The following is a 104,459-nucleotide window of genomic DNA, read 5'->3' as shown; positions in this document are numbered from 1 at the left end:
TCGGTTCGTAGACGCTTACAAAAAACTCGGCAAAAGGCAAAGCTGGAGAGAACTATTTTGCGTATTGGATATTAAGGAATTTTGGTTGGCCATGTAGATTGTTGGATATAGATATTGGTATTGATGCACAAATAGAAGTATTAAATGGAAAAAACCGACCAACTGGTAATTGCCTACCAGTTCAAATAAAAACAACAGAGAGTAAAGAACTAAAGCTACAGATTGATACTGAGCATTTAAACCAATGGAGCATGATGAATGAGTCTGTATTATTAGTGCTAATTGACTTTAAAACTGATACCCCCAACATTTACTATAAAGAGATCCAATGCGAAGACGTACAGAGTAAGCTATATGATGCAAAATTAAATAACATTGAAAGCAAAGTTATTTGGTTTTCTGAACAAGACCTACTCACTATGGATCTTAAAAATAAAATCACTTCAATCTCATATAAGAACTTAGATGAAATTACTATCAAAAATGCTAAACATTTAATTGTTGAAATTGAAGATAATAAAGAATTTTTTGAGCTTGAATCTGGCTGCTGGGGAGAGTTTGACTTTAGTAAAGGAGAATATGATTCAGTCATAGAATCCTATGATAGGTGTTGCCGATTAAATGAAAAAATTGAAAATGCAACCATTCAACTATCTAACCTCTCATCTGTATGCGATTCAATAGACACGGCTTTAGAAGAATTCGAGTATTTTACTTCTGGTATTAAAAACCTCCTTTGTACATTGTTTAGAACGGATGAAAAATATGAACATAGAAAGGATTTGAACGAAGCAAAAAGACACAATACGTTAAAGAATCTAATAACAGAAGCTTTTGAGTAGGCATATAACAATCTGTTTAAGAGTGATTCGTAACGCTTGGCATTTTTGCTATGCGTTGCGTTTTGTGTTTAAGGTGGTATGCGGCGGCATCGGTATTGCGTTGCTCACACCTTAACAGGGCGTTAGCTTATCTCGTAAGTATGGAGAAAATTTTGAGTGATTATTACTTTATAAAAGACAGGTATGCCAACTTTGGACATTTATTGTACAGAGTTCGCGATGTGCCTGAACAAGATAAGTATGTCAATAAATGGACAAGAACGTATACAGAAATGATAAAGAAAGGTGGAGCAGAGGAAATATACTTATGGGATATTCGGATTCATAAATCCCTAAAGGAGGTTTTTACTGCTGTTTGCTTTTATCAAGAATCATTAATAGCAAAAGAGTCTAAATCATGGGCATCATTTTTCTTTCTTAGTTATTACTCGTTATTTCATTCATTGATGTCCTGTGTAGTGCTATTGCCGACTGAAAGTGTTGATAATTTATCAAAAATCACCCATACAAAATTAATAAAATTATTTAAGTCACAATTTAGTGATCAAAAACCACACATGATCAGAGAAGATATTGGCGATGTCTTCTATATGTTTAAGTATTTACGCGAATATTATTCATATAATATGCCTCCAAATGATTTTCTTTACGAGTTAGAACGGAGTTTTCAGCCAGACGTGAAACTTCCTTTCTTCATTCGCTCATGTACTCAACTAGCAAGCCTACACTCTGAAATCATCGAAAGGTGTTTTGAAAAGCATGGCTCAAAAAGCAAAAATTTTGTAGAAGCTGATAATATACGAAGTTGGTATAAGCTTCTGAATTGCCCTAAGCAACCATTAACAGGTGAATATCATTTAGATTATACCGATAGGGTTAAAATGGAAGAGGTTGTAGCAAGTCCAGATCCAAGGTCGTTCTCAATCTTACTTGAGCATTTCATCGATGAATTTAGGTTGTACGAAGGAGCGGCATTCCCTCGTTTTCCTGATGGTACCGAAATAGACCCTGGTGCTTTTGTATATAGAGTTCTTCAAGGATAAGCTAACAAACTGTTCAAGTGGGATTCGCAACGCGTGGCATTTTCACTATGCGTTGGTTTAAGTAATGAAGGTGGTTTGCAGCGACTTTTGTATTGCGTTGCTCACCCCTTAACAGAGCGTTATGTGAATAGAGGAATTACTTAGTAGTGAAGTATCGGTTTAGTTTTACGATGATAGGCTCAATAGCTGCAGCTCTGTGCTTAGTCGCTTTTGGTTGGTTATTAGCTAAATACTCAGCTTCAACTGAATTTATAGCACACGCATTCGGCTGGCTAGTTGATATTGGAACAATATTGGCAGGGCTAGGTACTGTATGTGCTGCGTATGTCGGTTATCTTGCGTTAAGTGCTTGGAAAGAACAATCTAAGGGGCAGTCCAGCATATCTAGACTGATCGAGAGCCAAGAAGTCTTAGCTGTATTATGCGTTGAGCTTTTACCTGTGACCTCGTCTTTACCTACCGAAAAACGAAAAGAACTGTACAAGTCATTTGAAAGGCTTTTAGTTAACTTGGCAGTGGTATCAAGGTCGTCAATCTATCGAAACGAACTTCTTAGTATTCGGCAGAGTTTATTGATACCTAGTTATAAGTTTCGTGATAATGGTGTGGTTTGGCCTGACGATAAAGCAAAGCTTGAAGCAGCAGAAGAACAATTAATCAGAATCATCGAACGTTGGTAGATTTCACATAGCAAAGCATTTAAGAGTGATTCCCAACGCTTGGCATTCTCAGTTTGATTCAGCTTTAGTGTTTACGGCACAATGGTTTAGGTAGGGTGGTCTCCGTTGCTCACCACTTAACGCGGCGTTATACCGCAAGGAGAAAAATTAACATGGAGTTAGTTTCACCGTCACTAGAACTAGAATCAGCTTTTCTGGCTATGTATAGAGATTTTGCTGACAAAGACGTTGATAATTCAGAGTATTACAGTGAATGCGAAACTAGTTTTTCATCTTATGTTCAGCGTCTGAGTGATGAATCAAAGGGTATTAATCTCAGTGAGGGCTATGTTCCATGTAGTCATTTCTGGCTAGTAGATTCTCACGGCAATATTATCGGTGCTATAAGAGTTCGTCATAACATCGAGAATGAGTTTTTGTCGTTGGAAGCAGGTCATATTGGCTATGATATTGCGTCTTCATTTCGCGGTCGAGGCTATGGAAAGCAAATACTTAAACTTGCGCTGATCGAAGCGAAAGCGCTTGGAATAAATCGGGCTTTGGTTACCGCCGATGAAGATAATTATGCCTCACGTAAAGTTATCGAAGCCAATGGGGGAGAACTTGATAATATCGTAATGGGTAAGGTCTTTCCTAACCTGTTGGCAAGGTATTGGATACGCTGCGAGTAGCGGTATAACAAACGTTTAATTATCAATCCAACCAAAGAGGGCGCCATAAACAGGCGCCCTTTGTGTTAGTTGGTAACGCTATAAGTGTCGTAGTCACGAAGTAAGAAGATTGCGACACAGGCTGCGAGCATTGGCCAAGAGGCGAAGAATAGTAGGTTGTTGAACGGGTCCATGTATTTTCCAAAAGAGGAAAAGGTGGAGCCTGCATGCAGGACTAAAATGGCACCATAGGTGTACTTTTTCCACATACCTACGACGAATGCGCCTAAAAAGCCGAGCTGAGCGACACCTAGAGCCATCATCGCATTGTTCGAGATGTCGATGCCGTAAAAGCCAGACAGTACTTTTGTCGCGTGCTCAGGGACAAGGATCTTATCCAAGCCCCAGAACAAGAAGACGATAAAAATGCCGATTCTCAGCAGTAGTAGGCTAGTTGCCAGTTTGGTTTGAAGTGTCTTTTCCATGATATCCCTTGTGATGCATTCAATGATGCGATGATTTAAATGTTCATCAAAGGAGACCCAGAGCCTTCGCGTTTTCTTTCGTAGTTTTTCAGTGGCTTATGTAACAGGAAATGTCTGGTTGGTTTGTTCCTCAACGTTATCGGACTCAAAATGCTGTTGCTTGAGTAAGCTGATAGTCAGGTTTATCGGCATCGGCTTATAAAAATAGAAGCCTTGGATATAGTCGACACCTAGCTTAGATAAGATTTTCACCTGTGACTCATACTCGACACCTTCGACGATGACTTGCATGCCTAAGGTTCGTGATAGTTGAAGCATGGACTCTAGCAAAGGGAGGCCAAAGCTGGATTCGTCGGATATGTTTTTCACGAACACACGGTCGATCTTGAGAATGCTGAACGGGAACTGCCTTACAAAATCTAACCCTGCGTAGCCTGTACCAAAATCATCAATCGCAACTCTTACGCCCATGTTCGATAGCTTGGTTAGGTTGTCTCTAATTTTGACCATGTCGGCATCAGAACATTCACCATCTTCGGTTACTTCAAACACCACCTGCTTGAGGATCTCAGGGTGTCTTTTAAAGATGCTGATCACCTTGTTAGAGAAGTTACTGTTGGACACAACGTTGCGGCTGATGTTGACGCTGATGTACTTCGATTCGAACACGTCTTGATTGCTTTTCAACGTCATTAACACTTTGCGCAGCACGAAGTAGGTGAGCTCCTCAATCAAGCCTAAGCTTTCAGCAAGCGGAATGAAAATAGCAGGGGAGACGTTACCTTCAATTGGGTCGTTCCATCGTAATAGTGACTCACAGCCGACGATCTCGTTGGTGTTTTGGTTAACGATAGGCTGCATGTGAACATGAAGGTGCTGGTTTTTTAGCGCACTTGAAAGCGAATATTCTAAGCTGCGTTGGCTCTGCTTTTTATGTTTGATGGAAAGGAGAATAATGGTGGTGATTCCGGCCATCAAAAAGCCAAACCATAAATAGCTCAACATGAAGTGAAGATAAAACTGATACCCAATGTATGAGGTGATGGTCAATGGGTAGGTGTTTGATTGTATCCGCACCTTGGCGATTGATGAATCAATATCGGTAGGGTGGATATCTCTTTTGATCACTTCAACTTTGGCCTGTATTCCATGGCTGCTCAGGCTTGTTTCAACAAGGTCATAGATGAAGTGTGGCGGAATCATCAGGCTCACTCCGGCATCTTCTTTGTTCGAGAAAATGAGCATGATGGACTGAACTTGTGTGATGGCCGAGTTGGAATACGACAGGGTCGTTAAATTCGGGTCGTCGTTGAGTCGCTGCCTGATGGTGCTGTATAGGCGAAATGAAACGTCACCATCGGTGGTTGAACAGTAAAATCGGTTCTCTTTATTGAATACCGCTGCTTCTTTTACCCAATCGGCTTCAAAAACGTTTTGTCGAAGCTGTCTAACGATCGCGTCGCAAGACTGTTCAGGTCTAACTTCAGATAAAAAACGGTCGAACCTTGATTGGATCCCTTCTAACCTGGTTTCGACTAACCTTGATGTGTCTTCGGTTAATGTTTGGTAGTGATACGGTGTAAAAGGAATGAGCATTGCCATGGAAAAAAAGAAAGAGATGGCAAAGTAAAATGAAGTCTTGGCAATGTTTTGGTACTTGATATCCATAGTTGGAGAAGCGTTACCGATTTATGTGAGCATTCGATTTAATTTATAAAGTTAACGATTACGTAGCAATATAAATAATTAATATTGTGAATGCAGGCACGAATTATTGATATAAATAATATGTTTTCTAGTTTTACCAGCAAAATCTGAGCGTTATCTCATTTATTTGAGTTGGCGAGGCGTCATTTTTGATGATTCATGAGGATAACAATTGCTTATATCCTGATAAATTTTATTGTTATTAGCTCTGGCTGAATGAGTTGAATGAGCTAAATATTGAGCCACGTTTAAATAAATAAAGTCACGACACGATTCGTTTTGGTGGTGGCAGCATAAAGGATGATTATGACAAAACTGATATCAGCACTCATAGCGGTGTGCTTCTCATTCTCTGCGTTGGCCGACGAAGGTGTTGTTGATTGCGAGAATGCGATGAATACCATCGAGATCAATCACTGTGCGGCAATTGAGTTGGAATCTGCACAAGCGGAACTGGATAAATACCTTGCAGCCAGCTTTGAGCACAATGCTTACGATGCTGAGCTGGTGGCATCAATTAAGAAGGCTCAGGAGAGCTGGCCCAATGGCGTGATGGTTCCATTCGAGGGATTATGGCGCTTTCCTGCAAGACGACGTTAACCAAGCAGCGCACGCATGAGGTGTGGGCGAATTTCTTAACCTATATGGACAGCACGCCTCCGGTTTTACCAGAGCCTAAATTAGCGCCGTAGGCAGGTTTAAAATGCGTACAGGACTGTGCACCTGCTTCAACCTTTGGCGGGCGAATAAGAAAGCGATAGGGGATTGCCTTACTCTTTAGTTCTTAATTCTTAGTTCTTAGTCTCCAGCTTGAAGCATTACAGCTTGAAGTATTACCTAGCAAGGAATCGATTGTGAATAATGTCAGTATCACGCTTATTCAGCTTGAAGTTGAATACAAGAGCAAACAAAAGAACATTGATTCGGTCTCTGATCTTTTGCAAGCGGAGACGTCAGTCGGGGATATTACATTACTGCCTGAACTGTTCACGACTGGGTATATTTTTAATGAGGCTGAAGAAATTCACGAATTGGCTGAAGACTTCGCCGACAGCATTACCATTGATTCATTAACTCAGATGGCAGCGAAGCATCACACCTTGATTGTTGCAGGCATTGCCGAGAAAGATAGCGGCCAATATTACAACAGTGTGGTGGTTGTGGATGCTTCCGGTTTACGACACAAATACAGAAAAATCAGTCAAACCAAATTTGATAAGCAGTATTTCTCGAGAGGGGAGGAACGCCTCACGTTTGAGCACAAAGGCTTGAAGTTTGGTGTCGCGATTTGCTTTGATATTTGGTTCCCAGAGATCATGAGAGCCTATCAGTCGGTCGATGTTATTCTTCACCCTGCCAACTTCGGTGGGCATCACAGCTTTGCTATTGCTCAAGCAAGGGCTTTAGAAGAGGGATGTCATGTGGTGACATGTAATCGGGTTGGACAGGATGTGGTTGATGCCTTTGCCGCGACTTATTGTGGTGGAAGCCGAGCCTACTCACCCAAAGGGGAGTTAGTGACTCAACTTAACGACAAGCAATCGGTAGAAACCGTGAGTATTCAAGATCTCTCGATTGCGCCGCAATACAATGGCGTTGATGTTGAAGATGAGATGCAGCAAATCACCACTCTCTTAAACCGTTAAATCGCTAGAACAGAGATTAGCGCGGTATGAGATCGAAAAACGCAAGGTGATTAAGCCTTGCGTTTTAGTTTGGGAACCAAGCGTTCTTATGCTTGATCGTTCATTTGATTCTGATGCTCGACTGAATGGGCGTTTTTCATCCGCTGAGCTTGATGGATATTGACCATAAGACGATTGAGCAGCTTTTGCAGTCGTTCAATATCCGGCAATTGTTGATTTTTGGCTTCGACTTCTAGCTCCAATGCCTGTTTAGAAAGCATGTTAAGACCTAAGTTCAGTGACATGCCTTTAATGGAGTGCAGGGTGCGACAAAGTGGCTCTAACTCCTTCGCTAAATAGTATTCGATGACACGATCAACCGACTGTTCGAACTCAATAATGGTTGAGTCGATAAGTAAACTGAACCCTTCCGTGTCATCTTTCATTATGTGTATCACTTCTGAATGGCTGATCTCTTCTTCCGTTAACCTTAACGTTTCAATAGGCTTACGATGAAGCTCGACAATATTTTCATTCTCACTCGAGCCTTCGGCTGCGGTTTGTTTCGGTAATCGACTTGAGAACTGTTGTAGGGCGTCGAAGAAACTCTCTTGCTGCAGAGGCTTGGTCAGAATATGGTCGACACCCGCCTGAATAAAGTTGTCATGCGCCTCACGGAATACATCGGCCGTGTAAGCGAATATCAAGGTATCGAGTTTCAGTTTTTCGCGGATGTGATGCGTTGTTTCGACCCCGTTCATTTCAGGCATATGATTGTCCATCAAGATAAGGTCATATTGAGTGTTTTTGAGGCGTTCAATCGCCAATTTCCCGTTCTCCGCATGATCGACATGATGGCCGAGTTTTTCACAGAAACCTTGTGCAACAATGGCATTAATACGGTTATCTTCCACCAACAGGATACTTAACGAGTCATAACTGAGAGTTTCTGCATCGACTGAATGGGTAGCGATGTCTTTAGCTTTGCTTTCTTGCCATGTGATAGGCAGAGAGACTTGGAATTTTGTGCCAAGCCCAACAGCACTGGTTAATGTGATTTCTCCATTCATGAGGTTGACTAGGTTCTTGACGATTGCGAGGCCAAGCCCTGTTCCGCCGAACTTCCTTGTTGTGGAAGTGTCTGCTTGTTCGAACGAATTGAATACCTGCTCGTGCTTATCTTTCGGGATACCAACCCCGGTGTCTGTCACGGTCAGAATCAACTGGTTGTTGGGGCGATTGAGGTCAGCTTGAATGGACACATGACCTTCTTTGGTGAATTTGGTCGCATTGCCGCCCAAGTTGAACATGATTTGACGTAGCCTTGCACAGTCTCCGACGAGTTGGATGTTTTTCGGTATGTTATTTTCGGTCAACAGGCGAATGCCTTTTTCATCGGCTAAGGGTTTTAGTGCGCTGCATACAGGCTGCATGACTTGAACAAAGTTAAAGGGAGCCACGTCTAGCTCAAGCTTGTTTTCTTCGACTTTTGAGAAGTCCAGAATGTCGTTGAGTATCGTCATCAAGTGGTGACCAGAATCGAGAATGATGTTGATGTTCTCTTTTGTTTCGGGTTCTTGGGTCTGGCTTGCAATGATTTGAGATATTCCAAGAACGCCGTTCATTGGCGTTCTGATCTCGTGGCTCATGGTAGACAGAAAATCGCCCTTAGCTTTTACAGCGGCTTCTGCTTTGGTTCGTTCGGCGATTAGCTCCTGAGTTTTCGCTCTCATTTCACTGTCATTACTGATCAAATTGGCTGTCATTTTTTGAAAGCTTTGTTTGAGATGCGCGATTTCGTCTTGGGTGTTTATATTCGAATTCAATTCCAGAGTTGCAGCACCTTGATCCAAATGGCCAGCGGCAACTTGGTTAGTGGCTTCAAGTAGGGTGTGTAATCTTCGATTAATACGCTTTGACGCCCACGCAGCAACAAGGAGTGATATGAACACGGAAAACAGTGTTCCGAGGATTAATATGTAGCTGGTTTGATTGGCTGAGCTCTCCGATTTTTCGACCCTGAGAATAATAAGTTGTTGTTCAATTTCAATGAATTGAGCAATCTCTTGGCGGATCTCATCAATCAATTTTTTTCCGGTTTGCTGCTGAGTGAGGTCGATGACACTTTGTATTTCAGCTTCGCCTTTATTGACAAGGCTGCGTTGATGGATCTCTTTCTCTCCAGACTGTTTCAGCCATGTTTTATGAATATCATCGATTCTATATAGGCGTTCTACTTGAGGTGGGTTATCACTTACTTGATTCGCAAGGGTTTGGAGTTTTTGAGGCCATACATCAAGAGCTAAATGGTAGGGTTCTAAAAAAACAGGATCACCCGTGATCAAGTAACCACGTTCAGCCGTTTCTATGTCGACTGTTAAGCTGAGAAGTTCTTGAGCCCGAGCGATGGCTTTATGTGTGTGTACAACCCAACTATTGTCTTTTACAACCGTTCGGGTGTTTTCATGGACAGAAAAAGCCACGATAAGCATCAAAGCGATAGGAATCAAAAAGCTGACTAATAGCTTTTTCTGTAGGGATATATTGTCAAACCAACCCGCGATCATAAAACAGCGCTCTCCATGTCGTTGTTATTCACTGTTAGTGTAGATGATAATCAGTCGTTAAGTGCGCAAATAGTTGCTGAGTGCGTAAATACATACTTTAGCGTGTAAGTTTCGCATATTAACGGCATTTTAGGGGCGATTAAGCGGCGTTATTATGTTTCAAAGACAAAAAAGCTAGCTCAATAAGCTAGCTTTCAACGGTGTGATGAGTGTGGCGAGTATTAAAGCGCTTTTACGCTGCTTCGTTCAACAAGAGTAGGTTCAAGTTCAACGACTTGCGGATAAGCATCTGGAGTTTGTAATCTGCTCAAAAGCGTATCCACTGCGGCTTTACCTAAACGATGTTTTGGCTGGTGGACAGTGCTTAACGCGGGTGTCATGTACTTCGACAGGTGGATGTCATCGTAGCCAATGATAGACAGATCATTCGGAATCGATGTGCCATCTTGCGCCGCAGCGTGAATCACGCCCATCGCCATCATATCGTTACTGACGAACAAGGCAGACGGCATTTCGCCACGAGTTTTCAATGTCTGATAAGAGTCAAAACCACCGTCACATTCAAAGTTGGATTCAACAATCCACTTAGGGTTGATCTCTAAATTGGCTTCTTCCATTGCTTGCTTGAAGCCTTGATAACGAGACGAAGCTTGATTGCGGTGCAGTGGCCCTGTGATACAACCAATTTGAGAATGACCGTTATCAATCAGGTGCTTAGTTGCCATGTAGCCACCTTGGTGCGAGTTGTCTTGGATCTTATCGCTCGCAAACAACATAGGGCCCCAGTCCATTACCACAACAGGCAGTTCTGGGTAGCGTTCAAATACGTCAATGTGCTCACCTTCAAGGGTTGAACACATCAGCATTAGGCCATCGACTCGCTTCTGCAGCAAGGTATCGATAGATGATTTCATGCGCTCGCTGTCGCCTTCGGTGTTACACAAGATAAGGTTGTAGCCTTTTTCATAGCAACGACGTTCCACACCTTTTACCACTTCGCCAAAGAATGGGTTGGTGGATGTGGTCACTAGCATTCCCAAGGTTTTGGTTTGCTTCATTTTCAAGCTGCGAGCCAATGCAGAAGGCGCATAGTTGAGTTCTTTAGCCGCACTGTTAACACGTTCAGCAATCTCTTCACTGACAAAACGTGACTTGTTGATCACATGGCTCACGGTAGAAGTCGAAACCTTTGCGAGCCGAGCGATGTCTTTCATTGTTGCCATAAAAAATCCTTGTGGGAGTAACTTGCCACATTGCGCGATATTCTGCCTGAAAACAGGGGCTTATGTTTAGTTATTTGTTGTTACATAACTTAATTAAGCTCAACCTATTAGGCAGACAGTTGCTCTGCTAAAAATGCATCGGTTTCTGGACGGCTTGGAATCGAGGTTTGAGCGCCAAAGCGAGTCACTGAAATTGCCGCCGCAGCGTGAGCAAACTTAATTGCGCGTTCTAATGGCATGTCTTCAAGTAAGCCTGTCACTAATGCACCGTTGAACGTATCACCCGCCGCGGTTGTGTCTGTTGCTTCAACACGGAAACCTGCGATTAATTCACCTTCGCTGGCTTCATTACCTTGACCGCGATGACTCACCCACACGCCTTTCGCGCCTAGCGTGATCATTACTGTTTCGATGCCTTTAGCATGCAGAGCCAACGCAGCTTGATGAGCAGACGCGTTGTCCGTCACGGTAATGCCTGTCAGCACTTCTGCTTCGGTTTCGTTTGGTGTAATCACGTCAACACAAGCAAGCAGTGAATCCGATAATGGACGAGCAGGAGCCGGGTTAAGAATCACTTGCGTGCCACTCTCTTTTGCTACTTTCGCAGCGTATTCAATGCCTTCAATTGGCGTTTCAAGCTGAGTCAGCAGGTATTTAGCGCCGCGAATCTTTTCTAGGTGCGGCTCGATTTGATCGCAAGTCAGCTTGTCGTTGGCTTCCGCAGAAAGACAAATACTGTTTTCGCCTGTTGCTGATACTTGGATCATCGCGATACCAGTAGGCGTGTTGTCTGCAACGATCACACCGTCGATGTTGATACCATCTTTAGCAAAATCTTGACGAATGTTGATGCCAAATGGGTCGTCACCAACACAGGCGATGAAGCCAATGTCTGCGTTTAATCTTGCTGCCGCTACGGCTTGGTTTGCGCCTTTGCCGCCAGGAATGACCTGATAGTTACCGCCAATCAAGGTTTCACCCGGACGAGGGAACGAAGGAACTTGCAGTACGTGGTCAGCGTTAACGCTACCTAAAACAATCAGTTGAGTCATGATACGAGCCTTATGATATATCGTATTTGAAAATACATGGGTCTTTCTCATTACGTTAATTCACATTACGTTGATTGCTCGCTTGTTAGCGGCGGATGAGAAACAGCGATGCACTGTCGGGTTTTTGCTTTTTGTTTTGAGTCAGTTAGCTAATGAGCTAATGAGTTAAGCAAAGCAGGGAGATAGGGGACTCCCTGCTTTATAGCGCGTTATCTAGTAACGATTACTTAGCGATGATTTTTAGAGGTACTGGTACGTACTCGTCTACTGTTTCGCCCTTCAGTACTTTGTCTGCCATTTCGATACCTAGAGAACCGATTAGGTCAGGCTGTTGTGCAACCGTTGCGCCAAGTAGGCCGCGGTTAACTGCTGCGATGCCGTCTTCAGTGCCATCAAAGCCAACGATCATCACTTCTTTACCTGAAGCTTGAACTGCGCGAAGAGCACCTAGAGCCATTTCATCGTTTTGAGCGAATACTGCTTGTACGTCTGGGTTAGCCGCCAGCAAGTTTTCCATTACGTTCAGACCTTTAGTACGGTCGAAATCAGCAGGTTGGCTTGCAAGAAGCTCAAGGTCGCTGCCGTTTACTGCGTTCATGAAGCCTTCACCACGTTCACGAGCAGCAGAAGTACCAGCGATACCTTCAAGTTGGATTACTTTCGCTTTTTCGCCCACTTTTTCCATGATGAAGTGGCCTGCCATTTCACCGCCGATTACGTTATCAGAAGCGATGTGGCTCACTACGTCACCACGGCTTGCGCCACGGTCTAGCGTTAGTACAGGGATGTCTGAGCGGTTAGCAATACGAATAGCGTTAGATACAGCGTCTGAATCCGTTGGGTTAATCAGGATTGCTTTAACACCACGAATGGTTAGATCTTCAATGTTCGAAAGCTCTTTGCTTGGGTCGTTTTGAGAATCAAGAACGATAAGCTTGTAGCCTAGCTCTTCCGCTTTCGCTTCTGCGCCATCTTTCATGGTTACGAAGAACGGGTTGTTCAATGTAGACAGAACGATTGCCATTGTATCTTGCGCCTGTGCAGACACAGATACCGTTGTAGAAAGAAGAGCAGCAGAAATAAGAGTCGCTAATTTTTTCATGGTGTAAGTCCTTTGTGTAGGGTGAGCTAGGAGGTGAGTCCTAGCTCGTAGTTACATTATTTATAGATTCTAATATTTTAAGGTAAAACAGGGTGTTACTTGTATTAACCTAGGATGTGAATAGGTTTTATTTGTTTTTGTTGTCGACCAATACCGCCAGAAGAATAACCACTGCTTTTGCAATCATCTGGTAGTAAGAAGATACGTCTAATAGGTTTAGGGCGTTGTTTAGGAAACCGATAATCAGAGCACCAATCAATGTGCCCATGATGCGACCACGACCGCCGGCTAAGCTTGTTCCGCCAAGAACTACGGCTGCAATGGCGTCTAGCTCATAACCCATACCTGCGGTAGGTTGAGCTGAGGACAAACGAGATGCCACGATGATGCCTGCAACCGCTGCTAACAGACCACAGATTGCGTAAACGCCGATTTTTACTTTGTCTACGTCGATGCCTGATAGGCGAGTTGCTGATTCGTTGCCACCCAGAGCGTAAACGTAGCGACCAAAGCGTGTGTGGTTAAGTAGATACCATACAGCTGCGAATACCACGACCATGATCCATACTGGAACTGGGATGCCCATTGCGTAGCCTGTACCGAACCAAGCGAATGCGTCTGCTGTGTCTGTAAAGCCAGTCGAGATAGGGCGACCGTCGGTGTAAACCATGGTCACGCCGCGCAATAGAGTCATAGTCACAAGCGTTGCGATGAAGGCTTGAACCTTACCCTTGGCGATAATCACGCCACTGATTGCACCTAATGCTGCACCGGCTACAAGAGCGGTTGGCACTGCGATCATCACTGGGATTTCCATGCCAATCATGCTGGCTGCGAATGCACCACAAAGTGCCAGTACAGAGCCCACACTCAAGTCGATACCCGCGGTTAAGATAACCAGCGTCATACCTACAGCGATGATTGCGTTAACCGAGGTTTGGCGCAGAATGTTCAGGATGTTGTCGACAGTAAAGAAGTTCGGGTTTAAGAAAGAAACGACAACAATCAGGAAGATCAAAGCAATCAATGACTTTTGATCAATCAGCCACTCTTTGCTGATTAACGGTTTTTTCTTTGGAGCTTCAGTTGTTTTGCTCATGGTTTTAGTACTCATGCTGCGTCCTCGTTGATCTTTTTACCGACCGCACACGCCAGTAATAATTCTTGGTTTGCTTCTTTAGCATCAAATTCACCGCTTACACGGCCTTCATGCATCACCATGATGCGGTCACTCATTCCTAATACTTCTGGCATTTCAGATGAGACTAAGATGATGCTCATGCCGTCGGCTTTAAATTTATTTATGAGTTGGTAAATCTCTTTCTTAGCACCGACATCGACACCGCGCGTTGGCTCGTCGAGAATCAGTACTTTTGGTTTGGTCATCAAGCCCTTAGCGATAGCCACTTTCTGTTGGTTACCACCAGAAAGGTTGCCAATAATCTGTTCGCGAGTCGGGGTTTTGATGTTGAATAGTTTGATGAAGTCATCTACTGCAATCACTTCGTCTTTATGTTGGATTTGACCGCTCTTTGTTAGTAGGTCAAGTGAACATAACGACATGTTTTCTTTAACAGAAAGCCCAAGCACTAAGCCATCGCCTTTACGGTCTTCAGAGATGTAAGCAATGCCATTGGCCAAGCCGTCTTTCGGGCTTACAGGGTTGATGGTTTTGTTTTCTAGGTTGATGACGCCGCGCTCACTTGGAAGGGCACCGTAAATCACTTTCATCAGTTCGGTACGACCTGCGCCCATTAGGCCAGATACACCCAATATTTCACCGCGTTTTAGCGTAAAGCTCACATCGTGAACACCAGAACCCGTCAGGCCAATCACTTCGAGGCAGGTTTCACCATGGCTTTGGCCGATACGTGGATATTGCTCGTCTAGCTTACGGCCAACCATCATTTCGATTAGGCCATCTTCGTCGGTGTCTTTTACTTCACACTGACCAATGAACTTACCGTCACGCAGTACAGTGATGTCATCACAAATCTCGAAGATCTCTTTCAAACGGTGAGAGATGTAAACAATGCCACAGCCTTCATCGCGCAGTTCGTTAATGACCTTAAACAGAGATTCAGTCTCGGTATCGGTTAGCGCATCGGTTGGTTCATCCATGATGATGACCTTAGATTCAAACGATAGGGCTTTCGCTATCTCTACCATTTGCTGCTCACCAAGGCTCAACTGACCTAATGGTGTTTTCGAGCTGTGTTTCACGTTAAGGCGTTTAAGTAACTTGTCTGCTTCTTGGTACATCTCGTTCCACAAGATGCGACCCATGGTGCCCGTGATTTCACGACCTAAGAAGATGTTCTCGGCGATGGTCAACTCAGGAATTAGATTCAGTTCTTGGTGAATGATACTAATGCCTGCTTGTTGAGAATCACGTGGCCCTTTAAATGCCGCAGGTTTTCCTTGGTAGGCGATAGTGCCACCATCCAAGTGATAGATACCCGTTAGCACTTTCATAAGCGTTGATTTACCCGCACCGTTTTCACCCATTAACGCCATTACGCGTCCTGGATAAACGTTGAGGCTTGCCTTATCCAGTGCTTTAACACCAGGGAAGGCTTTCTCAATTGAGCTAAGTTCTAAAATGGCTTGAGTCATGTCGGTTCCTTTACTCGGGGCCAGTTGTATTTGATTGTTCTGTCTATGCATTGTTTTGGTTCAGTGATGACACTGAGCTGTCGTTGCGTTTTGCTTGAGCTAAAAGGTTACGCCAGCTTGGAAGATAACATTTGCGTAGGGTGTGCATTCACCGGTGCGAATTACCGCGCGGCTTTCATGCGTTCGCTGTTTGAATTCTTCATGAGTGATGTAAGTAATCGAAAGCGATTTGCCACAACGTGCTTCTTCAGTCTTGATTAAATCAATCAGCGCAGCGTGGTGTTCTGGGCTTACTTTCGCAAACTCTTCTGCAATCACAACGCCTTCGATTTGAGATTCATCCAGCATGGTTTTTACCGTTTGCTGAAAGCTTGGGACACCGTGAGTCAAAGCAAGATCAATACGAGTTACGTGGTCTGGAATTGGTAAGCCCGCGTCACAAATCGTGATTTCATCTGTGTGGCCAAGAGTCGCCACTAGGTAAGAGAGTTCAGAGTTTATTAGAGTACTTTTTTTCATATCACGACCTATCGAAAAATAACGCTTGATGGGTTGAGAACAACTCAAGAAAAGCCATCGAAACGTTTCGATAGTGATAATAGTGTCTGATTTATCATTTGCACGTTTGATTGTTTTAGAGTGTGATAATGATCATCGAAACGTTTCGATGGGGCGTTTTTTGGTGATCTTAGTCACCGCCATTGATTGCATAAATCCTTTATGTAGGTTCAATCGATAGCGCATATCCAAACTTACTGATGGTAATGATATGGACGTTTTGTGCTCTTAATCGCGCGAACACATTGCGTAGGTTATAGACGACGTTAGCAAGAACATGCGGTGACGAGAGTTGCCCGTCCCAACACACATCAACAATATGCTCTCTTGAAATCGGTCTTCCCACATTTTCCAATAATAAGCAGAGCACTGCTAATAGGTGAGGGCGCAAAGTGATTTTGTTTCCTTGCTGATTGGTAATCGTTCGAGCGTCGATATCAATGATTAAGCCGTTGAAGTCTATTGTGTGGTTCATCGTGTTTTCTGTTCGTCTTATTCTGAATTGTGGAGATTGAGCAAAACTGGTCTGCTGTTGGAGCGGGTAACTACTTAAGTGTGCTAATGGTCGAAGTGGGCGGATTATGCAAAATCACACCACTCTTGAAAGTAAGCCTGCGTAAGCTCATGAGAATAAAATCTAAAAATGGGATGGTTTGAAAAATAGAGGGAAGGTTATTCTGAATAAATGACAGGTTTTTATTTCTATTTTATTCAGTGAGTTATTTGGTTTTTACTGGTTATGTTGGCTGAAGTTACAAAGTGATTATGTTTTTATTTATTTTTTTGTTTTCTGTGAGATTAACCTGCTTGCCAATTCGACGGGGTGTCGGATAACTCTAACAAGATTGTGCAGCACAGGAAGGCGTAACAATCTTGATTTGCACTAAGTAAGGTCAAGCAGTAATGAACAACAAATTTATTCTAAGTATCGCGATGATGTCAGCATTTGCAGCAAACAATGTAATGGCAGCAGATAGTGGTTTATACCTAGGCGGCGCAATCGGTACAACTGGTATTGATGATGGTGGGCTTTATAAGGACTCTTTCATTCCAATTACTGTTGATGCAGAAGACGAGACATATAAAATAATTGCTGGATACCAATTTAATCGCATCGTCGCGTTAGAAGCGCAATATACGAATTATGGCGACGTTGTTGCGAAAAATGCATTAAACCAATCTACTTACACTTGGTCTCCGACTGCATTTTCGATCAGTGCTAATCTAGGTTACACGTTTGACAATGGAATTCGCCCTTTTGGCATCATCGGTTTGTCGACGATTGATTTAGACCAGTCGCTGCCGGTGCTTGATGACGATAGTGGTGAGGGTATTCGCTATGGTTTCGGAGTGGAGTACACCCCTAAACAGGCTAATAACGTCAGCTTTAGGTTAAGCTATGAAGCGGATGCATTTGTGATTGAGAGCGATTCAGCTTTTGAAAATGATAAAGATCTCGTGATCGATTCATTCTACCTTGGCGCAACTTACAACTTTTAAGTTTCACACTTTGTTGAACGGTAAATCGGTTTCTAAATGGGGCGTCGGTTGGCTCAACCCGTTTAACTAAAGTGGAAGGCCGCAGTTTTTGACTGCGGCTTTTTTATGTTTAACTCTAGGCTTCACGAATATGAGCGGTGACAGACACGATGGCATGGTCGGTACTGAATTGGTCGTGTTCAAAACTAGGATTAATCAGGTGATGGTCTAACACTGTGTAGCTAGAGATCTCCATTAAGCTTGAAGAGTTCTGACAATCAAACTCGTTCGACATCAAAATGTAGTCCAGTACAGACCCAGAAGCGCCGTAGTAATGGGTTGGCTTACGCTGTTCAAGCAAGTCTTCTTCATGTAACTGATGGTAAAGATCCCAGCTGTCTTTCAAGCGAAAGTGGGATAGCCAATGCTTGCTGTTTTCGTCTCGGTTGATTGAGTAACTCAACAGCCCTTTGAACTCATCGTTAAACAGAGGCTTATTAAAATCACCCATCAACACAACTGGCTGGTCGGTCTGGTAACGTTGGTTGGTGATGTATTGGTGCAGCATCTGAGCTTCTAGACCGCGTTGGACACTGGACAGCCAAGAGCCAAGCTGTTCTTGGTGAAAACGAGTGAGCGTGTCGCTTTGTGGTTTTTCGCTTTGCAGAGCGTTGTTCGCATCACCAGATTCTACCTTTGGTTCTGTCGGACGTTGTGATTTGAAGTGCACCACATAACAGTCGGTTGAACCTAAATGGGGTAACGTAATCGTCGCGTGAACAGGCGTTCTGTTGAATGAGAATTTGTCGTCAAGGTTGAATGCTGTCAGTAACGTCGAATCTGGCGTAACAGGCTGTACGTTTTCAATCGGGTAACGGGAAGCGAACCCAACGACAGGTGAGGTGTATAGGTAATCATCTTCAACGTGTGCGCTATCGACCACTGCAAAGTATGGATAACCTAGCTCGCGCATCAATTGCTCTAAAGATTGCGGGCTAAATATCTCTTGGAAGCCAATCACATCGCAATCTAATGAGCGAATCGCTTCAGCCATCCAATGTTGCTTCTTCTGCCATTCTTCGAAGCTGTAGATGTTCTCAAAATCATAATAAGCATTCGGTGGCTCGAGATAGTTCAGAAGGTTGAACGTTGCGAATGTTATTTGGTTTGGTTTGTTCAAAGTGTCATTCCATTTAGACCTAGGCTGCAAGGATACTCCAGTAAAAGTATAGTTTGTTGATTATTTAGAGCCTAAATTTCACTTTAGAAGCCAACCCAAGGAATCTTAGCCGTTGAGGCTTGTGTCATTCAGGCTAGAGCAATCAAAGCTCACTGCATCCAATAACTTCGAGCTGTGACGAGTTAATTGTAAATAAACCGTCAGAGATAGAGTGCTGATGGTTTTATTAGTTATTACATGATGTTAGATTTGAACCTATACTTGATTTAACGGCATGCATTCAAAGCCGATAAATCAACTTGAATATAGAATTCATGACATTTGAAGGGAGAGTCAAATGGGAACAGTTTTTCGACGCAAAGCCTCGCAACGCACTCAGTTTTTCAGGTTTAATTTGAAGTCATGTGCAATCATGTTGCCGCTTATTGCTTTACAACCCTCCGTTACTTACGCTTCTGAAACCCAATCAACTCCTGCTGTCACCGTTATTGAAACCACACAACTGGTTGGTTTTGGTGAAGCAAAATACCCAGCCGATTTTACTCACTTCGATTACGTTAATCCTGATGCGCCAAAGCAGGGCAAAGTGACCTATGGCAGCATAGGTACGTACGATAGCTTTAATCGATTCGGTTCCCGCGGCGTTGCTGCAAGTTATACCGGAGAGATTTACGATACCTTGATGTTTTCTCCGAGTGACGAGATTGATGCGTACTATCCATTGATTGCTTCAAAGGTTCGCTACGCCAGTGATTTCACGTGGATGGAAATCGACATCAACCCAAATGCTAAATTCCAAGATGGCGAGCCTATCACTGCGCATGATGTGGCCTTTACTTTTGACAAGTTCTCAACCGAGGGCGTGCCTCAGTATCGTGTGTATTACAAAGAGATTAAGTCAGTAAAAGCGGTCTCTGATTTGGTTGTTCGCATTGAAATGAACAGCCCAAACCGCGAAAAACTGTTTAGCTTCGCGCAAAGCACTCGTGTATTGCCGAAACATTTCTGGAAAGACAGAAAACTTTCTGAGCCTCTAAGTGAGCCACCCGTCGGTAGTGGTCCTTATAAGATCATTAGCTACAAATCAGGCCAAAGTGTTACCTATGGTCTAGATGAAAATTACTGGGCAGCAGACTTACCAGTTAACGTTGGCCGTAATAACTTTAAGCAGGTGCAATACGATTACTACCGTGATGACACGGTAATGTTGGAAGCCTTCAAAGCAGGGGAGTTCGATCTTCGAACCGAGAACTCGGCTAAGTTCTGGGCCAACTCTTATACGGGCGCGAACTTCGATAAAGGCTACATCATTAAAGAAGAGATTAACCACGAGAAGCCTGAAACGACTCAAGGTTTCGTCTTCAACATTCAATCACCTGTGTTCTCTGATCCTAAAGTGCGTGAAGCGTTAACCTACGCGATGGACTTTGAGTGGATGAACAAGAACATGTTCTATGGTCAGTACAAACGTACTCGCAGCTACTTCCAAAATACCGACTATGAAGCGAAAGGCTTACCAAGCGAAGCGGAAGTCGAGTTGTTGTCTCAGTACAAAGATCAAATTCCACCGCGAGTTTTCACCGAAGAATTCCAACCACCCGTTACCGATGGCAGCGGCCGTATTCGTAGTCAGATGCGTACCGCTTTCAAATTGTTGAAAGAAGCGGGTTGGGTGCTGAAAGACAAAGTAATGACCAACGAAAAGACGGGCAAACCGATGTCATTTGAGTTGCTGATTTACAGCCCAACCACGGAACGTATCGCAACGCCGGTTCAAAAGAACCTTAAGCGCATGGGTATTGAGATGAAGATCCGTACCATCGATACGACTCAGTACATCAAGCGTCTTCGTGACCGTGATTTCGACATGGTTTCGTCGTCATTTTCCGCAAACCCTTATCCTAGCCCGAACTTAATGATCGTTTGGAACTCTAACTACATTGATTCTACTTACAATACTGCAGGTGTTATCGATCCAGTGGTTGACGCGTTAACAGAAGAAATTGCGCGTAACCAACAGCATCCTGAAAAGCTTCTTACACTAGGTCGTTCACTAGACCGTGTATTGCAGTGGAATTTCTACAACATCCCGCAATGGCACGTTGGTGAGTACCGCGTAGCAATGTGGGACAAGTTTGAGCGTCCAGATGTATTGCCTAAATACGATTTAGGTATCGATACATGGTGGATTTCAGAAGAGAAGGCGGCATTGCTTCCTGAAAAACGTCGCTAGGAGTTAGTTAGCATGGCCGCGTATATATTTCGACGTTTATTGTTGGTGATCCCCACGCTGTGGGCGATCATCACCATCAACTTTTTCATCATCCAGATTGCGCCTGGTGGCCCGGTAGAGCAAGCCGTTGCTCAATTAGAAGGGCATAACTCTGGCATCATGGAGCGCTTTTCTGGTGGTGGACAAGAAGTTGATTTAAGCGAAAGTGACCAAGCGTCTGCCAGTGGCTATAAAGGCTCTCGCGGGCTTGATCCTGAAGTGGTTGAAGAGATCAAAAAGCAGTTTGGTTTTGATAAGCCGATTCATGTTCGCTACTTCGACATGTTGAAAAATTACGCGACCTTTAACTTCGGTGAAAGCCTGTTTAAGGGCGGCAACGTTATTGATCTCATCATCGAGCGGCTGCCTGTTTCCATTTCCTTGGGGTTATGGAGTACGTTAATCATTTACGTGATTTCGATACCTCTGGGCATTATGAAAGCGATACACCACGGCTCTCGTTTTGATATTTGGTCGAGCGCAGTGGTGATTGTCGGCTATGCGGTCCCTGGCTTTTTGTTCGCTATCATTCTGATTATCTTATTCGCGAGTGGTAACTACTTCAGTTGGTTCCCGTTACGTGGACTCGTGTCGAGTAATTTCGACCAACTTAACTGGTATCAGCAAATTGGCGACTATTTCTGGCACTTAGCTTTACCTATTTTTGCGATGGTTATCGGTGGCTTTGCAACACTGAGTATGCTGACCAAAAACTCCTTCCTTGATGAGATCAATAAGCAATATGTGGTGACCGCGAGAGCGAAAGGCTTGGACGAGAGCAGTATTCTCTACAAGCACGTTTTCCGTAACGCCATGCTGATCATTATTGCCGGTTTCCCAAGCGCATTTATTAGTATTTTCTTCACGGGTTCTATGTTGATTGAAGTGATGTTTTCACTCGAAGGCATCGGTCTGCTTGGCTTTGAGTCGACCATTCAGCGAGATTACCCAGTGGTGTTCAGCTCTCTCTATATCATGACCTTGCTAGGCTTGGTGCTGAGCATTATCTCCGACCTGACGTATACCTGGGTTGATCCTCGAATTGATTTTGAAGCGCGTTAATGGCGAATGAATAAAAAGGTATTGATAATAAATGTTTAACAACCCTTTAGCTGAAGCTCGTTGGTTACGTTTTAAAGCAAACAAGCGTGGTTTTATCTCCCTGTGGATATTTACCATTTTGTTTGGACTAAGCCTGTTCGCCGAGATCATCGCCAACGATAAGCCACTTTTAGTTTCTTATGATAATCAGTGGTTTGTACCCGTCATTAATGAGTATGCTGAGACCGAATTTGGCGGCGAGTTTGAAACCGAAGCGGATTACAAAGACCCGTATGTTATTGAGCTCATTGAAGACAGCGGTTACATCGTGTGGCCCATCATTCCGTTTAGCTACGACACGATAAACTTCGATATTTCAGGCGCGGTGCCTTCTGAACCTGACTCAGTGAACTGGCTAGGAACCGATGATAAAGGGCGAGATGTATTAGCTCGTATCATTTATGGGTTCCGTATTTCTGTCTTATTTGGCTTTATTCTGACGATTGTATCGAGCGTGATTGGCGTGGTTGTTGGGGCGACCCAAGGTTACTACGGTGGTTGGGTGGATCTGTTTGGACAGCGCTTCATTGAAGTTTGGTCAGGGATGCCGACTCTATTCTTACTGATCATTCTATCGAGTTTTATTGAACCGAATTTCTGGTGGCTGCTCGGAATAATGGTGCTGTTCAGTTGGATGAGTTTAGTGGGGATTGTGCGAGCTGAATTCTTACGCTGTCGTAACTTCGATTATGTACGTGCCGCGCAAGCGATGGGTGTTGACGACAAACGCATTATGCTTCGTCACATGTTACCCAATGCGATGGTTGCATCGTTAACCATGATGCCGTTTATCCTTTCAGGCTCGGTCACTACGTTAACCTCATTAGATTTCTTAGGCTTTGGTCTTCCTGCGGGTTCACCTTCATTGGGCGAGTTGTTGGCGCAAGGTAAAGCTAACTTACAAGCGCCTTGGCTTGGCATTTCTGCTTTCGTCGTGCTTTCACTGATGCTTACGTTACTGGTCTTCGTTGGTGAAGCGGTGCGTGATGCTTTCGACCCACATCAACAGAAGTAAGGATAGGTTATGACTTCAAATACAACGCCTGCTTCTCCAGTTTTGACCATAGACAAATTGTCGGTCGGTTTCGGGCGAAAAGATTCGATAGAACAAGTGACCGATGATGTCTCGTTGGAGATATTCAAAGGTGAGACACTGGCGCTGGTGGGGGAGAGTGGCTCAGGTAAATCGGTTACGGCTAATTCAGTATTAAAACTGCTGCCTAAAGGTTCTTCGCATTACTTGAACGGTAAGATTAACTTCTCTGGCACCGATATTCTGAGTTGTTCCGAAAGACAACTGCGCGGGATTCGTGGTGGTCGCATCGGTATGATCTTCCAAGAACCCATGGTGTCGCTTAATCCGCTTCATCGAGTCGGGAAACAGCTTGTTGAAACCCTCGCGATTCACCGTGGTATGCGAACCAATAAAGCGCAAGCCTTAGCGATAGAGTGGCTTTCAAAGGTGGGTATTCGTTATCCAGAGCAAAAGATTTCAGCCTATCCGCACGAGCTATCTGGTGGAGAACGCCAACGCGTGATGATCGCAATGGCATTGATCAACGAACCTGAGCTGCTTATCGCTGACGAACCGACAACCGCATTGGATGTGTCGGTACAAGCGCAGATTTTGGATTTGTTGAAAGACCTGCAACAAGAACTCGGTATGGCGATGCTTTTTATCACTCATGACTTAAGTATCGTTCGTAAGATTGCCGACAGAGTAGCGGTAATGAAAGATGGTCGCTTGGTTGAAAGTAACGACTGTCATACCCTGTTTAACGCACCTGCTCACCCTTACACTCAAAAACTTATTAACTCTGATCCGAAAGGTTTGCCTGTTCCTGTGTCACCCGAAAGCAAACCGCTACTCGATGTAAATCAACTTCGTGTTTGGTTCCCGATCACGGGCGGTTTATTCAAGCGAACCATTTCTCATGTTAAAGCTGTGACCGACATGGAGTTCACTTTGAAGAAAGGGCACTCAATCGGTTTGGTTGGCGAAAGTGGTTCTGGTAAATCGACGACCGGTATGGCGATACTTAAGCTGGTAGATAGTGAAGGGTCGATCACCTATTCGAGTGAACAGCTTCAAGGTTTAGACCGAAAACAAATGCTTCCGTTTAGAAGCCGTATGCAAGTGGTCTTTCAAGACCCGTTTTCTGCGCTAAACCCGAGAATGTCGGTCGCGCAAGTGATTGGCGAAGGTTTGCTAGTGCACCAACAATTGGACGAGCATGAGCTCGACCAACGCATCTGTGACGTAATGAAAGAGGTCGACCTCGATCCTGACACTCGTCACCGTTACCCTAATGAGTTTTCTGGCGGTCAAAGGCAGCGTATCGCGATTGCACGTGCTCTGATCCTTAAGCCAGAGTTTATCTTGCTTGATGAGCCAACATCTTCACTCGACAGAACCGTTCAAGCTCAAGTACTGGATTTACTGAAGTCACTTCAAGAAAAGTATGGCCTGACCTATTTGTTTATCAGTCATGATCTGAATGTCGTGAAATCCTTGTGTCATTACACCATCGTCATGAAAGCTGGCGAGGTAATAGAGAAAGGTGACACTGAGACTTTGTTTGGTAATCCGCAGCATGACTACACTAAACAGTTGGTGTCTTTATCTGAGGTTGGAACGCCTTAAGCGATAAATTTCGCTTCAATGTGAAATCCCAAAAGGAGCCTGATCATTGATGATCAGGCTCTTTTTATTTAGAGCGTACTAGTACTTGCGTGGTACTAGAAAACGATATTCGTTCTTAGACCAAACAACGCGACTTTGCTTTGAGTGCTGACTGCGGGTGTGACGTATTGTGCATCCGCGGTAAAGGTTAACCATGGCGTTGCTTGGAACGCGTAGTAGATCTCAAAACCTTGCTCGTCTTTTAATTCTGCTCCTAATGGCAAATCGCTAATGCTGTTTTGTAACGCATTAGACAAGTTGTAGTAATAGTAGCCCGCGCCCCATTGATCTTGAGGTCTGTCGAAGAAGAAAGCGTTGCCTCCAAGGCCGCCAAAAAACGTTCCATCTATGATATTTGGATTACCGTCTGCCGCTGCTGCTCTTAGATAGACTGCGATGGTATCGTCATTGTTCTCGTAGATATTGTGTGTTGCTTGAGCTCGAATGTTGTACTTATATTTTGCGGTCTCACCCAAAGAAGAGTAATCCACTCCTTCTTCAGTGCTATATGTACCAGACATACCAAACGTAGAACTTCTATCGAACAGTTTGAATGAGTGAGTTGCACCTAATGAGAAGTTCACGCCATCATCAAACCAATCATTGAATCCTAAGTTGTCAGCATATCGATCTCTTGGATCATAAATCATCGCCGTGATTCGTGTATCGCCGATGGTGTGGTTCAGGATGCCGCCAATAAATGATGGGGGAGTCACACCACTTGGTGGAGCTGAGAAAGCAATGTTCATGAATCCATGACGAGTTGCACCACCGTAGAATGGCGCATTTCGTAGCAGCTCAAACGCGTCGATCTTGCCAAAAAGTAGGTTGGTGTTGTCATCAAACTTGTGTGTGTAATACAAGGATGAGAAGAAAGGGCTACTGCTGTCTGCGTAATGGGCTGAATTAGGTACTGACAAACTGGAGAAGCCAAAGTCGTTCGCATCTCCGTCTAGATAGATCAACTGGGTGCGAAAGGTGCCGTTATTCCATAGGCCAGCATTTTCGGTATCAAGCGCTGCAAATAGATCAAAACGGTGTGTGAACTCATTTGAATTTGATGGTGAGCCAGAAACCGCCGATTGGTAAACGTTGGTGTATTCAGCATCGAGTGAGAGTCCGTTGTCTTTGATGTGACTACGATCTCCTCCCCAATCACCGGTTAATGTATCAGAGTATGGTTGGCTCGCATTAGCTAAAGACGATAAAAAAAGTGGAGCTAAACAAAAGGGTAATGATAAAAATTTCATAATTAAATCTTATTGTTAGAACGTAATCTGGCTAAGCGCATTGAGATAGATAAGCAGGGCTGTTTAGCGTGCTGGCCAGTTGTGAATGGCGTTGATGTTTAAACAGTGCACTCAAAGCATCAAACGCTTCGGAAATGGATAGGTAACCTTGCTGGTAAGCGAAAGACACCGAGCTTGCTTTACCGTCGTTGAGGTCGTGTCTTGAGATCGCAATGCCATGGTTTTGCGCGAGTAAGAACAATGCATCAGCGTTAAGAGGCTGAGAGTCTGCGTTCTGCTGGTGACGCAACTTGTTGACGAGTGAGTGAATACGCTCGATACATTGGTTAAGTCGGTGATAGCGAGAGGTGTTGACCGTTGTCGCAATATGCTGGCAAACCTTTACCAATGCCTCCATTTGATCTGTTTTCGCTGAAGACGAAACCATCTTTTCAATAACTGCATTTAGCTCGGCAAGATATTGCGTTCTAAGCTGGGGTAATACTGTCACTTCATCATCCTTAATGTATCCGCGTAGCTCCTTGCCAAGTGACTCTAGATAACCCATATCTAATTCCCAAATGGTAGACATAGTATTGACCTGAGTTGTAATTGACCGGGCCATGTTATCGATTTTGGTGATGATAAAACTAATTTTGAAGTTTTTATGTTTTCATTAAACTATTGTATTTATTGGCTTTTCATTGTATTTCATCTGTTTGATAGACGTTTCAATACCGGTGTCATCAAAGGAGAACAAAAGAGAAGATTGGCTGATGAAGAATGGTGCAGTTATGGTGGTAAACAGCGCAATCAAATCAGGTTTGTGTGGTTTTGATAAGGCGAGGTGAGATGCTACGAAAAGAGGTTAGCCAGTTAAAATGAGAAGGTGTGTACTCGACCGGACATAGAGGGAAGGTGACTAATGAGCTACGTATCTTGCGAATTATCTGTGATGCAAAAGTCTTTGGTTCTGCAAGGATGTAATAAGGTGTCACTGTTGATGAGGAGTTGCGGGGGACTTTATCTCTCCCTACCAAGTGCCAAGTGTGACGAACACACTTGTTCACGGTATGGGCTCAATTCGTTAGAGCCAGTATTTAGAAAGCTGCACTTGTTGAGCAATGTTTTAGCTAATAGATTGCGCCACCAAACAGCAAACGTTCTCGATGATCTGTGAAGTGTTGGGATATTTGGTTGTGATGTGGAAATCAGTGAGATAGGGAATTGAAGGTGTGAGATCGTGTCGAATTGAGTTAGAGATCTTTGTATAGAGCCATTTTTATATAGGGGTTTCTGTAGAGCGGGATCGGTAAATGTGTACCATAAAAAAAAGTGATAGTGGACGTTGAGGTCACACTATCACTTTTTGAGAACAATCAAGCTTAAGCTATTGAGATGCTTTCGCTCAGCTTAGAGCAATGTTCATCGTTATTGCGCTTACGTTATTGCTGTTGAATCGCCGTAAGAGCGTGTTGGAAGTACAAGCTTGTCGCACACACATCGTGGTCATGATCATGATGGTGGTGATGACCGTGAGCGTTGTGGTATCTGTTGATTACATTCACAACTTTCATATTTTGCTCAGTCATGGCTAAACCAGAGTTACTGTTTTTTACAGGAGCAGGGATACCTTGGTAAATCGTTGCTTCAACTTTTATCTTGTTGATGTCTTCAGGTTTTACCGTGTATGGGTTGTCGTCGAGTACGGTAAAGTTGGCGGTTTTACCGATATCAATGGTACCAACTTCATTTTCTAGACGTGCTGTGTATGCTGCATCAATCGTGATTGCGCGCATTGCTTCATCAACCGTGATGCGCTCTTGAGGTCCCATTACCGTTTTGCCAGACAGACCGATTCTGTTTACAGCAGCCCAAACTAACCCTAGTGGTTGCGCTGGTGCCATTGGTGAATCTGAGTGCAATGATAAAATACCACCCGCATCGATGAATGAACGTCCACGCGCCATCACTTCTGCACGCTCTTGACCAATACCTTGTTCAGAGTAAAGCTCCGCCAGAATATGCGTGTAGTAAGGGTTTACACTAAAGTTTGCGCCAAGTTCAACGGCCTTAGGAATGTCGTCTTTATCGGTAATACCTAGGTGGTGGAAGCTGGTTCTGTGATCGTCTCTGCTTTTTTCTTTGTTGAGCTTGTCGACAATGTTCAGTGCAGTCTCAAAGCCTAAGTCACCATTGGCATGGATAACAATCGTGTAGTCGTCTTCCCAGTAAGGACGCATACTTGCTTCAAGATCTTCAGGTTGTTGCAACCATTCACCTGAGTGACCATCGGTGTAACCATCTTTAAGCTGCATTAACTGGCTGTACATTGCGCCGTCTGAGAACAACTTAACGAATTTTGGTAGCCATTTGATCTGTTCACCTTGATAAGAAGGGTGTTGAGTCAAGCCTTCGGCAATCGCTTTACCTTTGGCAGGGTCGTTTTCTGCCATCATGTAGGTAAAGTTACCGGCTGGCATTAGCCAGTAATCCATTGGGAAGTTACCGTCTTCAAGAATGTCGACTACTTGTTCGAACATCTCTGGTGTTGCAACGACACCTGGGTCAATCGCGGTAGTGATACCACCAGAGTGGATGTAATCTTTAGTTCGCTCCATCCCCGTTGCAAAAATGCCGCTATTTACCCAGAAGCTCATTACATCATTGAGAATGAGTTTGCCGCCAGCTTCATAAGCATGGCCTCGTTCCCAGTCCAACTGAGTATACGCATGGCCTTCACCAGTCCAGTCTTCTTCAGACCAACCTAGCATCTCCATCGCTGCATCGTTGAAGAACAATTCGTGGAAGCTGCGATGCCAAATGATAATTGGTCGATCTTCAGAAATGTTATTCAGCAACTCGCGGCTCATTTCATTGCCGTGGAAGTAGTGATGGTAGCCCCAGCTTACCAGTGGTTCGCCTTCAGCCAGTCCACTTTCTAACTCTGTTAAACGGGCTAAGTAGTTATCATGACCTATTACGCCTTCAACGTTACCCCACGGTAAATCCCAATCAGCAGGAGTAATAAAGTCTGTGCCGATCAATAACGCCATCAACCAAAGGTGAACGTGAGGTTCAACAAAGCCCGGTGTAAGAACGCGATCTTCAAATGATTTATCAATCGTAAAACCATCTTTAGATTGGTACTTAGTGGTGAGCGTTTTTTGATCGCCAAGGTCGAGGATTTTACCGTCTTGGACTGCGATAGCGTCTACGTTGCTATGATCGTGATCTGAAAGAGTAATGATGTCGTTCGATACATAGAGCGTGATAGGGCTAGTAGAGGTTTCGGCGAAAGCAGGTGTGGCGACTAGGCCAGCAATAACCGTTGAGAGAAGTAGCTTTTTCATAATGGATCCTATTGCTCTCAACTAACGGCCTTGTTCTATGAGAGGATTAAGTCGACCATCGCGCTTTGGAAAATCAATCTTCCTGTGAGCGCTTAGAAAGTCAGTTCTTTCTTTGTATTCACGGATAAGTGATAAGAAAAGAGAGGCGGTAAACCCATAATTAGCAATGCGTAACTCTGTTCAAATAAGTGTGTATAGCTAACTTCTGGGCTTACTGCCAATACATAGAGAAGCGAATTTTATCGTTCAAATACAGAGTGAAAACTCTCTTCGCCTCACATTTGTGGCTAATTTAGCAGTGTTATTACGTTTCTAATAACGCATAATGATGGGTAAAACCAAACATTAATTATCTAAGGTGGTGGGGATGTTTTCTTATGAACACTTAAACTCATTCTGTGCGACGTATGACGAACAGAGCTATAGCAAGGCTGCGAGAGCTATTGGTAAAGATAGAACGACCATTCGAGAACAAGTGAAAGCGCTAGAAGACAGCTATCGAACCATTTTATTTACTATTGAAGGAAAAAAGGCGGTACCTACCAGCTTTGCACGTTCTATTTATAAGCAATCAAAATTACTGGTGCAAAACAGTGAGCGATTGCATCTAAGAATGATGAATGCTTATCAACAAGAGCTGACCCGTTTAGATTTCTATCACGATACTCTGATGCCCAACGATTTAGTGGTGGAGATAGAACAGCATGTTTTGAAGGCTCACCCTGACATGGTGCTCAATTGGCTGCATCGAAATCGAGATGAGATCTTGGTTGATGTGACACAAGCGCACAACAAAGTTGCGATCATGCAGCACCGAATGGAAAATATGTCGGAATACCCCATCAGCGCCATCAAACTTGGTGACGGTGATATTGCTGCCTACGCACGGGTTGATAGTCCTCTGTTCAAAATCAGTGAGATTCGACTTGTAGATCTGCAATTAGAAACGCAGTACATCAGTGAAAACCAAAGCAAAACCATGCCAGAGTGGTTGGGCGTATCACCGTATTTTCGCACCGTAAGCAATAACGATATGTTACTGGAGTTAGTGAAAGTGAATGGCTGGGCGTTACTTCCAAAAAGTTTAGCGACCGAAGCTGTGAATGAGAAAAAGCTACGCCGAATAGAGTTCAATGAGTTGCTTTCACACAGCGCAAAGTTCGGGCTCTCATTCTTCTATCCAACGAGCTTTGAAAATACCAATGTGTATAAAGGTTTGGTTGAAGTACTGAAGGGTTACGCAACTAAGAATTTGTAGACCCACCTTTAGTATCGCTTTGAAAGGTACTTAATATAAGTTGAGAGTGAGAGTGAGGTAGATGCACTCTGGTTGAAGCGGAGTGTTGTCTATGAATAGGACAAAGGCCAAGTGGCCTTTGTCTCAGGTTTACGCTTGCTTAGTTTGATTATCTTGCAGATTTAATGATCGTCTCAGTCACATCTCCAATCAAACCCGGCTGGATTAACTGGAAGTTGATCGCTTTCCCAGATTCTTGGATATCTCGCATATTGTATTGAAGCTGAGTGAAGTCATCTCCCCACTGGTAGCGAAGTAATGTTTCACCTGATTGTAGGTGATAGTTAACTGCGTATTCTGTCGCATAACCAGCCATCACACCATCAATGGGCGCGTTTGGCGCATCATGTGGGATCTTGTAAGTAATCGAGTTTAGCTTGACCATGCCATTGATTACGCTGGTAGGCTCGGTAAGGTGTCCCATGTAGTAGCTTGAGTGTACAAACCTGTCTTCTGGGTTGGCGTTACCACCTGTGCCTAAGTTGGTTTGTGAGTATTGGGCTTCTTGCGGGCCCCAACCGCGTTTAGAGCGCTCTACGTTTGCCAAGTGCTGGTCGTAGTCCGGTTGGTTGGTCATCACTGTGTATTCCGCGCCATGCCAGATTCGCGGTCCTTCCGCTCTAAATTCTATAATCGCTGAATCACCTGATGTGTCTTGAAGACTAATGTGCAGTGCGATTCTAACGGGAACACCAGGTACAAATTCAGTAGCAGGCTGCGTTTTTTCAACGAATTGAACGGCTTCTTCAACGGTACTGAACTGCGATAAAACATGCTTTAGGTAGGTCAGCGTGCCTAAATCGTCAGCTTGAGTTGACTCTTCTGTATTCATACCTCGGTCGTACAAAACATTGCCACTAAGCCCTGCATTGTTCATACCATCAGTGATTTGGCCATAGGTCGTTAATCCAGTGACATCGTATTTAGAGGTCACTTGGTTGGTGTTATCTAAGTGGGTAACGTAAGTGCTGTCTTTTGGAATGTTAACGAGGTGCACATCCGTTTGCTCTGACCAATCCAGAGTACGCGAAACGAATGTGCCTTGATCTTGTGTATCCCAAAGTAAGCGGGTGCAAGCTTCGGCGGCAGTAACAACGCCCATAGAGAAGGTAGCAATAATAGCGGTAGATAGAATCTTCTTATTCATGATGAATGCCTTTGTAATTTGGGGACACAATCATCATTGCATTGAATCTAGAAACGAAAAACTCGAGTATGCGGGTTAAAATCCATCAATGTTACTAGGTAATACACTAATATAGCTAAGGGGCGAAGTGTGCTTGAGTGATCGCTTTGATAGTCGGTAGTGGTTCTTTGTTACCCATTGATACTGGGTAATATAAGGTTAATCCAAAGTGAAATTGGTTTGCGATCTGCTGTATATGGAGCGTCTCTAATTCGCCGCGTTGTACTAAGGGCTCCGCAAGGTCGGTACTCATGATCGCCCAACCATCATGTTTTACTAACTCTAATAACAGGTCGTTGTTGCTGACGAGGTGGTACTGAGGCGAAATGAGATAGAGTTCTGGTAGCGTGTTGAAATGGTTTTCGCTCACATACTGCTTGTCTAACTTTAAGTCTTCAATAGAGAGCGCATTAAGGTGAGGGAGTTTGCTTCTTCTTCCTGCATACATACCTAACTCGCCATAACCCAAAGAGAAGAACTCGATGTTTTTACTAAAGCGCTGCATATTTTTATGCTGCATCAGTGCGATGCTGTTTGCTTCAGATTCAATACTATCAAAGACTTCTTCACGATTGCGGTGCAGCCAATGCACACGAAGTTCAGGGCATTTTTGTTGTAAAGCGTGCTCGATTTTGACAGCTAAATTGAGTGGTAGCGAAATGTCGTGATAGATATTGAGCGTCAGCATCTCATCCATATAGATGTTTTCTAGTGAGGTGCTGAGCTTCTCGGTGTTATTCAACACAACCTTGGAGCGTTGATAAATATGATCAGCCGCTTGAGTCGGTGTTGCTTTCTTTCCGATGATTTCAAATAGCGTAACGCCATATAAGTCTTCGACGGCCTTTACTTGGTCTCGTATTGTGGTGCGGTCTTTGCCTAACTTTTTGGCAGCTGCGCTGTATGAAGATGCTTCGTACGTGGTGCAAAATGCCAATAGATGCTCATAGGAAAACATGCTCAAACCTCAATAGAAAGTGAACTCAGACTTTATGATGGAAATTATCCTGCATTAATGCTGAATTCGCTAAATTTTATCTTCGGTAATGAGATGAAAGTGTGATCAATACTAGGTGTTTATTTTTCGAGTTCGATTAACGCGCTTCAAGTAAATGTGGCGTTTCGATTTTAAGCTGTCTCACCAATCCTATATACGGCAATTCAGTGATGATCTCGTGTGACGATACAGATATGATTTTTCTCGGTGTTGAAAACATACGAAGGATCATATCTCTCGAGAACGACTTGAATTTAACCTCGTCAATTTTCTCTGAGATTTCTTCCAAACGAATTGAATCGGCAATGACATCAAATTGTATGTGATTGTTTTCAAAGCGTTGCCACTCAGTGTCGAATTTCACTTTCACATGAGCCACGGTTCCTGTTTGGTCAAAAAAATTGAAGTGCATGGCGTGATAAGACTTATCTTTGGTCATGAGAACCTCAGACTCCGTCTCGACGACACGTATGTCCCATAACTGAGCCAAGTAGCCAAATCGACTGGGGTATCCTCTGTGTTTATAAGACCAATATTGATTCAAAAACACCGATTCTGGATTGTAATGAGTAACGTAGAGGTCTTTGATGACGTAAGACATCAGCGCTACAATAATGAAACTGCTTGTGATTACTTTAGTGGTGAAAGATGACATACAAGCACCTCCTTATTGTGATCTCGCCAGAACAATCTCGGCAGTGTTGGAGCAGAGCTTTCACGATGTAACGGTAAAGTATCGAAGAGTGCGCTCTGCTGCGCTTCAATCAGTAGTGATTGGCAGATTTGAATATCGTGATCACTTGGCGTCTCAGCGTTTTGATGGATTAACATCGGGATAGGTGGCGCGATAGTGGGCTCGGTGACTAAACGACTGAATGCGCCATTGTGGTATAAGCCGACTAAGTTCCAGCCGATAAACAGAACACATGCGAACCTGATAAGGTTATGAATAAAAAAGGTTTTGTTATGCTGAACCCAGCTTGCTGCTTTTGACCATAACGAAGCGTGGCGAGTAATCAATGATTGATATTCTGCTTCAGTGAGCGCTTGAGTTTCTCCGATATAGGCGTAGCCCTTCATCACTTGAGTTTGGATGAACTTTGGTTGTTCGCTCGAATCTCCCAGCTGTGCACGCAAGTTTTTTACCGCGGTGGCGACACTCGATTTTGCACGCGTACTTTCCCAAATGGCCTCAAGAATAAACGCTGATGTGAGGTCAGAACCTGAATGTTCAATGAAAAGTGACAGCAACTTCCACTCATTGGAACGCAGTTGCGTCTCTTGCAAAGACGTCAGGTTTAACAGCTTTCCACTTTGACTGTTAAAAAGCAGATTTTGATTTAATAGGTAGAAACTCATCGTAGCTCACTCAAGGTTAAGTCTAAATCTTACTTAAGGTGGATCGTATCGTCAGTAACTTTTGATCCCACTTGCGACGCCGAGCAAGCTCAAGTGGACTCTCTTGTATCACCAATATGCGGTCAGCGTGCGCTATTTTATTGGTCAGCCAAAGGCTTTGATACTGCAAAATATTTCTCTCTATCGTATCAGTGTCTGCTGGCTTAGTTTTTGATTTCAACTGTTCAATGGCTTGATTTATGTTGTGGAGTTTGACTTTCAATCGAGCTATTTGGTCTTGAGGTGAGAGTATTGGGCGTCCTCTCTTAACGGGTTTATCTATTGCCGAGCCACTTTCAACGTCGCTACTTTGGTTAGATTTCAATTTTGAATAATCAATGGTGCGCTCTTTAAGTTGGTGCTCTTGGCACAGTATCTGGTCTTCTAATACTAGGCTCTGATTGACGAGCTTTTGCAGTTCGCTCATCGGTTTTCTACCGGCTTTTGTTTGGGTTGTTGCTTTGCTGTTTTTTTCGAGCGCCTTGGCGGCCAGTGTTTCGATACCTAGCGCTGGTTGATTGTGTGCATGACACGCGTGTCTGTATTCGAGGTACGTATCTTGGAGCGCTTGCTCTTGTCGCATTAATTGTACAGGCAAGGGGAGTGCAGGCCTGCCCGCGCTGCTTTGTCCTTGCCTTGGTAGCAGTGAATCAATTTTGTTGTCAATAATATGCAGCATCAGTAAGCGAATGACCTTTCTATGATGCTTGATGCGCTCAAGCACAAACGAAGTGTCGTCACTCCAGAAATGACTGAGACTCTCTGAACCATTCAATAAAGCTCCGTTGAGCTCTCTGATGCTTGATTTGAAGTTTTCAGTGACGGTATAGAACCAATCATCTTGTTGAAAGCCAGTCGCCTCAACTAATGTACTTTTGAGCCAAGGGTTCACTGTTTGCGAAATTAACGTTTGCGAGATTACTGTTTGAGAGGTTCCCTTTTGCGAGATTTCTTTTTGTGAGAAAGCTTGCTCATGGACCCAAAGTTGATCCGCGAAATCACACACAAGTATTGACCTTGGCTGTGACGGAAGCGACCTAATCCGAAGTTGGTACAGGCTAATAAGCTGCTGCACATTGTCTAATACTTTCTCTTGAATGCTTTGCCATTGCTGGGTCGGTTCAGAATGACGTTGCGCAGATAGCATCAGGTTATCAATGCTGCTCCAAATCTTATATTCCTCGGAGGCGCTGATGATGTCGGCGTTAATGACAGCTACCTGTTCTGCATTGTGTTCTGGGTAGTGTTGACGAAGCTGGGCTTGGTAACGAAGGTTAAGGCTCACGTAATCTTGATAGTCTTTCACAATGTGTTTAGCAAGCTTCACAACTGGCGACAGCGTAGGGCGACCTCGTTGATGAGTATTCATCATACTGACTCTAATGCAGAGAATGGTTTTGCCAGAGGTAGCACTTTGACGGCATTCCAGTGAGGCTTATCTTTTACTTCCTCAAGCTCCATATAAACTCTCTGACCTTCCTCTAAGTTAATTTCACCATCAAATTCAATGACACTGATGTGAATGAGTACATCAATATCACCGTGATCAGGTTTAGCAAAACCAAACCCGTTTTCTAGGTTAAACCAAGTGATGTAGCCACGAGTGCAAATCAAATCGGACATTTACGAGATTAACTCAGTGAATAGGTAATGTGGTGATTCTATCAGTGGGTGCTATGACTAATTTTGATTTAAATCTATTTAATAAGTAATTAATTAAATCTAAATTCTCTGTGGAACCCGACACAAAACCCTCGGTATTTGCCCGTAAATCATGACTTAGAACAAGTTTGATTCCGACGGCGCTACAGCTCAACTCCCTAAATCGCAAAACTTGACTCAAAAGGGCGCAAGTCCGTTCATCCATTTGATGTGTTGGTGGGTCATTCCATGAAAAAACAAACTTCAATGCTTCCAAGTACGGTTGCCGTTAATCGCAGAACGCCGAGATCTTCTATGAAGATTTCGGCGTTAGCTGTGCTGGTGGCCGGAGCATTAACGAGCTACGGAGCCTTGGCTGAAAGTGTCAGCTTAAGTGAGCTGTATCAGCAATCTCTCGACAATAACCCTGCGTTAAAAAGTGCAGCACTAGCCATTGATAGTGCGACTTATGGTGCAGACAAAGTAGGTGCCGCGTATTTACCTCAGGTTGGTGCAAACCTTGCGTATGGTGTGCTTCGTAACAGCTACACCACACTCAACGAGATAGACACCAACGCGGCGCAAGCGTCGATTTCTGTTGGGCAAAATCTTTATAACGCGAAACTGAACGCGGCAAATGAGCTAAGTAATCAACAGGTTGAGCTCAGCCAAGTCTCACACCAAGTTGCGTTAGAGAGCCTCGCTTTGCAAGTCGTGGTGGGTTATTTCAATGCCCTTAAAGCGCAAGAGTCGTTAAAGCAAACCAAAGCGACACAAGAAGCGATCGAAGAGCAGCTTAAGCAAACCGAACGTCAATTTTCATTGGGGATGATTCCGGAAAATGACGTGATTGATGCGCGCGCTCAGTTCGATTTGGTTTCTGCATCTGTGATTGTGGCTGAAAACGAAGTTGAGAAATCATTGGACGCGCTTTACGAGCTGTCTGGCAATGAGTTTACGTCGGTTTATCCACTGAATACTGACCGTTACGACGCCAATATCCCAACGCCAGAAAATGCGCTGACATGGCAGGAAAAAGCGCAGCAATTCAACCCTGAGATGCAAATTCAGAAACAACTGGTTGAGCTAAGCAAGCAGCAGATTGAACTGGCGCAAGCTGGGCATCAACCGTCGTTAGGCTTGGTTGCTGAGTACCGTTATACGTTTGCGAGCGAGATTCGTAGAACCGAGATGGGTCAGTCAAAGCAGCAGTTTAATAGCATTGATGACAACTCAACTGTGTTTGCAGGTGTAGCAATGACTTTGCCTGTTTACCGAGGCGGGGCAACCAGCAACGAAGTACAACAAGCCAAGGTTCAATACCAACAAGCACTTCAGCTTCAAGAACAATCTTGGAGAAGCGTGACGCGTCAAATCCGCGGTGCAGAAAAAGACCTCAATGCCCTTATTAGTGCTCAGCAAGCCTATGCCAACGCTGTTCATTCTGCCGAACGCTCACTTGTTGCGACTCAACAAGGTTTTGAAATTGGCAGCAGAACGATTGTCGATGTGCTGAACGGAACTCGTCAGCTTTATGCGGCGAAGCAAGACCTTACTGAAGCGCAAATTGATTTCATTTTGGTGTCACTGCAGCTCAAGTTCTTAGGTGGCGAGCTTCTACCTGAAGACATCAGTGCGATTAACGCTGGATTGAAACGCTAGTCGAAAAAGCGGGTTAAAGCGATCGCTCGAAATCATGGCGCAAGCGCCGAATAGAAAATAGATCAAATGTGATGGCACCTGAGATTAAACCTTAGATTGAATCAGGATGCGGTCACTCAATGTATCGACGTATTTGTAGAGAACACACGATGAAAAAAACAATAACGTTATTAACCGCAAGTATCTTACTTGCAGGCTGTGGTGGTAATTCACAACCTACGGAGCAAACCGTTGCTCCAGTGCCTAGCACACCGGTAACTGTGGTGCTTGCAGAGGAAATGGCACATTCGCCAATCCAATACCACGTCGGAAGAATGGAGGCGGTTGAATCTGCTCAACTGACACCAAGAACCAGTGGTTTCTTGTTAAATAAACTCTTTGATGACGGTGCTTATGTCGAAGCGGGCGCTGTGCTTTTTGAAATTGACCCAACGTCATACCAAGCGGCATTTGATGCGGCAAAAGCAACCTTATCTGAAGCGCAATCGGCACTGAGCTTGACTCAGCTAAACCATGAAAGAACCACTCAGATGTTGAAGTCGGGCGGTATTTCACAGTCGCAGCTCGATTTCAGTATTGCTGAGCTAGAGATGGCGAGATCTCGAGTGGTGTCTGCGCGAGCAAATGTAAGAGTTCAGCAAGACAACTTAGACCAAACCCAAGTTAAAGCACCGTACTCAGGTCAGTTAGGGAAAAGTAACTTCTCTATCGGTGACATGGTAGGACCTAACTTTGGCCCATTGATTGACCTGATCAAGATGGATCCGATCGATGCGACCTTCTCGATTAAAGAAAGCGAACTGAGTCAGTATCAGCTTCAAGGCAAGCAAGCGACATCTGTATTGCTTGAGCGTGATGGCCAATTGACGGATTACCAAGGCAACATCGCTTTTGTTGATAACAAAGTAAATGCAGCCAGCGGTACAGTGACGATTTCTGCCTCTTTTGATAACAGCGAAGCGGGTCTGCTGCCAAATCAATTTGTTCGTGTTGGGCTTACGAGTGCAGAACCATTAAGCGGCGTGCAAATTCCTCATAAGGCGATCCATCAAGATCAGCTCACTCAATATGTACTTACTATCGAAGAAGGTAATGCGGTACGTCGTGATGTCGTTGTAGGTGATCGAATTGGACAAGATGTTTTCGTCGCAAATGGCTTGGACGCCGGTGAACCAGTGATTGTTGGCGGGCTGCAACGCATTCGTCCTAGTGCCCCTGTTTCAGTTGCGGAGTAATAGATTATGCTCAGTAAATTTTTTATCAACCGACCGAAATTTGCGTTTGTTATCTCGATCTTCTTGACCTTGATTGGCTTGATTGCGATTAAAACCATGCCGATTTCAGAGTACCCAAGCGTGACGCCTCCACAAGTTCGTGTAGTCGCGTTCATGCCGGGCGCCAGTGCTGAAACCGTAAAAGAGGTGATTGGTAATCCAATCGAAGAGGAAGTGAACGGTGTTGATGGCATGGTTTACATGCAGTCACGTTCAACCAACGATGGCCGTTACTTCTTAAACATTACCTTTGATAACAGCGTTGACGCCGATATGGCAATGGTTAACGTATCTAACCGCGTTGCCGTTGCTGAAAACATGCTGCCGTTTGAAGTTCGTGCTCGTGGTGTGCGTATTCGTAAAGCCGCGCCGGATGACTTGCTCGCGATTGCTTTCTACTCTGAAGACCAAGCGATGTCAGAGCTAGAGCTTAACAGCTGGGTTGAAGCAAACTTCATGGAGCGTATCGCTCGTATCTCTGGCTTAGCAAGCAGCGATTTAATCGGTGCGACCTATGGTATGCGCGTGTGGCTCGATATGGACCGCATGGCGTCACTGGGTGTCACGACATTTGATGTGAAGAACGCCATTCGTGAACAAAATGCAGTAGTGCCAGCAGGGCGAATTGGCCAAGGTCCAAGTCGTGAAAATGCCGCATTGCAGTTTAACTTGATCACACAAGGTCGACTGTCGAGTGCAGAAGAGTTTGAACAAATCATTGTAAAAACGTTAGCAGACGGCAATCAAATCTATCTGAAAGACGTATCTAACGTGGAGATTGGCAGCCAATTCTATGATGCCTACGCAACCTACAATGGCGGAGATGCTGCTCTAGTTGCAATGCAGGCTAACCCTGATGCCAACGCTTTGGAAACAGGCGCTGCGGTTAAATCGGTATTGGAAGACATCGAAAGCATCATGCCTGCCGGTATGACTTACGCGATCCCATACGATACCACCTTATCGGTTGAAGCGTCTATTCGCAGTATCGTTGAAACCTTGATTGTTGCTGTCGGGCTTGTTATTGCGGTGACTTACCTGTTCTTAGGTAATGTCAGAACAACACTTGCACCTGTGGTTGCGATTCCTGTGTCTTTGATTGGTACTTTTGCTTTCATGCAAATGGGTGGCTTTAGTATCAATACCGTTACCTTATTTGGCTTGATTCTGGCGATTGGTATCGTGGTGGACAATGCCATTTTGGTGGTTGAGAACGTAGAACGCATTCTCAATGAAAACCAAACCATTGATGCCAAAGAAGCCACCAATCGAGCGATGAAAGAAGTCACCGGCCCGATTGTCGCGTCGACACTAGTAATGCTTGCGGTGTTTATTCCTGTGGCATTGCTGCCAGGTATTACGGGGCTGATGTTTGCTCAGTTCTCTATCACCATCTGTATCGCTTTGGTGCTATCCGCTATCAATGCACTTACTTTGTCACCTGCACTATGTGCAATGGTTATGAAGCGCAATCCTAAGCCTGCTAAGTGGTTTGTGGCATTCAATGCAATGTTCGACAAAGTGACGACGGCTTACGGTAAAGCAGTCTCTTTATTGGTTCGCAAATCAGCTTTGCTTCTGGTGTCGTTCGCAGTGGCTATTACTGCCATGGTAGTAATGAATGACAAGCTACCGACGGCATTTGTTCCAGCTGAAGACAAAGGCGTGTTAGCGCTCGCGATGTTCTTGCCTGATAACGCATCGAAAGAGCGTACTCATGACTTGATTCGTCAAGCTGAAGCGGTATTAAACCAAGATCCAGCAATTGAAGATTTCGCAGGTGCGATTGGCTTCAATGCTCTGACCGGTGGTGTTGCCGCTAACTCAGCGACCATGTTCGTCAATTTGAAAGACTGGGATGAGCGTCTTGCAATGGATGGCGATCATACACAAGCTGCGGTTGCCCAGCGCATCAACATGCAGTTGTATGGCATTGATAAGTCGATGAGCATCGCTATGGGTCTACCACCTATTCCAGGTATTGGTATCGGTGATGCACTTGAGTTTATGGTGCAAGACACGTCTGGCCGCACTGCTCAAGAACTTGCACAAGTGACTTACGCGATGATGGCAGCGGCCAATCAAGCGCCAGAAATCACCAATGCGATGACGACTTATCGTGCCAATGTTCCACATTACAACGTTGAAATTGATCGCGAGAAAGCGCGTCAGTTAGGCGTACCACTCAGTGCAATTAACGATGCGATGGCGACACATCTGGCGTCTGCATACGTTAATGACTTTGCCCTAAACGGAAGAAGCTACCGAGTTTTTGTTCAAGCTAAAGGGGAACAACGAAATGATCTATCTGATGTGTTACGCATACATGTCCCGTCGGCGCTTGGCGAGCAAGTTCCGTTGTCTGCTGTCGCAACGATTGAACCGACATTAGAGCCTGATCTAGTCACAAGCTACAACATGTTACCTGCGGCACGTTTGCAGCTAAATCCAGCTCCAGGTTACTCATCTGGTGAAGCGATTGATGCAATGGAGCGTATCGCCGAGGAAGTTCTCACTCAGGGTTACACCTATGAGTGGACCAACATGGCTTATCAAGAGAAGTTGGCGGGGAACACAGCTCAAATCGCTTTGGTTTTAGCACTGGTATTCATCTACTTGTTCCTTGTTGCTCAGTACGAATCATGGGCTCTGCCTGCTGCGATCATCATTGTGGCTCCAACCGCTGCTGTGGGTACCTTCGCGGCGCTATTAGCGGGTGGGCAAGCCTTGTCTATCTACGGTCAAATTGGCTTGATTCTATTGATTTCCCTTGCAGCTAAGAACGCGATTCTGATGGTCGAGTTCTCAAAGCTGAAGCGTGAAACTCAAGGTTTAAGTATCGAAGAGGCAGCGATCCAAGGTGGCAAGATGCGTTTTAGAGCCGTAAACATGACGTCATGGTCATTCATTCTTGGCATCTTGCCTTTAGTGTTTGCCAATGGTGCAGGGGCTATCTCTCAGAACACCACTGGATTGGCACTACTGGGTGGCATGTTGATGGTGCTGGTGGTCGGTTCGATGATGACTCCGGGCTTCTACGCCATTTTCCAAACACTCCGTGAAAAGCTGAAAACGAAACAACAGTAACCCGTAGCCTCAATAAAGTGACGGCAAAGGTGTGTTGTTGCTTTATTGATGGTTTTTACCCCTCGTTATGAATTTTAAAGATTGTTTTTATCGTCTGATAATGGAGGGAGGCAGGGAGTATTTCTCTGACCAAGTTATTAAACATGAGCCATGTGAGTAAGGAAGCGGCTATGGCTCCAATGAGAATAAGGTTTACACATGAAAAAACTATTACTGACCGCTTCAATGTTAGCTGCAATGTCTGGTACTGCTTTGGCGAATGAAGAAGAAAGCCAAGTGATTGATCCATCGGATCTAACTCGCGTTTATACACAAGCTGCTTTTTTTGTTACTTCTGACGCTGATATCCGTTTGTCTTCAATGCTAACTGGAGCATGGTCTGAAACGACTCAGTTCGGTGGCTTTATCGAAGGCAACTTTGGCGACTCAGATGCTAAGCCTGGCAAAGATTCGATGGGCGTTGATTACCTTGGTAGCCGAGCTCAATATTTCCAAGTATCAGCTATTGATAGTTCATTGATGCCGCGTGTTGGCTTCATGGCGGACTTCATCCACACTAAGAACTCGGCATTGGGCTTGGATGACAATACGTTGGTTTCTGTGGGTGCAATCGGCTTGATCAACCCTGCTTATACCGGCGGTGCAATGCTGTTTCCAAACGTAAACTACACCATCGGTGAAGTGTTTGGTGAAACGGCAGACGGCTACATGCTAAACCTGTTTGCCACCATCCCAATGGGCGATTCTGGCGCGTTTGTTCAAGCATGGCCTGAATACATGAATGTTTCTGGCGATACAGTGGAACTTGAGTCGACGTCTTTCAACATTATGATGAACGCTCCTATTAAGGAAGACCGAACTCAGTGGCTAATGACGAAACTGCAATACGCATCAGCAGATGTCACTCTGCCAACGGGCGTTACGCTAGAAGGTGACTACGAACTAAAAGCAGAAGTCGGCGTGAAGTGGTTCTTTTAAAACACCTGAGTGAGCTATCTATGGTTCAACTAGCCATGGTTTAACTATCTATGGTTTAGCGACCTAACAAGCGGTAACTAAGCTATGGTTTAAATAAGAAGAGAGCTAATGATGTTAGTTCTCTTCTTTTGTTTTGTGGCGCTAAAGATAGTTTTAATCCAGTGAACTCGATGCTTGAACCATAATTCAACATGGTCATTTCGTTGTTTTAAGATTACACTGCGCCCAATATTTCAGAAGTACATATTTAGGTAGAGGTCACCATGGACCAAGAACATTACGAAGACGCTGATTACGAAGGCCAAGAGCTGGGCGAAGAAGGCGAAGAGATTGAAATTGAAGCAATTGGTATTGATGTTTCGTCACAGCCAATCGAGCTCTACAAAGTGTTTAAGATTGCTAACCTAGTGAGTGGTGGCGGTGAAGCTAAGCACATCATCTCTGAAGGCTACGTAGCGGTAAATGGTGAGCTGGAAACGCGTAAGCGTCGTAAAATGTACGATGGCGACTTCTTTGAATTCAACCAAGAATACTATGTAGTGGTGTGTGATCAGCCAGTACAAGAAGAATCAGAAAAGCCGAAAAAGAAAGAAGCGCCTAAAAAAGAGAACAAGGCGAAGAAAGGTCAGTCTAAAAAGGATTCTCAGAAGAAAGAATCTAAGAAAAGCAAAGCAGAAATGCTAAGCGCAAAGGCTGAACCAAAGAAAGAGAAAAAAGAGAAGAAACCGAAAAAGAAAGCGGACACGCCGAAGCCAACACGTGACGACAAAAGCGGCCGTAACTCGATTGAATTCTTCTAAGTTATAGTTCTAAAGCACAGCTCTAAACTACGGCTCTAAAGCTATTCTTTCGAAACCTAAGCAAGGTTTGACCTAGCTTTACGTTAAGCAGATATCAAAAGGCTCACTATTTAGTGAGCCTTTTTTGTTGGTGAAATTTAGCTTCTGGTCTAATTTCCTTTTTGATGAGCCACAAACTCTACAAATCTATCCCTGAGTGGGTTGTCACTCTCTCCATTCCAGATCAACCCGACAGGCCAAGTCGCGTGTTCACCTTCTAACGCAATGAATTCCACATCGGTGTTACTAATGTACTGCGCGCTGTTTGGCACAATGGTGAAACCGATATTGGCCGATACTAACGCTAGCAGGGTAAGAATGTCGTCGGCTTCTTGTGTCTTTGATAGGTCGATATTATTGGCGAGGCAATATTGTTGGATCTGCTTGTCTAGTCCTGGGCCGCGATGTTGAGCGAGTTTTAGGTAAGGCCATTTCGCTAACTCAGAGATAATCTGATCTTTGCTTGGCGCTTGCTTGAGAAGGTCTTTGTGTATCGCGATTACAAGGGAATCATTGAATAGGGTTAGATTTTCTAAATCCGTGGAGTCGGGGATTCGATTGAAACTGATATCGAGCTCATGGCTCAATAACTCGTCGGTTTGCTGCTTGGAGGGCGTGTCATTTAAGGTGATGTGAACCTCTGGGTATTGCTGTTTATAAGCCGCAATAAGCTTGGGCGCTTCATGATAAGTGGACACACCAAAGCCTATGTTCAAATGTCCCTGAGTTCCTTTCACCACAGAGCCTGAAAGCTGCTCAAACGCCTGCATTGAATGAACTAAACGTTGTGCTTCTGCTAGTAATGTTTTACCCGCATGCGTCAGTTCTGCGCCATGTCTACCACGAGAAAACAGAGACGCCCCAAGGTTGGATTCAAGTCGTTGAATCTTTTTAGTAAGAGCTGACTGAGTGATGTAGAGCTGCTCTGATGCCAAGCGATAATTGCCAGATTTAGCTAACTGACAAAATGCCTTCAGTAAATCAAATTCCATTCCAAATGCTCATTGAACTAATAATATTTTTCATTATATGGAATTGAATCGATTTTTTATACTGAGTCCAGAGCAAATCAGAAAAAGCGAAGTTTGAGGACAAATCATGAAGAGAGATATTAAAGTAGCGTCGGTTCAATTCAACCACCATGCAGGTGACAAGGCGTATAACCTATCTGTGATAGAAGAATATGTTCGACAAGCTTCGGAGAGTGGTGTGGAGATCATCAGTTTCCCAGAGATGTGCATCACTGGCTACTGGCATGTGTCTGCTTTGTCGCGAGACGAGATACAAGCACTAGCGGAACCTGTGCCGAACGGTGAATCGACTCAAAAGCTGATTGCACTGGCAACACAGTTTGGAATCAGTGTTGGCGCAGGCTTGATAGAGCAGGGTGTGGATGGCGAGTTATACAACACTTATGTGTTCGCGATGCCAAATGGAGAAGTTCAGAAACACCGTAAACTGCACACCTTTGTGAGCGCACATATGAGCAGCGGCGACCAATACACGGTGTTCGATACGCCCCACGGTTGCAAAGTAGGTATCTTGATTTGTTGGGATAACAACTTGGTTGAGAATGTTCGAATTACTGCATTGAAAGGTGCCGATATTTTGATTGCACCACACCAGACGGGCGGTTGTCAGTCACGTAGCCCCAATGCGATGAAGCGAATTGAACCAGATTTATGGTTTAACCGAGATGAAAAACCAGAAGCGATTCGTGCTGAAATGCAGGGCAAGAATGGTCGCGAGTGGCTAATGCGTTGGCTGCCTGCAAGAGCGCACGATAACGGCCTGTTTGTGGTGTTCAGTAATGGTGTGGGTGTTGATATGGATGAAGTGAGAACAGGCAATGCGATGATCCTAAACCCTTATGGTGAAATTATCACAGAGACCGATAGCGTTGATAACGACATGGTGATTGCAGAGCTGAAAGCTGAAGAGTTGGAGATGTGCACTGGCAGACGCTGGATTCGTGGTCGTAAGCCTGAGCTGTACCATTCACTGACGCAGCCTCTTGGTCATGAGCTTGACCCGCACCAAGCGCGCTTTGCAGATAAGTAATGTTGTAAGTTCGGGAGAAAAAGGATGTATTAGTAGCGGTTAAAAGGGTGGGGAAGTTGAAAGAGAGGAGGAGGATTCCTGATGTAGTCTACCCACTTAAATCATGTTTAAGTGGGTAGACTATTTACATATTAAGCACTAAGCATCTAAGTTCTATTCTCAGTGTCTTGTGTGAGAAGAAGTTAGTTCTGATGCACGTAACTGAGCAACGGCTTTCGCTAATTCTAGCTGAGCTTGTGCAAAGTTAATGTCTATGTTGCCCTTGTTGATGTTCTCTAGAGCGGCATATTTCGCTTCTTCTGCGCGAGCGCGGTCAATGTCTTTACCATGCAAGGCAGTGTCGGCTAACAACGTAACCACATCCGGCTGAACTTCCAGCATCCCACCAGAGACATAAAGCACTTGGCCTTCTGACTTAGGGTCTGTAACAAACACGGTCACGCCCGGTTTGATCTTACTGAGAAGCGGGGAGTGACCGGGGCGAATCCCCAGTTCACCATCAGCGCCAGAAACGGCTAGGGCATACGCTGGACCTGAAAACAGCGTACCTTCCGCACTTACAATATTAAGTTGAAATGTATTATCTGTAATTCCGATAGCCATGGTGCACCTACCTCTTAGAGTGATTTTGCTTTGTTAAGCACTTCGTCGATAGAGCCACAGTACAAGAACGCTTGCTCTGGGATATCGTCATATTCACCGCTTAACAGACCTTTAAAGCCTCTTAGTGTTTCGCTTAGCGGTACAAAGACACCTTTCTGACCGGTAAACACTTCGGCTACGTGGTAAGGCTGCGTTAAGAAACGTTCAATCTTACGAGCGCGAGATACGGTCTGTTTGTCTTCAGTAGACAGCTCATCCATACCAAGAATCGCAATGATGTCTTTTAGCTCTTTGTAGCGTTGCAGCGTTGTTTGTACTTTTTGTGCAATGTCGTAGTGCTCTTGACCAACTACAAGCGGGTCCAACTGGCGAGAGGTTGAATCCAATGGATCAATCGCAGGGTAGAGGCCCAATGCCGCGATATTACGAGACAGTACAACGGTCGCATCTAAGTGAGCAAAGGTTGTTGCTGGTGATGGATCGGTCAAGTCATCCGCAGGTACGTATACCGCTTGGATAGACGTGATAGAGCCTTGTCTAGTCGAAGTGATACGCTCTTGAAGCACACCCATCTCTTCAGCCAGTGTTGGTTGGTAACCTACTGCAGAAGGCATACGACCTAGCAGAGCTGATACCTCAGTCCCGGCAAGCGTGTAACGATAAATGTTATCAATGAACAACAGTACGTCACGACCTTCATCACGGAAGCGCTCAGCCATAGTTAGGCCTGTAAGTGCTACACGTAGACGGTTTCCCGGTGGCTCGTTCATTTGGCCGTAAACCATGGCTACTTTGTCTAGTACACCCGCTTCTTTCATCTCGTAGTAGAAGTCGTTACCTTCACGAGTACGCTCACCTACACCGGTAAATACAGAAAGACCTGAGTGGGCTTTGGCGATGTTGTTGATAAGCTCCATCATGTTGACGGTTTTACCTACACCAGCACCACCGAACAGACCAATTTTACCACCCTTAGCGAATGGACAGATAAGGTCGATAACCTTAACGCCGGTTTCTAAAAGCTCAGTGCTGTTTGCTTGTTCTTCATAAGAAGGGGCTTCACGGTGAATCTCGTAGTTTTCTTTCTGACCGATTTCACCACACTCATCGATAGGTTGACCAAGCACGTTCATGATACGGCCTAGTGTTTCTTCACCCACAGGAACCGTGATTGGAGAGCCTGTGTTTTCAACCGTTAGGCCACGACGTAAGCCATCTGACGTACCCATTGCAATACAACGAACGATATTGCTACCCAGTTGTTGCTGTACTTCCAATACTAACGAGCTTGCTTCGTCGCTAGTCACTTTCAATGCATCATAAACGCGTGGGCTGTTGCCGCCGCTGAACTCGACGTCAACCACCGCGCCGATTACTTTAACTATTTTTCCAACACTCATTCTTAAATCCTCAAATTCTGTTCTTGACCCAGTCTTTTCTAGCCCTAGACAGCTTGGGCACCTGAGACTATTTCACTCAGCTCTTGGGTAATGGCAGCCTGACGCGCCTTGTTGTAAACCAACTGCAAGTCATCAATGAGTTGGCCTGCGTTATCAGTCGCGGCTTTCATTGCGACCATTCGGGCTGCTTGCTCACAGGCAATGCTCTCAACAATGCCTTGATACACTTGCGATTCGATGTATCGGTGTAACAGTTCTGAGAGTATGTCTTTGGGTGCTTGCTCATAGATGTAGTCCCAACGACGCGTTTTTTTAGGCTCACCACCTTCCTCAGAATCCGAAGGGTGGGGGAGCAACTGCAAGGTCGTTGGCGCTTGAACCATGGTGTTGACGAACTGGTTGTAAACGAGATACAAGCTGTCGATCTTGCCTTCGTCGTAATGCCCCAGCATCGCGTTCACCGTACCTAAGATGTCTTCTAACTTAGGTGTATCGCCAAGACCTGACGTTTGTGCAATGACGTTGCCGCCGCGTTGGAAGAACGAGATAGCCTTAGATCCCACTAAGGTTGTTTCTACCTCGACTCCCCTGGTGCGCCATTGCTCCATTTCTTCTAACACTTTCTTGAACAAGTTTGAGTTCAAGCCACCACACAAGCCGCGATCGGACGAGATAATGATGTAAGCGACACGCTTAGGTTCACGCTGTTGCAGGTAAGGGTGCTGGTATTCCAGCGAACCCGATGCAACATGAGAGATAACTTTTCGCATGTTCTCGGCGTAGGGGCGAGTTAGCGTCATGTTGTCTTGAACCTTGCGCATCTTACTTGCTGCAACCATTTCCATTGCGCTAGTGATTTTTTGAGTGTTACTAACACTGGCTATCTTGGTGCGAATTTCTTTAGTACTTGCCATAATCTGCTCCTATTTGTTTTGATTTCCAGCTAACAAACCGGAGCACTTACCAAGCTTTCATCCCAACAAAACCTTCTAGGATCTCTTTAAGAGCGCCATCGATTTCGTCGTTGTAATCGCCTGTCGCGTTGATTTTTTCGAACAGCGCAGGGTTCTGACCTTTGGCGTAAGCAATCAGCTCTTCTTCAAAACGGGCAATGTTGCTTAGCTCAACACCGGCCAAGTAGCCTTTCTCTGCCGCGTAGATAACCGTTGCTTGCTCAGCGACTGACATAGGAGAGTATTGTTTTTGCTTCATTAGTTCGGTAACACGCTCACCATGGTCTAGCTGTTTGCGCGTCATCTCATCTAAGTCAGAAGAGAATTGAGCAAAGGCCGCCAGCTCGCGATATTGAGCTAATGAAGTACGGATACCACCAGACAGTTTCTTGATGATCTTGCATTGCGCTGCACCACCCACACGAGATACCGAGATACCTGGGTCTACTGCAGGACGTAAGCCTGAGTTAAACAATTGGGTTTGAAGGAAAACCTGACCATCAGTGATTGAGATTACGTTGGTTGGTACAAACGCTGATACGTCACCCGCCTGAGTTTCAATGATAGGAAGCGCCGTTAATGAGCCAGTTTGGCCTTTCACTTCACCGTTAGTGAACTTCTCTACATACTCTGCATTCACTCGTGCTGCACGTTCTAGTAGGCGTGAGTGAAGGTAGAATACGTCGCCAGGGAAGGCTTCACGACCCGGTGGGCGTTTCAATAGCAACGAGATTTGACGGTAAGCAACGGCTTGTTTTGATAGGTCATCATAGATGATCAATGCATCTTCACCGCGGTCACGGAAGTACTCACCCATAGTGCAACCGGCATAAGGGGCTAGGTATTGAAGCGCAGCAGACTCTGATGCTGACGCCACAACGACGATGGTGTTTTTAAGCGCATCGTGGTCTTCGAGTTTACGAACCACGTTAGCGATAGTGGAGGCTTTTTGGCCAATCGCCACATACACACATTTGATGCCAGAATCTTTCTGATTGATGATCGCATCGATAGCTAACGCTGTTTTACCCGTCTGACGGTCACCGATGATAAGTTCACGTTGACCACGACCGATTGGCACCATGGTATCAACCGCTTTGTAGCCAGTTTGAATAGGTTGATCAACAGATTTACGTTCGATTACACCAGGTGCAATCACTTCTACAGGGTCGAGTCGGTCACAACTTACTGGGCCTTTTCCATCGATTGGCTCGCCTAATGTGTTCACGACACGGCCAAGAAGTCCGTTACCGACGGGTACCTCTAAGATACGACCTGTACCTTTCACTTTCATACCTTCAGAGAGGTCAGTGTAGGGACCCATAACCACCGCGCCTACTGAGTGGGTGTCGAGGTTAAGTGCGAGTGCGTATTTGCCACCTGGTAGCTCAATCATCTCGCCTTGCATAACATCAGCAAGGCCATTGATTGTGATGATGCCATCACGAACCGATACGATAGTGCCTTCATTGCGAGCCTCGGTGCTCACATTAAATTTCGAGATGCGTTCTTTGATTAGATCGCTGATTTCATTTGAATTTAATTGCATAATTGTTACCTATCTCGCGTGAAGTTGATGAGCCAATCGGTCAATTGATGTGTTTAAAGAACCATCGATAACGGTTTCACCCGCCTTGATGACCATTCCACCCACTAACGTGTCATCAATAACCTGCTTCATTTCAACCTGACGCTCTAATTTCTTCTCAAGTGCAGCTGTTAATGACGTAACTTGATCCTGTGTCAGCATTTCTGAACTGGTGACAGTGACAGGCACTACACGTTCATGTTCGTCCTTTAGCTCGCAGAACAATTCAAACAGGTCTCTTACGACAGAAAGACGGCCGTTCTCGGCCAAGACTCGAATAAGATTAATGACGTGGTCATCAACGAGTCCTTGGCAAATATGAATGATGAGGTTTGCCAGCTCTTCTGTTTGGTGTGTAGAAGCACCTTCTGCTGAAGAAATCTGACTAGCGATCGTTTCTTCTTCCGCGACAGCCACAAGAATGGACAGCATTGAGTGCCACTCTTGTAACTGGTTTTCACCTAAAGCAAATTCAAACGATGCTTTGGCGTAGGGATGAGCAATATTGGTGTAATCTGACATATTGCCTCTCCTTAGAGTTCGCTAATCATTTGGTCAACTAGCGCTCGGTTCGTTGCGGAATCTAGGTTTTTGCTAATCAGTTTCTGTGCACTTTGAATCACTGCGTCTGCCATATCCGCCTGAAGTTCACGGCGTATCTTTTGGCGTTCGCCTTCTAGCTCAGCTCTACCTTGTTCTAAGATGCGTGCCTTTTCTTGCTCGGCTTCTTGTTGCGCTAAGCTGATGATTTCATTGCGGCGTTTTCGGCCTTGTTCAACCAGTTCAGTCACATCTTTTCTTGCATCTTCGATGAGTTGCGCGCCATTTGATTTTGCTAGTTCTAGCTCTTTCGCAGCATTCTCTGAGTGGCGTAAACCATCAGCGATTTCTTTTTGGCGCTCGTCTAACATCGCGGTGAGAGGGGGCCATACATATTTCATGCAGAGCCAAACAAAAATCACGAATGAGATTGCTTGTCCAAACATGCTTGCATTTAAGTTCATACCTTCCTCACTAAATCTTGATTATGTATAAATCGATCTTTCAAAGCGGTTTGATTAAGCCACGGCGAAGATGATGTATAGACCGATACCAACACCGATCATCGGTACTGCATCCACAAGACCCATCATGATGAAGAATTGAGTACGAAGCATTGGAGTAAGGTCTGGTTGACGCGCAACACCTTCAAGGTATTTACCTGCTAAGTTACCAATACCAGATGCTGCACCTGCTGCACCTAAACCGATCAGTAATGCACCTGCTACATATAAAACTGCGCTTACGATATCCATTTGTATCTCCGAAAATAATTTGTTAGTTAATTTTTTAGTTATTAATTAGTGGTGTTCTTCTGTTGCCATTCCTAAATAAACAACGGTCAGTACCATAAATATAAATGCTTGTAAGAATACGATTAATATGTGGAATAAGGCCCAAGGTACACTCAGTGCCCACTGCATCCACCAAGGCATTAGTGCAATAAGGATGAATATCATCTCGCCTGCATACATATTTCCGAATAATCGTAAGCCTAATGATATTGGCTTTGAAATTAATGTTATTAATTCAAGAACTAAGTTAACAGGATATAAAAGAGGGTTATCAAATGGCTGAGTAGTTAGCTCTTTGATAAAGCCTTTCAAACCTTTATTTTTAAATGTATAGGTTAACAGTAGAATAAACACACCTAGTGCCATAGACATTGGTATATTTACGTCTGCTGTTGGTAGGTCTCTAAAGTGCTCTAGACCCACAGCTCGAGTTAACCCCGGGATTAAATCAATGGGTAATAGGTCGACTGCATTCATTAACAACACCCAAACAAAAGTGGTTAATGCCAGTGGTCCTATTAATTTATCTTCCGCTTGAAAAATCTCTTTGACGAGATTATTAACAAAGTCAAAGACAAGCTCGATAAAACATTGAAAACGACCTGGAACGCCGCTAGTGCCACGAGTGGCAACATAGCGAAATGCACCGATGAAAAGTAAACCTGTAATCCAAGATACCAACATCGAGTCAATGTTAAACGCCCAGAAACCATCACCTGTAGTTAAGAAGGTTAAGTGATGCTCTATGTATTCGTGAGCGGTAGTTACTTGATCCATACTACGCGTACTCCGATCTATTAGAGGCGGTAATAAACGGTGTTAAGAAGTATCCAACCATAGTAAAGATGTACGCATATAATATTACTGGGTTATCCAATTTGAAGAATTGGAACGCCAAGATAAACATCAAAAACGTATATGTTATTTTTACGACACGACTCATTTGCATTAAGTCACGTAAACTATAATTAGGATTCTTACGCACCTTTAGGCTTGCATATATAAATCCAAACAGCGGTGGCAACATTGCAATTACGATGCCCAAAGCTGATGATTCCATATCTACTTTATTACCAAAAAACACTTCATATAAAACTACACCGATGGCTAATACTATTTGGCAGAGAACAACTCTTTTAGCGGCAACAAGGATGTCGCTACTAATCCCATTAAGCCTCATAATAAAACCTTATGCTAAACAGTGTAAGTTAATATAAAACACAGTTTAAATTTAACTTGTTACTACATTTCACTTGTTAATAACACTTGATTTGCTTTAAAGAAAAACCCTTGCTGGTTTTATATCTCCTGACGAAATGAAACGAATTAAGCTAATTCACTATCGTTTCGACAAAATATAAATTACGCCTAAAATTATGTGATCAAAACGACAAATATTGACATCAATAATTCCATTTTTGAAATGAGTATTTTTCATTTATGAAAGTAATAGTTCTATCACTTTATTCATGAATATTTAAGATGCTTTATCCTTGTGAAAAAGAGGGTCTTTTTAGAAGGGAGCAGCGAGCTAAATTTTCAACTTATGATCTTATCAATTAAGACTATTCAAACACTTAGGTTCATTTACAAGCTGAATTGCGACGTGTGATTTTGGCACGGGTTAAGCTTGTTTGAGGCAATGATGGAAGATCTCATTTTTCTGGTAAATTAAACGTACGTCGCTCCTTATCAATAAGCGAATATTTTTTATATTGTTGTCAGCTTGTCACTATTTGCGTGCGTGAGGGTGAAAATTCAGCGCCTAAATGTTGATGATATAGAAGTGAAATGGGGGATTGGGTTTGCGAGAAGCATGGTGCGGAGAAGAAACATCGAGTTTTGAGGAAGTAAATGGCAGCAGAACGCTGCCTAATTTACTTAATCTAAGCTCTCTTATGACTCTTCATAACTGAGGTATTGAATACATAAGTCATGAAAAGCCTGTGCTTGTGGCGAGATCGTACGATCAGACAATCTGAATATACCGATTTGTCGTTGCAAGGGTGGGTCAATTAACGGAATCCACACCAAGCGGGTTTCATTGGTTGGGAAAGCCAGTTTAGGTAACGTGGTCACGCCTATCCCGAGCTCTAACACCGAAAACAGCGAGGTAATGTTCTCGACAGAGTACAGGGCTTGTTCGCTGAGCATTCGCGCGGGTGTTGGGTCCAGTAGGGTGCAAGTCCCGTTACGAATGAAGGGCTGTTTTAACAAGGTTTGCCATTCGATTCCTTCCCGTTGAGAGGCAATAGGGTTGTCTTTGAGGCACACCACACCGATGGGATCAGAAAGCAAAGGCGTGAAGTCGATGCTCTCTTCTTCTAAATGGGAGCTATTGCCGAGGGCAACATCCACCTCACCAGAGAGTAATCTTGCTTCTACCCCTGCCGCATTATCATCTATCAAACTCACTTCTACATTCGGGTACTGCTCACAAAAAGCCCCTAAAACACTAGGGATTAGTTTTGCGGCCACCGATGGCACGCTAGCTATTCGAACTCTTCCTTGTTGTCCTGCTGCCGCTGCGCGCAGGTCATTGTCTAATGCTTTGTAAACATTCAGAAATTGAATGATCTTTGGTAAACATATTTCTCCAAAAGGTGTCAGCGTCGATTTGTTGCCTGTTTCAAACAGTGGCTGGCCGAGTATTTTTTCCAGCTCTTTTATCGAAGTTGAAAGTGCCGCTTGTGATCGATTTGCACGGTGAGATGCCGCTCTAAATCCACCTTCTTCGACCACCAAAACAAAATGTTTTAACTGTTGTAGCTTAATACTCATGGCACGAATCCTTCTCTAGCCCTTGCTATACCTTACTTTTTGCAAGGTGATAGATTTTATTTATCAAATGCACAAAATTTACCGTTAGATTTATCAGTCGTCAAGGTGCAGTATTTAACCATCTTGAAACATAGTTGTTACAAAGTTGGATGGAATCGTGAACGCACAAACTAAAAAACACCCAGTAAAAACCGAGCTTTTCGCTTCAAAAGCACCCCTAGAGTGGGCAATCGTTAATAACGGCACTCTATACACCGCGCAGATTCCAATTGATGAAACTGGCGCGGTAGTAGAAGGCGGTATCGAAGCGCAAACGCGTCAGACTTTTAACAACCTTGTTCATACTTTGGAGTGTGCAGGCGAATCTATGGATTCAGTGCTGCAAGTTCTGATTTACGTGACAGACCGTGAATACCTAAAAACGGTAAACAGCGTATACGGAGAATACTTCAATGCACCTTATCCAAACCGTGCTGCAGTCGTTGTTGCAGGGCTAGCAAGAGAAGAGATGTTGGTTGAGTTCGTGGTTTACGCATCAGCCTCTCAACCTGAATAAAGATACTGTGAACTGAGGCAATTTGCGGATTAAAGCTGTTTTGAATTAAAGCGGTTTATTGATACAAGCGACTTGGTTCAGTTTTAGATACAAGATTTAAACGTAATTACTTATATAAATTAACGTTTTATTCATTAATCAGATGGTTGCCAGACTCAAACGCAACCTAACCGTTACAAGGACAGAATGATGACTCAATTACAGAATGTTCAAGCAGAAAACGCACTTTACATTGGCGGCGAATGGCAAGCGGGTGTAAGCACCGTAGCGAACATTAACCCATCAGATATTTCTGAAAACATCGGTAACTTTGCACAAGCAAGTGCTGAACAAGTTCAACAAGCGATTTCAGCAGCAAAGCATGCTCAACCAGAGTGGGAAAAAACGCCGATTGAGCGTAAACAAGCAGTGCTTCAAGCAATTGGTGATGAGCTGATTGCACGTTGTGATGAACTAGGTACGTTACTTTCTCGTGAAGAAGGTAAGCCTTTTGCTGAAGGTCGCGGCGAAATTTACCGTGCAGGTCAGTTCTTCCAATACTTCGCGGCTGAAGTGCTTCGTCAAATTGGCGACAACGCTGAATCAGTTCGCCCAGGCGTTTCTGTTGAAGTGACTCGTGAAGCTGTTGGTGTTATTGGCATCATCTCTCCTTGGAACTTCCCGACGGCAACAGCAGCTTGGAAAATCGCTCCGGCACTGGCTTTCGGTAACAGCGTTATCTGGAAACCAGCAAACCTAACACCGGCAAGTGCGGTTGCGCTTACTGAAATTATCCACCGTCAAGGTATCCCAGCAGGCACGTTCAACCTTGTTCTGGGTAGCGGTTCAACAGTCGGTGATGCACTGATCAACTCTAAAGAAGTGAATGGTGTGAGCTTTACTGGTTCTGTTGATACGGGTCGTAAGGTTGCCGCTGCTACAGCGCCAAACTTCGTTCGTTGCCAACTAGAGATGGGCAGTAAGAACGCACTAGTGGTTGCAGATGATGCGGATATCCAAACAGCCGTTGATGCAACGATCGCAGGTTCATTCTCTGGCGCAGGCCAAAAATGTACAGCATCTTCTCGTCTAGTGGTTATGGATGGCATTCACGACCAATACGTTGAAGCACTAATCAAACGTATGAGCGAGCTGAAAGTGGGTCACGCACTAGAAGACGGCGTGTTCATGGGCCCTGTTGTTGACGGCAACCAACTTGAAGCGAACCTAGGTTGGGTTGAGAAAGCACGTCAAAGCGGCGGTGAGCTAGCATTTGGTGGCGAGCGCCTAAGCATGAAACACGAAGGCTTCTACATGTCTCCAACGCTGTTCTTGAACACGAAGAACGATTGGGAAGTGAACCAAGAAGAAGTGTTTGCACCAATGGCAAGCGTGATTCGTGTGGCAGATTTAGAGGAAGCTATTGCGACGACCAACGATACTCGCTTTGGCCTAACGGGCGGCATCATTACTCAAAGCCTACGTACGAGCGCAATGTTCAAGCAACAAGCGCAAACAGGTTGTGTGATGGTGAACCTACCAACAGCAGGCACTGATTACCACGTACCGTTTGGTGGTCGCAAAGAGTCTAGCTTCGGTCCTCGTGAGCAAGGTCAATACGCGAAAGAGTTCTACACAGTAGTGAAGACGGCTTACCAGCGTCCTTACTAGTTAGCTCTCTATTGATAAGAATTGGCCTGATTCACAGAGTCAGGCCAACACCCAAACCCAACACAGCAAATGAAATTAGAGACGTGATTTAACCCATTTTTGAAAACATGTTATTTGAGCGTGTTTTCAAAACCGAGCTAGAACACTGAGCTTTCAATAGGAGTGGTTATGTACCAGCAACGGATTGTTATAGATGGATTGCAATACTGCAATTGGAACAGAGAATATTTCCAAACACTAAAGGCGAGCGGCATTACAGCAGTTCACGCTACCGCGGTTTACCACGAGACGGCTCGTGAAACCTTATCTCGCTTTGCAGAGTGGAACTTAAGATTCGAGCAGAATGCAGACCTTATCATGCCGATTCACTCAATGGCAGATGTTGAAACTGCAAAAGCGACAGGCAAAGTCGGCATTTTCCTTGGTGCTCAAAACTGTTCTCCAATCGACGATGAGATTGGTCTTATCGAAGTGATGCGCAAGCAAGGTCTTTTGATCATGCAGCTTACTTACAACAACCAGAGCTTATTGGCGACAGGTTGTTACGAGAAGAACGATACCGGTATCACGCGCTTTGGTAAGCAAGCTATCGAAGAGATGAACCGAGTGGGGATGATCATCGATATGTCTCACAGTGCGGAGCGTTCAACGCTTGAAGCGATTGACCTGTCTTCTCGTCCTATTTGTATCAGCCACGCGAACCCGACGTTTGCTCATGATGCACTGCGAAACAAATCAAACGATGTGATTAAAGCCCTAACCGCACGCGGTGGCTTAATCGGATTCAGCTTATACCCATTCCACCTACCAAACGGCAGCCAATGTACCTTGGAAGACTTCTGCCAAATGGTTGCGACGACAGCCGACATGGTTGGCGTTGAACACCTAGGAATTGGCAGTGACCTATGCTTAAACCAGCCTCAAGCGGTTCTAGAGTGGATGCGAAATGGTCGTTGGTCGAAGGCAATGGACTACGGCGAAGGTTCTGCAAACAACTCAGGTTGGCCAGATGCACTGCCTTGGTTCTGTGGTAGTTCGGGTATGGAAAATATCTATAACGGATTGATGCGTCATGGTTTCAGTGAGTCTGAAGCTGGGCAAGTCTTGGGAGAAAACTGGTTTAACTTCTTGAAAGATGGCCTAGAGCCGCAAAGCAAGGGTTAAACGTTTCTCGCTAGTCATCATCTAATAGGCAGCCTGTTAATAGACGTTCATTTAGTCAGTGCTGCTTTAATCAAATTCATTATTTAAAAGGAACAACGGTCTATTTCGCAACGCGGTAACCCAAACATGGATTAGCCTGCCCAACACAAAAAATAATAGGGCGGGTGTTAAATACACCCTTGTAGTCATCATTCAAATGACAGCTGCAAAGAAACCTCTGGAGTCAGAGTATGTCTGATTTAACCAATAGCGTGAAATCTTCAAACGTAAATGCGGGTCAAGCACACACAACAAGTAATAAAACAAGTAACACAAACCAGTCTGAATCGACTTCAGACAAATTAGGACTTACCAACCCAGCACTCTGGTACAGCGGCGGTTTTATCGCTCTGTTCGTAACGCTTGCTTTATTTGATGGCGAGCTGCTATCAAGCCTAGTAAACACAGGCTTTGCTTGGTCGGTAAAAGTATTCGGTCCTTATTGGCAAATGCTTCTTCTTCTGACTTTTCTTATTGGTCTTGGCCTGGCGGCAGGGCGAACAGGCAAGGTTATCCTAGGTGGTATTGCTAAACCTGAAATGGATGGCTTCCGTTGGATGGCTATCATTTTCTGTACGCTACTTGCGGGTGGCGGTGTATTTTGGGCGGCAGCAGAACCTATCGCACACTACGTTAATCCACCACCGTTATATGGTGCTCAAGAAAACGCACAGCAAGGTGCAGTGAACGCACTATCACAGTCATTCATGCACTGGGGCTTCCTAGCATGGGCGATTGTGGGCAGCTTAACGTCTATCGTGGTTATGCACCTTCACTACGATAAAGGCTTGCCGCTTAAACCTCGTATTCTGCTTTACCCTGTATTAGGTGAAAGAGCACTGAAAGGCCATACAGGCGCACTGATTGATGCATGTTGTATTGTCGCAGTAGCAGCGGGCACTATCGGTCCTATCGGCTTCTTGGGCTTGCAAGTGAGCTACGCGCTGAACGAACTGTTTGGTATTCCAGATGGCTTCACAACACAGCTGATCATCATCTTGTTCGCTATCGTGCTTTACACACTGTCGGCACTGAGTGGTCTTAACCGCGGAATGCAAATGCTAAGCCGTTACAACGTAATTTTGGCGATGGCATTGATGGTCTACATCCTTATCTTTGGCCCAACAAACTTCATCTTCAATGGCTACATCCAAGGTGTAGGCAGCATGATTGATAACTTCATCCCGATGGCAACATACCGTGGTGACGAAGGTTGGTTGAGCTGGTGGACAGTATTCTTCTGGGGTTGGTTCTTAGGTTACGGCCCAATGATGGCAATCTTCATCGCACGTATTTCACGCGGTCGTAGTATTCGCCAATTGGTATCAACGATTAGTTTGATTGCACCGTTTGTTACTTGCTTCTGGTTCACGATTGTTGGCGGCTCTGGTCTTGCGTTCGAAATCGCAGATCCAGGCAGCGTAAGTAAGGCGTTCGAAGGCTTTAACTTACCAGGTGCGCTACTGGCGGTAACTCAGCAGCTACCAATGCCAATGCTTATCTCAATTTTGTTCTTGATCTTAACCACGATCTTCATCGTAACGACCGGTGACTCAATGACTTACACCATCAGTGTGGTGATCAGTGGTGAGACAGAACCGAATGCAATTATTCGTACCTTCTGGGGTGTGATGATGGGGGTAACAGCGTTAATTCTGATTTCCCTAGGCTCTGGCGGTATTTCAGCCCTGCAATCCTTCATTGTTATCACCGCGGTACCGGTGTCCTTAATCTTGCTGCCATCACTTTGGAATGCGCCTCAAATCGCAATCAAGATGGCAAAAGAGCAGGGGCTGTAATAATAAGGCTCTGTAAGAAACTGATTAAATAAGAACAAATCAGCCTTTGAAAGAAGGCTGGACCAAGATTCCGAAAGGAACAGAAAAACCGTACTGGTGAAGATACATCGGGCGGCACGTATTTAGGTCAATCGATCTAGTCAGGACAAAATAATAAGGGGTGAGCTCGCTTGCCCCAAATAACGTGAAAGCTAACCAACACACTGTAACAACGAATGCTTTAAATGATGGCAACGATCGGTTCTGAATGGCTAGCAAAATCCTATAACTATAAGGTGGTGAGCAAAATGGATGCACATCGTTCTACCTACACTGAATCAGCACTACGTGACGCGACTGTCGTCATGGCACCGGAAAGGCTAGGTGCAATGCACCAAACACGTATCAGCTTCGTTAGAACTCTGATTCGTAAAATGGCGCAGCAAGAATGGAAAGTGACGAAACATGAGTGGCAATTAGACGCTCAAGGTTTTGGTCATGTTATCTATAAGCTTGCGACGCCAAACCATGTTTACAATTTGGTTGTTTTCTGCGATGAGATTGCAGATGACGAACGAAATGACCGTGTAATTGCTGAAAAGTGGGACGTAACGTTTGCGCTTGTTCTTGGTGATGTTGATGTCGCCCTACTTGAAAGACTTCGTGCGAATGTACCGCTTCAAGAAGCAGGCCGTAATCCAAATAACGTGCTTGTGTTGGCGCGTGCAAACAAAAGTGTACGTGTGTTTGAACACATCGTGAGTCACTTGGCTAAAGGTGTTCAACCAACGCCAAAAGAGCTGGCTGAAGTGGGTTACATCCTGCGAACGACAGCGGTATACGGTAATGGCAAATTTGGTATTGCTGACTTTAAAATCTTAGAGAAAAATGAAGATTTTAATCAGTCGTTTAGTGCGCAAATGTGTGCGGTTTATATGCTGCGTGAGTTCAGCCTAGATTGGGTTCATTACCTAGCCGAGCAACAGGGCGGTGAACAAGCAATCACTTTGCACAGAGGATTACAGCGTTACCTTGGTGTTGGTAATGCGACGGGTTTAGGCATGGCGCCATACCTTATTAACCACCCAAGTATTGTCGATCAATGGATGACCACTCGTGAACATGCATTGGCGGACGTGTTGGCTAGTCAGACCGATACGGCGTTGATCGAGCCACTACGTACATACGTTAAAAAAGCGATTTGTCATTTAGAACAAGTTGTTACCATCAATGAAAACCAGCAAGAGTTGAACAAAACCGCTGTTGATGAGTTAAAACACGCAGAACAGTCACTAGAAGCTTCTGTAAACCATTGCGAGACATGGGCGCAGTTGGTTGAACAATCTAAGCACATGAGTATGGAAGCCCAAGAAATCCTTATCTCATGCTTGATGGAATTGTACCCAGAATTAGTGGACGCCCATCAAGAACAAATGAATTGCAGCGAAACACTCTCACTCCCTAGTGGCAAAAAGGTCCAAGACCTATTGGTTGTGTTAGAAGAAAAGTACCGTTGGGCGATCACGACCGACTTTACCAAAGCAGAAAACAACTACTGGTTCTGGTATCGCTCTCAAGACAAAGAAGAGCCAAGACTCGGTGTTCGAGGCGAGGAACTAGGCGAAGAGCGCGAACTGCCGTTGGATATCGGTCGTCAAGCTTACCGTTTGTACCATGCTTTATTGCAGTTCGCGCCAGAGCTTTCATTGGCTGAGTTCCTTGTTAAACAACCGCAGCATCGTGCTATTGCGCGCCGTGTATGGACGCTAGGTAACAAGGCGATGGGCGACATTCAAATGAACGTGCTGCATCAAGACTCGCCACCAATGCACTTGCTGCGTTGTAAGCTAGCGATGTTTGGCGCGACCAAGTTTGATCCTCGCTCAGACCGTTGGGTACGAGTGACGTTTTTCCAAGGTGCACCACTACTTGATGAAATTCATCAGGACGAATGGGTGTTCCCAATCTTACCAAGTGAAGCACCAAGTGAAGCAGAGCTCGCTGACTCAAATAAAGTTCCTACACATATCAACGCTCAACATGGAGGTAAATCGTTATGATCGTTTCTCACAATGAACTGGTAGCGGCCGTTAATAAAGCCTTTCTGGGTATGCGTCGTACATGTGGTGAAGCCGATGTGATAGCGAACATGGTGGCAGATTTACAAATGGTTGGCTTGGATGGAGTTCGTCATTTTAACAACGCGAGCAACTTTATGGGGCTAGAAGACGATTGCCCTGTAGACATCCAAGTGAGAAGCGACAACACAGTTGAAGTGGACCTGCACAAGGCGAGCTTAGCGTGTCATCTTCCTGTGGTTATGGATTACGCCATTGAAAAGATGGTCGGCAAAAAGACACTGAAAATCGAGCTAAACAACTGCCATAACCGTTGGTTAGCGTACAGTGAGCTTGTAAAACTCGCAGCGAAAGGCATCGCGTGCACAGCACGTTGGGATAATGGCTCAAACCCTAAGAGCACCTTGTATGTGCTTAACCGTGGTTGCGTTGCACCAGAACTGTTTTTATCAGATTCGCCACTGACATCGGACGAACATATCCACAATATGACCATCGAACTTTCCGTCCAGGATTTCGATATCAAACGTTTGTCAGATGGCTACCAAACACACATTGAGTCGGAAGCGCTTTTCAAAACTCAAGAGAAAGCGTGGAACGATGGCATTGAAGTTGATGAGGCAGAGTGGGGCGCGTTGAAAGAAACCGCAACAGCCATTCTTGTCGAAAGCAGCCAGCGTTCGATTCAAGGTGCAGGTGAGCTAACAACTTCATAATTTAGTGCTTAGTGCTTAGTGCATAGTGCTTAGTGAATCGATAGCATTGTTGATAACACACGCTACAACAGATAAAACCAAAGAGCTTAACGTATCCTCACCTCGTTAAGCTCTTTTTATTTGTCTCCCGTTTTCATTCTTCCTCTCAATAGAGCCCCCCTTAAACCTTCTGTTTTGAAACAAGTTGTTACGCGTTTAGAGCTAATTGGGCGATTTAATGAAGTACCTTCACATTCAGGTTCAACAAACGGTTTCATTTACAAGCTAGTATGCGTATCTTGCTAAGGAAGGTGCCAAAGGGCGCCGTTTTTATTCGTACCGATGACTTTAGAATCAGATAAAAAGGAATGAAGCGTGCAAGCTAACTTTATTGATGGAACCACCCTGTATCGTCAGCACTCGTTTGAGTTGCCACTCGATTATCAAGCAAAAGATGGACAACAGATCCAAGTCTTCGCACGTGAACTGGTTGATCTTGCTAAAGATGGGCAAGAACTGCCGTGGTTGATCTACTTTCAGGGCGGCCCAGGTTTTCCTTCTCCACGCGTGAGTGGTCAATCGGGTTGGCTAAAGCGTGCATTACAAAACTACCGTGTTCTGCTTCTTGACCAACGTGGTACAGGTAACAGCACGGTGATTAGCCATGAAACGTTGGCGCATTTGTCACCAGAACAACAAGTTGAGTACTTAACGCATTTCAGAGCAGACAACATCGTTCGCGACGCGGAAGCGATTCGTGAGCAGTTCGGTATTAAGCAATGGTCGACGATTGGTCAAAGCTTTGGTGGCTTCTGCACACTGAGCTATTTGTCACTGTTCCCTCAGAGCTTGCAACGTTGCTACGTGACGGGCGGTATTCCTTCTATTGAACGCGAAGCTGACGATGTTTATCGTGCGACTTATAAGCGTGTTGAAGACAAAAACAGAGCGTTCTTTGCTCAGTTCCCACAAGCGCAAGCCATGTGTCGTGAGATCTCTGATTACCTGCTCAACAACGACGTGAGACTGCCAAACGGTCAGGTGTTTACGGTTGAGCAATTTCAACTTATTGGCATTAACCTTGGTGGCGGTGAAGCGAACCTGCCGATGTATTTCACTCTGGAAAGTGCCTTTGTTGAAGTGAACGGTAACAGACAGCTGAGCTACAGCTTCCTAAATCAAATGCAGCAAGAGCAGGGATATTTAACTAACCCAATTTACGCAATACTGCATGAATCGATTTACTGTCAAGGTACAGCGTCTAACTGGTCGGCACATCGAGTACGCGAGCAGTACCCGCATTTTAACTACCAATCGGGCAGTGAGTTCTGGTTTACCGGAGAAATGGTCTACCCATGGATGTTCGATCAACTTGAAACGTTGAAGCCATTACGCGAAGCGGCAAACATGTTGGCCAAGAAGTCGGACTGGGGCACTTTGTACAACGCAGAGCAGCTGAGCAAGAATACGGTTCCGATGGCGTGTGCAGTTTACGCAGATGACATGTACGTAGAACTGGATTACAGCCGCGAAACACTGGCTAATATTCCAAACTCAAAAGCGTGGATTACCAACGAGTATGAGCACAATGGTTTGAGAGTGGATGGTGAACGAATCGTCGATAAGCTAATGACGATGGTTGATGCATTAGAAAACTTGCCAAAATAATCAAATTCTCTGTGTAGGTTATCTACGTTAGAAGCTCTTTACGTTAGAGACAAGATACGCCAGAAACAAGAAAACGCTGCATCCGTGCAGCGTTTTTTTTATGTCATCGAACTATTCGATTTAAGGAACTAGGAGGGGTAGCCCTTGAAGCCATTAAGGTTGGATGACGATATCTTGATTTTCAGTGGTCGATAAGCTGGCGCGGTTCTGTTCGATAAGCTGAGCAGCATAAGAGGGAGTCACAGCTTGAATTTCGCCTTTTGAACGAATCGTTAATGCTTCCCACGCATGATCACGGTATTTGCCTGTTTGTGTATATTCAATAAGTACTCTCATGATTCTTCCATCCGATGTGTGGTTAACGTGCTACTAACATTAGCGCCATTATTGTGGTTACACACCTGTTAAAAATGGAACATAAGATTAACCAAATGAGAATGCGTGTAGCTTGAAAAACAGACCCAACTGCACTTATCTTCTTAACCGCGTTTATCGCAACTAACAGTATTTATCGTAACCAACCGTACTTATCGTAAATAGCGTCCATAAAAAAACGCTGCACGATGGCAGCGTTAAAGTTGAGATAGGTTGAAGGTTGCTTAGCTGTTTTCTAAGCCAACAATCTTGCGTGCAGACATCACTGCACTATCCAAATCGGTCAATCTACCAGCACTTGCTGGACCAAGAACTGATGAATACAAAGCCAACTGCTTCTCAAATGATAAATCTAATTGGTTATATAGATTTTGGCGGATTTGAGCGTGTTGCTGTGGCTTTGCGCTCGACAGGCCTTCCAACGTATCGTAGATGAGTGTAGTTGTATCCATAACTGTCCTTAGTACATCTTTAGAAAATTTTGCATATTATGCACTTGGTGTCATCTTTGTTCTGCGAGATTGATCGCATTATGTGCAGCTCTGCTTAATTGTGTAATCAGTTAGTTACAATTGTGTTGTACGGAAAAGCATCGAAAATTCGCGTTTGGGCAAAAGAAAAGGAGACACAGTGGTCTCCTTTTGGCTTGTTGGCAAAGATAAAAGTTACGTGCTTATCGCTGCTTGTGAGCCAATCGGCTACGCACAGCTACAGCGCCTATCGTATGTTAATGTTCTTATCTCGATTTTCGTACATTTCAGGTGTGGTGTGTAATCCGCCCGCATAACCTGCTGCTTCAAGTGTTTCTCTTACCTCTCGAACATGCTCAGCCGTGACCGGTTCATTTCGGGCGCCTAGGTTTAAACGCACAAACGTGATGAGCTCAGCTAAGCGTTGATCCGACAGTACATCCTCAAAACTTGCCATCGGCATGAAGTTTCGATCTTTGTCGAGATAGGTGGGTTGCAAGCCACGAACGGTTACTGCAATGGTGTTGAATGGGTCACTGTGCATGATAATACCGTTGTTCAACAGAGTAGGGGCGATTGGATCGCGACCTTTACCATCGTCACCATGACACGCGCCACAGGTTTGACGATATGTGGTGTAGATTTCACTGGCATACGCAGCTTCATCAAACCCTTTAGGCTGTAACTGAACGGCATCACTGGCAATGGTGTTGTTGATATCCCCACTGAGTAGGTAATAGGACATCGACTCAATATCTTCACGTGTCATCAAGCTTAGGCTGTTTTTTACTACATCTGCCATACCTGCAAAAGCGGTGCCTTTGTCTGAATGTCCTGTGTGTAAAAAGTCGGTGAGTGTTGCTTCATCCCAACCATCGATATAGAGCTCATTGGCGGTAATATCAGGCGCGTTCCAACCGTCGATCAAGTTACCTTGGAAAAGACGTTCTGGTATCAGTGCTTGGGCAATGTTTCGTGGTGTATGGCACTCCGAACAGTGACCAAGTCCTGCGACCCAATACTTGCCTTGTTGCCACTTATCGACATTCTCAATTTCTCCTTTGAGCTCCTCTGGTACTTCATAATCAATAGGGTCTGTATCCATAAATACGATGTTCCAGCCAAGCAAACCTAAGCGAATATTGGATGGAAACATCATGCTGTTGTCATCATTGCGTCGCGGCACGGCGGTGATTGACTGCATGTATTCCCATAAATCCACCATGTCTTGGTCGGTGAGGTATTGATAAGAGGTGTAAGGCATTGCAGGGTACAGGTACCCATTCTTACCTTTACCAGCAACTAACGCAGCTCGGAAATCGTCGAAGTCATAAGTCCCGATCCCTTCGGTGGTGTGTGGCGTTATGTTGGTTGAATAAACGGTGCCAAAAGGGGTAACAAAGGGCAGGCCGCCAGCAAAGGGTTCGCCACCTTCTGCACTATGACAAGCCACACAGTCACCGGCGTAAGCGAGATATTCTCCGCGCTCAACAGATGATGCTTTCAAACTCGCGAGCCTTTGTTGCTCTACATCACCAGCGTGTCGTATATAAGCCCCAAGCGCGAGTATTTCGTTCTCGGTGAGCTGCTCATCAAACGCAGGCATTAGGTTGTTCAAACCGTAATTGATGGTGTGCTGAATCTCTTCAATACTGCCGCCGTGAAGCCAGATATCATCGGAAAGATCAGGTACACCAATCGCTGGATTAGCGACAGCACCATCGGCATGACAAGAAGAACAGTATTGGACGAACAAGGTTTTACCGAGCTCGACTTTAATTTCCGGCACATCGGTATGACGTTGGTTGAGAGAGGCTAGATAGTAGGAAACTTTTGCCACCTCATCTGGGCGCATGATTTCACTCCAACCCGGCATAGCACCGTTCCGGCCTTTGGCAATCGAATGAATCACAGCTTCATCACTGCCACCATAAAGCCACTCTTGGTCTATCAAGTTAGGAAAGTGCTTTTGTCCCTGAGCATTATCTCGGTGACAAGCGGCGCAGTGAGTTTGGAACAGAATCCTACCGCTGTTCACGATCTCTGGGACGGCAGCTAATCCCTCTAACGTGGTTTCACTGGTTTGTGCAAATTGCTCATTGAGAGTGGTGGATGGTGAACTGAGCTTATCATCGCTTTGTTCCCAATCGACTAAGCCTTCCCATTCACCGAGCCCAGGGTAGAGCACCAAATAGCCTGCAGATAAAAGAAATGCGACCGCATAGCTGACAAATAACAGCTTAGGTGGAGGCGCATCTTTCTCTTCAATCCCATCAAAGGTGCCAATGGTGTGGTCGTGATCGGCCTTATGATTGCTACGCCAATATTTAACGATAACCGATACCATCAGAACAAAGAATATTAAGGTTAAGAGTACCGCCCATAGATTCCAGAATGTGCTCATTGTGATACCTCCTGTGACGTATCTTTACCCAGGCTTTGTAAATAGCGAATCAGCGCTTCACCTTTGGTTTTGCCTCTTACTTGTAAACGGGCATCACCAATTTCTTGATCGGTATAAGGCACACCTAAGGTACGTAACACTTCCATTTTGGCAGTAATATCATCGCCAGTCAGAGTCTGCTCAAATAGCCACGGGTAAGAGGGCATGATCGAGGTCGGAACGACTTTTCGAGGATCAATTAAGTGAATAACATGCCACTGGTCAGAATACTTTCTGCCTAAATTAGTGAGGTCAGGGCCAGTACGTTTAGAGCCCCACAAGTTAGGAAACTCATAGATATCGTCTGCTTCTTGGTTGGGACGACCATTACGTTTCACTTCTGGCTCTAGAGGGCGAACCATTTGTGTGTGACAAACATGGCAGCCTTCACTGATGTAGATGTCTCGGCCTGCTAACTCAATTGGTGTGAGTGGCATCGCTAAGCTGCCTTTGGCAATATCGTCGCCACGGACAATGCTTGGCACTACCCAGACCAATAAAGAGAAGGAAGCCACGACAACAGTGGTCAAAATTAAAATGACGATTGAATGTGTAAAGTCTTTACTCATCATTTAAGCCCCCTCATTAACGGTGGTTTTAGCATCATGTACTGCGGGCATACGAACCGTTTTGTACAAGTTGAAAGCCATTAAGAACAATCCGAGTACAAACAGCGCACCACCAAAGAAACGCATGAATAGCCAAGGTGCTTTAAAATCCATAGCCTCTACAAAACTGTAAATCAGTTCGCCATTTTCATTTTGAGCGAGCCACATATAACCCTCGCCGATCCCTGCGATCCAAAGTGCAATCGCATAAATGGCGACGCCAGCATGAGCGAGCCAAAAGTGCCATTTAATCAGTCGTCGTGACCATAGATCGGTTTGGCCCCATAAGCGTGGAATGAAATAGTAAAAAACCGCTATCCCTGACATTCCAACCCATCCTAGAGCCGCGGAATGTACGTGTCCGATGATCCATTCGGTGTTGTGTGCCACCATGTTGAACCAGCGAATAGCGAGTAGGGGACCTTCGAATGTTGCCAAGCAGTAGTAAAGAATCGCTGAGAAAAAGAATAAAAGAATGTAGTCGGACTTCAGCTTTTCTTTGTTTTGTAGGAGGGTCATTGCGCTATTAAACGCGCCCGCCCAAGAAGGGAGCCACAGGATCAATGACATCACGATGCCGATGTTCTGAATCCAGATCGGAACGGAAGAGTAAACTAGATGGTGCGTTCCGGCCCATGTGTAAAAGCCGACCAAGCCCCAGAAATGGATCACAGACAAACGGTACGAGTAGATAGGTCGATCCGCCGCTTTAGGTATGAAATAGTAGTTCATACCAATCACACCAGCGGTCAGCAAGAAGCCGACGGCATTATGTCCCCACCACCACTGAACAATCGCATCTTGAGCACCTGCAAACACAGAGTAGGACTTCATCGCCAACACAGGCATCGCGAGGTTGTTCACGATGAAAATCATTGCAACGACGATGATGAAAGCAGCAAAGAACCAGTTAGCCACGAAGATATGGCTGACCTTACGCTTGGCAAGGGTGCCAAAGAACAACACCGCATACAGCACCCAAACCAGCACAATCATCAAGTCGATTGGCCATTCAAGCTCTGCATACTCTTTTGAGGTAGTGTGGCCTGCGGGTAAAGAAATGACCGCAAGTAACAAGATGAATTGCCAGCCCCAAAATACCATCCATGAAAGGCTTTTATTGAACAAGTCACAATGGCCTGTTCGCTGGGCAATGTATAAAGACGTCCCCATCAAGATATTCACCACGAAGCCGTAAATTACTCCAGAGGTATGTAGCGGACGCAGTCGACCAAATTGGAAGTATTGAGAATCAAAGTTTAAGACTGGCCAATATAATTGCGCGGCGAGAATCACGCCGATGATCATACCTACAATCGCCCACACTAAGGATGCGATGATGAAGTACTTCACGACCTTAATGCTGTATTGCGTTGTCACTTGTTCCATAACAAGGCTCCTTGCCTAGATATTTTGAATCGCTGACTTAATTTGAATCGTTGACTTAATTTGAATCGCTGAGCGAGCTTGCTTCGTTGCCGAGCACTGAGTAGAAATAGGAAATGTCACGGATGTCTTGATCTGAGAGCGTATCGGCTTGTTGCTGCATGAGAATCGCTAAACCACTGGTTCTTTCTCGAGTCTGGTAATCTTTCAATGAAGAGATGAGATAACCCACTTTTTGACCGCGAAGGTTCGGGTAGGGATCTTGTGTTGAGATGCCATCAGCGCCATGACAGGTCATACACACTTTGGCTTTTTGTTTACCTAATTCGAATTGTTCTTGATTAACTTCAGCAGAAACAGGAAACATGACCAGCGTCATTACTAGGGTAGAAAGTGTCGCCATGGGGTTAAATTTTTTTATATTCAAACTCATTCTCGATTCCCTTGATTATGAAATGAGTAAGCTTTCTAAGATCAATACACGAGATCAAATGGTGAAGTAGAAACGACTGGAACCCGTTATTAAGTCTCTTAAAGCTGCTTACGTTCGATTAAAGGTTATGCAGCAACCAGCATTCTCGCTACTTACTTACTCATATTTATTGTTAATTTTGTTGTTTGATACGTATTCATAGGGCTTATTGGTTTACTTACGCAGAGTAAAATACGAGTTTTTCTTACTCGATGGCCTGGAAGGAATACGTCAAGCGGGTAGGGAGCGCTGAACGAGAGCGGTGATGGAAGAGACAGAGAAACAGCGAAGTTATTGAAAAACAGCGAGGTGTAGGAGCATTCGGAATAAAGCGATACCAATCAATCTGAGTTGTATCGGTACAAGTTAAATGGTCAATTTATACTAGACTCAATTTAGTGACCTTTTTAAATGGAGTTTAGAATGAGAACTGTATTCTTGTTGATGCTTTGGCTTTGCTCGTTTTCGATTTTTGCAGCCTCTGAGTTAACGGTTTTCGACCACTCTGGGCAAAAGCATGGTTTTAGTAGAGAGCAACTCCTGTCACTTCCTCAAAAAGAAATTACTACCACCTTGCCTTGGGTCGAGGGTCTGACCGTTTATAGTGGTGTGACGTTACAAACGGTGCTTGAAAATATGGATCTACCGATATCATCACAAGTCACTTTCGTAGCATTGAATGACTATAAAATTGCTGTGCCCAAAGAAGATTTTGATACCTATGAACCCATCATTGCGATTAAAAAGAATGGGGAGTTTATGTCTGTGAGAGAGAAAGGCCCGTTTTGGTTGATTTACCCACTCTCTGCGAATCCTGAGACCAATACCCCTGATTTCCATGCCAAGATGATTTGGCAGATTCGTGATATTCATCTGTAGAGGTTAATTATGAAGAAGCTGTTGTCTATGGCTGCAATCAAAGTCGTTGTTTTGTCTTTGGCCGTGGTTGTTCTATCCGTCAATATCTACAGTGTTACTCGAATTAATGACATCAACAAGAGCTTTTCTAACCGCCAAAATGAGGCCACATGGTTTGTTTTTCAACTCGTCAAAGAGTATGCAAACTTCTTGATGGTTAGCCACGCAAAGACGATCGATTATGATGAACTTTGGTTGGCTTATGACATTACTTGGAGTCGTTTTGATATTCTGATCAACAGCACTGAATCGTCCAATTTTATTCGCTCAGCAAACTTTAAGCCTTACTTTACCTCAGAGTTTGAAAAGTTTAAGTCGCTAGAATCGTCAATTAAATTGGTCAGTACAGGGCAATTACCTAAAGAATCGCTGCAGAAGAAAGTCGATATTTGCTACACCACCTTGGTTGAATTCATTAACGAAAAGTTTCGATTACAAAGCCCTGTTATTGAAGAAAATACGTCCATGGTAGGCAAATTTGTTGTTGTTCACCAAATCAGCAGCGCCTTTCTTGTCTTGATTTTGTTGATGACAGGCATCATTTTCTATCTCGATTTTTCCATCAAACGAAAACTTCATTCTACCGACTTTATTACTGGCTTTCGCAATCGAGTCTCGCTCATGCAGTTTGTTAAGAACAGCTATCCAACAAACGGTAATTTCGACCTTTACTTTGTACGAATCAGAAACCTCAATGAGATTAACCAAAAGTATGGGCTTGAATATGGAGACTTGGTGGTGAGTTCAGCGGCTAAGTCTCTGACGGCAAAGGTTCCAGAAAGTACTATCTCGTTTCGTAGTAGTGGCAGCCAATTTTTATTTTTTATTCCTGAGCACTTGTACACGAGTGATGAAATACAAGAAAAATTTAATGACGTGCTCAAGGATTATATCTCGGCGGGGAATTTAGAATTGATGATTGACGCTGTAGTCAGGCATAAGAAGAACATCAGCTCTAAAGATATGATGGAGCTACTAACGACAATGCAGAGTTAATCCCCGCATCAGCGATAAGTTAGATCATTAGGTTTTGTTGACTGTACGCTCACCATTCTCCCGCTTCACTATCATGGCTTTTGCCATTCTTTATTTGCCTCCTCATTCAATGTGTAGCCAACGCAGAGCTCCTGCACTGATGAAGATAGTTCTAGTTATAGATATAGATATAGCTATAGTGGTTTGTAGCGCTTGGATAGGAAGATAGGCCTTGAGGTTTAGGTTTGAGGCTATTGTTTTTGAGTGAGTGCAACGATTCGCTCGTTGGATCTCGAACTGGTAACAGATTGCGGGTTTAAAATTGCTTGCGGATTATGGTCTCGCACAAACTCGATGAACTCCAGATAAGTGAGTGGTTGGCTAAAGAAGTAGCCTTGTATTAGGTCACAGTTCGCTTTTTTAAGGTAATGATACTGTTCTATGGACTCGACACCTTCTGCGACGACTAGCGTGTCACAAGAGTGGCCCAAGTTAACCATAGATTCGACCATCTTACGGTCGGCTTTGTCGTCTACCATGTTATCGATAAAGCTCTTATCAATTTTTAGCTCATCCACAGGGTAGTGGAGTAGCTGGTTGAAGGCTGTGTATCCAGTACCAAAGTCATCAAGTGAAACCTTTAAGCCTAGGCTTCTGATTCTCTCGATAGTCTGTACCGTAAGCTTGGTACTTTTCACGTAACTGGTCTCAGTTATCTCGATAATAATGTTGCTAGGAGGTACTTGGTACCGTTCGATAACCTTACGAATATTGTCGGAAAAATTTCGGTTGTAGAGTTCCATTGCTGAAATGTTAATGGATAAGGTACCTTTGTACTTGTGGATTTCTGAGAGCTCTTTATAGCTTTTGATAGCGGTGCTAATAACCCACATATCGAGTTTAGATATGAGGTTACTCTTCTCTGCTGCAGGTATGAATTCGTCTGGACCCGCGTTTATGTCAAATAAAGCAGGGCAACGAATCAAACACTCAGCGCCATCTACCTGAAGTGTTTTAGCGTTGAAAATAGGCATAAAGCGAAGTTCAAAGTTATCACTTTCACAGCACTCTAAAAGCCTTTTTTCTATAATGTCGTGTCTCTCTAACGTGTGTAATAACTCCTCGCCATAAACAATACGGCTTTCTCCATCATTGTGAGATTTTGCACGGAGCAACATCTCATCAATACATCGGTGCCAAATTTCTTCAAACTTTGGTGTGTCGAGCGGTAAAACACCTGTTGCGAGTGATAACCTAAATCCATAGTAATCAAGGAACGTAGTGCTAGTCAGCGTATTATTGATGTTCTCTATTTCTTCGTTTATCACTTGGTTTTTATCCATTTCTAAAATGGCGATAAACTGATTCCCCCCAAGCCTTGCTATGGAGTAGTCATTGCAACTGAAACCGGAAGATGACTGTTGGTTTTGTAGAGTTTCTCTCAGCACTCTAGTTAAGCTTATTAGTACATTATCACCAACTTTTGCACCGTAGAGATCGTTGATTTTACGGAAGTCGATGATGTCCCAACAAACCACATAGCAGTGTGGGTTCATTGAACTCTTGAGGCGTACATCAAGGTGTCGGATGAATGAGCGTCGATTGGCTAGCTTGGTGAGTTGGTCGAATTCGGCTTCGAACTTCAATTCTGTTAATGAGTCAATGTAAGCGTTCTTTAAACCATCAATTTCACTTTGCCCCGATGAACGCTTGAAATACCTAAGCTTGAGCCCGCCGATCGATATCTCTTGCAGTAAGTCTTTAAGCGGGCGCACAAGTTGGTAACGCACCACTAAATGTACGATTAACATGATCGTAAAGAGAGTACCAAAGCCGCCCAACAAGGTTTGTTTAGCGATGATGGCTTTCTCATGGTTGAACTTTTGTTCTCGAATATTTACTTGCGCGATGAGATGTCGGCTGGTCATCTGCACATTGATATTATCTTGGGTTTGCTCAATTGATTTGATAACGAATTGGGTATTTTCGATGTTGGCAGCGTCTGAGGATGGCTCGATTAAGAACTGAATATTGTCATCGTCATTGTATTTGATTAATAAGCTAGAGAGTTGTATCAGAGGTCCGTCAGCAATCAAGATGTAGCGATTTAAACTGTTACTTGCACGTTTATCTTGAGGAAGGAGGTAAGGGTCAATTGCCGCAACATACGAATATCTGAGCTCGCCACTAATCGAGATATAAGAGAAGCCTTCGTAGGAGAGTTCCTTCTTGCTGATTAACGAGGTGTATATGTCGAAGACTCTTTCGTAAATCTTGTCAGGGATTTTTAGCCCCTCGAAAGGATCGGCTCTGAGAGTCGAAAGCGTTAATTTGAACTTAGGGTCCACGATATAAACATTGCGTTGTCCAAATTGATTGACGTGATTCTGGCTTAATACACGAAGTACTCGTTTCTCCAATAGCGATAGAGTCGTGTAGTCGCCTGGGTTTTGAATATAGCGAAGAAACTGCAACGAAGACCCAATATCTTTGACCAGTAAGGATAAGCCGAGTTGCTCATACTCTGCAGCGACTAAAGCGGTATTCACATCAGATTGCACTTTGTCTAGGTACATATGCTTAGCGTGATTTGACGCGAAGTTGTATGACACGATTCCTGCGATCAGAAAGACCAACAGTAGCGTGGGTAAAAGTACAAAATAGAGCTTCTTCAATACTGGCATGAGTTATCTCAAACTGTCGACAATACGATTGCGAATTTGAATGCTATTGGGTTCTAACGGCTGATAAAGATAGCTGCGATCCAATACCTCTTTGCTTGGGAAAAGCTCGGGGTCGTTTTGATACTCCTGAGAAGTGAGTGCTTTTGCTTTTGAACTTGGCGTTGCAAACCATGAATCCATTGCGTTTTGAGCGGCGATTTCGGGTTGCGATAAGAAGGAGAGGATTGTGGTTGCCTGTGGAGATAGCTCTCCGTTGTTAATTGCGGCCATACACTCTAGCCATAAGGTCGTTCCTTCTTGAGGAACTGTGTAGGCCCAAGATGCCTCAGGTTCAGCATCATTAAGCACATAGCTGTCACCTGAATATCCGTAGGCGAGGTCGATATTGGCTAGACGCTCAAGCTGGTGGATGTGGTCGATGACATACTCATTGCTTTCAAGGTGTGGCTTCTGCAGTTGTAGCGTTTTGTAAGCAACACGAAGTTCTTGTTCATTGTTGGTAAATGGGTCAAATTGATTGACCAATAACGCAGTACTTACCAAGTCGGTGGGGTCGTAGTACATACTTATACGGCCACTGACTTTGGAGTCGGGCTCAAGAATGGCCATCCAAGATTCTGGGGCGGAGATTTTATCACTGCGATAAAGAATACCGGATGTTCCCCAAGCGTAAGGAATACCATATTCACCGCATCCATCCGCCCACCTGGGATCAAAATTGCTTTCAATGGATTGTTGTAAGTCACTTAGGTTATGGAACAGGTTTTGTTTGGCTAATGCCTTAAGTTTTACGCTTTCGACGATGACCAGTTCAAAAGCGCCTCGACGCTCGCTTAATAGAACCTCATCCCTTATTGACTCATCAGAGAAGAATTGTTGCTTTAGTGAGATGCCGTAGGTATCACTCAACTGGGTAACGACGCTGTCAGATAAAAATTCATCCCAATTGTAGAGATAAATATCATGCTGCTGGCCAAATACAGGGCTAGCCAAAAAGGATGTTGACGCAAGTATTGATACGCAAAACGCTTTCACTGACGGATTCCCTTTCGTACGTGATAACTAAATCGTAGCCCAAAATCTGCGACATGATTCAAATTTACGGCTCTTATTTTAGTACAACCTAATGCAATGCATGCGAACACAGACTTTTAATTACCAAAATAGAAGGAAAATGAGTCTTGGTTATGAGATCGCTAGGCAAAATAATGGATTAACTATCTGAACTAAATGTTGGAAAGTCGGTTATTAGATCGTCTTTACCTTACGAGGCTTATGAAAACGTGTTGCCCGTCTGATTCTCTTAGTATCGAAACATTAATTATGAACCAAAAAACCAACTACAAGTTAATTATGCGATAATAATGCATTAAATTTCACAATAAGGACATTGATTTATGGATGCAAGTTTAGTTGGGATTTTTGTTACCGTGGCGATTGCTCATTTTTTGGCGTTGTTGAGCCCCGGACCAGACTTTGTGATTGTAGTGAAGAGTGCTGTTCGAAATAAGGGAAGAAAAGCACTAGGCGTTGCATTCGGTATTGCCAGTGCGAATGCGGTTTATATTGCTTTGTGCTTGGTTGGAGTAGGGTCGATTCTAGCGGCATCCGTTTCCGTTATGATTGTACTGAAGATCATTGGTGGTGTGTTTCTTGTTTATCTTGCTGTGCAAGCGATAAGAGCGAAGAAATGTAATTACAGCAATATGGATGTTACCGAAGGAGGTAGCTTCAACCAAACGACTTTTCTTAAAGAATTCATCACGGGTTTTCTATCAGGAATCCTTAATCCCAAAAACCTTTTGTTCTATTTGAGTTTATTCACGGTTGTGTTGAACAATGACATTGGCTTCATGTTTAAGTTGGGGTTAGGTATTTGGATGACGGTGGTTGTATTTGTATGGGATGCGGCGATCATATTCCTTTTATCGGCACCTAAAGTTCGTCGAGAGTTTACACGTGTTGCTTACTATATTGATAAAGTGACAGGAGTCATGCTGGGGCTACTTGGCTTGACCATTGTGAAATCTGCGCTAGTACGTCAGTAGATTCAATTTGAGTCATCATTGCTGAGTAACCTCACCTTTGTGGCACGATACAATGCCTATGTGCCGCGAATGTGTGTATGTTTTCTACCTTGTCTGATACGTTTTATCTAGTGTTTGCCCGATATTAAACCTTCTGCTTAATCCACGAATTCTTTGCATAACTCTTTGTTTGTCATTTCTTTTGTTTCTGAGTAAGTATCTATAAATTTGTTTCTAAAGACTTGTAGCACAAGGTATTTGTGCTTATTGTGGTCAGCAGTATCTAGGTTATGTCTCAACGAGCCATGATTGTCGATTTGGGGAACGTTGTGCATTTAGGAGCCATTGTGGATTTAGAGATATATCAAATAGATTCGTTTACAACTCAAGCGTTTAAAGGGAACCCTGCCGGGGTCTGTATTTCTAAAGAGCCCTTGGATGAGTCGTTAATGTTTTCAATCGCAGAAGAGATGGCGGTATCCGAAACGGCTTTTCTTGCGCTCAACACGATGACGCTTAAATGGTTCACTCCCGAAGTCGAAGTGAAGCTGTGTGGGCATGGCACACTGGCAATGGTTCATGTAATGAAAGAACAAGGATTGCTTGAGACAGGTGATAAGGTCGTGTTTAACACTTTATCTGGGGAGTTATCTGCCGCAGTTTGTGAATCGTCTATCGAGCTTGATTTCCCTAGCACCAAACTGTCATCACATTCTGAACCCAACCTCTCGCTGCTTGAACATCTAGGTTTAGAGCCGCATCAAGTCGTTTCATTCAGAGAATTTGACTCTAAGCAGTTAATCGAAGTTTCCAACGAACAAATGTTATTAGAGCTTTCACCAAACTTTGATGCGTTAAAAGGTATTCAAGGGCGAGGTGTTGTGGTGACAGCGCTGGCATCAAATACGGAACTTGATTTTGTTTCTCGCTACTTTGCACCTTGGGTTGGGGTTAATGAAGATCCTGTTACCGGCTCGGCACATTGCGCATTGACGCAGTACTGGGCAGAAAAGCTCAACAAAAGCAGTTTCAGTGCTTATCAGGCGTCTCGTCGTGGTGGTTATATGTCGACAGAGCTCTTAGCTAATGGGCGAATAAAGTTAATCGGCTCTGCGACCACTGTGATTAGTGGCGTGTTGAAGCTTTAGGTCTCTATCGAAGCTTTAGAGAGCAGGTTCCCCCTGTTTAGTTGGAACCGCCTAGTACGTTTTATTCGACTGTTGACAGTTAAAAGAGACGGCTAGGGCGTAATGTATTATTGAAGGAATCACCGTGTCTGCCTTTTATCTTTCTCAAGTATTAGTCGCGATAGCCATTTGTTTTGATCTTCTGTCATTCCAATTCAAGGAAAGGAAGAAAATCGTCACTTGTCTGTTCTTTGCTGGCGTTCTTATTTCGAGTCACTTTATCCTTCTCGAACAATGGACAGCGGCGAGCTTAATGACGATTGCCACGATTCGCTATTTGACGAGCGTATTTTCTACCTCGTCTAAGTTTAAATATTTGTTCTGCTCGATGTCGGTGGTCGCAACCGCTGTGACTTATTCGGGGCTGACCAGCATATTGAGTTGCTTTGCCTCCGTATTTCAAACCTTTGCTGCCTTCAATAAAGATGACCGTCGATTAAGAGAATTGATGATCATCGGAACCAGCTTTTGGTTGGTTCACAATTACTTAGTTGGCTCGCCTACAGCGGTTGTTATGGAGGCGCTGTTTATCTGCAGTAACTTGGTGGGCTATTACCGTTTTTACTTCAAAAAGAGTGCCGCTGCTTAGGTTTACAGTGCAGTTAAGGCCCAAGTTGTTAATCAATTCAATGCTAGCTAGGAGAGCTTGATGCCAAACATTTACAGTGATGTTCCTTCATCAATACCCAATGAGATATTCAATGACCTGATTGCCAACGACAGTGTTCGAATTGAAAGAATATTGTCGCATGGACACAGTTCACCAGAAGAGGGTTGGTATGATCAAGATGAGAATGAATGGGTAATGGTGATTGAAGGTCAAGGCGTCATCGAGTTTGAAGATGGACGCGTTGTTACCTTGTCTAAAGGGGATTACATCAACATTGCTGCGAGAGAAAAGCACAAGGTTGTTGGCACAGATAAAGATATGGTGACGATCTGGCTCGCTGTGTTTTATCGTTGATATCTTGCTCTAGAGCTGAGGCTGTTAGGTTATAAAGCTTGCTGAGTTAGCTGTTTATTTGCACCTCTGAAAGGATTTAAGACAAAAAGGAGTATGTCGTGGTTAGAATTCGAAACTATCAAGCGAGTGATGATAGAGCACTGTGGGAGATCTTCTTTCATACCGTACGTAACGTCAATGTTCGAGATTATTCTCAACAGCAAGTCGAAGCTTGGGCACCCAGTAGCTTTGACTTTGCATTATGGCAAAAGCGTATGAATGGGTTACAACCCTTTGTGGCTGAGCTCGATGGTTGCGTTGTTGGTTATACTGATCTGCAACCCAACGGCTTGATTGATCACTTTTTCTGTCACCACGAATACCAAGGGAAAGGTGTAGGAAAAGCCTTGATGGAACATGTTTTCACTGTGGGTCGAGTTCGTGGCGTATCGAGATATTTCTCTGAAGTAAGTATTACCGCAAGACCTTTTTATGAGCACCTTGGCTTTAAGGTGGTTAACGAACAGGAAGTCGAAATGCGTGGCGTAAAGCTGACCAATTACGTGATGGAAAAGATAGTTGAAGATGGACAAGGCAGCTGAATCGGTGGACTCGTGTTCTTAGGGATACAGACATCGAGTTTGAAATATTAATGAACCTTATTAAGGATAACTTTTCCTGATCTATTGATATTGTCGATGAGTTCAAATTGTGTGCAAGATAATTTGTCTAATCTAAACATTGAGTGAATACAAGGAGTGTTGTTCATGAGTCATGTGAGTAGATCTAAACTATATACATTAGTGTCGATGTTGTCCTTCGCTGTTGGCGTTCTTGCCTTAGATGCTGGGGTATCGGGGCTATTTCCTCTCTTTGTTGTCGTCATCTCATTTTTTTCATTCGTTATCAACTCGTTTCTTTGTTTGTTCGGAGGTAAACGCGAAGATGGCTTTGATTCCTATCAAAAAGCAAATCAGACTCGGTCGGGAGCGCTGGTCAAAGGCCTAGAAGACTCGAGCAAATAAACCTGTGCTTTCAGACGAACGGTAATCTCATTTTTGATACAGTTTTCACCTGCTTTTTGTTCTCTTATTCAAGAAAAATCATCACTTTAGAGATAATATTCACTTCAACTAATATCAGTGAAGGAAGAAAAGTGGGAATTGAAGCTTTAGCGTTTGTGATGGACGCACTAATCACCGCATGTTGCATGTACATCGCCTCTAAAATGTCATTCGTGGTCGCAGATTTTAAATCCCTTCTTACTATTGCTGTAATCGTTGCTTTGGTGTCATTGATTCCAACAGTGGGCTGGGTGTTAGGGTTGATTCTGTTTGTGTTCCTACTCGGGAAAGCGACGCACTCTAGTATTGGTGATTGCATCTGGGTGGTGGTCTTCACGAAGGTGGTATCGATGGCGGCCTTTCTGATATTCGGACGCTTGTTTATGTAATGAGGGTTCTTGCTTATCTAAAGGCAGGCTCGGCTAGTTTGATACCTATCTTTACTTGGTATTTAAACATGAAAAGGGTGTGAACCTGTCACACCCTCTAAGAACCTTTGGACTGGGTTAGTCTTTGCTATTTAGGCAGTAACACACCATTGATCACATGGATGACACCATTGCTCGCTTCAACATCTGCCATCACGACCTCGGCTTTATTGATCATGACGCTACCGTGATCCATCCCTACCATTACCGCTTCGCCTTGCACTGTTACGGCACTATCCAGTTTCATCACTTCAGACGCCATTATTTTTCCTGGCACCACATGATAGGTCAGTACTGCGATCAGCTTGTCTTTGTTTTCTGGCTTCAACAGCATATCAACCGTTCCTTCTGGTAGTGCAGCGAACGCTTCATCCGTTGGCGCAAACACAGTGAAGGGACCATCACCTTTCAATGTTTCAACTAAGCCTGCCGCTTTTACTGCCGCTACCAAGGTATTGAAAGAGCCGTTTTCAGCCGCTACGTCAACGATGTCTTTCTTCATTCCGTGGTGATCAGCGTGAGCAAAAGCCGTAAAAAGAAGCGTCGCAACTAGCACTGACATGGTTTTGATTAATTTATTAAACATATTGTCTTCCTTTGAGTTTTGTCCGTTATTTTCGAGAGGTATTACGAAAGCCCAATCGTGATAGATCAATTTGTTGTGTCTTTGAGTGAATAGTTAACGATATCGACTGCGGCAAGCGAATAAATTTATATTGTTAAATGCTTGTTATAATTCCATTTTGATGCTTATAGTTATTTGATAATTATTCAAATAATGGATGTGAATATGAGGTTTGTTTTACCAGTAGTCTTTTCTGCATTGGCTTCAATGCCTGCATACAGTGGCCTTGCTCCAAGTGAAGGCTTCAGCGGTAACTTCAGTGTATTAGCCGGTTTCTACTCTGACAGTAGTAATTTGAGTACTGAACAAGATTCTAATCAAGCCACCAACACCCAGGAAGGGGATAGTGAAAACCAAGGGCTACTCGGATTTTTGGGTACTGTTCAATATACTTTTGGCGAATCGCTGACTCACCAAGTGTATGCGGGTACAACACGAGAGGATATTGCAACAGGTACCATTGCGTTTGAGATCGGTTATCGATATCAACTTTCTGGTGGCACCATATTGGATTTTTCTGTTCTTCCTACGCTTGTCTCGGGTAAGGCTTGGTCTGACCCTTACGCGGTTGGCGTTAATCGAAACGAAACCGATTTAAAAGGTAATGTTGGGCGATTGCAAATGACCAACATAGGCGGCACTGGCTTTCGAACGGATTTCGCGATTGGTGAGTCCGACGTTGATGATGAGCTGTCTGGGACTTCATTGGGGCTATCTGCTGAAGAGATAGCACTGCTTAATAGGGAACGAATCTATGTGTATGCCAAAGCAGGATACCCTTTCATCTTAGCTAACCAAGCGGGTGTGTTCGTTCCATCCATGGTGTATTTCCACTCTGATGCGGAAGGCGGAGCGTTTAGCTTTGATAGTTACGGTATTGAATTAAATTACGCCAAGAAAATTGGTCGTCACGGTTTTGTTGTCACGTTGGATGCACATGATCGTCAGTACGATGAAGCGAACCCAATCTATGGAAAAGCCCGTGATGAGAGCGAATACGGTGCTTTTTTAGCGTATGAGTTTGGTGGTTTGATGGGTTATAAAGATTGGGCGTTCATTACTTTACTGGGTCTAAGAAGCATAGACTCTAATATCGATTTCTATAACTCCGAGCAAGTATTAGCGAGTGTGGGTGTGGACTATAAATTCTGATATTCGTACTATGTTAAACATACTCATCAAAGCAAAAGTTTAAGTTCAGTCTTACTATTTGTTTAATTATTTCGGGCACTTACACCTTTAAAGATTGTAGGTGCCCGTTGCTATCCGTAATATGACAATTAGCTTATGGATAGAAATAATAGGATAAGGAAGCGCTTTGGAAATACAAATTAGACATTTAGAAGCAACGGATAGCCAAGATATTTTCGATATTTATCGCCGCCCTTCAGTTTCAGAAAACACCTCACAAAAGCCTTATCTTAGTTCTGAACAAGTGGAGCGACTGTTTGGTCATTCAGACCATTTCACTTTGGTTGCGGAAGTATCCGGCAAAGTAGTGGGTCACATTACTTTATTCATGACCACCAAGGTAAGAGACAGGCACAGCGCTGGTCTTGGTATTGCTATTCACCCGGATATGCATGGTAAAGGGGTCGGTAAGGCGTTAATGCAAGAAGCGATCAATCAGGCGGATAACTGGCTTAACCTCGTGTGTCTTGAGTTAGAGGTTCATGCTGATAACCACGCCGCGATTGCTTTGTATGAACGTGTAGGTTTTCAGTTAGAAGGCACAAAAAGACTCAGTACGTTCAAAGGCGGTAAGTACATTGATATGTTGTTGATGTCGAGAATACGACCAGATTACCTATGAAGGCGAAGTGACTCGATATAACTGAAACAGTTGAATAAGATATTAATTAACAAAGTCATTTTAATAAAACCCTCAAACTTTATTTGCTTGAGGGTTTTGTGTTTATAAGCATTCGTCACTATCAGATCTTTTAATAATATCGCTATGGATTATCGATGCCAAAGCCATTTCGCAGTGCAAACTGAATCAGTTCGGTATGGTTGTCGAGTTCCAAAATATCCAACATGCGGTATTTGTGTGACTCAATGGTTCTAGGGCTTAAAAAGAGGATCTCAGCACATTGCTTTGCGGTATAACCTTGTGCCAATTGAGTCAGAACCGCACACTGCCTTTTGGTCAGCAATAATAGCTTTTCACTCTCGTTAATATTATTGGTTTCATCGCTGGTGACACTACGCGTCATTTTGGAATGCTGCCAAAAACAGAGCCAGATATCACTCAGCAATTTGATTCGCTTCATGTCAGCCTCTTCAATTGGCTTATCGTAACGATTGAACCGTGAGAAGCCGATAGCTCCCCACTGCTGACCAAACAACGAAAGGCTTACAATCCCATGCCAATGAGCACCTTCTTCATAAAGTACACGTAACGGGTCGAGTTTATGGTTCTTTAGTGTTTCTTCAGGGAACAACTGCCAACACTCTTTTGAACGTAAAAGCTTAAGGTAATCAAGATAATTGCCTTTTAGAAAGCGTTCCATTTCAAGCGGTGGAGTATCTGTTTGGGATACGGAAATACTTTTTCCTGTATCCAGAAGAATCATTGAGTTTGGAAATAGGGTAAGTCTGTCGAGCTTAAACCAAGCGAGCGCTTCTCTTGCCAGTAACAAAAAAGCGCTATCGAAATCTTTGGGTTGGCATGCGGTCAAAGTGTTGGTTTGGTGAGAGAGGAGATCCTCAAAGCTCGCGAATGGGTTGTTTTTCATATCGACCGTCTTTTGTGGTTTTAGACAAAATAGCGGCAATAACTGAAGTGTGTCAACCTAATATTAGAATGTCGTTCTGAATAAGGTGTGGCGAGTATTCTGAAATGCTACTGAGTAATTTATTAGCTTTATCGAGAAACGATTAGTGAAATTCACACTGAACTCTGTATAGTAGCAACCGTTTGCTTCGTATAACCCCAATGATATGGTTTGGGGGTCTCTACCAGCTCCCGCAAAGTGCTGATTACGAAGGGTTTAGATCACAATTGTGTTCTTACTCTTTGTAATGGCGTTCAAAAATATCCTGTCTATTATTCAGAGTAAGTGCACACCTAAAATCCATAGTAGGTGAAACATGAACGCATTTATTCAAGGGCTCCCAAAAGTAGAGTTGCATTTACACATTGAAGGCTCGCTCGAACCTGAGTTACTTTTCCAACTTGCTCAACGCAATGGCATTGATCTGCCTTATTCATCCCCAGAACAACTAAGACGCGCATACGAATTTGATGATTTGCAATCATTTCTGGATATCTATTATCAAGGTGCCGATGCATTGCGCACGGAACAAGATTTCTATGATTTGACTTGGGCGTATTTAGAGCGCTGTAAAGCCGACAATGTTATTCATACTGAGATTTTCTTTGATCCTCAAACACATACGGAGCGTGGTATTGCATTTGAAACTGTTATTAACGGGATTCATCGTGCGCTCGAAAGTGGTCAAAAACAGTTAGGTATCTCTTCTCAAATCATCGCTTGTTTCTTACGACATCTGTCTGAAGAGAGTGCCATTCAAACGTTCGCTGATGTGTTGAAGCATAAAGATAAGATCGTCGGGGTTGGGCTGGACTCTTCTGAATTAGGACACCCACCCGAGAAGTTCAAGCGTGTATTCCAACAAGCGAAACAAGCGGGCTTCTTAACGGTGGCTCATGCAGGAGAAGAAGGGCCGGCTCAGAACATTGTCGATGCGATTGAAATGCTCAGCGTGAGTCGAGTGGATCATGGTGTGCAGTGCATGACAGACGAAGCTTTAATCGAAGAACTGATTGAAACTAAAATGCCACTGACGGTGTGCCCACTGTCGAATATTAAATTGCGCGTATTCAATGTGATGGAAGACCACAACATTGTCGAGCTGCTGAGAAAGGGCGTGGCTGTAACGATTAACTCGGATGACCCTGCTTATTTCGGTGGTTACATGTCGGATAACTTTAATGCGGTGAGCCAAGCTCATGAGATGACGTGCCAGGAGCTAGCGCAGTTTAGTTTGAATGCGATAGACGCGAGCTTTATTGAAGCGCCATTGAAGCAGCAATATCGAGAGCTTGTTCTAGGTTACTTAACTAAAACTAAAACTAATTCTGAGTAATCTGTCGTTTAGATTTCGACGGCCAAAACTCTGAAGCATAGCGCCTTATAACGACCGACATATGTTGGTCGTTTTTATATTGGCTGCAAGCGATTGTTAGACCAAGGAACAACTTAACTTATTAAAGAATATGATCTTATTTAGCAAAAAACAGCTTACCTTGGCTGTGATGCACTACATTTAGAGGGAGTGTAGAGATACAGTAACCACGCTGTATAGATACAGAGTTAGCGATTGTCGGAGGAGGAATACAGCGTTGTTAGACCCAACAATCAGTGAACAAATAGAGTGGCCATGTGAATTGCCGCAAGAATTGATCGATAGCCTAATCGAAATTGCTGTTTTCAAAACGAGTGTTCATAGCCTCGAAATTACCCAAAAATTCCAAAACCTGCCTGGCGTTTTCTATATTCTCAGCGGCTCCGCGGGAATCTGCTTTTCTACCGAAAATATGAAAAGCATATCCGGTGGTGTGATCGGAAGGGGAGATTGGATAGGCGCTTTGACTATTCATGCCAACTACAACCTCTTCGCTGTGGCAGAGGAGGTCGAGCCTATCACTATGGTACTGTTTCCCGCCGAGAAAGTGTTAGCGCTGGCTGAAGAGCAGTGCATGGTATTCAAATGGCTGCTGCACAGTGGGACCAGAGCACAATCTATTTGGATGCAAGCTTACTTATCCTCCATTCATGAAAAAGAACAGAAAACCATTTACGTTTTGTTGGAACTTGCGGCGCGCCAGAACAATATTGCAGGTGCGACCGTGAGTATTAATATCTCACAAACTCAATTGAGTACCATTACCGGGATCTCGAGACCCAGATTGAATGAGGTGCTCAAAGGAATAGAGCAACAGGGCTTAGTGAAGATCCAAAGAGGGAAGGTGTTTATCACCGACATTGAGGGTTTGTATGAGCGTATTTCACCAATGAATTTGATGATGCGAGATCCTGTCGCTGATATTAAGGTATGAACTTCAATATCAAACGGAAAAAATTATGCACAGTGTTCTTTTAGGAACATACATCAAAAGAGAATACCTATAATGTTCACTCTAGATTTATAAATTGAATTAGAGCGGAATAGAATTGTTATGAAAATGGCTGTATTGGAATATAAAGTATTGGGACTTGGTGACTGGATTAAAACAAGGGTTTCTAGCCGCTGTGCCCATTTACTAGCAGCTGAGTATAAAGCGCTAGGATGGCCAACTAAAGTGGATGGTAAAGTGTTATCGACTGAGTCTGCTTAATCTCTATAAGCCTAAATCATCTAGATGAAGACAAAAAGAAGCTGTCAGTGTGCCAGCTTCTTTCATTTTTAAATTAAGACCATTGAGCTACTTGTTCACGTAGTCTTTGAATTTCTGCTTGGTTTCAGCATCCGCTTTTTCGTACCAGAAATAGAGCATCTCTTCAGCTGTATTTGCTGCATTTCCGTCAATCTTTGCTGGAAGCGTTACTGGTTGTGCTACAGCAGCCGCTGCGCCCGCGCTCGCACCTACTGTAAGTGCTGCGATGCCGCCTTTTTGGTTGTATTCCTTCGCTTCTTGCGGGTACTTACGACCAATCTGCATGCCATCTTTGATTAGCTTATCTTGCTTAACACTGATTGCATTTTGGTTTTCATCAACCAGTTTCCAATCTAAGTTTTGAAGGCCTTTTTTCGCTTCGTTGGTGTTACGGAACTTAGGCATGTCAAACGTCAATGCTGTGTCTGTCGCATCAAAAGTAGCAATGATGGTATCGCTATCGACAAACTCGCGGTCGTTACCTTGGCTGAAAGCCAGTTGATATTTGAAAACGATTTGGTTCACGCCATCTGGAACGGTGATCGTTTTGCTCGAAGAGAAGAAACCACCGTCGAGATCAGGTTTAGCCTCATTAACAGCTAAGACTTCGACTAAAGCATCTGCGCTAGAAGGAACTTCAATTGTTACGTCAGCTAACACTTGTGGCGCTGCGATAATTGTGGAAAGCAGCGCAATGGATTGTAATGTTTTCATAGTCATACAGTTATTTAGGTGAGTTATATTACACTCGCATGCATAAAGCAGTATTTCAAGCTACCTTGTCTCGATTTGGAAAAATTCACCGAAACTTAACCAAAGCCTAGTTTTTGAACGTGTCGATTGTACGGTTTCTGTGCGAGTGAGGGCGTGATCTTGTACTTTCCTCTGTCACGTCATCATCGACGTCCAGTGAGGCTTGAGGAGAAGGTAAAGAGATATAAATAGGAATAATTGCCGCCACCCAAATGGCATAGATGGTAATGACTCGGTTGAAGGCGACGAACCAGGTTTCGCTGCCGCTACCAGATAAGTAGTAACCTAATAAGGTAAGTAAGGTGCAGGCAATAGCCCACATCACGGCTGATAGTGGATCTTTCGTTGTGGCTGCGAGTAAGACTATCGTAATGTAGGGCACGGCCATGGCAATGCCCAAAGGTACATGACAGTCGACCACAAAAATGATGGTGGCACCGAGTGCTAAGAATAAATGTGGGCCAGTGCTAGGTAAATTTACATTCCATATCATATGACACCTTCTTTTACCCCGTTTTTCGTTGCTGGTGGAGTTTGTGTATTAAGCGTGTTGCTTGATGGCTGTTGACCATCAAGCGATTGATGAGTTGCTGAAGTAATTCAGCCTCGGGCATGATGTGCTTCTCCGTTACCTTTTCAGCCTCGGTTGAGAGCTCGAATACTTCACTCATTTCATACCTTGATGCAATCGCTTTAACCGCCTTTAATGTTCTGGAGAGGTCATCCTGTTTGGCGTCTGAAAATAGCTCTATCAACTCATCGATTTCGTTTTCTAGCTCATCAACGAGAGAAGTTAAGCATTTGAGCTTTTCGTCTGATTTAAGCTCATCGTTGGCTAAGAATTGGCTACGCGACAGTTCTTCTTCTGTGAGTGGCAGTTTGTTCTTAGGATGACGCGTTAATATGGTTACGTTGCTTTCTGCCTTGTTTGGAAGATTGTGTGCGTTAGCGGAGTTATGGCGGTTGACTTCAAACTGGTGATGAAATTCATTGATGGCGTTTTGTAAGCTGTTTTTCTGCAATGGCTTGGTGAGAACGAAATCTGCACCCGAAACGATGAATTCATCGTGAGCTTCTTTGAATACGTCCGCTGTACAGGCGAAAATAACGGTAGTGAGCTTGAGTTCTTCGCGGATTTTTTGAATCGCTTCGATACCACTCATGTTGGGCATGTGGTTGTCCATTATGATGAGGTCGTATTGATTTGATGCTAGCTTATCGAGTGCTTGCAAGCCGTCGTAGGCGTTCTCTACGGTTAAGTTGATCGATTCACAGAACTTCCTAATTACCATTGCATTGATTTTGTTGTCTTCGACTAACAATACCGACAAGTTATCGAGTACATCATTTGCTTTAAGCGTCTCTTTTTCGACGACTTTTCCTTCGACTTCATGTATTTCAAGAGGAAGTGAGATGGTAAATCGAGTGCCGAAATTAAGCTGGCTAGCCACTGTGATTGTGCCGCCCATCAGTTCGACTAACTGTTTCACAATGGAAAGCCCTAATCCTGTTCCGCCAAACTTACGAGTCGTTGATAGTTCGGCTTGTTCGAATGCCGTGAATATATGGTCGATCTTGTCTTCTGCTATACCAATACCCGTATCCGTCACTAAAATATTCACGCTTGGTGGAGTAGTAGGGGCTATCAAGAATTCTACTTCGACCTTTCCTGACTCAGTAAATTTGACTGCATTGCCTGCTAAATTGAACAGTATCTGACGCGTACGTGCTGAATCACCAATAAGCTGAAGATTGGTTGGGACATTGTCTTTAATGATAAAAGCGAGGCCTTTGTCTTCTGCAAGAGGCGTCAGTGTTTTATCCAGGTGTGTCACGACGTCGGTAACCGAGAAGGGGCTTAATTCGAGCTCCATCTTTCCTTGTTCGACCTTAGAAAAATCAAGAATGTCATTCAATATGGTGACGAGATGCTGACCAGAGTCGATGATGATTTGGGCGTGTTTACGAGTATTCTCGCTGTGTGAATCCTCCTTGATTATCTGAGCGATGCCTAATACGCCATTCATTGGGGTGCGTAACTCGTGGCTCATGGTCGCGAGAAAGAGAGATTTTGCTTTGCTGGCTCTTTCTGCTTTGTCTGCGGCTTCTTGGTAAGAGAGGTTGTTTCTCTTAAGTTCGAAGATTCTGAGGATAAATAAGGTGAACGAGAAGACCAAGGTCAGTAGCGCAAGTGTGAGGATCAGCTTAACGGTAACGCTTTTGAGTTGCTCTTGAAGCTCAGTAAATTGATGTTCTATGTGCTCAATATACTCAGTGCTATGTAAATCAAGAACTTGAGATAAAAGAAGGCTATGTTGCTGGTTAAGTTCGACAAATGTCTGTGAAAGATTAGCCAAGTCTGAATCTACGCCTGAATGTTGAATATTAACGCTTGAAAACAACACGCTAGCAAGGAGCTCACTCTGAATGATGAAGTCAGATTCTACGCCAGAATTGTTATTTGTAGGCTGACTATTCGTGAGTCGCTCAGTCATGGATTGCAGAATGAACTGACGAGCGACACTGAGCCCAATGAGCTTGTCTAGTGTATCGACATTCGACATAGACGCATCATGGAATTGATCAAGCAGTTCCAGTGTAGGAAGGTGTTGAAAGAAGGTCGAGTGTATGTTTTCACCTTGATAGCTATCTCTGAGCGCTTGCAGTTCTTTTTCTAGGGTGACTAAATCTGCAGACATTTGGTAAGGATTGGAAATCTCGGTGAGCGCAGCGTTAGTTATGTGGTCGCGCATCTCCAGAACCTCATGCCCCAACTCACGAATGGCTCCTCCATATTTCGAGACTTTATCATGCTCTGAATACGTCAATACGATAAAACTGATCAAAACAACAAACAGGGAGATAAACACCAAAAAGACGAGTCTGACTTTATTCATTTTCAAACTCCAATAACATTTGAGGGCGGTTACCTGTTAGGGTTTCTAGGAAGACTTTGATATCGTTAATGGTCTGTTTTTCAAACGTTTTACCGAGTTGGCTTTCACCCATGATCTTTATGGCTTCCTCTAGAGTAGCGGTTTGTCCGTCGTGAAAATAGGGCGCGGTTATCGCCACGTTTCTTAAGCTAGCAACACGAAATAGATGCTTGTCTTGTGGTTGCGCGGTAAACATAAAACGGCCTTGGTCTTCACTTCGCTCGGCTCCTGTTTTCGACAACCCAAAGTAACCAAATCGCATCACCATGCCGCCACCAATATTGGTTCCTTGGTGGCAACGAATGCAGCCTTCTTCTTGAAAGGTTTCCCAACCACGTTTAGCGGTTTCAGACAGTGCTGCGTTGTCACCTTGTAAATACAGGTCGAAAGGGGCGTTTGGTGTCGTCAACCCCTGCATAAATTCAATAAGTGCTGCCTTAATTGAAGCTTCGTCAATGGGCGTCGATTGTTCTTGGAATAAATTGATGTAAGTATCCGATTGAGACACATAATCCGTAATGTGTTGCCAGTTTGAATCCATTTCATCGACGTTGTGCACCGGGCCATCGATTTGATCGTCGAGGTTATTTACTCGGCCATCCCAGAAAAACCGATAGTTAAAGACTGCGTTAAAAACGGTGAGTGAATTTCTCATTCCTGCGCCGTTTACGCCAATCGAAACAGGAATCACCTCTGCGCCGTTGGTTTGCAGGCTATGACAACTTTCACAGCTCACACTGCGATTAGAAGAAAGATTCGGGTCTTTAAATAGCACCCAACCAATTTTGGCAAGCTCATGATTTATCTCGGGGGAATTTGGAATCGGAGATATGGGTTGGCTTGAAGCCACGGTTTTATGTGCGTGTTGTGAATGAGAAGAGTGTGGTGAAGCGTGAGAGTCATCATGATCGCTTTCATGGGCGTGATTTTCTTGGTGTTCGAATGAAGTGTGCGTTTTCGAAGAGGCCGCGTCATAAACTAGCAAGGCGACTGAAACGACAATGACAGTGATGCTTATTCCTGCTAAATATGGCGTTTTCATAACATTAGTCCATCTAGTTTTGACAAGTATGGCAACTCAGAATCCTTCTGATATCACCCTCATTTCACTTTCCAATGATAGGTGTTATTTATAAACCTAGTTGCGCATGTGTGATGTTGCAAGATAAGAGGTAGGAAATTAAATCGCTTGAGTGGTTATCTAGCGGGGGTTGATGGGGAGGTCTTAGTGATAATTGGATGAAGTTCTTTCAATTGAATTCAAGGCGAATGATGTTAAACGAAAAAAGCCGTGGCCACTCAAGTGAGTAACCACGGCTTTCGTATTAGATTATGTATTTGCTATAAATCTTAGTGCAATACACATCTATACAGTTTGCATCGCCTAGATAGGCTTATTTAGCTTGCGCTGCTGCCGCTTCTAGTTGCTTAAGTTTACCTTGAAGCATGTATGCATTCTGGTTGAAGTTACCAGGGTTCAGTACTTGGCTGTTCTGCATTGGGTAGTCAGGTAGCGTGTTCATGAACTCTTGTACTTTGCCGCCTACTGGTACGAATAGCCACATGTTGTCTGCCATCCAACGTAGGTACATGCCAGATTCATGCGGTGCTTTTTCGAATGGGTCTGCACGTAGGTGAACGACTTGAGGCCAGTTTGGTTGGAAACGTACAGCATCTGTGATGTTACCGTCCATTACAGCGAATGAGATCTTGAAGTCATTCCAACGAACTGCGTTTAGCTCAGCGTTTGCAGAGAAGTAAAGCATGCTATCACGAGGGCCTTTCTCTTCTTTACCTTGGAAGTAAGGTAGGAAGTTGTAACCATCTAGGTGTACGCGCCAGTTTTTACCGTTGTAAGTCGCACCTTTGTCAGACGCAAGTTTCTCAACCACTTTATCATCACCAGCGGCTGCTAGTAGAGTAGGGATCCAGTCTTGATGACTCATGATGTCGTTGATCTTCGTTCCCGGTTTGATAGTACCAGGCCAGCGAACTAGCTGAGGAACACGCATACCGCCTTCGTAAGTTGTACCTTTCTCACCGTGGAAGTAAGTTGCGCCGCCATCAGGCCAAGAAACTGTCTCTGCACCGTTATCGGTCGAGTAGATTACGATTGTGTTGTCTGCGATCTTAAGCTCATCAAGCTTGTCTAGAAGGATACCCACTTGGTCATCGTGCTCTAGCATGCCGTCTGCGTATATGCTGATACCAGATTTACCTTGGTATTTCTCTTGTAGACGAGTCCACACGTGCATACGAGTCGTGTTGTGCCAGATGAAGAATGGTTTGTCAGCTTTCACTGCTTTTTCCATGAATGCTAGAGATTCTTCTAGGAACTCCTCATCTGCGTGCTCCATACGCTTACGCGTCATAGGGCCTGTATCTTCAATCTTACCGTCAGAAGTCGACTTGATTACACCACGAGGGCCAAAGTTCTTACGGAATTCAGGATCTTTAGGGTAGTAGTATGTCTCTGGCTCTTCTTCCGCGTTTAAGTGGTAAAGGTTACCGAAGAACTGGTCAAAACCGTGGTTCGTTGGAAGGTGCTTGTCTTGGTCACCCATGTGGTTCTTACCGAACTGAGCTGTCATGTAGCCTTGTTCTTTAAGAAGATCTGCGATCGTTGGAGCCCAATCTGGGATACCGTGGTCAGAACCCGGCATACCGATAGTCAGTAGACCTGTACGGAAAGGTTCTTGACCGGTTAGGAATGCAGCACGACCAGCAGTACACGATTGTTGACCGTAGTGGTCAGTAAATAGTGCGCCTTCGTTAGCAATACGGTCGATGTTAGGTGTTTCGTAACCCATCATACCGTTGTTGTATGCACTGATGTTGAATACACCAATGTCATCACCCCAGATAGCAAGAATGTTTGGTTTTTCTGCTGCTGTTGCCGCTGAAGAAGCTGCTAATAAGCCAACACCTAATGCCAGTTTATTAATTTTAGTACCCATAAGGACTCCGATTCACTTTTAAGATTAATGCGTTAGAACAACACATCGATGAGCAAATGTTATTCCCAAAATTCCGTTCCGTCCTTTTATAGTGCTTATAACCAATCGTTATGATGTCTAGGTAACCTATTGATTAATATCAGTTCCAGTGGGTGGCTCGAATAAAGCCTTAGTTTGTATGTGTGATCCTTATCATGTTTGTTGGCGTAAACCCTATCGATGATTTCTGTATCCGTATCTCAATAAAAATGACAAAAAGATTAATAGCTTAGGGAATCTCGCGCATGTGTAAAAAATGGACTATACGTTGTAGGGCAGGATGCAAATAACTTACGAAGAGGTTTCTATGACAGCGAAATATGGCGCTAAACGTCGATTAGCGATTTTGGGTACAGCAATGATGGCCGCGTCCAGCGCCACTTTTGCGGCAGAAAAGCCAAATATATTGGTCATTTGGGGGGACGATATTGGTCAATCCAATGTGAGTGCATACACCTTCGGTCTCATGGGTTACAAAACTCCGAATATTGATAGCATCGCCAAAGAAGGGATGATGTTTACCGATTACTATGCAGAGCAATCTTGTACTGCGGGTCGATCTACCTTTATTACGGGACAAAGTGTATTACGAACAGGTTTGAGTAAAGTAGGCTTGCCGGGCGCAGACATTGGCTTACAAGCAGAAGACGCGACAATCGCAGAAATGCTGAAACCTATGGGTTACATGACAGGTCAATTTGGTAAAAACCACCTTGGCGATAAAGATGAATTCCTTCCAACAGCACACGGGTTTGACGAATTTTTTGGCAACCTTTACCACCTAAATGCTGAAGAAGAACCAGAAAATGAAGATTATCCAACTGACCCAGAGTTTCGTAAGAAATTTGGCCCTCGTGGCGTTATCAAATCATTTGCTGATGGCAAGATTGAAGATACTGGTCCACTAACGCGTAAGCGTATGGAAACGGTCGATGAAGAAACATTAGACGCGGCACTTGATTTTATGGATCGCGCAGTGAAAGCGGACAAACCATTCTTCGTGTGGTGGAACGCGACACGTATGCACTTTAGAACGCACGTGAAAGCCGACAGTAAAGGTGTAACCGGTGTTGGTAACTACGCTGATGGTATGGTTGAGCACGATCGACACGTTGGGCAACTATTGAAGCAAGTGGATGAGTTGGGAATCAAAGACAACACGATTGTTTTCTACTCAACGGATAACGGCCCTCACATGAACTCGTGGCCTGATGCGGGTACAACCCCGTTCCGTGGTGAGAAAAACACCAACTGGGAAGGCGCATACCGTGTACCAGCCATGGTTCGTTGGCCTGGTAAGATTGAACCAGGAACCGTATCCAACGAAATCATGCACCATATGGACTGGATGCCAACCTTCGTTGCCGCTGCTGGTGATGACCAAATCAAAGAGAAACTACTCAAAGGTCATACTGCCGGTGATAAAACGTTTAAGGTTCACTTAGATGGTTACAACTTCCTGCCTTACCTAACGGGTGAAGAAGAGAAAGGCCGTCGCTCGGAGATCTTCTACTTTACCGATGATGGTGATTTAGCGGCGCTTCGTTACAACCAGTGGAAAGCGGTGTTCATGGAGCAGCGTGCAACGGGTACCATGCAAATTTGGGCTGAACCGTTCGTGACGTTACGTCTTCCTAAGCTGTTTAACCTGCGTATGGACCCATACGAAAACGCAGACATTACATCGAACACATACTACGACTGGTTGTTAGACCATGCTTATATGTTCGTTCCAGCACAAGCGTATGTAGGCAAGTTCCTAGAAACCTTTGCTGAATACCCGCCACGCCAAAAAGCGGCGAGCTTTAGTTTGGATCAGGTAATGGAAAAACTTCAGGAATCTCATAACAAGTAAGTGATTGTTTGAGTGAAACTGAACAGATTGAAGAGCTCTTAGGAGCTCTTTTTTTATGCGCATATCGATGAGTAAATCCCGGTCGTGAATACGAGTCACAACTATGGAGCTCATTGCCACTAAATAATTGTAAATTCGTTGTTTTTACGTCTACCTTATTAAGCATGAGGATGTATAAAAACAAGGAATGTTATGTCTGCATGGTTGTGCTTACTGGTAAACGGATTGAAACACCAGAGAGTCGCAGTATTATCCGTAATCTTGTCTCCACTTATGTTGTCGCTGTTCAGTTTGAGCACCTATGCCAACGAGCAAGATCCTAATATCAACTCTGATATTTCAAAGGCCAACTCTGTAGCTTCACACGTTAGCTCTGACGCTTTACCTATCGGTTCTAAAGCCACGTATGTCGGTTCGGAAGCGTGTGTTGATTGTCATAGTGCAGAAGTCGAAGCGTGGGAGGGTTCTCATCATGATATGGCGATGAAGCATGCTACAGACGAATCGGTATTAGGCGATTTCAACGATCAAACAGTCACTCATGACGGTAAACCCAACCGATTTTTTCGCAAGGGCGAAGAGTTCTGGGTCAATATCGAAGGGCCAGACGGCCAATTCAAAAATTTCAAAATCAGCTATACCTTTGCCTTTGAACCTCTTCAACAGTATATGGTTGAGTTTGAAGACGGCCGTGTGCAGTTAATTCCCTTCGCTTGGGATTCTCGCACTGAGGGCGAAGGCGGCCAACGCTGGTATCACCTCTATCCTGATACGACCAACACTGATGAATTCTACTGGACCAACAGCGGTCAAAATTGGAACTTCATGTGTGCTGATTGCCACTCTACGAACCTAGAGAAAAACTACGACAGCGCAAGTAATACTTACAACACCACATGGTCGGAGATTAATGTCGGTTGTGAAGCGTGTCATGGCCCTGCAAGCGAGCACGTTGAACAGGCCTTGTTAGCAAATAACCAGAAAGCCAAAGCCAATGGTGGAAAGGATACTCCAGTCTCGGCGCATTACGGATTTGACCGCGACTTGTCGAAGTCGGTCAAAGAGTGGATCTATCAAGAGGGTAATTCAACCCTGCAACCAAAAGACATCATCCATACTAATCAAGTTCAAACCTGTGCTCAATGCCACAGCCGACGTACTCAGTTGAATGAAACAGGTGACCACGTGAACGGGTCATTCTTTGATAAGTATCGCTTGAGCTTAATTACTCCTGAGCTTTACCATAACGATGGTCAAATCTACGATGAAGATTACGTTTACGGATCTTTCCTTCAATCCGTGATGGCTGAAAAAGGCGTCACATGTACTAACTGCCACGATCCCCACACTGCTGAACTAAAAATTGCGGAAGAAGCCGTGTGTAGCCAATGTCACATTGCATCGGAATACACGCCTGAAAAGCACACATTCCACGAAGCCAATACCGAAGCATCACAATGTACCACTTGTCACATGCCAGAGACGACTTACATGGAGGTGGATCCAAGGCGTGACCACAGTTGGCATATCCCACGTCCTGATATTAGCCAACACATTAAAACGCCGAACGTGTGCACTAGCTGTCATGAAGATCAAACCGACCAGTGGGCAGATAAGCAAATCGGCGAATGGTTCCCAGATTCTAAGTATCGTAATCAGCAGCATTTTGCCGTGGCCTTTTATGCTGACTCAATAGGGCACCGAGGGGCAGAGGATGCGTTGGCGTATTCGGCTCAGGATTCCAGCTTAAGCAATATCATTCGAGCATCGAGCTTAGAACGTTTGGGCGGTAATACGGGTAAGAATACGCTTATCTCGCTGGCAAGAGCGGTGAAACACGATGACGAGATGATCCGTTTGGGTGTGGTGCAAGGCTCGTCTGGCTTCCCATTCACTGACCGTTGGCAGATTCTAGAACCGCTACTGAAAGACCCGGTATTATCGATTCGTTCAGAAACCGCAGGCGCATTAGTGCGTTACTGGGGAGAAATGAATCCTCTGCAGAAAGACCAAATCAAGCCTGCATTGGAAGAGTACATCGAGATACAGCAATTTAATGCCGACAGAGGGTTTGGGCGTACTAACCTAGGCAACGTTTACCGCGATTTAGGTCAGCACGATAAAGCGATTGAGTTCTATCAAGGTGCTATCGAGATTGAGCCTTACTTCGAAAACAGCTACGCCAACTTGGCGGATCTGTATCGAGCGCAAGGTAACGAAGCAAAAGCGTTGTCGACCTTGAAGCAAGGTATTGAAGCTCAGCCTAAATCGAGTGTTTTGCCATACAGCACAGGACTGTCTCTGCTTCGTGTGAAAGATTACGAACAAGCAACGGACTACCTTAAACAAGCCGCTGAAACTGCACAAACCGACCCTCAATATTGGTATGTGTACGGATTGGCTTTGGAAAAATCGGATGTGCTTGCGGCAAGTAAATCACTGCATAAGGCTTACCAATTTAGCCGCAACCCACAGCACCTGTATGCCCAGTGTGAAGTGTTGGCGCGAAACAGCCATATACCGGGCGTACCAAAGGCGTTTGAGCAATGTATTTCATCATTGAGCAAAGTGGCACCGCCGGAAGCCATTAACCAATTGAAAGCTAGGTTTAAATAAAGCGATGAGGTGAGCTTGGCTATCGAGCTTATAACTAATAGTTATGGGGCTTGTGAGTAGGATGTACGCAGCCAGATTGAATTAAGGGAAGACCTATGAACCATGCGCAACAAGCAATAAACCAACTGATTGAACAAACAGAGAAAAGTGTTATCGGTCAGAGCCACGTCGTTCGGGCTCTGGTGATAGGGTTATTGACTAATGGCCATGTGCTTTTAGAGGGACTTCCCGGTACAGCGAAAACTCGCTCAGTAAAATCGCTGGCGAATCTACTGAACACCAGTTTTGGTCGAATTCAGTTTACGCCAGACCTACTGCCATCTGATGTGACGGGTACAGAAGTGTATCAAGAGCTTGATGGCAAGCCTCAGTTGCATTTCCAACCGGGTCCTATTTTCAACAGCATTGTATTAGCCGATGAAGTGAACCGTGCGCCTGCAAAAGTACAGGCTGCTCTGCTTGAAGCGATGGCGGAAGGAACGATTACGGTGGGTGGTCAAACTCATATTCTGCCAGATCTATTCATGGTGCTCGCTACGCAAAACCCAGTTGAGCAAGAAGGTACGTATCCACTACCTGAAGCTCAAATGGACCGTTTCATTATGAAAGTGACGGTCGATTATCCAGAAGATGAAGCGGAACGTGACATTATTCGACTGGTGCGTAGCGAAGAGTTAGGCAGCGAGACCAGTTCGGAATTAGTCACTCCAGAGCATATTGAACCTGAGTTGGTGCTTGAGGCTCGCCGCCAACTTCCAGACATTGCCGTTTCCGATTTAGTTGAGAACTACATCGTGGCCTTGGTGATGGCGACTCGTAAGCCAGAGCGTTACCCAGAATCAAACCTATCAAAGTGGATTGAGATTGGCTCAAGCCCGCGTGCTTCTATTTCATTGGATAAATGCGCTCGCGCTTATGCGTGGTTGCAAGGGCGTGACCACGTCACGTTGGACGATGTGCGTGCCATGTTGCCGACCGTATTAGGCCACCGATTCTCGTTGTCTTACGATGCATTGGCCGATGGTATTGACCATCAAAGAGTGGTTGAAGAACTGCTTGATAATGTTGAGATTGGATAACTAGGGGGCGTTATGGCGAAGCCAACACAAGCTCCCAAATCGCAAGGCCTTGATCCACGACTGTATTGTGATTACTCAAGGTTAGTGCGAATTCAGGCTCAAGCTGAGTCGTTTTCTCTACTGCCTCACCTAAAGGCGGGCAGCGTGCTTTCGGGTAGACACAATTCATTGTTCCGTGGTCGAGGCTTGAATTTCGAGGAGCTACGTCACTATCAACTTGGTGATGACATTCGTAACCTTGATTGGAAAGTCACGATGCGAACAGGTAAACCTCATGTTCGTAGTTATACCGAAGAGAAAGACCGTAATGTGATGATCTGTGTTGATCAGCGCAGCTCGATGTTCTTTGCGTCTCAAAATACCATGAAATCCGTTGTGGCCGCTGAAGTCGCAGCATTGTGTGGATGGCGAGTGCTGAAAGATGGTGACCGTGTCGGCTTCGTTTTAGCCTCACATCAAAAGCTCTTTCATACCAAAGCGCAGCGTTCTCAATCGGACTTATTGGCTCAGCTAAAACATCTTACCAAAGCCAATCAAAGCTTAGGTGTCAGTGTGAGCGACAGCCAAGGTGTTGGGTTTAGCCAGTGGATTGAACTGATAAAACGAATGAGATTAAAGCAATCGACCTTAATCTTTATTAGTGATTGGCGAGATTGCCAAGAGCAACATCTTGACCGACTAAAACAACTGCAACAACACAACGACATCTTAGCCATTATGGTCACCGATCCATTAGAACAATCTTTACCTCAAGATTTGGCAAGCGCAAACTGGGTGGTGGGTGATGGTCGCTTTCAACTTAATCTGGATAGCCAATCTAAGGTTAACCTCGCAAGTGAAAGCCTTGCTCAAAAAGCGGCACTCCAGAAGCAGTCGCTTGCTAAATTGATGGCGATGAAAAACCTTCCTTATATCGAATTAGACACCTCGGGCAATCACATATCACAGCTGCAAAAGCTGGTGGGAGGGCGCTAGATGGCCGTTGAACATACGCCTCCAAGTACTTATATTCTTCGCGATCTGCACGATGTCGCCATTCCCGAGAGTGTGAGCTGGATGCCGCAAACCATTGGTTGGAAGATCCTCGGCGTTATTCTGTTATTGGTCGCTATCTATCTGGCTTATCGTTTGGCGCAGAGATGGTGGAATAACCGTTATCGTAAAGAAGCGCTTCAAGAGCTCATGGTATTGGATGCAAGAGACAAGAACTCAACCGAACGAACCTTCAAGGTACTGAAAGTGGTGCTTCGCTACCTAGACAGCAGCAATGCTAAGTTGTTTGGTCAAGCTTATGTGGACCGTTTGAACGCTTACCTGCCTGTTAGTGCTAACACCAGTGAAAACAGCAATGCGTTCTTTGCCAATGAAGTTTCGGAATTATGGATGCAGAGCTTAATTGACCCTAATGTGCGTTTGAGCTTTGAACAGCGTTTAGAAGTGATTCAAACCGCGATGATGTGGTTAAAGCTTCATAAACTCGATGTACAAACAAAACCGAATGTACAGGTAACGGCTGAGGGGCAAGACAATGTTTGATGTTTTATCTGCCAGCTTTGAATTTGCGCACCCGCTATGGTTTATCGCGCTGCCTCTGCCGTTGTTGGTCTACTTTGTGGTGCCAGCTTATCGAACTAAGCAAATGGCGATTAAGGTGCCATTTTTTCGAGAATTGGTTGAAGCGATTGGGGAAGCACCGTCAGAAGGTGCAAGCCAGTTAACGCCAAGCTGGTGGCAACGAACCACGCTCATTATTACTTGGGTATTGGTCGTGTGTGCGTTAGCGAAACCAACTATTCTCGGAGAGCCACAGGTTCGTGAACAATTGGGTCGTGATGTGATGGTGGTGGTCGATTTGTCTGGCTCAATGGCGGAGCAAGATTTTACCTCTAAACAAGGCGATAAAATCTCTCGTTTAGATGCGACCAAAGAGGTGTTAGCCGACTTTGCGAAAACCAGAAAAGGAGACCGACTCGGTTTGATCTTGTTTGGTGATGCAGCGTTTGTACAAACACCATTTACCGCGGACCAAGATGTATGGCTTGAATTGCTTAATCAAACCGATGTCGCGATGGCAGGGCAAAGTACCCACTTGGGCGATGCAATCGGCCTTGCGATCAAGGTGTTTGAACAGAGTGAAAAGCAAAGTGCTGCCGCTCAAGATTCAAACGTCGATACCAACGAAAAAGAGAAAGTCGTGATCGTATTAACTGACGGTAATGATACGGGAAGCTTTGTTGAACCTATCGATGCCGCAAAAGTCGCTAAGGCTAAGGGCGTTCGAATTCACGTTATTGCAATGGGCGACCCACAAACCGTTGGTGAAGTGGCTTTGGATATGGAAACCATCAAACGTGTGGCTCAAGAGTCAGGTGGCGAAGCCTTTGAAGCGCTTAACCGCGACGAACTTACCAAAGCCTACGCTCAGATTGGTGAGCTAGAACCTCAGTTATATGAAAGTACCACTTATCGCCCTAAACAGGGACTGCACCATTACTTAATGGCGATTGTTGTTGTGATGTATTTGACCGCATTCAGCTTAGCAACGATACGCCGAAGATCGCTGCTCGCTTCTTCGGCTAAGAATTTGAAAGGAGAGACTGATGCCTGATTCTCTCACGATACAACAGTTCTTTACCCAGTTTCATTTTATCCGACCGTTGTGGTTGTTGGCCTTTATCCCAATGTTTTTCCTGTTATGGGTTCGTTGGAGAGAAGAGACCAAACCAACGTGGAAAGACATTCTACCGGCACATTTACGTGATGCATTGACCATTGGCGAGACAGGCTGGCGCAAGCAGTTACCTTTGAAGCTATTGGTAGTGATTGTGACTATCGCCATCATTATCTGCTCGGGCCCAACATGGCAACGTGAAGCATCGCCTTTTGGTGAAGACAAAGCGTCGATGTTGGTTGTGCTTGATAACAGTGAATCTATGCTTGCTAAAGATTTGCCTCCAAGTCGCTTGGAACGATCTAAGCAGAAAATTAGAGACTTATTGGCCGCTCGCAAAGGCGGTAATACGGGCTTAGTGGTTTATGCAGGCAGCGCACACGTGGCGATGCCCGTCACGCAAGACAGCAAGGTATTCGAACCGTTTCTTGCGGCTATTACACCTGACATCATGCCGGTTTCAGGTAAATCAGCAGAAGAAGCGCTGCCACTCATAAATCAGCAACTGTCTGGTGAGTTAGGTTCGTCAGTGCTTTTAGTCTCAGATGGTGTGAATCCAAGTACGACGCGAGCTTTTGAAACCTTCTTTAACGAAAACCCATATCAGTTGCTGATTTTGGCTGCCGGAAATAGCGATGTGGTGAGCGATAACCCTGTCGACCTAGATTCATTGCGCAATTTAGCAAACAAGACCGGTGGTCGAGTAATTGAGGTGACCGTTGATGATTCGGATATCCAACAACTGAACAGAGCGGTTGAAAGAAACATGCAGCTTAACGGCGAATCCTCTATGCCGTGGAAAGACATGGGCTATGGTCTGCTTATTCCAATGGCGATCATCATGTTGTTGTGGTTCAGAAAAGGATGGTTGGTACAGTGGTGTGTCGTTGGCCTAGTGATTTCAGGCAGTATTTATTCACCAAGTACTTTGGCGAAAACCGTTAACCTAACCGCAGAGAAACCCGTTGTGGTGGAGTCGCTTACGGCTTGGGATAAGACCGCTCAATGGTGGTGGGACTTATGGCTAACGCCCGACCAACAAGGTCAACGTTTGTTGAATCAGAAAGAATACCTTCAAGCGGCCAAACATTTTACTGACCCAATGCGAAAGGGCGCGGCTTATTACTATGCTCGTGATTTTAAGCTCGCTCACAGTGCGTTCTTGCAAACCAAAACTGACCTTGGTTTATACAATGCAGCGAGTGCGTTAGCTAGGCAGCGTGAATACCTTGCCGCACGAGACTTATTGAAATCACTAAGCGAGAAACAGGATCTTTCACCAGAACTAAGAACGGATGTGGAGAACAATCTTGCAGTGCTTAGTGGGATTGTTGAAGAGGTTAACCGAACCAGTGAAAGTCAGTCTGGAACCACAGATGGCCCTGAAGAATCTTTAGAACTCGAAGACGATCAGCCGCGAACGGGTGATGGTGCTGAAGAAGAAACGGTAGCGGAATTGATGCTCAAGGAAACGCTTAACGCCAATGAAATCTTGGGCAGCCAAGAGCTTGCCGACAAGTGGTTAAAACGCGTCGAAGCGGATCCTAAGTTCTTCTTGAAGTCGAAATTTCAAATTCAATTAAGAGACCCTGCACCGTCTATCGAACAGACGCCAAAACAGGAGCAAGCACAATGAGTCGATACGATTTAGCGCTTGAAGCGATTCAATCAAAGCGAACGCGATTCACAGCCTGTCCATGGTTGTTGTCAATGACTCTTATGTTGAGTTGGTTTTTTCCTGCTGTTGCTTCTGCTGCCGATATCTTCGATTTGCAAAAAAGTGGTGACGTTGAGCTTATCGCTTGGGTAGGTGAGAAACCCAAGTCGGGCGACAAAATAATGCCTACCAAAGTCAGCGTAAATGAGCAGGTCATTCTGAACATTGAGGTGGCGACACCGCGCTGGTTAACAGGTGGCACTCGAATTGGCAGTATCGAAATCCCTAACGTGATCGCTAAGCAGCGTAATCAACTCGCGACGAACTACACAGAAAGAGTCGGTGGTACTACATGGTCACGTCAGCGTTGGGAAGTGACGCTTTATCCGATGACTTCTGGCGAGTTTGTCATTCCAACCGTTCCGGTTCGTATCCAAGTTTCTGCTCCTGATGGTTCAAACGTTGGTGGCACGCTTTACACGCAGCCGATTAAATTTGAAGCTTCGTTGCCTTCAGGTTTACTCGATAATGAAACGCCTTGGTTTTCGGCGACAGAAGTCGATGTAGAGCAGCAATGGCAACGCTCAAGTGAAGAGCTAAAAGTTGGCGATGCCATTACTCGAACTATCACGATTGAGGCAAAAGACAGCCTGTCTGTCTTGCTGCCAGACGTGCTAACCAATGAGTCCACTCAGCAGTTCCAAGCTTACCCACAGCCCAACCGTTTGGATGATACACAAGAACGTGGTGATTATCGCTCAAGCCGAGTTGAAGAGACGGTATATGTGATTCAACAAGGTGGTGAGTTTTCGCTGCCAGAGTTTTCATTTCAGTGGTGGGACAGCAAAAATCAACGCCTTGAAAGCGTGGTGATAAAAGGGGATGTGTTTGAAGCCAAACACACAGTCCAATCTTTCATCAAAGCCTACATGTCGGTGTTTATTGCCGTTGGTTTGGCGTTATTAGTCTGCATTGCGTCGAGTGTTTCCGTTAAGCGTTACTACGCAAATCGCCCAACACCAAGTTGGTTGGTATTACGTCGTTTACTCAAGCAAGGTAATTGGGCTGCATTAAGAACCTTTATCTACCGTCAATTGCGAAACGAAACCTCTCAGTTAGAACTGAATAAAGCGCAACATGGTAAATCAAATGGGCAAAAGCGTTGGCTAGAAGATAGCGAAGCCCTCCAACAAGGAAGTGAAGATAAAAACGTATTCACTCGTTTATGGAAAGGGTTACGTAACTTGCCCGACGACAAATCAAGCCAGAGTAAACCTCGTTCAATTGCCGCTCGCTTGAAAATCCCTAAAGCCTTGCCAGACTTAAAAGATAGAACTAAGTAGCAAACTTTAGTCATTCGCATCGAACATAATCGGCAGGTTCTCTACTATGGGGAACCTGCTTCTTTAATATGGAACTGTATGAAAAGTACCGAGCTAAATCTAATTCCTATATTTGTTGCTATCTATGAAGAGCAGAACTTATCTAGGGCTGCTAATCGCATGGATATAAGCCAACCAGCAGTGAGTAAAGCACTTGCAAGGTTGAGAGATATCTATGATGAGCCACTGTTTCACCGCACCACATCAGGCGTAGAGCCAACCACATTTGCTATTGATATCTATCCTGCAATCACGGCAAGATCATTATAAATTGGAACTTTTAAGTGAAGGTGAGATCAGATCAATGAGTAATCACTTATTGTAGCGTTTAAAGTATGACCGACTCTTTTC

The 104,459-nt window shown here is 44.5% G+C and carries 91 protein-coding genes, 3 pseudogenes and 1 riboswitch; of the genes and pseudogenes, 48 read left to right on the top strand and 46 right to left on the bottom strand.

Annotated features, from left to right (window positions below):
• Nucleotides 1–50: 50 nt before the first annotated feature.
• From AB4484_RS15405 to AB4484_RS15390, 4 genes and pseudogenes are all read left to right on the top strand, one after another.
• Nucleotides 51–842, top strand: a pseudogene (locus AB4484_RS15405) (DUF4365 domain-containing protein); the annotation flags it as partial.
• Between the two features lie 152 nt (nt 843–994).
• Nucleotides 995–1,885 (top strand): hypothetical protein, encoded by an 891-nt coding sequence (locus tag AB4484_RS15400; RefSeq protein ID WP_372079072.1) that lies wholly within the window; start codon nt 995–997, stop codon nt 1,883–1,885.
• Between the two features lie 146 nt (nt 1,886–2,031).
• Nucleotides 2,032–2,565 carry a hypothetical protein gene (locus AB4484_RS15395; RefSeq protein ID WP_372079069.1) on the top strand — a complete coding sequence of 178 codons (534 nt, stop codon included), beginning with the start codon at nt 2,032–2,034 and terminating at the stop codon, nt 2,563–2,565.
• Nucleotides 2,566–2,717: 152 nt separating this feature from the next.
• Nucleotides 2,718–3,236, top strand: a complete 519-nt coding sequence (locus tag AB4484_RS15390; protein WP_372079067.1) for a GNAT family N-acetyltransferase — start codon at nt 2,718–2,720, stop codon at nt 3,234–3,236.
• 65 nt (nt 3,237–3,301) lie between these two features.
• On the opposite strand, the gene AB4484_RS15385 is transcribed toward AB4484_RS15390, so the two are convergent.
• A complete protein-coding gene (locus tag AB4484_RS15385) occupies nt 3,302–3,700 on the bottom strand; it encodes a hypothetical protein (protein WP_372079065.1) in 399 nt (132 codons plus the stop codon).
• A gap of 96 nt (nt 3,701–3,796) precedes the next feature.
• Complete coding sequence (locus AB4484_RS15380; RefSeq protein WP_372079062.1) at nt 3,797–5,368, bottom strand: EAL domain-containing protein; 1,572 nt, start codon at nt 5,366–5,368, stop codon at nt 3,797–3,799.
• A 345-nt stretch (nt 5,369–5,713) separates the two neighbouring features.
• Here AB4484_RS15380 and AB4484_RS15375 point away from each other — a divergent pair.
• Both AB4484_RS15375 and AB4484_RS15370 read left to right on the top strand, forming a co-directional pair.
• A pseudogene (locus tag AB4484_RS15375) lies at nt 5,714–6,099 on the top strand (lysozyme inhibitor LprI family protein).
• Between the two features lie 162 nt (nt 6,100–6,261).
• Nucleotides 6,262–7,053, top strand: coding sequence for a carbon-nitrogen hydrolase family protein (locus AB4484_RS15370; protein ID WP_372079060.1), 792 nt, complete (start codon nt 6,262–6,264; stop codon nt 7,051–7,053).
• 86 nt (nt 7,054–7,139) lie between these two features.
• On the opposite strand, the gene AB4484_RS15365 is transcribed toward AB4484_RS15370, so the two are convergent.
• From AB4484_RS15365 to AB4484_RS15330, 8 genes are all read right to left on the bottom strand, one after another.
• A complete protein-coding gene (locus tag AB4484_RS15365; RefSeq protein WP_372079058.1) occupies nt 7,140–9,599 on the bottom strand; it encodes a CHASE3 domain-containing protein in 2,460 nt (819 codons plus the stop codon).
• A 221-nt stretch (nt 9,600–9,820) separates the two neighbouring features.
• Nucleotides 9,821–10,822, bottom strand: coding sequence for a substrate-binding domain-containing protein (locus AB4484_RS15360; protein ID WP_048613455.1), 1,002 nt, complete (start codon nt 10,820–10,822; stop codon nt 9,821–9,823).
• Nucleotides 10,823–10,929: 107 nt separating this feature from the next.
• The gene (gene rbsK / locus AB4484_RS15355) at nt 10,930–11,874 is read right to left on the bottom strand and encodes a ribokinase (RefSeq protein WP_372079056.1); all 945 of its coding nucleotides are present in this window, start codon (nt 11,872–11,874) and stop codon (nt 10,930–10,932) included.
• Nucleotides 11,875–12,097: 223 nt separating this feature from the next.
• Complete coding sequence (rbsB, locus tag AB4484_RS15350) at nt 12,098–12,976, bottom strand: ribose ABC transporter substrate-binding protein RbsB (RefSeq protein WP_017058470.1); 879 nt, start codon at nt 12,974–12,976, stop codon at nt 12,098–12,100.
• 127 nt (nt 12,977–13,103) lie between these two features.
• Complete coding sequence (gene rbsC / locus AB4484_RS15345) at nt 13,104–14,090, bottom strand: ribose ABC transporter permease (protein ID WP_017082395.1); 987 nt, start codon at nt 14,088–14,090, stop codon at nt 13,104–13,106.
• Nucleotides 14,087–15,592, bottom strand: coding sequence for a ribose ABC transporter ATP-binding protein RbsA (gene rbsA, locus AB4484_RS15340; RefSeq protein ID WP_009844906.1), 1,506 nt, complete (start codon nt 15,590–15,592; stop codon nt 14,087–14,089). Before rbsA ends, rbsC begins: the two co-directional genes overlap by 4 nt.
• A gap of 99 nt (nt 15,593–15,691) precedes the next feature.
• On the bottom strand, nt 15,692–16,111 hold the full coding sequence (gene rbsD, locus AB4484_RS15335; RefSeq protein ID WP_017060853.1) for a D-ribose pyranase: 420 nt from the start codon (nt 16,109–16,111) through the stop codon (nt 15,692–15,694).
• Nucleotides 16,112–16,310: 199 nt separating this feature from the next.
• Complete coding sequence (locus AB4484_RS15330) at nt 16,311–16,625, bottom strand: winged helix-turn-helix domain-containing protein (RefSeq protein WP_019823680.1); 315 nt, start codon at nt 16,623–16,625, stop codon at nt 16,311–16,313.
• A gap of 428 nt (nt 16,626–17,053) precedes the next feature.
• On the opposite strand from AB4484_RS15330, the gene AB4484_RS15325 reads away from it, so the two are divergent.
• On the top strand, nt 17,054–17,650 hold the full coding sequence (locus AB4484_RS15325) for a porin family protein (protein WP_372079053.1): 597 nt from the start codon (nt 17,054–17,056) through the stop codon (nt 17,648–17,650).
• A gap of 115 nt (nt 17,651–17,765) precedes the next feature.
• On the opposite strand, the gene AB4484_RS15320 is transcribed toward AB4484_RS15325, so the two are convergent.
• Complete coding sequence (locus AB4484_RS15320; protein ID WP_372079051.1) at nt 17,766–18,809, bottom strand: endonuclease/exonuclease/phosphatase family protein; 1,044 nt, start codon at nt 18,807–18,809, stop codon at nt 17,766–17,768.
• A gap of 337 nt (nt 18,810–19,146) precedes the next feature.
• Here AB4484_RS15320 and AB4484_RS15315 point away from each other — a divergent pair, with 337 nt between their 5' ends.
• The 4 genes from AB4484_RS15315 to yejF are packed head-to-tail and all read left to right on the top strand — an operon-like array spanning nt 19,147 to nt 24,826.
• The gene (locus tag AB4484_RS15315) at nt 19,147–21,042 is read left to right on the top strand and encodes an extracellular solute-binding protein (protein WP_372079049.1); all 1,896 of its coding nucleotides are present in this window, start codon (nt 19,147–19,149) and stop codon (nt 21,040–21,042) included.
• A gap of 12 nt (nt 21,043–21,054) precedes the next feature.
• Nucleotides 21,055–22,143: a microcin C ABC transporter permease YejB gene (locus AB4484_RS15310; protein WP_004730359.1), complete on the top strand. Its 1,089-nt coding sequence runs from the start codon at nt 21,055–21,057 to the stop codon at nt 22,141–22,143.
• A gap of 31 nt (nt 22,144–22,174) precedes the next feature.
• On the top strand, nt 22,175–23,197 hold the full coding sequence (locus tag AB4484_RS15305) for an ABC transporter permease (protein WP_048608646.1): 1,023 nt from the start codon (nt 22,175–22,177) through the stop codon (nt 23,195–23,197).
• A gap of 9 nt (nt 23,198–23,206) precedes the next feature.
• Nucleotides 23,207–24,826 carry a microcin C ABC transporter ATP-binding protein YejF gene (yejF, locus tag AB4484_RS15300; protein ID WP_372079047.1) on the top strand — a complete coding sequence of 540 codons (1,620 nt, stop codon included), beginning with the start codon at nt 23,207–23,209 and terminating at the stop codon, nt 24,824–24,826.
• Between the two features lie 95 nt (nt 24,827–24,921).
• Here the strand turns inward: yejF and AB4484_RS15295 are convergent, their stop codons facing one another.
• The 3 genes from AB4484_RS15295 to AB4484_RS15285 all read right to left on the bottom strand — a co-directional run bounded on the left by AB4484_RS15295 (nt 24,922) and on the right by AB4484_RS15285 (nt 29,447).
• Entirely contained in the window at nt 24,922–26,115 is a 1,194-nt protein-coding gene (locus AB4484_RS15295; RefSeq protein ID WP_372079046.1) for a carbohydrate porin, read from the bottom strand.
• A gap of 31 nt (nt 26,116–26,146) precedes the next feature.
• Nucleotides 26,147–26,686 (bottom strand): hypothetical protein, encoded by a 540-nt coding sequence (locus tag AB4484_RS15290; RefSeq protein WP_231718261.1) that lies wholly within the window; start codon nt 26,684–26,686, stop codon nt 26,147–26,149.
• An 853-nt stretch (nt 26,687–27,539) separates the two neighbouring features.
• Complete coding sequence (locus AB4484_RS15285) at nt 27,540–29,447, bottom strand: amidohydrolase (protein ID WP_050621618.1); 1,908 nt, start codon at nt 29,445–29,447, stop codon at nt 27,540–27,542.
• Nucleotides 29,448–29,814: 367 nt separating this feature from the next.
• Here AB4484_RS15285 and AB4484_RS15280 point away from each other — a divergent pair, with 367 nt between their 5' ends.
• Complete coding sequence (locus AB4484_RS15280) at nt 29,815–30,705, top strand: LysR family transcriptional regulator (RefSeq protein WP_372079043.1); 891 nt, start codon at nt 29,815–29,817, stop codon at nt 30,703–30,705.
• 148 nt (nt 30,706–30,853) lie between these two features.
• On the opposite strand, the gene AB4484_RS15275 is transcribed toward AB4484_RS15280, so the two are convergent.
• The 6 genes from AB4484_RS15275 to AB4484_RS15250 form a co-directional block, all read right to left on the bottom strand.
• Nucleotides 30,854–31,891, bottom strand: coding sequence for a linear amide C-N hydrolase (locus AB4484_RS15275; protein ID WP_372079041.1), 1,038 nt, complete (start codon nt 31,889–31,891; stop codon nt 30,854–30,856).
• A 115-nt stretch (nt 31,892–32,006) separates the two neighbouring features.
• Nucleotides 32,007–32,888: a LysR family transcriptional regulator gene (locus tag AB4484_RS15270; protein ID WP_248384076.1), complete on the bottom strand. Its 882-nt coding sequence runs from the start codon at nt 32,886–32,888 to the stop codon at nt 32,007–32,009.
• A gap of 136 nt (nt 32,889–33,024) precedes the next feature.
• Nucleotides 33,025–33,582, bottom strand: coding sequence for a hypothetical protein (locus tag AB4484_RS15265; protein WP_372079039.1), 558 nt, complete (start codon nt 33,580–33,582; stop codon nt 33,025–33,027).
• Nucleotides 33,558–34,286, bottom strand: coding sequence for a helix-turn-helix domain-containing protein (locus tag AB4484_RS15260; RefSeq protein WP_050643935.1), 729 nt, complete (start codon nt 34,284–34,286; stop codon nt 33,558–33,560). Before AB4484_RS15260 ends, AB4484_RS15265 begins: the two co-directional genes overlap by 25 nt.
• Nucleotides 34,287–34,308: 22 nt before the next feature.
• Nucleotides 34,309–35,697 carry a hypothetical protein gene (locus AB4484_RS15255; RefSeq protein ID WP_372079036.1) on the bottom strand — a complete coding sequence of 463 codons (1,389 nt, stop codon included), beginning with the start codon at nt 35,695–35,697 and terminating at the stop codon, nt 34,309–34,311.
• The gene (locus AB4484_RS15250) at nt 35,694–35,948 is read right to left on the bottom strand and encodes a cold shock domain-containing protein (RefSeq protein ID WP_248384082.1); all 255 of its coding nucleotides are present in this window, start codon (nt 35,946–35,948) and stop codon (nt 35,694–35,696) included. Before AB4484_RS15250 ends, AB4484_RS15255 begins: the two co-directional genes overlap by 4 nt.
• 267 nt (nt 35,949–36,215) lie before the next feature.
• Between AB4484_RS15250 and AB4484_RS15245 the strand changes: the two genes are divergently transcribed.
• The 5 genes from AB4484_RS15245 to AB4484_RS15225 all read left to right on the top strand — a co-directional run bounded on the left by AB4484_RS15245 (nt 36,216) and on the right by AB4484_RS15225 (nt 43,767).
• The gene (locus tag AB4484_RS15245; protein WP_372079034.1) at nt 36,216–37,628 is read left to right on the top strand and encodes a TolC family outer membrane protein; all 1,413 of its coding nucleotides are present in this window, start codon (nt 36,216–36,218) and stop codon (nt 37,626–37,628) included.
• 149 nt (nt 37,629–37,777) lie between these two features.
• Nucleotides 37,778–38,863, top strand: a complete 1,086-nt coding sequence (locus AB4484_RS15240) for an efflux RND transporter periplasmic adaptor subunit (protein ID WP_372079032.1) — start codon at nt 37,778–37,780, stop codon at nt 38,861–38,863.
• Between the two features lie 6 nt (nt 38,864–38,869).
• Nucleotides 38,870–41,989: an efflux RND transporter permease subunit gene (locus AB4484_RS15235; RefSeq protein ID WP_372079030.1), complete on the top strand. Its 3,120-nt coding sequence runs from the start codon at nt 38,870–38,872 to the stop codon at nt 41,987–41,989.
• Between the two features lie 198 nt (nt 41,990–42,187).
• On the top strand, nt 42,188–42,967 hold the full coding sequence (locus AB4484_RS15230; protein ID WP_048608619.1) for a hypothetical protein: 780 nt from the start codon (nt 42,188–42,190) through the stop codon (nt 42,965–42,967).
• A gap of 263 nt (nt 42,968–43,230) precedes the next feature.
• Nucleotides 43,231–43,767 (top strand): RNA-binding S4 domain-containing protein, encoded by a 537-nt coding sequence (locus AB4484_RS15225; RefSeq protein ID WP_372079028.1) that lies wholly within the window; start codon nt 43,231–43,233, stop codon nt 43,765–43,767.
• Between the two features lie 149 nt (nt 43,768–43,916).
• On the opposite strand, the gene AB4484_RS15220 is transcribed toward AB4484_RS15225, so the two are convergent.
• Complete coding sequence (locus AB4484_RS15220; protein WP_372079027.1) at nt 43,917–44,798, bottom strand: LysR family transcriptional regulator; 882 nt, start codon at nt 44,796–44,798, stop codon at nt 43,917–43,919.
• Between the two features lie 106 nt (nt 44,799–44,904).
• Here AB4484_RS15220 and AB4484_RS15215 point away from each other — a divergent pair, with 106 nt between their 5' ends.
• A complete protein-coding gene (locus AB4484_RS15215) occupies nt 44,905–45,867 on the top strand; it encodes a nitrilase family protein (RefSeq protein WP_372079026.1) in 963 nt (320 codons plus the stop codon).
• A gap of 159 nt (nt 45,868–46,026) precedes the next feature.
• Here AB4484_RS15215 and AB4484_RS15210 read toward each other — a convergent pair whose 3' ends face one another.
• From AB4484_RS15210 to AB4484_RS15165, 10 genes are all read right to left on the bottom strand, one after another.
• Nucleotides 46,027–46,470 (bottom strand): F0F1 ATP synthase subunit epsilon, encoded by a 444-nt coding sequence (locus AB4484_RS15210; protein WP_017060844.1) that lies wholly within the window; start codon nt 46,468–46,470, stop codon nt 46,027–46,029.
• A 14-nt stretch (nt 46,471–46,484) separates the two neighbouring features.
• Nucleotides 46,485–47,870, bottom strand: coding sequence for a F0F1 ATP synthase subunit beta (gene atpD / locus AB4484_RS15205; protein ID WP_019820615.1), 1,386 nt, complete (start codon nt 47,868–47,870; stop codon nt 46,485–46,487).
• A gap of 44 nt (nt 47,871–47,914) precedes the next feature.
• Nucleotides 47,915–48,784, bottom strand: coding sequence for a F0F1 ATP synthase subunit gamma (gene atpG, locus AB4484_RS15200; RefSeq protein WP_372079024.1), 870 nt, complete (start codon nt 48,782–48,784; stop codon nt 47,915–47,917).
• Nucleotides 48,785–48,830: 46 nt separating this feature from the next.
• Nucleotides 48,831–50,372, bottom strand: a complete 1,542-nt coding sequence (gene atpA / locus AB4484_RS15195; RefSeq protein WP_050649378.1) for a F0F1 ATP synthase subunit alpha — start codon at nt 50,370–50,372, stop codon at nt 48,831–48,833.
• 9 nt (nt 50,373–50,381) lie between these two features.
• Nucleotides 50,382–50,933 carry a F0F1 ATP synthase subunit delta gene (locus tag AB4484_RS15190; RefSeq protein WP_048608584.1) on the bottom strand — a complete coding sequence of 184 codons (552 nt, stop codon included), beginning with the start codon at nt 50,931–50,933 and terminating at the stop codon, nt 50,382–50,384.
• 11 nt (nt 50,934–50,944) lie between these two features.
• Nucleotides 50,945–51,415: a F0F1 ATP synthase subunit B gene (locus tag AB4484_RS15185; protein ID WP_017060839.1), complete on the bottom strand. Its 471-nt coding sequence runs from the start codon at nt 51,413–51,415 to the stop codon at nt 50,945–50,947.
• Nucleotides 51,416–51,469: 54 nt separating this feature from the next.
• Nucleotides 51,470–51,706 (bottom strand): F0F1 ATP synthase subunit C, encoded by a 237-nt coding sequence (gene atpE / locus AB4484_RS15180; RefSeq protein WP_004730405.1) that lies wholly within the window; start codon nt 51,704–51,706, stop codon nt 51,470–51,472.
• Nucleotides 51,707–51,751: 45 nt separating this feature from the next.
• Nucleotides 51,752–52,522, bottom strand: coding sequence for a F0F1 ATP synthase subunit A (gene atpB / locus AB4484_RS15175; RefSeq protein WP_048608583.1), 771 nt, complete (start codon nt 52,520–52,522; stop codon nt 51,752–51,754).
• Nucleotide 52,523: 1 nt separating this feature from the next.
• Nucleotides 52,524–52,925 (bottom strand): ATP synthase subunit I, encoded by a 402-nt coding sequence (locus AB4484_RS15170; protein ID WP_048608582.1) that lies wholly within the window; start codon nt 52,923–52,925, stop codon nt 52,524–52,526.
• A gap of 716 nt (nt 52,926–53,641) precedes the next feature.
• Nucleotides 53,642–54,526: a LysR family transcriptional regulator gene (locus AB4484_RS15165; RefSeq protein WP_017060836.1), complete on the bottom strand. Its 885-nt coding sequence runs from the start codon at nt 54,524–54,526 to the stop codon at nt 53,642–53,644.
• Between the two features lie 157 nt (nt 54,527–54,683).
• On the opposite strand from AB4484_RS15165, the gene AB4484_RS15160 reads away from it, so the two are divergent.
• The 7 genes from AB4484_RS15160 to AB4484_RS15130 all read left to right on the top strand — a co-directional run bounded on the left by AB4484_RS15160 (nt 54,684) and on the right by AB4484_RS15130 (nt 64,154).
• Complete coding sequence (locus AB4484_RS15160) at nt 54,684–55,082, top strand: RidA family protein (RefSeq protein WP_004730412.1); 399 nt, start codon at nt 54,684–54,686, stop codon at nt 55,080–55,082.
• A gap of 189 nt (nt 55,083–55,271) precedes the next feature.
• Nucleotides 55,272–56,732 carry an aldehyde dehydrogenase family protein gene (locus AB4484_RS15155; RefSeq protein WP_050650528.1) on the top strand — a complete coding sequence of 487 codons (1,461 nt, stop codon included), beginning with the start codon at nt 55,272–55,274 and terminating at the stop codon, nt 56,730–56,732.
• A gap of 168 nt (nt 56,733–56,900) precedes the next feature.
• Nucleotides 56,901–57,896, top strand: a complete 996-nt coding sequence (locus AB4484_RS15150) for a membrane dipeptidase (RefSeq protein ID WP_048613377.1) — start codon at nt 56,901–56,903, stop codon at nt 57,894–57,896.
• Between the two features lie 230 nt (nt 57,897–58,126).
• Complete coding sequence (locus AB4484_RS15145; RefSeq protein ID WP_268671196.1) at nt 58,127–59,734, top strand: BCCT family transporter; 1,608 nt, start codon at nt 58,127–58,129, stop codon at nt 59,732–59,734.
• 224 nt (nt 59,735–59,958) lie between these two features.
• Entirely contained in the window at nt 59,959–61,773 is a 1,815-nt protein-coding gene (locus AB4484_RS15140) for a hypothetical protein (RefSeq protein ID WP_372079020.1), read from the top strand.
• Complete coding sequence (locus tag AB4484_RS15135) at nt 61,770–62,507, top strand: DUF3726 domain-containing protein (RefSeq protein WP_372079019.1); 738 nt, start codon at nt 61,770–61,772, stop codon at nt 62,505–62,507. Before AB4484_RS15140 ends, AB4484_RS15135 begins: the two co-directional genes overlap by 4 nt.
• Before the next feature lie 354 nt (nt 62,508–62,861).
• Complete coding sequence (locus AB4484_RS15130; protein WP_372079017.1) at nt 62,862–64,154, top strand: alpha/beta fold hydrolase; 1,293 nt, start codon at nt 62,862–62,864, stop codon at nt 64,152–64,154.
• Nucleotides 64,155–64,307: 153 nt separating this feature from the next.
• On the opposite strand, the gene AB4484_RS15125 is transcribed toward AB4484_RS15130, so the two are convergent.
• The 6 genes from AB4484_RS15125 to AB4484_RS15100 all read right to left on the bottom strand — a co-directional run bounded on the left by AB4484_RS15125 (nt 64,308) and on the right by AB4484_RS15100 (nt 69,869).
• Nucleotides 64,308–64,490 carry a hypothetical protein gene (locus AB4484_RS15125; protein ID WP_004730424.1) on the bottom strand — a complete coding sequence of 61 codons (183 nt, stop codon included), beginning with the start codon at nt 64,488–64,490 and terminating at the stop codon, nt 64,308–64,310.
• A gap of 263 nt (nt 64,491–64,753) precedes the next feature.
• Complete coding sequence (locus AB4484_RS15120) at nt 64,754–64,981, bottom strand: PAS factor family protein (RefSeq protein ID WP_004730426.1); 228 nt, start codon at nt 64,979–64,981, stop codon at nt 64,754–64,756.
• A 265-nt stretch (nt 64,982–65,246) separates the two neighbouring features.
• Entirely contained in the window at nt 65,247–67,403 is a 2,157-nt protein-coding gene (locus AB4484_RS15115; RefSeq protein WP_372079015.1) for a c-type cytochrome, read from the bottom strand.
• The gene (locus AB4484_RS15110) at nt 67,400–68,014 is read right to left on the bottom strand and encodes a cbb3-type cytochrome c oxidase subunit II (RefSeq protein WP_050621599.1); all 615 of its coding nucleotides are present in this window, start codon (nt 68,012–68,014) and stop codon (nt 67,400–67,402) included. Before AB4484_RS15110 ends, AB4484_RS15115 begins: the two co-directional genes overlap by 4 nt.
• Nucleotides 68,015–69,439, bottom strand: coding sequence for a cytochrome-c oxidase, cbb3-type subunit I (gene ccoN / locus AB4484_RS15105; protein ID WP_248384097.1), 1,425 nt, complete (start codon nt 69,437–69,439; stop codon nt 68,015–68,017).
• Between the two features lie 55 nt (nt 69,440–69,494).
• Nucleotides 69,495–69,869 (bottom strand): cytochrome c, encoded by a 375-nt coding sequence (locus tag AB4484_RS15100; protein ID WP_059018733.1) that lies wholly within the window; start codon nt 69,867–69,869, stop codon nt 69,495–69,497.
• Nucleotides 69,870–70,331: 462 nt separating this feature from the next.
• Here AB4484_RS15100 and AB4484_RS15095 point away from each other — a divergent pair, with 462 nt between their 5' ends.
• Together AB4484_RS15095 and AB4484_RS15090 are read left to right on the top strand one after the other, a co-directional pair.
• Nucleotides 70,332–70,787 carry a hypothetical protein gene (locus tag AB4484_RS15095; protein ID WP_017064717.1) on the top strand — a complete coding sequence of 152 codons (456 nt, stop codon included), beginning with the start codon at nt 70,332–70,334 and terminating at the stop codon, nt 70,785–70,787.
• 9 nt (nt 70,788–70,796) lie between these two features.
• Nucleotides 70,797–71,822 (top strand): diguanylate cyclase domain-containing protein, encoded by a 1,026-nt coding sequence (locus tag AB4484_RS15090; RefSeq protein ID WP_050649385.1) that lies wholly within the window; start codon nt 70,797–70,799, stop codon nt 71,820–71,822.
• Nucleotides 71,823–72,052: 230 nt separating this feature from the next.
• On the opposite strand, the gene AB4484_RS15085 is transcribed toward AB4484_RS15090, so the two are convergent.
• Both AB4484_RS15085 and AB4484_RS15080 read right to left on the bottom strand, forming a co-directional pair.
• Nucleotides 72,053–74,485 carry a putative bifunctional diguanylate cyclase/phosphodiesterase gene (locus AB4484_RS15085; RefSeq protein WP_372079012.1) on the bottom strand — a complete coding sequence of 811 codons (2,433 nt, stop codon included), beginning with the start codon at nt 74,483–74,485 and terminating at the stop codon, nt 72,053–72,055.
• A gap of 3 nt (nt 74,486–74,488) precedes the next feature.
• A complete protein-coding gene (locus AB4484_RS15080; protein ID WP_050621595.1) occupies nt 74,489–75,520 on the bottom strand; it encodes a PotD/PotF family extracellular solute-binding protein in 1,032 nt (343 codons plus the stop codon).
• Nucleotides 75,521–75,882: 362 nt separating this feature from the next.
• On the opposite strand from AB4484_RS15080, the gene AB4484_RS15075 reads away from it, so the two are divergent.
• The 7 genes from AB4484_RS15075 to AB4484_RS15045 all read left to right on the top strand — a co-directional run bounded on the left by AB4484_RS15075 (nt 75,883) and on the right by AB4484_RS15045 (nt 80,095).
• Nucleotides 75,883–76,533 (top strand): LysE family translocator, encoded by a 651-nt coding sequence (locus tag AB4484_RS15075; protein ID WP_081229812.1) that lies wholly within the window; start codon nt 75,883–75,885, stop codon nt 76,531–76,533.
• A 326-nt stretch (nt 76,534–76,859) separates the two neighbouring features.
• Entirely contained in the window at nt 76,860–77,660 is an 801-nt protein-coding gene (locus tag AB4484_RS15070) for a PhzF family phenazine biosynthesis protein (protein WP_372079010.1), read from the top strand.
• A gap of 124 nt (nt 77,661–77,784) precedes the next feature.
• Nucleotides 77,785–78,288 carry a YgjV family protein gene (locus tag AB4484_RS15065; RefSeq protein ID WP_050653643.1) on the top strand — a complete coding sequence of 168 codons (504 nt, stop codon included), beginning with the start codon at nt 77,785–77,787 and terminating at the stop codon, nt 78,286–78,288.
• 60 nt (nt 78,289–78,348) lie between these two features.
• Complete coding sequence (locus AB4484_RS15060) at nt 78,349–78,663, top strand: cupin domain-containing protein (RefSeq protein WP_372079006.1); 315 nt, start codon at nt 78,349–78,351, stop codon at nt 78,661–78,663.
• A gap of 98 nt (nt 78,664–78,761) precedes the next feature.
• Nucleotides 78,762–79,244 (top strand): GNAT family N-acetyltransferase, encoded by a 483-nt coding sequence (locus AB4484_RS15055; protein ID WP_372079002.1) that lies wholly within the window; start codon nt 78,762–78,764, stop codon nt 79,242–79,244.
• A gap of 165 nt (nt 79,245–79,409) precedes the next feature.
• Nucleotides 79,410–79,667 (top strand): hypothetical protein, encoded by a 258-nt coding sequence (locus AB4484_RS15050; RefSeq protein WP_372078999.1) that lies wholly within the window; start codon nt 79,410–79,412, stop codon nt 79,665–79,667.
• Between the two features lie 131 nt (nt 79,668–79,798).
• Nucleotides 79,799–80,095, top strand: a complete 297-nt coding sequence (locus AB4484_RS15045) for a hypothetical protein (protein ID WP_017064710.1) — start codon at nt 79,799–79,801, stop codon at nt 80,093–80,095.
• Between the two features lie 127 nt (nt 80,096–80,222).
• On the opposite strand, the gene AB4484_RS15040 is transcribed toward AB4484_RS15045, so the two are convergent.
• Nucleotides 80,223–80,720 carry a fasciclin domain-containing protein gene (locus AB4484_RS15040; RefSeq protein ID WP_050649391.1) on the bottom strand — a complete coding sequence of 166 codons (498 nt, stop codon included), beginning with the start codon at nt 80,718–80,720 and terminating at the stop codon, nt 80,223–80,225.
• Between the two features lie 204 nt (nt 80,721–80,924).
• Between AB4484_RS15040 and AB4484_RS15035 the strand changes: the two genes are divergently transcribed.
• Nucleotides 80,925–81,911: a DUF2860 family protein gene (locus tag AB4484_RS15035; protein ID WP_050621586.1), complete on the top strand. Its 987-nt coding sequence runs from the start codon at nt 80,925–80,927 to the stop codon at nt 81,909–81,911.
• 166 nt (nt 81,912–82,077) lie between these two features.
• Nucleotides 82,078–82,572: a GNAT family N-acetyltransferase gene (locus tag AB4484_RS15030; protein ID WP_372078996.1), complete on the top strand. Its 495-nt coding sequence runs from the start codon at nt 82,078–82,080 to the stop codon at nt 82,570–82,572.
• A 142-nt stretch (nt 82,573–82,714) separates the two neighbouring features.
• Here AB4484_RS15030 and AB4484_RS15025 read toward each other — a convergent pair whose 3' ends face one another.
• Nucleotides 82,715–83,497 carry a response regulator transcription factor gene (locus AB4484_RS15025; protein ID WP_372078993.1) on the bottom strand — a complete coding sequence of 261 codons (783 nt, stop codon included), beginning with the start codon at nt 83,495–83,497 and terminating at the stop codon, nt 82,715–82,717.
• Nucleotides 83,498–83,664: 167 nt separating this feature from the next.
• Nucleotides 83,665–83,764, top strand: a riboswitch (purine riboswitch).
• Nucleotides 83,765–83,852: 88 nt separating this feature from the next.
• Between AB4484_RS15025 and AB4484_RS15020 the strand changes: the two genes are divergently transcribed.
• The 3 genes from AB4484_RS15020 to AB4484_RS15010 all read left to right on the top strand — a co-directional run bounded on the left by AB4484_RS15020 (nt 83,853) and on the right by AB4484_RS15010 (nt 86,124).
• Nucleotides 83,853–84,872: an adenosine deaminase gene (locus tag AB4484_RS15020; RefSeq protein WP_372078991.1), complete on the top strand. Its 1,020-nt coding sequence runs from the start codon at nt 83,853–83,855 to the stop codon at nt 84,870–84,872.
• Between the two features lie 256 nt (nt 84,873–85,128).
• On the top strand, nt 85,129–85,845 hold the full coding sequence (locus tag AB4484_RS15015) for a Crp/Fnr family transcriptional regulator (RefSeq protein ID WP_050712525.1): 717 nt from the start codon (nt 85,129–85,131) through the stop codon (nt 85,843–85,845).
• 120 nt (nt 85,846–85,965) lie between these two features.
• The gene (locus tag AB4484_RS15010) at nt 85,966–86,124 is read left to right on the top strand and encodes a hypothetical protein (RefSeq protein ID WP_017070406.1); all 159 of its coding nucleotides are present in this window, start codon (nt 85,966–85,968) and stop codon (nt 86,122–86,124) included.
• Between the two features lie 87 nt (nt 86,125–86,211).
• On the opposite strand, the gene AB4484_RS15005 is transcribed toward AB4484_RS15010, so the two are convergent.
• The 5 genes from AB4484_RS15005 to AB4484_RS14985 all read right to left on the bottom strand — a co-directional run bounded on the left by AB4484_RS15005 (nt 86,212) and on the right by AB4484_RS14985 (nt 92,809).
• Nucleotides 86,212–86,877, bottom strand: a complete 666-nt coding sequence (locus AB4484_RS15005; protein WP_050646096.1) for a DUF2057 family protein — start codon at nt 86,875–86,877, stop codon at nt 86,212–86,214.
• Nucleotides 86,878–86,983: 106 nt separating this feature from the next.
• Nucleotides 86,984–87,409, bottom strand: a complete 426-nt coding sequence (locus AB4484_RS15000; RefSeq protein ID WP_372078987.1) for a hypothetical protein — start codon at nt 87,407–87,409, stop codon at nt 86,984–86,986.
• 13 nt (nt 87,410–87,422) lie between these two features.
• A complete protein-coding gene (locus tag AB4484_RS14995) occupies nt 87,423–89,813 on the bottom strand; it encodes an ATP-binding protein (protein WP_372078984.1) in 2,391 nt (796 codons plus the stop codon).
• Nucleotides 89,806–90,894, bottom strand: a complete 1,089-nt coding sequence (locus AB4484_RS14990) for a cytochrome-c peroxidase (protein ID WP_372078981.1) — start codon at nt 90,892–90,894, stop codon at nt 89,806–89,808. The genes AB4484_RS14995 and AB4484_RS14990 overlap by 8 nt, the downstream gene beginning before the upstream one ends.
• Nucleotides 90,895–91,246: 352 nt before the next feature.
• Complete coding sequence (locus AB4484_RS14985) at nt 91,247–92,809, bottom strand: arylsulfatase (protein ID WP_048613337.1); 1,563 nt, start codon at nt 92,807–92,809, stop codon at nt 91,247–91,249.
• A 346-nt stretch (nt 92,810–93,155) separates the two neighbouring features.
• Here AB4484_RS14985 and AB4484_RS14980 point away from each other — a divergent pair, with 346 nt between their 5' ends.
• From AB4484_RS14980 to AB4484_RS14940, 9 genes and pseudogenes are all read left to right on the top strand, one after another.
• Complete coding sequence (locus AB4484_RS14980; protein ID WP_017060009.1) at nt 93,156–94,703, top strand: arylsulfatase; 1,548 nt, start codon at nt 93,156–93,158, stop codon at nt 94,701–94,703.
• A gap of 192 nt (nt 94,704–94,895) precedes the next feature.
• Complete coding sequence (locus tag AB4484_RS14975) at nt 94,896–97,319, top strand: tetratricopeptide repeat protein (RefSeq protein WP_372078978.1); 2,424 nt, start codon at nt 94,896–94,898, stop codon at nt 97,317–97,319.
• Nucleotides 97,320–97,414: 95 nt separating this feature from the next.
• On the top strand, nt 97,415–98,398 hold the full coding sequence (locus AB4484_RS14970; RefSeq protein WP_012600753.1) for a MoxR family ATPase: 984 nt from the start codon (nt 97,415–97,417) through the stop codon (nt 98,396–98,398).
• Nucleotides 98,399–98,410: 12 nt separating this feature from the next.
• Complete coding sequence (locus AB4484_RS14965; protein WP_372078975.1) at nt 98,411–99,373, top strand: DUF58 domain-containing protein; 963 nt, start codon at nt 98,411–98,413, stop codon at nt 99,371–99,373.
• Nucleotides 99,374–99,934 carry a DUF4381 domain-containing protein gene (locus AB4484_RS14960; protein ID WP_372078972.1) on the top strand — a complete coding sequence of 187 codons (561 nt, stop codon included), beginning with the start codon at nt 99,374–99,376 and terminating at the stop codon, nt 99,932–99,934.
• Complete coding sequence (locus AB4484_RS14955) at nt 99,927–101,006, top strand: VWA domain-containing protein (protein ID WP_248366876.1); 1,080 nt, start codon at nt 99,927–99,929, stop codon at nt 101,004–101,006. Before AB4484_RS14960 ends, AB4484_RS14955 begins: the two co-directional genes overlap by 8 nt.
• Nucleotides 100,999–102,705, top strand: a complete 1,707-nt coding sequence (locus AB4484_RS14950) for a VWA domain-containing protein (protein WP_372078969.1) — start codon at nt 100,999–101,001, stop codon at nt 102,703–102,705. Before AB4484_RS14955 ends, AB4484_RS14950 begins: the two co-directional genes overlap by 8 nt.
• The gene (locus AB4484_RS14945) at nt 102,702–104,069 is read left to right on the top strand and encodes a BatD family protein (protein ID WP_372078966.1); all 1,368 of its coding nucleotides are present in this window, start codon (nt 102,702–102,704) and stop codon (nt 104,067–104,069) included. The genes AB4484_RS14950 and AB4484_RS14945 overlap by 4 nt, the downstream gene beginning before the upstream one ends.
• Before the next feature lie 78 nt (nt 104,070–104,147).
• A pseudogene (locus tag AB4484_RS14940) lies at nt 104,148–104,366 on the top strand (LysR family transcriptional regulator); the annotation flags it as partial.
• Nucleotides 104,367–104,459 lie beyond the last annotated feature (93 nt).

The organism is Vibrio sp. 10N.261.46.A3, assembly GCF_041472995.1.
Lineage (GTDB): Bacteria > Pseudomonadota > Gammaproteobacteria > Enterobacterales > Vibrionaceae > Vibrio > Vibrio coralliirubri.
Note: the sequence above shows the minus strand (reverse complement) of the source record. Positions and strands in the feature narration are given on the sequence as shown.

Bases quoted from the DNA above. Each gene is read 5' to 3' on its own strand.
- atpE (WP_004730405.1), bottom strand. From the start codon at position 51,706: ATGGATATCGTAAGCGCAGTTTTATATGTAGCAGGTGCATTACTGATC.
- AB4484_RS14965 (WP_372078975.1), top strand. From the start codon at position 98,411: ATGGCGAAGCCAACACAAGCTCCCAAATCGCAAGGCCTTGATCCACGA.
- AB4484_RS15005 (WP_050646096.1), bottom strand. From the start codon at position 86,877: ATGAAAACATTACAATCCATTGCGCTGCTTTCCACAATTATCGCAGCG.
- AB4484_RS15115 (WP_372079015.1), bottom strand. From the start codon at position 67,403: ATGAGCACATTCTGGAATCTATGGGCGGTACTCTTAACCTTAATATTC.
- AB4484_RS15385 (WP_372079065.1), bottom strand. From the start codon at position 3,700: ATGGAAAAGACACTTCAAACCAAACTGGCAACTAGCCTACTACTGCTG.
- AB4484_RS15040 (WP_050649391.1), bottom strand. From the start codon at position 80,720: ATGTTTAATAAATTAATCAAAACCATGTCAGTGCTAGTTGCGACGCTT.
- AB4484_RS15120 (WP_004730426.1), bottom strand. From the start codon at position 64,981: ATGGATACAACTACACTCATCTACGATACGTTGGAAGGCCTGTCGAGC.
- AB4484_RS15365 (WP_372079058.1), bottom strand. From the start codon at position 9,599: ATGATCGCGGGTTGGTTTGACAATATATCCCTACAGAAAAAGCTATTA.
- AB4484_RS14975 (WP_372078978.1), top strand. From the start codon at position 94,896: ATGTCTGCATGGTTGTGCTTACTGGTAAACGGATTGAAACACCAGAGA.
- AB4484_RS15380 (WP_372079062.1), bottom strand. From the start codon at position 5,368: ATGGATATCAAGTACCAAAACATTGCCAAGACTTCATTTTACTTTGCC.
- AB4484_RS15290 (WP_231718261.1), bottom strand. From the start codon at position 26,686: ATGTCTACCATTTGGGAATTAGATATGGGTTATCTAGAGTCACTTGGC.
- AB4484_RS15145 (WP_268671196.1), top strand. From the start codon at position 58,127: ATGTCTGATTTAACCAATAGCGTGAAATCTTCAAACGTAAATGCGGGT.
- AB4484_RS15240 (WP_372079032.1), top strand. From the start codon at position 37,778: ATGAAAAAAACAATAACGTTATTAACCGCAAGTATCTTACTTGCAGGC.
- AB4484_RS15230 (WP_048608619.1), top strand. From the start codon at position 42,188: ATGAAAAAACTATTACTGACCGCTTCAATGTTAGCTGCAATGTCTGGT.
- rbsA (WP_009844906.1), bottom strand. From the start codon at position 15,592: ATGACTCAAGCCATTTTAGAACTTAGCTCAATTGAGAAAGCCTTCCCT.
- AB4484_RS15265 (WP_372079039.1), bottom strand. From the start codon at position 33,582: ATGTCATCTTTCACCACTAAAGTAATCACAAGCAGTTTCATTATTGTA.
- AB4484_RS14970 (WP_012600753.1), top strand. From the start codon at position 97,415: ATGAACCATGCGCAACAAGCAATAAACCAACTGATTGAACAAACAGAG.
- AB4484_RS15310 (WP_004730359.1), top strand. From the start codon at position 21,055: ATGGCCGCGTATATATTTCGACGTTTATTGTTGGTGATCCCCACGCTG.
- AB4484_RS15185 (WP_017060839.1), bottom strand. From the start codon at position 51,415: ATGAACTTAAATGCAAGCATGTTTGGACAAGCAATCTCATTCGTGATT.
- rbsC (WP_017082395.1), bottom strand. From the start codon at position 14,090: ATGAGTACTAAAACCATGAGCAAAACAACTGAAGCTCCAAAGAAAAAA.
- AB4484_RS15075 (WP_081229812.1), top strand. From the start codon at position 75,883: ATGGATGCAAGTTTAGTTGGGATTTTTGTTACCGTGGCGATTGCTCAT.
- AB4484_RS15280 (WP_372079043.1), top strand. From the start codon at position 29,815: ATGTTTTCTTATGAACACTTAAACTCATTCTGTGCGACGTATGACGAA.
- rbsK (WP_372079056.1), bottom strand. From the start codon at position 11,874: ATGACTCAACTGATTGTTTTAGGTAGCGTTAACGCTGACCACGTACTG.
- AB4484_RS15250 (WP_248384082.1), bottom strand. From the start codon at position 35,948: ATGTCCGATTTGATTTGCACTCGTGGCTACATCACTTGGTTTAACCTA.
- AB4484_RS15315 (WP_372079049.1), top strand. From the start codon at position 19,147: ATGGGAACAGTTTTTCGACGCAAAGCCTCGCAACGCACTCAGTTTTTC.
- AB4484_RS15060 (WP_372079006.1), top strand. From the start codon at position 78,349: ATGCCAAACATTTACAGTGATGTTCCTTCATCAATACCCAATGAGATA.
- rbsD (WP_017060853.1), bottom strand. From the start codon at position 16,111: ATGAAAAAAAGTACTCTAATAAACTCTGAACTCTCTTACCTAGTGGCG.
- AB4484_RS15360 (WP_048613455.1), bottom strand. From the start codon at position 10,822: ATGGCAACAATGAAAGACATCGCTCGGCTCGCAAAGGTTTCGACTTCT.
- AB4484_RS14985 (WP_048613337.1), bottom strand. From the start codon at position 92,809: ATGGGTACTAAAATTAATAAACTGGCATTAGGTGTTGGCTTATTAGCA.
- AB4484_RS15035 (WP_050621586.1), top strand. From the start codon at position 80,925: ATGAGGTTTGTTTTACCAGTAGTCTTTTCTGCATTGGCTTCAATGCCT.
- AB4484_RS15190 (WP_048608584.1), bottom strand. From the start codon at position 50,933: ATGTCAGATTACACCAATATTGCTCATCCCTACGCCAAAGCATCGTTT.
- AB4484_RS15135 (WP_372079019.1), top strand. From the start codon at position 61,770: ATGATCGTTTCTCACAATGAACTGGTAGCGGCCGTTAATAAAGCCTTT.
- AB4484_RS15050 (WP_372078999.1), top strand. From the start codon at position 79,410: ATGAGTCATGTGAGTAGATCTAAACTATATACATTAGTGTCGATGTTG.
- AB4484_RS14960 (WP_372078972.1), top strand. From the start codon at position 99,374: ATGGCCGTTGAACATACGCCTCCAAGTACTTATATTCTTCGCGATCTG.
- AB4484_RS15010 (WP_017070406.1), top strand. From the start codon at position 85,966: ATGAAAATGGCTGTATTGGAATATAAAGTATTGGGACTTGGTGACTGG.
- AB4484_RS15305 (WP_048608646.1), top strand. From the start codon at position 22,175: ATGTTTAACAACCCTTTAGCTGAAGCTCGTTGGTTACGTTTTAAAGCA.
- AB4484_RS15210 (WP_017060844.1), bottom strand. From the start codon at position 46,470: ATGGCTATCGGAATTACAGATAATACATTTCAACTTAATATTGTAAGT.
- AB4484_RS15095 (WP_017064717.1), top strand. From the start codon at position 70,332: ATGAGAACTGTATTCTTGTTGATGCTTTGGCTTTGCTCGTTTTCGATT.
- AB4484_RS15285 (WP_050621618.1), bottom strand. From the start codon at position 29,447: ATGAAAAAGCTACTTCTCTCAACGGTTATTGCTGGCCTAGTCGCCACA.
- AB4484_RS15295 (WP_372079046.1), bottom strand. From the start codon at position 26,115: ATGAAATTTTTATCATTACCCTTTTGTTTAGCTCCACTTTTTTTATCG.
- AB4484_RS15100 (WP_059018733.1), bottom strand. From the start codon at position 69,869: ATGAGTTTGAATATAAAAAAATTTAACCCCATGGCGACACTTTCTACC.
- atpG (WP_372079024.1), bottom strand. From the start codon at position 48,784: ATGGCAAGTACTAAAGAAATTCGCACCAAGATAGCCAGTGTTAGTAAC.
- AB4484_RS15150 (WP_048613377.1), top strand. From the start codon at position 56,901: ATGTACCAGCAACGGATTGTTATAGATGGATTGCAATACTGCAATTGG.
- atpB (WP_048608583.1), bottom strand. From the start codon at position 52,522: ATGGATCAAGTAACTACCGCTCACGAATACATAGAGCATCACTTAACC.
- AB4484_RS14990 (WP_372078981.1), bottom strand. From the start codon at position 90,894: ATGAAAACGCCATATTTAGCAGGAATAAGCATCACTGTCATTGTCGTT.
- atpA (WP_050649378.1), bottom strand. From the start codon at position 50,372: ATGCAATTAAATTCAAATGAAATCAGCGATCTAATCAAAGAACGCATC.
- AB4484_RS14995 (WP_372078984.1), bottom strand. From the start codon at position 89,813: ATGAATAAAGTCAGACTCGTCTTTTTGGTGTTTATCTCCCTGTTTGTT.
- AB4484_RS15225 (WP_372079028.1), top strand. From the start codon at position 43,231: ATGGACCAAGAACATTACGAAGACGCTGATTACGAAGGCCAAGAGCTG.
- AB4484_RS15025 (WP_372078993.1), bottom strand. From the start codon at position 83,497: ATGAAAAACAACCCATTCGCGAGCTTTGAGGATCTCCTCTCTCACCAA.
- atpD (WP_019820615.1), bottom strand. From the start codon at position 47,870: ATGAGTGTTGGAAAAATAGTTAAAGTAATCGGCGCGGTGGTTGACGTC.
- AB4484_RS15245 (WP_372079034.1), top strand. From the start codon at position 36,216: ATGAAAAAACAAACTTCAATGCTTCCAAGTACGGTTGCCGTTAATCGC.
- yejF (WP_372079047.1), top strand. From the start codon at position 23,207: ATGACTTCAAATACAACGCCTGCTTCTCCAGTTTTGACCATAGACAAA.
- AB4484_RS15165 (WP_017060836.1), bottom strand. From the start codon at position 54,526: ATGAGTATTAAGCTACAACAGTTAAAACATTTTGTTTTGGTGGTCGAA.
- AB4484_RS15330 (WP_019823680.1), bottom strand. From the start codon at position 16,625: ATGAACCACACAATAGACTTCAACGGCTTAATCATTGATATCGACGCT.
- AB4484_RS15325 (WP_372079053.1), top strand. From the start codon at position 17,054: ATGAACAACAAATTTATTCTAAGTATCGCGATGATGTCAGCATTTGCA.
- AB4484_RS15125 (WP_004730424.1), bottom strand. From the start codon at position 64,490: ATGAGAGTACTTATTGAATATACACAAACAGGCAAATACCGTGATCAT.
- AB4484_RS15390 (WP_372079067.1), top strand. From the start codon at position 2,718: ATGGAGTTAGTTTCACCGTCACTAGAACTAGAATCAGCTTTTCTGGCT.
- AB4484_RS15255 (WP_372079036.1), bottom strand. From the start codon at position 35,697: ATGATGAATACTCATCAACGAGGTCGCCCTACGCTGTCGCCAGTTGTG.
- AB4484_RS14980 (WP_017060009.1), top strand. From the start codon at position 93,156: ATGACAGCGAAATATGGCGCTAAACGTCGATTAGCGATTTTGGGTACA.
- AB4484_RS15155 (WP_050650528.1), top strand. From the start codon at position 55,272: ATGACTCAATTACAGAATGTTCAAGCAGAAAACGCACTTTACATTGGC.
- AB4484_RS15000 (WP_372078987.1), bottom strand. From the start codon at position 87,409: ATGATATGGAATGTAAATTTACCTAGCACTGGCCCACATTTATTCTTA.
- ccoN (WP_248384097.1), bottom strand. From the start codon at position 69,439: ATGGAACAAGTGACAACGCAATACAGCATTAAGGTCGTGAAGTACTTC.
- AB4484_RS15090 (WP_050649385.1), top strand. From the start codon at position 70,797: ATGAAGAAGCTGTTGTCTATGGCTGCAATCAAAGTCGTTGTTTTGTCT.
- AB4484_RS15085 (WP_372079012.1), bottom strand. From the start codon at position 74,485: ATGCCAGTATTGAAGAAGCTCTATTTTGTACTTTTACCCACGCTACTG.
- AB4484_RS15260 (WP_050643935.1), bottom strand. From the start codon at position 34,286: ATGAGTTTCTACCTATTAAATCAAAATCTGCTTTTTAACAGTCAAAGT.
- AB4484_RS14955 (WP_248366876.1), top strand. From the start codon at position 99,927: ATGTTTGATGTTTTATCTGCCAGCTTTGAATTTGCGCACCCGCTATGG.
- AB4484_RS14945 (WP_372078966.1), top strand. From the start codon at position 102,702: ATGAGTCGATACGATTTAGCGCTTGAAGCGATTCAATCAAAGCGAACG.
- AB4484_RS15140 (WP_372079020.1), top strand. From the start codon at position 59,959: ATGATGGCAACGATCGGTTCTGAATGGCTAGCAAAATCCTATAACTAT.
- AB4484_RS15275 (WP_372079041.1), bottom strand. From the start codon at position 31,891: ATGAATAAGAAGATTCTATCTACCGCTATTATTGCTACCTTCTCTATG.
- AB4484_RS15235 (WP_372079030.1), top strand. From the start codon at position 38,870: ATGCTCAGTAAATTTTTTATCAACCGACCGAAATTTGCGTTTGTTATC.
- AB4484_RS15220 (WP_372079027.1), bottom strand. From the start codon at position 44,798: ATGGAATTTGATTTACTGAAGGCATTTTGTCAGTTAGCTAAATCTGGC.
- rbsB (WP_017058470.1), bottom strand. From the start codon at position 12,976: ATGAAAAAATTAGCGACTCTTATTTCTGCTGCTCTTCTTTCTACAACG.
- AB4484_RS15110 (WP_050621599.1), bottom strand. From the start codon at position 68,014: ATGATGAGTAAAGACTTTACACATTCAATCGTCATTTTAATTTTGACC.
- AB4484_RS15270 (WP_248384076.1), bottom strand. From the start codon at position 32,888: ATGTTTTCCTATGAGCATCTATTGGCATTTTGCACCACGTACGAAGCA.
- AB4484_RS15020 (WP_372078991.1), top strand. From the start codon at position 83,853: ATGAACGCATTTATTCAAGGGCTCCCAAAAGTAGAGTTGCATTTACAC.
- AB4484_RS14950 (WP_372078969.1), top strand. From the start codon at position 100,999: ATGCCTGATTCTCTCACGATACAACAGTTCTTTACCCAGTTTCATTTT.
- AB4484_RS15215 (WP_372079026.1), top strand. From the start codon at position 44,905: ATGAAGAGAGATATTAAAGTAGCGTCGGTTCAATTCAACCACCATGCA.
- AB4484_RS15170 (WP_048608582.1), bottom strand. From the start codon at position 52,925: ATGAGGCTTAATGGGATTAGTAGCGACATCCTTGTTGCCGCTAAAAGA.